This window comes from Bifidobacterium sp. LH_450 (assembly GCF_056356715.1).
Window position 1 is genome coordinate 285,046 of sequence record NZ_JBKEUU010000002.1, and the last position, 115,343, is coordinate 400,388.

At 67.0% G+C, this 115,343-nt stretch carries 80 protein-coding genes, 3 tRNA genes and 1 riboswitch (1 of these 84 running past the window's edge); of the genes, 67 read left to right on the forward strand and 16 right to left on the reverse strand.

From position 1 onward, the window contains the following. Positions 1–26: 26 nt before the first annotated feature. A complete protein-coding gene (locus AC1AXT_RS03730) occupies positions 27–1,502 on the reverse strand; it encodes a dihydrolipoyl dehydrogenase family protein (protein ID WP_476540463.1) in 1,476 nt (491 codons plus the stop codon). Positions 1,503–1,660: 158 nt separating this feature from the next. Further along, positions 1,661–2,269, reverse strand: coding sequence for a DUF3043 domain-containing protein (locus tag AC1AXT_RS03735; protein ID WP_476539290.1), 609 nt, complete (start codon positions 2,267–2,269; stop codon positions 1,661–1,663). A 140-nt stretch (positions 2,270–2,409) separates the two neighbouring features. Between AC1AXT_RS03735 and AC1AXT_RS03740 the strand changes: the two genes are divergently transcribed. The 3 genes from AC1AXT_RS03740 to AC1AXT_RS03750 all read left to right on the forward strand — a co-directional run bounded on the left by AC1AXT_RS03740 (position 2,410) and on the right by AC1AXT_RS03750 (position 7,547). Continuing rightward, a complete protein-coding gene (locus AC1AXT_RS03740) occupies positions 2,410–3,792 on the forward strand; it encodes a M20/M25/M40 family metallo-hydrolase (protein ID WP_476539292.1) in 1,383 nt (460 codons plus the stop codon). A gap of 26 nt (positions 3,793–3,818) precedes the next feature. Further along, positions 3,819–3,927, forward strand: a riboswitch (TPP riboswitch). 38 nt (positions 3,928–3,965) lie between these two features. Continuing rightward, a complete protein-coding gene (locus tag AC1AXT_RS03745; RefSeq protein WP_476539294.1) occupies positions 3,966–4,586 on the forward strand; it encodes an ECF transporter S component in 621 nt (206 codons plus the stop codon). 315 nt (positions 4,587–4,901) lie between these two features. Continuing rightward, positions 4,902–7,547: an ATP-binding cassette domain-containing protein gene (locus AC1AXT_RS03750; protein WP_476540465.1), complete on the forward strand. Its 2,646-nt coding sequence runs from the start codon at positions 4,902–4,904 to the stop codon at positions 7,545–7,547. Between the two features lie 210 nt (positions 7,548–7,757). Here AC1AXT_RS03750 and AC1AXT_RS03755 read toward each other — a convergent pair whose 3' ends face one another. Both AC1AXT_RS03755 and AC1AXT_RS03760 read right to left on the reverse strand, forming a co-directional pair. Then, positions 7,758–8,504 (reverse strand): ABC transporter ATP-binding protein, encoded by a 747-nt coding sequence (locus AC1AXT_RS03755; RefSeq protein WP_476540467.1) that lies wholly within the window; start codon positions 8,502–8,504, stop codon positions 7,758–7,760. A gap of 208 nt (positions 8,505–8,712) precedes the next feature. Then, positions 8,713–10,518 carry an ABC transporter permease gene (locus AC1AXT_RS03760; protein ID WP_476539296.1) on the reverse strand — a complete coding sequence of 602 codons (1,806 nt, stop codon included), beginning with the start codon at positions 10,516–10,518 and terminating at the stop codon, positions 8,713–8,715. Between the two features lie 352 nt (positions 10,519–10,870). On the opposite strand from AC1AXT_RS03760, the gene AC1AXT_RS03765 reads away from it, so the two are divergent. Then, a complete protein-coding gene (locus AC1AXT_RS03765) occupies positions 10,871–11,029 on the forward strand; it encodes a hypothetical protein (protein WP_476539298.1) in 159 nt (52 codons plus the stop codon). A gap of 250 nt (positions 11,030–11,279) precedes the next feature. On the opposite strand, the gene AC1AXT_RS03770 is transcribed toward AC1AXT_RS03765, so the two are convergent. From AC1AXT_RS03770 to AC1AXT_RS03790, 5 genes are all read right to left on the reverse strand, one after another. Further along, a complete protein-coding gene (locus AC1AXT_RS03770) occupies positions 11,280–12,380 on the reverse strand; it encodes a hypothetical protein (protein ID WP_476539300.1) in 1,101 nt (366 codons plus the stop codon). Continuing rightward, a complete protein-coding gene (locus AC1AXT_RS03775) occupies positions 12,377–13,108 on the reverse strand; it encodes an ABC transporter ATP-binding protein (protein ID WP_476539302.1) in 732 nt (243 codons plus the stop codon). The genes AC1AXT_RS03770 and AC1AXT_RS03775 overlap by 4 nt, the downstream gene beginning before the upstream one ends. A 1-nt stretch (position 13,109) precedes the next feature. Continuing rightward, on the reverse strand, positions 13,110–14,186 hold the full coding sequence (locus AC1AXT_RS03780; RefSeq protein WP_476539304.1) for a hypothetical protein: 1,077 nt from the start codon (positions 14,184–14,186) through the stop codon (positions 13,110–13,112). Positions 14,187–14,299: 113 nt separating this feature from the next. After that, on the reverse strand, positions 14,300–14,962 hold the full coding sequence (locus tag AC1AXT_RS03785) for a sigma factor-like helix-turn-helix DNA-binding protein (protein WP_476539305.1): 663 nt from the start codon (positions 14,960–14,962) through the stop codon (positions 14,300–14,302). 144 nt (positions 14,963–15,106) lie between these two features. Beyond that, positions 15,107–15,853, reverse strand: a complete 747-nt coding sequence (locus AC1AXT_RS03790; protein WP_476539307.1) for a hypothetical protein — start codon at positions 15,851–15,853, stop codon at positions 15,107–15,109. 661 nt (positions 15,854–16,514) lie between these two features. On the opposite strand from AC1AXT_RS03790, the gene AC1AXT_RS03795 reads away from it, so the two are divergent. The 23 genes from AC1AXT_RS03795 (at position 16,515) to AC1AXT_RS03905 (ending at position 48,547) form a co-directional block, all read left to right on the forward strand. After that, positions 16,515–17,258 carry a hypothetical protein gene (locus AC1AXT_RS03795; RefSeq protein ID WP_476539310.1) on the forward strand — a complete coding sequence of 248 codons (744 nt, stop codon included), beginning with the start codon at positions 16,515–16,517 and terminating at the stop codon, positions 17,256–17,258. 72 nt (positions 17,259–17,330) lie between these two features. Then, entirely contained in the window at positions 17,331–18,218 is an 888-nt protein-coding gene (locus AC1AXT_RS03800) for a TrmH family RNA methyltransferase (RefSeq protein ID WP_476539312.1), read from the forward strand. A gap of 80 nt (positions 18,219–18,298) precedes the next feature. After that, positions 18,299–19,354 (forward strand): phenylalanine--tRNA ligase subunit alpha, encoded by a 1,056-nt coding sequence (gene pheS / locus AC1AXT_RS03805; RefSeq protein WP_476540469.1) that lies wholly within the window; start codon positions 18,299–18,301, stop codon positions 19,352–19,354. Between the two features lie 6 nt (positions 19,355–19,360). Continuing rightward, entirely contained in the window at positions 19,361–21,949 is a 2,589-nt protein-coding gene (gene pheT, locus AC1AXT_RS03810; protein ID WP_476539314.1) for a phenylalanine--tRNA ligase subunit beta, read from the forward strand. 40 nt (positions 21,950–21,989) lie between these two features. After that, the gene (locus tag AC1AXT_RS03815) at positions 21,990–23,327 is read left to right on the forward strand and encodes a hypothetical protein (RefSeq protein WP_476539316.1); all 1,338 of its coding nucleotides are present in this window, start codon (positions 21,990–21,992) and stop codon (positions 23,325–23,327) included. Positions 23,328–23,535: 208 nt separating this feature from the next. Beyond that, the gene (argC, locus tag AC1AXT_RS03820; RefSeq protein WP_476539318.1) at positions 23,536–24,630 is read left to right on the forward strand and encodes an N-acetyl-gamma-glutamyl-phosphate reductase; all 1,095 of its coding nucleotides are present in this window, start codon (positions 23,536–23,538) and stop codon (positions 24,628–24,630) included. Beyond that, a complete protein-coding gene (gene argJ, locus AC1AXT_RS03825) occupies positions 24,627–25,799 on the forward strand; it encodes a bifunctional glutamate N-acetyltransferase/amino-acid acetyltransferase ArgJ (protein ID WP_476539320.1) in 1,173 nt (390 codons plus the stop codon). Before argC ends, argJ begins: the two co-directional genes overlap by 4 nt. A gap of 10 nt (positions 25,800–25,809) precedes the next feature. Next, on the forward strand, positions 25,810–26,790 hold the full coding sequence (argB, locus tag AC1AXT_RS03830; protein WP_476539322.1) for an acetylglutamate kinase: 981 nt from the start codon (positions 25,810–25,812) through the stop codon (positions 26,788–26,790). 43 nt (positions 26,791–26,833) lie between these two features. Beyond that, positions 26,834–28,102 (forward strand): acetylornithine transaminase, encoded by a 1,269-nt coding sequence (locus AC1AXT_RS03835; RefSeq protein WP_476539323.1) that lies wholly within the window; start codon positions 26,834–26,836, stop codon positions 28,100–28,102. Between the two features lie 63 nt (positions 28,103–28,165). Beyond that, positions 28,166–29,131: an ornithine carbamoyltransferase gene (gene argF / locus AC1AXT_RS03840; RefSeq protein WP_476539325.1), complete on the forward strand. Its 966-nt coding sequence runs from the start codon at positions 28,166–28,168 to the stop codon at positions 29,129–29,131. After that, entirely contained in the window at positions 29,131–29,658 is a 528-nt protein-coding gene (argR, locus tag AC1AXT_RS03845; protein ID WP_476539327.1) for an arginine repressor, read from the forward strand. Before argF ends, argR begins: the two co-directional genes overlap by 1 nt. A 109-nt stretch (positions 29,659–29,767) precedes the next feature. After that, complete coding sequence (locus tag AC1AXT_RS03850) at positions 29,768–31,006, forward strand: argininosuccinate synthase (RefSeq protein ID WP_476539329.1); 1,239 nt, start codon at positions 29,768–29,770, stop codon at positions 31,004–31,006. A gap of 324 nt (positions 31,007–31,330) precedes the next feature. Beyond that, positions 31,331–31,498: a hypothetical protein gene (locus AC1AXT_RS03855; protein WP_476539330.1), complete on the forward strand. Its 168-nt coding sequence runs from the start codon at positions 31,331–31,333 to the stop codon at positions 31,496–31,498. 11 nt (positions 31,499–31,509) lie between these two features. Next, positions 31,510–34,920, forward strand: coding sequence for a helicase-related protein (locus AC1AXT_RS03860; RefSeq protein ID WP_476539331.1), 3,411 nt, complete (start codon positions 31,510–31,512; stop codon positions 34,918–34,920). Between the two features lie 68 nt (positions 34,921–34,988). Then, positions 34,989–35,417 (forward strand): DUF1156 domain-containing protein, encoded by a 429-nt coding sequence (locus AC1AXT_RS03865; RefSeq protein ID WP_476552833.1) that lies wholly within the window; start codon positions 34,989–34,991, stop codon positions 35,415–35,417. After that, positions 35,326–37,746 (forward strand): DUF1156 domain-containing protein, encoded by a 2,421-nt coding sequence (locus AC1AXT_RS03870; protein WP_476552831.1) that lies wholly within the window; start codon positions 35,326–35,328, stop codon positions 37,744–37,746. Before AC1AXT_RS03865 ends, AC1AXT_RS03870 begins: the two co-directional genes overlap by 92 nt. A 17-nt stretch (positions 37,747–37,763) precedes the next feature. Further along, the gene (locus tag AC1AXT_RS03875; RefSeq protein WP_476539335.1) at positions 37,764–41,153 is read left to right on the forward strand and encodes a DUF499 domain-containing protein; all 3,390 of its coding nucleotides are present in this window, start codon (positions 37,764–37,766) and stop codon (positions 41,151–41,153) included. An 84-nt stretch (positions 41,154–41,237) separates the two neighbouring features. After that, entirely contained in the window at positions 41,238–42,722 is a 1,485-nt protein-coding gene (gene argH / locus AC1AXT_RS03880; protein ID WP_476539337.1) for an argininosuccinate lyase, read from the forward strand. Positions 42,723–42,836: 114 nt separating this feature from the next. Next, complete coding sequence (tyrS, locus tag AC1AXT_RS03885; RefSeq protein WP_476539339.1) at positions 42,837–44,159, forward strand: tyrosine--tRNA ligase; 1,323 nt, start codon at positions 42,837–42,839, stop codon at positions 44,157–44,159. A gap of 114 nt (positions 44,160–44,273) precedes the next feature. Next, on the forward strand, positions 44,274–45,830 hold the full coding sequence (locus AC1AXT_RS03890; protein ID WP_476539340.1) for a helicase: 1,557 nt from the start codon (positions 44,274–44,276) through the stop codon (positions 45,828–45,830). Positions 45,831–45,915: 85 nt separating this feature from the next. Further along, positions 45,916–46,950 carry an HAD-IIA family hydrolase gene (locus tag AC1AXT_RS03895; RefSeq protein WP_476539342.1) on the forward strand — a complete coding sequence of 345 codons (1,035 nt, stop codon included), beginning with the start codon at positions 45,916–45,918 and terminating at the stop codon, positions 46,948–46,950. After that, positions 46,947–47,777 carry a TlyA family RNA methyltransferase gene (locus AC1AXT_RS03900; RefSeq protein ID WP_476539344.1) on the forward strand — a complete coding sequence of 277 codons (831 nt, stop codon included), beginning with the start codon at positions 46,947–46,949 and terminating at the stop codon, positions 47,775–47,777. The genes AC1AXT_RS03895 and AC1AXT_RS03900 overlap by 4 nt, the downstream gene beginning before the upstream one ends. Positions 47,778–47,896: 119 nt before the next feature. Then, complete coding sequence (locus tag AC1AXT_RS03905) at positions 47,897–48,547, forward strand: potassium channel family protein (RefSeq protein WP_476539346.1); 651 nt, start codon at positions 47,897–47,899, stop codon at positions 48,545–48,547. Positions 48,548–48,679: 132 nt separating this feature from the next. Here the strand turns inward: AC1AXT_RS03905 and AC1AXT_RS03910 are convergent, their stop codons facing one another. Further along, complete coding sequence (locus AC1AXT_RS03910) at positions 48,680–50,164, reverse strand: TrkH family potassium uptake protein (protein WP_476539348.1); 1,485 nt, start codon at positions 50,162–50,164, stop codon at positions 48,680–48,682. Positions 50,165–50,336: 172 nt separating this feature from the next. Between AC1AXT_RS03910 and AC1AXT_RS03915 the strand changes: the two genes are divergently transcribed. The 3 genes from AC1AXT_RS03915 (at position 50,337) to AC1AXT_RS03925 (ending at position 54,083) form a co-directional block, all read left to right on the forward strand. Then, on the forward strand, positions 50,337–51,386 hold the full coding sequence (locus AC1AXT_RS03915; RefSeq protein ID WP_476539350.1) for an NAD kinase: 1,050 nt from the start codon (positions 50,337–50,339) through the stop codon (positions 51,384–51,386). 109 nt (positions 51,387–51,495) lie between these two features. Continuing rightward, positions 51,496–53,220, forward strand: a complete 1,725-nt coding sequence (gene recN / locus AC1AXT_RS03920) for a DNA repair protein RecN (protein WP_476539352.1) — start codon at positions 51,496–51,498, stop codon at positions 53,218–53,220. A gap of 206 nt (positions 53,221–53,426) precedes the next feature. After that, a complete protein-coding gene (locus AC1AXT_RS03925) occupies positions 53,427–54,083 on the forward strand; it encodes an HAD family hydrolase (RefSeq protein WP_476539354.1) in 657 nt (218 codons plus the stop codon). 253 nt (positions 54,084–54,336) lie between these two features. On the opposite strand, the gene AC1AXT_RS03930 is transcribed toward AC1AXT_RS03925, so the two are convergent. Next, entirely contained in the window at positions 54,337–56,649 is a 2,313-nt protein-coding gene (locus AC1AXT_RS03930) for a carbohydrate binding domain-containing protein (protein WP_476539355.1), read from the reverse strand. A gap of 613 nt (positions 56,650–57,262) precedes the next feature. Then, a complete protein-coding gene (gene thrC / locus AC1AXT_RS03935) occupies positions 57,263–58,747 on the reverse strand; it encodes a threonine synthase (RefSeq protein WP_476539357.1) in 1,485 nt (494 codons plus the stop codon). Positions 58,748–59,017: 270 nt separating this feature from the next. On the opposite strand from thrC, the gene AC1AXT_RS03940 reads away from it, so the two are divergent. The 28 genes from AC1AXT_RS03940 to mltG all read left to right on the forward strand — a co-directional run bounded on the left by AC1AXT_RS03940 (position 59,018) and on the right by mltG (position 87,599). Beyond that, positions 59,018–60,331 (forward strand): glutamate-5-semialdehyde dehydrogenase, encoded by a 1,314-nt coding sequence (locus AC1AXT_RS03940; protein ID WP_476539359.1) that lies wholly within the window; start codon positions 59,018–59,020, stop codon positions 60,329–60,331. Next, positions 60,328–60,927 (forward strand): phosphoribosylglycinamide synthetase, encoded by a 600-nt coding sequence (locus AC1AXT_RS03945; RefSeq protein ID WP_476539360.1) that lies wholly within the window; start codon positions 60,328–60,330, stop codon positions 60,925–60,927. The genes AC1AXT_RS03940 and AC1AXT_RS03945 overlap by 4 nt, the downstream gene beginning before the upstream one ends. 28 nt (positions 60,928–60,955) lie before the next feature. Further along, positions 60,956–61,627 (forward strand): nicotinate-nucleotide adenylyltransferase, encoded by a 672-nt coding sequence (gene nadD, locus AC1AXT_RS03950; protein WP_476540471.1) that lies wholly within the window; start codon positions 60,956–60,958, stop codon positions 61,625–61,627. A gap of 115 nt (positions 61,628–61,742) precedes the next feature. After that, entirely contained in the window at positions 61,743–62,762 is a 1,020-nt protein-coding gene (locus AC1AXT_RS03955) for a ribose-phosphate diphosphokinase (RefSeq protein WP_476539362.1), read from the forward strand. Positions 62,763–62,885: 123 nt separating this feature from the next. Continuing rightward, positions 62,886–62,956: transfer RNA gene (locus AC1AXT_RS03960), tRNA-Gln, on the forward strand. Positions 62,957–63,169: 213 nt separating this feature from the next. Continuing rightward, on the forward strand, positions 63,170–63,805 hold the full coding sequence (locus AC1AXT_RS03965) for a deoxynucleoside kinase (RefSeq protein WP_476539363.1): 636 nt from the start codon (positions 63,170–63,172) through the stop codon (positions 63,803–63,805). A 150-nt stretch (positions 63,806–63,955) separates the two neighbouring features. Continuing rightward, entirely contained in the window at positions 63,956–65,338 is a 1,383-nt protein-coding gene (gene glmU / locus AC1AXT_RS03970) for a bifunctional UDP-N-acetylglucosamine diphosphorylase/glucosamine-1-phosphate N-acetyltransferase GlmU (RefSeq protein WP_476539365.1), read from the forward strand. A gap of 5 nt (positions 65,339–65,343) precedes the next feature. Further along, the gene (rsfS, locus tag AC1AXT_RS03975; RefSeq protein ID WP_476539367.1) at positions 65,344–65,724 is read left to right on the forward strand and encodes a ribosome silencing factor; all 381 of its coding nucleotides are present in this window, start codon (positions 65,344–65,346) and stop codon (positions 65,722–65,724) included. 35 nt (positions 65,725–65,759) lie between these two features. Further along, positions 65,760–66,428 carry a histidine phosphatase family protein gene (locus AC1AXT_RS03980; RefSeq protein WP_476539369.1) on the forward strand — a complete coding sequence of 223 codons (669 nt, stop codon included), beginning with the start codon at positions 65,760–65,762 and terminating at the stop codon, positions 66,426–66,428. Next, complete coding sequence (locus tag AC1AXT_RS03985) at positions 66,425–67,399, forward strand: hypothetical protein (RefSeq protein WP_476539371.1); 975 nt, start codon at positions 66,425–66,427, stop codon at positions 67,397–67,399. Before AC1AXT_RS03980 ends, AC1AXT_RS03985 begins: the two co-directional genes overlap by 4 nt. 108 nt (positions 67,400–67,507) lie before the next feature. Next, positions 67,508–67,580 (forward strand) — tRNA-Ala (locus AC1AXT_RS03990). A gap of 82 nt (positions 67,581–67,662) precedes the next feature. Next, a tRNA-Ala gene (locus AC1AXT_RS03995) sits at positions 67,663–67,735 on the forward strand. 328 nt (positions 67,736–68,063) lie between these two features. Further along, the gene (locus AC1AXT_RS04000; protein WP_476539373.1) at positions 68,064–68,468 is read left to right on the forward strand and encodes a pyridoxamine 5'-phosphate oxidase family protein; all 405 of its coding nucleotides are present in this window, start codon (positions 68,064–68,066) and stop codon (positions 68,466–68,468) included. 177 nt (positions 68,469–68,645) lie between these two features. After that, on the forward strand, positions 68,646–69,596 hold the full coding sequence (locus tag AC1AXT_RS04005) for a magnesium transporter CorA family protein (RefSeq protein WP_476539374.1): 951 nt from the start codon (positions 68,646–68,648) through the stop codon (positions 69,594–69,596). A 35-nt stretch (positions 69,597–69,631) separates the two neighbouring features. Next, positions 69,632–70,480 (forward strand): transporter substrate-binding domain-containing protein, encoded by an 849-nt coding sequence (locus AC1AXT_RS04010; RefSeq protein WP_476539375.1) that lies wholly within the window; start codon positions 69,632–69,634, stop codon positions 70,478–70,480. 81 nt (positions 70,481–70,561) lie between these two features. Next, positions 70,562–73,534, forward strand: coding sequence for a leucine--tRNA ligase (gene leuS, locus AC1AXT_RS04015; protein ID WP_476539377.1), 2,973 nt, complete (start codon positions 70,562–70,564; stop codon positions 73,532–73,534). A gap of 104 nt (positions 73,535–73,638) precedes the next feature. Further along, positions 73,639–74,331, forward strand: a complete 693-nt coding sequence (locus AC1AXT_RS04020) for a ComEA family DNA-binding protein (RefSeq protein WP_476539378.1) — start codon at positions 73,639–73,641, stop codon at positions 74,329–74,331. 17 nt (positions 74,332–74,348) lie between these two features. Beyond that, on the forward strand, positions 74,349–76,145 hold the full coding sequence (locus AC1AXT_RS04025; protein WP_476539380.1) for a ComEC/Rec2 family competence protein: 1,797 nt from the start codon (positions 74,349–74,351) through the stop codon (positions 76,143–76,145). Continuing rightward, positions 76,130–77,101 carry a DNA polymerase III subunit delta gene (gene holA / locus AC1AXT_RS04030; protein ID WP_476539382.1) on the forward strand — a complete coding sequence of 324 codons (972 nt, stop codon included), beginning with the start codon at positions 76,130–76,132 and terminating at the stop codon, positions 77,099–77,101. Before AC1AXT_RS04025 ends, holA begins: the two co-directional genes overlap by 16 nt. 72 nt (positions 77,102–77,173) lie before the next feature. Further along, a complete protein-coding gene (gene tsaE, locus AC1AXT_RS04035; protein ID WP_476539384.1) occupies positions 77,174–77,722 on the forward strand; it encodes a tRNA (adenosine(37)-N6)-threonylcarbamoyltransferase complex ATPase subunit type 1 TsaE in 549 nt (182 codons plus the stop codon). 38 nt (positions 77,723–77,760) lie between these two features. Continuing rightward, positions 77,761–80,388 (forward strand): ATP-dependent helicase, encoded by a 2,628-nt coding sequence (locus tag AC1AXT_RS04040; RefSeq protein ID WP_476539386.1) that lies wholly within the window; start codon positions 77,761–77,763, stop codon positions 80,386–80,388. 314 nt (positions 80,389–80,702) lie between these two features. Continuing rightward, positions 80,703–81,329, forward strand: coding sequence for a 30S ribosomal protein S4 (rpsD, locus tag AC1AXT_RS04045; protein WP_476539388.1), 627 nt, complete (start codon positions 80,703–80,705; stop codon positions 81,327–81,329). Between the two features lie 222 nt (positions 81,330–81,551). Then, positions 81,552–82,229 (forward strand): histidine phosphatase family protein, encoded by a 678-nt coding sequence (locus tag AC1AXT_RS04050; RefSeq protein WP_476539389.1) that lies wholly within the window; start codon positions 81,552–81,554, stop codon positions 82,227–82,229. Positions 82,230–82,310: 81 nt separating this feature from the next. Then, positions 82,311–82,703 (forward strand): DUF948 domain-containing protein, encoded by a 393-nt coding sequence (locus AC1AXT_RS04055; RefSeq protein ID WP_476539391.1) that lies wholly within the window; start codon positions 82,311–82,313, stop codon positions 82,701–82,703. 3 nt (positions 82,704–82,706) lie between these two features. Next, positions 82,707–82,946 carry a hypothetical protein gene (locus AC1AXT_RS04060; RefSeq protein WP_476539393.1) on the forward strand — a complete coding sequence of 80 codons (240 nt, stop codon included), beginning with the start codon at positions 82,707–82,709 and terminating at the stop codon, positions 82,944–82,946. A gap of 196 nt (positions 82,947–83,142) precedes the next feature. Further along, positions 83,143–85,833, forward strand: coding sequence for an alanine--tRNA ligase (gene alaS / locus AC1AXT_RS04065; RefSeq protein ID WP_476539395.1), 2,691 nt, complete (start codon positions 83,143–83,145; stop codon positions 85,831–85,833). Between the two features lie 79 nt (positions 85,834–85,912). After that, positions 85,913–86,380, forward strand: coding sequence for a Holliday junction resolvase RuvX (gene ruvX, locus AC1AXT_RS04070; protein WP_476539397.1), 468 nt, complete (start codon positions 85,913–85,915; stop codon positions 86,378–86,380). A 1-nt stretch (position 86,381) separates the two neighbouring features. Next, positions 86,382–87,599 (forward strand): endolytic transglycosylase MltG, encoded by a 1,218-nt coding sequence (gene mltG, locus AC1AXT_RS04075; RefSeq protein ID WP_476539399.1) that lies wholly within the window; start codon positions 86,382–86,384, stop codon positions 87,597–87,599. Between the two features lie 18 nt (positions 87,600–87,617). On the opposite strand, the gene AC1AXT_RS04080 is transcribed toward mltG, so the two are convergent. Next, positions 87,618–88,067 carry a peptidase A24 gene (locus AC1AXT_RS04080; RefSeq protein WP_476539401.1) on the reverse strand — a complete coding sequence of 150 codons (450 nt, stop codon included), beginning with the start codon at positions 88,065–88,067 and terminating at the stop codon, positions 87,618–87,620. A gap of 52 nt (positions 88,068–88,119) precedes the next feature. On the opposite strand from AC1AXT_RS04080, the gene aroC reads away from it, so the two are divergent. From aroC to pulA (AC1AXT_RS04105), 5 genes are all read left to right on the forward strand, one after another. Continuing rightward, a complete protein-coding gene (gene aroC, locus AC1AXT_RS04085; protein ID WP_476539402.1) occupies positions 88,120–89,313 on the forward strand; it encodes a chorismate synthase in 1,194 nt (397 codons plus the stop codon). A gap of 151 nt (positions 89,314–89,464) precedes the next feature. Then, a complete protein-coding gene (locus AC1AXT_RS04090) occupies positions 89,465–91,081 on the forward strand; it encodes a bifunctional shikimate kinase/3-dehydroquinate synthase (RefSeq protein WP_476539404.1) in 1,617 nt (538 codons plus the stop codon). A gap of 114 nt (positions 91,082–91,195) precedes the next feature. Beyond that, the gene (locus tag AC1AXT_RS04095; protein ID WP_476539406.1) at positions 91,196–91,651 is read left to right on the forward strand and encodes a type II 3-dehydroquinate dehydratase; all 456 of its coding nucleotides are present in this window, start codon (positions 91,196–91,198) and stop codon (positions 91,649–91,651) included. 1,075 nt (positions 91,652–92,726) lie between these two features. After that, complete coding sequence (gene pulA, locus AC1AXT_RS04100) at positions 92,727–98,084, forward strand: type I pullulanase (protein WP_476552827.1); 5,358 nt, start codon at positions 92,727–92,729, stop codon at positions 98,082–98,084. Between the two features lie 295 nt (positions 98,085–98,379). After that, entirely contained in the window at positions 98,380–100,503 is a 2,124-nt protein-coding gene (pulA, locus tag AC1AXT_RS04105) for a type I pullulanase (RefSeq protein ID WP_476539409.1), read from the forward strand. Here pulA (AC1AXT_RS04105) and AC1AXT_RS04110 read toward each other — a convergent pair. Further along, on the reverse strand, positions 100,456–104,784 hold the full coding sequence (locus AC1AXT_RS04110) for a transglutaminase domain-containing protein (protein WP_476539410.1): 4,329 nt from the start codon (positions 104,782–104,784) through the stop codon (positions 100,456–100,458). The two genes, pulA (AC1AXT_RS04105) and AC1AXT_RS04110, sit on opposite strands and share 48 nt — an antisense overlap. Next, positions 104,781–105,737 carry an AAA family ATPase gene (locus AC1AXT_RS04115; RefSeq protein WP_476539411.1) on the reverse strand — a complete coding sequence of 319 codons (957 nt, stop codon included), beginning with the start codon at positions 105,735–105,737 and terminating at the stop codon, positions 104,781–104,783. Before AC1AXT_RS04115 ends, AC1AXT_RS04110 begins: the two co-directional genes overlap by 4 nt. A gap of 323 nt (positions 105,738–106,060) precedes the next feature. On the opposite strand from AC1AXT_RS04115, the gene AC1AXT_RS04120 reads away from it, so the two are divergent. Beyond that, the gene (locus tag AC1AXT_RS04120; RefSeq protein ID WP_476539413.1) at positions 106,061–108,859 is read left to right on the forward strand and encodes an InlB B-repeat-containing protein; all 2,799 of its coding nucleotides are present in this window, start codon (positions 106,061–106,063) and stop codon (positions 108,857–108,859) included. A gap of 724 nt (positions 108,860–109,583) precedes the next feature. On the opposite strand, the gene AC1AXT_RS04125 is transcribed toward AC1AXT_RS04120, so the two are convergent. Then, on the reverse strand, positions 109,584–110,753 hold the full coding sequence (locus AC1AXT_RS04125; RefSeq protein WP_476539415.1) for a hypothetical protein: 1,170 nt from the start codon (positions 110,751–110,753) through the stop codon (positions 109,584–109,586). Between the two features lie 690 nt (positions 110,754–111,443). On the opposite strand from AC1AXT_RS04125, the gene AC1AXT_RS04130 reads away from it, so the two are divergent. The 3 genes from AC1AXT_RS04130 to sufB form a co-directional block, all read left to right on the forward strand. Then, positions 111,444–113,123, forward strand: a complete 1,680-nt coding sequence (locus tag AC1AXT_RS04130) for a CTP synthase (RefSeq protein WP_476539417.1) — start codon at positions 111,444–111,446, stop codon at positions 113,121–113,123. 134 nt (positions 113,124–113,257) lie between these two features. Next, the gene (locus AC1AXT_RS04135; protein ID WP_476539419.1) at positions 113,258–114,850 is read left to right on the forward strand and encodes a L,D-transpeptidase; all 1,593 of its coding nucleotides are present in this window, start codon (positions 113,258–113,260) and stop codon (positions 114,848–114,850) included. 262 nt (positions 114,851–115,112) lie between these two features. Continuing rightward, positions 115,113–115,343, forward strand: partial view of a Fe-S cluster assembly protein SufB gene (sufB, locus tag AC1AXT_RS04140; RefSeq protein WP_476540473.1) — the 5' end (the start) only. 1,224 nt of this gene lie beyond the right edge of the window; the window shows 231 of its 1,455 coding nt (coding positions 1–231); the start codon lies at positions 115,113–115,115; its stop codon lies beyond the right edge, outside the window.

Below are 115,343 nucleotides of genomic sequence, written 5' to 3' on the forward strand. Positions count from 1 at the left end.
TGGGGGGGGGGCGGCCGACGAAAACGCTACTTTACGTTGAGGGGCTTGCCGGCGGCCTTGAGCAGCGCCTCGCCGATGATCTCGCTGAACGTGGGGTGGGCGTGGATGTTCATCGCCGCCTGCTGCAGCGGCACGCGCGCCGCGATCAGCTGCTGGGCCTCGGCGATCAGGTCGCTGGCGTCGGGGGCGACGACATGGAGCCCCAGCACCGTTTCGACGCCGGGGTCGTCCGCCCATTCGCCGGTGACGACCGAGCAGCTTCCCGACGAACCGGTCATCGCCATGCGCGCGTTCGCCATGACCGGCACCGCCGTCTCGCGCACGTTGGCGAACCGGCCGTCTTCGGCGGCGTGCTGTTTCGTCAGCCCCACGGAGGCGAATTCGGGGTTCGAGAACACGACGGTCGGCACCGTCATCTCGTCGACGGGCGCCGGGTCGAGGCCGGCGAGCGATTCGGCGACGACGATGCCCTGCGCGAACGCATGGTGGGCAAGCTTCGGGCCCGCGGTGATGTCGCCGAGCGCCCGCACATGCTCCAGGTTCGTGCGGCCGGCGCCGTCGGTGACGGCTTCGCCGCGTTCGTTGAGTTCCAATCCAAGACTGGCGATCCACGGGGCGTCGGTATTGGGGATGCGCCCGATGGCGGCGAGGGCGACCTCGCCATAGATCGACTGGTAGTCGCCGCGCTCGTCTTCGTAGCCGACGGTGGCCCCGAGATTGTTGCCGCGCGCCACGCCCGTCACGCGCGTTCCGGCGATGACGTTGACGCCGCGCGCCTTGAGTTCGCGGGTAACGGCCAGCGCGCTGCGCCGGTCGGCCGACGACAGCACGCGGTCGCGGCGGATCAGCAGCGTCGTGTCGCAGCCGGCGCTGTTCCATATCGACGCGAATTCCAGCGCCACTGCACCCGAGCCGATGATGATGGCGGAGTGGGGGAACGCGTCGAGTTCGAGCGCCCCGGTCGAGTCGAGCAGCGCTCCGGAGAACGGCGCGCAGTCCAGCGGCTGGGGGCGGCTGCCGGTCGCCAGCGCGACGTCGCGGGCGCGCACCGTCAGCGCCGTGCCCAGGGCTTCGCGCGCGCCGGACGGCCCCGCATAGACCTGCTCGCAGCCGGGCGCGGGAGCCAGGTGCGCCTCGGTGCCGTCGCCCGACAATTCGGCGCTGGCCTGCAGCAGCGTGACGCGCCGCGCGGCCATCAGCTTTTCCAGCCCGGAGGTCATCGTGGAGACGCAGCGCAGCCGGTAGTCGCGCAGCTTGCCGAAATCGATGTCGCGCAGCTGCGCGTCGATGCCGATATCGGCGCCGCGCTTCATGTCGTCGATCGTGCGCGTCGCCGTCACCAGCGCCTTCGTCGGGATGCATCCGCGCAGCAGGCACGTGCCGCCGACGGTGGGGCCGGCGTCGGCGACGGCCACGGACAGCCCCAGTTCGGCCGCCCGCAGCGCGCACGAATAGCCGGCGGGACCGCCGCCGACGACCAGAAGATCGAACGAATCGCGCATCGTCGTTTCGCCTGCCATGTCACCTCGTTTGCAATCGTTGCGTCAACCGCCATGCCCTGGGCTGCGCCGGGGCTGCTCCTGCGTGCGCCGAGCCCGACGTCGCCAGGGCGGAGCGGACTGGACCTGGCCGGACCGAACCGCCCTGTGCGGCTGGGGATTTACTTCGGCCAGTGGCCGCGTTCCTTGTACTTCGGCTTGGGCAGCCTCCAGCGGCGCAGCTGGATCGCGCGGCTCCATGCATAGGAACCGGAGCGCGAGCCGCGGGCCACCGAAGCCTCGCCGAACTTGGCGACGAGCTGCTTCTTGAGCTTGTGCCACATGACGGCGACGTCGATGATGATGGCGAACAGGTAGATGTACATGATCATCATCAGGATCAGCGAGATCATCGGCGACGGCCACACGATCGTGACGAGCACGCACAGCACGAGGATGACGATCGCCACCGGGATGAAGTATTCGCCGATGTTGAAGCGGGCGTCGACATAGTCGCGGATGTATACGCGCCACGGCAGGCGCTCGGCCTTCGGCATCTTGTTGATGTCGCCGGCCTTCATCGCCTCGTATTCTTCGTTTTCCTTCGCGCGCTGCCTCGCCTTGGCGCGCTGGCGCTGTTCCTTCGTGTTCTGCGGCACCAGCGGCCGCAGGTTCTGCGCCTGCGCTTCCTTGCGCTTGGGGGTCGGCCGGCCCTTGCCGCCTTCCTTGGCCGCCGGCGCCGAAGCCGCCTCCTGCGCCTGCGTTTCCTCTTCTTTCTTGAACAAAGCCATGGTTAGCAAGCCTACGGATTGGCCTCGACGCTGGCCGCGAACGGGCGCCGGCTGCAAAACGGCTAGAATACGGGGAAGAACGGCCGCTGCGGCGACGCTGGAAGCGGCCGTGGCCATTGTGAAAATCTTGGAGGGATGCCGTGGGGCTGTCGGGAAAAGAAATCCGTACGCGGGTCGAATCTGAATTCAACGAGATTCTGAAGCTGCTGGAACGCAAGATCGCGCTCAAGTCGGTGTCGGCGGAGGGCATCGGCGGCGAGAACATGCGCCGTTCGGCGCAGTTCGTCGCCGACGCGCTGCGCGACGCCGGCGTGGAGGCTTCGGTCGTGCAGGCGAAGGGCGCCGACGGGGCGCCGGGGGCGTGGGAGGTCGTCGGCTCGACCGTCATCGATCCGGATGCGCCGACGGTGCTGCTGTACGCGCACCACGACGTGCAGCCGGTGCCGGACCCGGCCGCCTGGGACAGCGATCCGTTCGCGGCGACCGAACGCGGCGGGCGGCTCTACGGACGCGGCTCGTGCGACGACGCGGCCGGCATCGCGATCCATGTCGGCGCGCTCAAGGCGCTTGGCGACCAGCTGCGCGTCAATATCAAGGTGTTCATCGAAGGCGAGGAGGAGATGGGCTCGCCCAGCTTCATCCCGTTCATCGAGGAGCATCGCGACAAGCTCAAGGCCGACGTCATCATCGTCGCCGACTCGGGCAACTGGGCCCCGGACGTGCCGAGCCTGACGACGAGCCTGCGCGGCAACGCCACCTGCGACGTGCACGTCAAGGTGCTCGGCCACCCGGTGCATTCCGGGCAGTACGGCGGCCCGGTGCTCGACGCGAACACCGTCGCCGCGATGCTGATCGCCTCGCTGTACGACAAGGACGGCAGCCTCGCCGTGCGCGGCCTCAAGGGCGGCGAACCCATCGGCGGCCTGCAGGAGGACGTCAGCGAGGCGGACCTGCGCGCCGAGCTCGGGGTCGTGGACTCCTACCGGCTCGCCGGCACCGGCTCGCTCGCCTCGCGGCTGTGGACGAAGCCGAGCTGCACCGTCATCGGCTTCGACGCCACGCCGGTGGCGGACTCGTTCAACGTCATCTCGCCGGAGACGACGTTCCGCTTGAGCCTGCGCACCGCGCCCGACCAGAACCCGCACGCCGCGCTCGAGGCGCTGCAGGTGCACATGGAGGACCACGCGCCGTTCGGCGCCGAAGTGAAGGTGACGATGCTCGAGGAGGGCATGGGCTGGGCGATGGACCCGGATTCGGCCGTCACCAAGGACATGATGGAGGCGATGGAGGAGGCGTTCGGCACGGCGCCGGTCAACCAGGGCCAGGGCGGCTCCATTCCGTTCATCCCCGAACTCAAGCGCATCTTCCCCGACGCCGAGGTGCTCGTCACCGGCCCCGAAGACCCCAAGTCGAACGCGCACAGCCCCAACGAATCGGTCAGCGTGGACGGCCTGAAGGCCGACATCGTGGCCGAAGCGCTGCTGCTCGAGCGTCTCGGCAACCGCCCGCTGCCGGCCGAGTGACATAGTCGGGGCAGCCCCCTACGATGGGTTGCTGACACGGGAGCTGGACTATCCGGCTGAGAGGGGCTCTACGCCCCGACCGATTGAACGTGAATCCAGGCAATGCTGGCGCACGGACGTCGACGTACCCGTGCCTTGACCGCAGAACACCGACGAAAGGCACTGAACCCATCATGTCTGCAACCGCAGTTTCCTCACCCCAGGCCCACTTCAAATGGCGCGTCGTCGATATCGCCGTCGCGTCGGTCATCGGCGTCGCTTCCGCGCTGATCTACTGGGTCGTCGCCATCGCCACAGCCGCGCCGTGGAGCGCGCTCGAAGCCATCGTGCCGGGACTCGCCGGCATCATCAACGGCCTGTGGCTGTTCGCCGGCCCGCTTGCCGCCGTCATCGTGCGCAAGCCGGGCGCCGCGATCTACGCCGAAGTCGTCGCGGGCATCCTCGAAGCGCTGCTGGGCAACCAGTGGGGCGGCGTCTCGACGTTCCTCATCGCGCTCGCGCAGGGCGCCGGCGCCGAGCTCGGCTTCGCGCTGCTGCGCTACCGCAAGTGGAACCTTCCGGCGATGGCCCTGTCCGGAGCGCTCTCGGGCGTCTTCTGCTGGGGCTATTCGTTCTTCACGAACCTGCAGGCCATCAGCATCACCGGCAGCTACGGCATCGTCTATTTCCTGACGACCATCGTCTCCGGCGCGCTCGTGGCCGGCGTCGCCATGTGGTACCTGTACCGCGCGCTCGCCCGGACCGGCGCGCTCGACCGGTTCGCTTCCTGCAGGGAGGTGCGCGGCCTGGCGTAGCGGGGCTCCCCCAGATTGTTTATTTCCTTCCTTTCCGCCGGAGCGGTCCGCCGCTTCGGCGGTTTCGATACCCAGCCGAGAAAAATCTTGTTCAAAGGAAACCGAGATTCCATGCAACAGAAGGCAAGAGAGACGATGATGCCGTCCGCGGCGGAACCGGCGCCGACCCGGCCGCCGTCCGGCGGCGCGGGACGGTCGCCGCGGCGCGCAGGCGCGCCGGGGGCGGCACGGGTGCTTCCCGACGAAGGGGCGCGGCTTGAGGGACCGGCCGCGGGGCACCGTTCGCTGCGCCGCGAAAAGCGCGAACTGCGGGCGATGCCGGCGCTGCAGTTCATCGAATGGGGCTACCGGCACGCTTCGCGCGCCGAATTCGCCGTGCGCGGCCTGAACCTGTCCATCCAGCCGGGCGAGCACGTGCTGCTGCTGGGCGCGTCCGGCATCGGCAAGTCGACGATCCTCGAAGGCGCCGCGGGACTCCTGGGCGAGGATGCCGGCGAGATCGCCGAACGGCGCGAGGACGTCGGGGGCGCCTCCGTCGAAGCCGTCACCGACGCGGACGGCGGCGTGACCGAGGGGACGATCAACGTCGCCGGCATTCCCGTGCACCATGCGCAAGGCAAGATGGGGTTGGTGCTGCAGGACCCGGATGCGCAGGCGATTTTCCAGCGCATCGGCGACAACGTGGCCTTCGGCCCGGAGAACCTCGACGTGCCGCGCGGGCAGATCTGGCAGCGCGTCGACGAGGCGCTGGACGCGGTGGGGCTCGGCGGCATCCAGCTCGACCGGTCCGTCATGCACCTGTCGGGCGGCCAGATGCAGCGGCTGGCGCTGGCCGGCGCGCTGGCGATGCAGCCGGAGGTGCTGCTGCTGGACGAGCCGACCGCCAATCTCGACCCGGCCGGCGTCGTGCAGGTCGTCGGGGCGGTGCGCCGCGTGCTCGAAAGCACCGGCGCCACGATGCTGCTCGTCGAGCACCATGCCGACGACTGGATTGACCTGGTGGACCGCGTCGTCGTGCTCGGGCGCGTCGGCGGGGCGACCGCCGTCGTCGCCGACGGCACCCCCGACGCCGTGTTCGCCGACGATTCCCTCGATTTCGACGAGCTGGGAATCTGGATTCCCGAACGCTATCGCAAGGGCGCTGCGAAGGGGGAGGGCGGCGCCGTGCCTCGGACGGCGCAACGCCAGGGCAGCGGTCAGCAGGGCGCTGCGCGGTCCGCGCGGAACGGTACGCAGGCCGCGGCGGCGCGCGTTCGCGAAGGCGACGTCGTGCTCGAGGCGCGCGACCTGGCCATCGGACGCAACGGCGAGGCGATTGGCGAGCATATCGACCTCAAGTTCCGCGCCGGGCAAATCGCCGCGCTTGTCGGCGCGAATGGCGCCGGCAAGTCGACGCTGTCGCTCACGCTTGCGGGGCTGCTTGAGCCGATCGCCGGCGAAGTGCGCGCCAGCGACGCGCTGGCCGAAGGGGCGCGCGGCAACTGGCCGGTCGACTGGACGAGCCGGCAGCTGGCCGCCCGCATATCGTACGTGTTCCAGAATCCCGAGCATCAGTTCGCCTGCTCGAGCGTGCTCGACGAGGTGATGCTCGGGCCGCTGCGCTGCGGCGCGGGCGAAGAGGAGGCGCGGGCCAAGGCGCAGGGGCTGCTCGAGCGGTTCCACCTGGCGCAGTACGAGCGCGCGAATCCGTATACGCTTTCCGGCGGCGAAAAGCGGCGCCTGACCGTCGCCGCCGCGCTGGCCGCCGCGCCGCGCGTGCTGATCCTCGACGAGCCGACGTTCGGCCAGGACCGCTGCACATGGCGCGAGATCGTCGAGCTGATCGGTTCGCTGCGCGCCGACGGCGTCGCCGTCATCGTCGTCACCCACGACCGCGAACTCGTCGACGAACTCGGCGCCACCCTCATCGAGCTGACCCCCCAGTTCGCCACCGCTGAATGGACCGTCGCCGAAGAGGGAGGAACCGAACCGCTCGCCGGGAACCGGGGAATGGCCCCGGTTCCTCAACACGCCGATGAGGGAGGAACCGGAGCCGGATCCAAGGGGAATTTGCTGGGCCCGGTTCCTCAACACGCCGGAGCGGGAGGAACCGGAGGGCGTGACCTGGAGCCGATCGGGACGCGGCATGACGCGGCGAGCGGCACGACGACCGTCACGGTCACGCCGGTCATCGAACGCTACGAGCCGCCCAAGCCGAGCAGCCGCTCGCCGTTCCTCGCGTCGCTCAACCCCGTCTACCGCCTGTTCGGCGCGTTCCTCGCGTCGCTGCCGCTGCTGCTGAGCCTCGACTGGGTCTCTGCCGCCGTCGCCTGCGCGCTCGAATTCGGCCTGCTGTGGGCCGTCGGGATCACTCCGTGGCGCGCCGTCAAGTCGACATGGCCGATCTTCATCGGCGCGCCGTGCTCCGCGCTCGCCGTGCTGCTGTACGGCAAGTCCGGCGGCGCCGTGCTGTGGGACTGGGGATGGGTGCACGTCACCGAACGCTCGGCCGAGCTTGCCGTCGCCACCGGCCTGCGCATCATCGCGATCGGCGTGCCGGCGATCATCGCCGTGCTCGGCATCGACGCGACCGACCTGGCCGACGGCTTCAGCGAGATCCTGCATCTTCCCGACCGTTTCGTCTACGGCGGCCTGGCGGGGCTGCGGCTGTTCTCGGTGCTGCAGGACGACTGGACCGCGCTGACCGCCTCGCGCCGTTCGCGCGGCCTGGGCGACGACAGCGCCATCCGCCGGTTCCTGCCGCAGGCGTTCGCGCTGCTCGTGCTGTCGATCCGCCGCTCGACGACGCTGGCCACCGCCATGCAGGCGCGCGGCTTCGGCGGCGACGGCCCGCGCAGCCACGCCCGGCAGAGCACGGTGCGCGGCGCCGACCACGCGTTCTGCGCCGTCTGCCTGGCGATTCCGGTCGTCGCGCTGGTATGCGCAGCCTGCGCCGGCACGTTCTCCTTCTTCGGAAACTAGGAACAAGATTCCCGGAACCGCATTCCGTTGCCGCGCAAGGCTCCCGCAAGTGCCTGCGCAAGAACAAGCGCATGAACAAGCGCCCGGTCCCAATGGGACCGGGCGCTTGGCGCATCCCGTCGTCATGCGTCGCCGCCTGCGCAGCGTTGGGTTGCGACCGGCACCCGACCGCTCCCGCCGCAACGTCCACTGCCGGCGGCGCAACGGCCGCTACCGGCGCGGCGCCGCCGTTCCCGGCCTGCGCTTGCGCGCCGCGGGAGCCGCGGCCTTGCGCAGCGGCGCCAGCTCGAACACGACGTCGGACGCCTTGGCGACGGCCGGCGAATGCGTCACGATGATGACGCAGCGCTCCTGCGTATGCGCCAGGTCGCGGAAGATGTCGATGATGTCGTCCTGCGTGGCCAGGTCGAGGTTGCCGGTCGGCTCGTCGGCGACGATGACCTTCGGGTCGTAGCTCAGCGCGCGGGCAATCGCCACGCGCTGCTGCTCGCCGCCGGACAGGTGCAGGATCCGCTCGTTGGCGTAGTCGTCGGGCAGGTGCACCTCCTCGAGCAGCTCGAGGACGATGTCGCGCTTGGGCTGCTCGTAGTGGCGCCCGGACGCGTCCATCGACAGCTCGATGTTCTCGGCCACCGTCATGCCCGGCAGCAGGTTGAAGCTCTGGAAGATCACGCCGATGTCGTGGCTGCGGTAGTCGTAGCGGTTGAGTCCCGCCAGGTCCTGCCCGTCGTAGAGCACGCGCCCTTCGGTCGGCGTCGTCAGCCCGGAGATCAGCGACAGCAGCGTCGTCTTGCCGGCGCCGGACGGCCCGGTAATCGCGTACACCTTGCCGGTCTGGAAGCCGTAGGAGATGTCCTTGATGACCTTCTTGCCGCCCTTCGTGTACGAGTAGCTCACGTGGTCGAGCGTCAGGATGTCCACTCCGGCGACCGTCGGCGGCTGCTCCACCGGCGGCAGCGCGTTCGCTTCCGCCGCTTCCTTGGCCTGTGCGGCCTTGGCTTGCGCTTCGGCCTTCGCCTTCGCTTCGGCTTCCAGCCGCGCGACGCGTTCCTTCTCGGCGGCGCGTTCGCGTGCCGCCTTCGCCGCCGCCCTGTTCTTGCTTGCGTTCTTGTCTGCCATGATGTTCCCTTTACCTATCCAAGATTTTCTGCGTGGCCGGCTTGCGTCACGAACGGTCGGCGAGGATCTGCAGCGGCTCGTAGCGCATGACGAAGATCACGGCGACGAGCGCGGCTACCAGCGTCAGCCCGATGCCTATGAGCAGCATGATCCCGACGACGGTGAGATTGACCGTTGCGTTGATCGACGACACGTAGTTCGCCACCTGCCCGAAACCGCCCTTGCGGTCCGGGGCCTGCATGTCGGTTCCGGGCTTCGCGGCATCGGACGAAGCCGAGGAGGCATCGGACGAAGAACCGGACGAGGAGGCGTCGGAGGAGGCGGACGAGCCGTCCGTCGCCGTGGCGTCGCTGCCGGAGCCGCCGTCGCTGTTCGGGGCGCCTTCGCCCGGCTGCATCATCTCGCGGCCGAACTGCTGCTGCTGGCTCGCGGCCGTCGTCTGCTGCTGCTCGACCTGGCTGGCCAGCAGCGAGTTCGACACCGGCTGGGAGACGGCGGCGCCGATGCCGGTGCCGATGATCAGGCCGATCATCGTCACGACGAGCAGCTCGATCGTGAACTGGGCGGCGACCTTCGTCTTGCGCACGCCGATGGCGGTGAGTACGCCGATTTCGTACTTGCGCTCGCGGATGTTGAACAGCGTGAGCACGACGAGCACGATGGCGCCGACGGCGAGCACGATGACCAGCAGCGTCACGGCGAACTTCGAGAGGTTGTTGAGCGGCACCAGCGAGTTCTCGTAGTTCTCCACGTCGGCCGACTGCACGGTGTAGCTGTCGGACAGGCCGGCCTTCTCGGCGTCGGCGACGAACTGCTCGTAGGCCGCCTTGTCAGCGAACACGTAGGTGTAGCTCAGCTGTGCGGCGGCCGTTTCCATCGTGTCGCCGTCGTTGTTCGTCGTCTCGACGGTGTCGGAGCTCGACAGGCCGATCTTCGCCAGGGTGGCGACGGACGTGTAGATCGCGTTGTCGGGGTCGTTGGCCGTGGAGTTGTTCGGGCCGCCCATCTGCATCGACGAATCGGTGGCGTTCTTGTAGATGCCGACGATCTTGAACGAGTAAGTGGTGTCCGAATCGTTCGGATCCTCGAGCGTGATCGTGTCGCCGACCGACACGTTGTTGAAGTCGGCGAGCGTCTGGGAGATGATGACGTCGTTGTCGTCGGACTCGTCGTAGCCGAACGCCTGGCCGTCCACCATCGTGAACGTGCCGTTGGGGGCGTTGGCGAGCGCTTCGTCGGAGGAGAAGCCGACCAGCGAGAAGTCGCCGGAGACCATCGTCATCCCGCCGCCCATATCGCCGCCCATGCCGCCCTGCATGCCGCCGCCGCCCTGCGCCGCGGCGTCCGGGGAGGACGAATCGCCTGACGAGGACGAGGAGGACGAATCAGACGACGAGGAAGAGGATGAAGAAGAAGACGAGGAGGACGACGACGTCGAATCCGACACCGGCTGGAAGTCGTCGGTCTCGTCCACCGACGTCGTTTCGTAGTAGTAGGTCGACTTGACGGCGCTGGAAGCGTCGGCGTACTTCGCGTAGTCGGCCAGCGTCAGCGACGTGTCGTCGAGCGCGCCGCGCATCGAGTCGAAGTCGGGCTTGCCGTCGCTGGAGGAATCGGAGGACGAGGCGTCGGCGCTTTGCCGTGCCTCGCTGATGAGCTTGCTGCGGTCGACGCTGATCTGCGCGGTGATCGTCGTGTTCTCCAGCCCGGAGTTCTTCGCCTTGACGGCCGCCTGCTGAATGGCGAAGCCGACGGTGGCAGCCGCCGCGATGATCACCACGATGATGATGATCAGTATGTTGCGTCCCTTGTTGCGCGCCACGCTTTTGAGCGCGTTCTTCACTACGAACATGGTCTCCTCGTATCCGGTAATGGCCTGCCGCGTACGCCTCTGGCCTGCGTACGCGTGATGTACGTCACACGATAAGCCGTTGCGCTGATGGCAAACCCTCTTGACAGCCGAACAAACCCTGACGTATTTCTGAAAACTTCCTGACGGCTGAACCTCGCCTACCGCTGCTTGAACAGCCTGAAGAGCTGGGATTCGCGCACGCAGGCCTCCACTCGGCCGATTTTCTTTGACGCTCATTTGCTTCGTTCCTGCATTTCGGGCCTTCGGAAGGCAGGAATCGTTGGAAACTCGCCAAAAATTTGTTTGCTTTCAAAAGCAAACAAAATGGGCAACGACCTATACGGGGCAGCCGATGACGAACGCCACGCTGCGGCAGCGCTTCGACCTGCCTGATTCGTCCGCGTCGCAGATTTCCAGGCTTATCAAGCAGTGCGTGGACGAGAATCTCATCAAGGTCGCCGATCCGGACGCCGGAAAGAAGTCGGTGCGCTACGTGCCCTACTGGGCATAGCCCCGTCGTTTGGGATTCCGGTTCCGGATTTCTTTGACGCTCATTTGCTTCGTTCCTGCATTTCGGGCCTTCGGAAGGCAGGAATCGTTGGAAACTCGCCAAAAATTTGTTTGCTTTCAAAAGCAAACAAATGCCATGACGGCGGCAAAGCCTTCCGGCGGCGCCATGGCCGTCAATTGCGTCCGCTCCTATGGCTGCCGATTGGGATTCCGCATGCGACAGCCGGCGGATGGCGTGGCTCCGTAATCGCCTACCGCTGCTTGAACAGCCTGAAGAGCTGCGATTCGCGCACGCAGGCCGCGCTCACCAGCGTCGCCAGCAGGATGCCGGCGAACAATGCCAGCGGCGAACGCACGGCGCCGGCGAATGCCGCCAGCGGCTCGACCGGGGCGGATCTTGCGCAGTATCCGGCCAGCAGCAGCGCGCTGGACAGCGTCGCCAGCGTGCCCCACAGCAGCGTTTCGGCGCACAGCGTCGCCAGCAGCGACGCGCGCGATTCGCCGACGTGCAGCGCCCCCGCCAGTTCCAGCCGCCGCTGGCGCACGCTGGCGATGCCGATGGCGATGCCCAGCGCCGCGGCGATCCACGGCATCCAGCGGGTGGCGCGGCCCAGGTATTCCCCGGCGGCGTCGTAATGCGCATCGAACCCCTTGTTGACGGCCATGACGCCGGCCTGCACCGGGCTTTCGCCGACCTTGAGCGTGGCGTAGAGCAGCTGGCTGTCGTCGTCGGAATGCGGCCATTGCGTGGCCCAGCATTCGGTGAACGTCGCGCCGGAAGCCGCCGCCGGCACGAGGAACGCGTAGCCGAAGCGCGTGTCGCGCCCGTCGTTGGGCCACGCGAAGATGCCGGCGATGCGCGACGTGCCCTTGTCGGTGGCGACTTCGCTGCCGACGGCGAAGCCGAAGTCCGCGGCCAGTTCCTGCGACACCCAGATTCCCGTCGCGTCGGCTTGAAGCGACGCCTCGCCGCCGTTGGCGGCATCGTTGGCCGCGATGAGCTCCAGCAGTCCCGGCGTCACTTCATAGGAGGCCAGGGATTGCCCCGGCGTCGACAGCATCGTCAGCTCGTCGCTGGCGCGCAGTGCCCCGGACGCGGCGAACGCGGCCGACTCGCCCTGGCTGAGCGCGTCGCACGATGCGCCGTCGACGGTGCCGCCGACGACCGCGTCGGCGTTGGCCAGCGCGGCGACGCGCGTGAAGGCGGCCGACTCCTGGCCGATGACGGACGCTGCCTCGCAGCCGCCGAGCGCGGTGCCGGCGACGAGCGCGATGAGGAACAGCAGCACGGCGCGCGACGTTCCCGAACCGACGTTGCGCAGCGCTTCGGACAGCATTTCGCGCAGCCTCATGCGGCGCCTCCTTCCTGCGGGGCCTCCGGGTGCGTTTCCAGCTGCGCCGCTTCCTGCGCTTCCGCCGGCGCAACGCTCTGCACATCGTCCTGCGCGTCCTCGAGCGTCGCGGGCGCGGCACCCTTCGGCGCATAGTCGGCGAGGTCGATGACGCGCCCGCACGCGTCGCGCGTGTCCGGATCGTGCGTGGCGACGAGGACGATCATGCCCTGGCCGGCGAGGTTGCCCAGCACCTTGGACACGGAATGGGCGGTGCGCATGTCCAGCTGCGCGGTCGGCTCGTCGACGAGCAGCATGTCGGGGCGGGAGCACACGGCCCGCGCCAGCATGAGCCGCTGCGCCTCGCCGCCGGACAGGTCGCAGAAGCGCCGCTCGGCGGCGTATCCGAGATTGAACAGCTCCATTGCGTCGCGCGCCTGCGCTTCCGCCTCGCGCCGGCGCATCCCCTTGGCGAGCAGCGGCAGCGCGACATGGTCGAGCGCCGTGCGTTTCGCGACGCCGTAGGGGTTCTGGAACACCCAGCCGATCCGTTCGATGCCGTCGCGTTCCACGGTGCCTGCCACCGGCTTTTCCCAGCCGGCGAGGATCGACAGCAGCGTCGACTTGCCGGAGCCGGACGGCCCGCAGATGGCGACGGTGGCGCCGGGCTCGACTTCGAACTCGAGGTGCTCGAACAAGAGGTCGGTGCCGGGGAAGCGGTGGGCGACGTCGTGCGCGGCGATCTTCATGTCATCCCTCCGTCGGGCATGTCAGGTCCGACAGCGTCTCGCCGAGCGCCACCGACGTGACGGAGGCGAGCTGGCCATCCGAATCGGCGAACGTGACGAGCGAGGCGCCCAGCTCGCCGCTGACGATCTCGACTTCGATGACCTGCGGCTTGCCGCCCCCGTTGGCGGCGATGCAGCCGGAGGAACCCGAGATGCCGAACACGGCGGCCGCCGGCACGCGCAGCGTGTCGATCGGCTCGGTGAGCGTGACGGTGGCGCTCAGGCCGGCCGCCCGCTCCTCGGCGCTCATCGCCTGGTAGTCGTCGCTGGCTTCGACGGCGGCCAGCGTTTCGGCGTCGGTGATGTCGGTCGAGCCGGCCGGCAGCGTGCCGGAGACGCCGAACACGCTGATCGCGCGGTCGTTGTCCTTGGCCTTGCCGCCGCGCACCGACAGCTTCGTAAGCCCTCCGGCCACCGAGCCGACCTCGTCGCCGGCGGCCAGGGCCGCGCCCTGCGTGGCCTTCCAGTCGCCGGCCGCCGCGACGTCCGAGGGAATCCAGAGCATGTCGGCGAGCTGGAACGAGCCGTCGCAATCGTTGCCGTTGTCGCGCATCAGCTGCTTCCAGCCGGCGGCGGTGTACGCCGTGTAGGCGGCGACGCCGGGGGAGGAGCTGTAGCCGAGGGCGTTGAGCGCGTCGTTGAGCGCCAGCGCGTCGTCGCCCTTGTCGCCCTCGGCAAGGTCGCGGTACATCGGCGTTTCGGTATGCAGCGCGATGATGGCGGTGCCGTTGACGGCGTACGCCCGCGTGCCCGTGCGCAGCTCGCCGTCGGTATAGTTTTCGGTGACGGTGCCGGAAGCGTTGCCAAGCAGCGATTTGGCGGCCGATACCGTCGGCACCAGCGTCACCTGCGTGCTGCCGGAATACTGCTGCACGCTGGCGACGCCGCTCGTGGCCGACGACGCCGACGCCAGCAGCTTCGGCGAGCGGTCCGGCAGCAGCAGCGCGCACGCGCCGACGCTGACGGCCGCCGTCGTCACGACGGCCAGCGCCGTCCATGTCCAGCCGGCATGCGGTTTCCTGCGGGCTTGTCGTGCCATGTTCCCTCTTCCTTCCCGATGGGCGCAATGAAATAGACGCCGTGCGCAGCGCCCTGTGGTGGCCGCTACGTCTTTTTCAGCGTAGGGTAGCGCCGGTGGCTGCCTGCGGTTTTCTACACGATTTCCTGCATCGCGCTTAATGACGTTGCCTTTATCGTGTGCGCCAATGCCGTGCGGATTTCCTCTTCCGGCATGGGCCCGAACTGCTTGCGGCCGTTGGATAGGTGCTTGCGCACCGTTGCCGGGGAAACTCCCAGCTCCGCCGCGATTTGAGCGGTGCCCAGCCGCAGCACGTATGCGCGGTAGAACACCTTCAGTTCCTGCGCGGTGAGCAGTGTCGTCGGATCGGCGCTCGCAGCGAGCCGCGTGTAGGCTGCAGCCGGGGTATCGAAACCGTCCGGTATGTTGCCGGTGCACAATGAAACAATGAGATTCGCTACGGCGTCGGCATCGTTTTTGCTTGCGATGCCCTGTGCTCCGGCATGGGCAAGACTGTCCCGGAAACGTCCGATGGGGAATGCCGTTAGCGCGAGAATAGGGATGTCCCGGGAACTGCGGCGTAGCTGGCGGCACAGGCAATGCGGTTCGTAGTCGTCCAATGCTGCCGTCAGTACGATGAGCGCGTAGCGCTGTGCGTTCGTGATGTCCGCAATGAGATTGCGCTCGTTGCCACGGTACCGTTCGACGGCTACATTCGGCAACCGCTTTGCTATCAGGCGCCTGAATTCCCTGGCGGCCATGTCGTCATGCTCGATAATGGCGATGGCAGTGCGCATCCTTTATTCCCTCTACGGTTATTCCCTCTACGGTTCATCGATGAATCGTGGAAGCACTCATACCCCCTTGCTTCCATGCAAGCCACGATAATGTCTGTGCGTATCGCAGACGGCCGCAATCTCAAAAAACGGGCATGCTCCCTATTACCCGAGCGGTTTCCACATTTCGGTGCGGTTGGCGTTTTGGTAAATGTCAATGGAGTTGGCGACCAGGCAATCGAGGGCATCGGAGTCGTTCAAGGAGAAGCTGAAGCGCTTGGCGGCTTCGTCGAACTCGGTAACGCCGTCGGTGGCCGCCTCCATGAACTCCGTGTGTTCCTCCTCGAAATCGTCGGCGCTGTAGGAGGCCGGGACGATGTCCTGACGGCGCAGGCATTGCACGGCACCTTCTTCCGGATCTACTAGCAGGTCCACGTTGCCGATGGACATGCGGTATATTTCATCGACGCACAGCTTATAGGCGGCGTTGCAGGACGTTTCGTCCTCTATGGCCTTGTCCGCCGCCTCCTCGCTGAGGCTGTTGCCATCCATCGTTATGGACGTTCCGTGCAGACCGGAAGGATAGACGGAATGGACGGGTTTCGAATATCCCTTTTCCACCACGCAGTTGTTGTAGTCGTTCCACGCCGATTCGTAATCGCCTTGGGAAATCTTGCCGCCATTGTCGAGTGCCTTCTGCAGGATGGCGCGCTGCGAATCGGCCATGTCAGGCTCGTTTTCCAGCAGAAAGGCGATGCGTTCCGTCAGCGAACTCGCGACGTGTTCGCTGTTCAATGCTTCTTGCATCTCCGTGTCCGACGATGGAGCCGCCGCATCCCCGCTGCTGGCGCATCCCGAAACCGCCAATCCTATAAGCATCCCAATGCAGAGTGCCTTATATGTTCTCTTCATCGTCTTCTCCTGCTCTTCGAGTAGGCAATCGAGTGTTCCATCCTCTTCACCACTATGCAAAGGAAGAGTCCGGGGAAGCAATCTCTCTTCACGTTTCGTGAAGAGGAGTCATCCTTCGCGGAGCGTTAGCCATCCGCATTTTGAGACACGTCTTCACGAAACGTGAAGGCGGTTTGTCGAGAGATTCGCAAATCCGCACAGTGGGGAAGGCAGGGAATCCTGCACGCTAAAACCGATAGAAGGAAAAAGTGATGAAGTTCAAAAAAAAATGTTACCAGTGCGGTAGCTGTTCTCATGTCTGCAGGGCTTGCGTTCAGCACTGTCTCAACTGCGCAAGCAGCCGTAAGCAGGACGTATTCGACGAGCAAAGCCAAGACGGCAAGCATCTCAGGAGGCTATTATTCCGGGAGCTATTCGCTCAAGCCTACATCGTCCACTATTTCCCTATACTCCTTCTCTTCGAATGTTTTCTGCAAAGCTGTGCAGGATTATAGGTATTATTCCTCGGTAGGCGTTGCCAAGAATCACCAATGTTATGCCGGGGTTTCTCTTTCTAAGAGCAAGACCCTGAGCGGTGATACGGCATCCTTTGTTGTGGGCTGAGAATCGCCATGCAAGAATTTTGCGATTCTTGCATGGTTTTCTTTTAAGAAAGAACGTTATGAAAAGATTTTTTACTGTGGTTCTGGCATTGACTGCAGCGTGTGCATTGGCTGGCTGTTCGGAGGGCGATGAGACTTCGCAGCCGACTTCTGCTAATACGGCTTCGAAGATTGGCTCCAGCTTGCAGGCGGTTGCCGCGCAGCGTGTAGCGGAAGAGTCCGATAGCATGGCGCCGGAACAGCTGGCGATGGTGCAGGAAGCGGCTCAAGGCGACGGAAGCGTTTCGCTGGGTACCTACAAGGCTGCCTGGTCCAATTACGATGAATGCCTTGTCGATCTTGGCTATCAAAAGCCGGCGCATCGGGAGTACGATTCCGGACTGGTGGGCAATATGACGATGATGGATCTGGATGGCCTGACCGATGATGAGCGCACGAAGGTCATGACCGATGAAAGCAGCTGCAAGACCCAATACGTCATGTATGTCGATGAACTCTATCGTGCGTCGGTCGGGAACCAATCCCTCTATTCCAGCACGACCGAAGGCGCGGTGCAGTGCCTGAAGGATAAGGGTATCGCCGGCGCCGACTATGCCGCCAAGCAATTGGAGCAGGAAATGGACAGGTTCGATGAGCTGTTCGGGGAGGATGAAGCGGATTCCGCAAGCGACGCGTTCCAGCATGCAGCGCAGGCTTTTTCTTTCGATGTCAACGATGGAGCGGCTTTGACATGCCTTGTCGCCAACGGCATTGACTTGGTTGCGAGTACGCAACTGGATGAAGCCTGGAAGCCGCTGGGGTGAAGTGGCCGCCGCTTCCGGCGCCTGAAAAACGTAAAGAGACGGTGGCGGGGGAGGCGTTGGTAGTATGGGCGCATGCCTATATATAGCCAAGTGCTTGATAACGGACGGGCGGAACGGTTCCGCCGGCTGCGCGAGCTGCTCAGCCGCAAAGGGCGCACGAAATCCGGGCGGTTCCTCATTGAAGGCCCGCAGGCGGTGCGCGAGGCGCTGACGTGGGCGCCCGGAGTGGTCCTCGACCTCTACGTCGCCGTCGAATCGGCCGACGAGGACGCCCCGTTCGCCAGCCCGCTGCTCGGCCAGCTCGCCGGGCTTGCGCTGAAGGCCGCCAGCGACGCCGGCGCCACGATCTACGTCCACAAGGCCACCCGCGCCGCCATCGATTCGGTATCCGCCGACGCGCAGGGCGTCTTCGCCGTCGCCTCGATCGCGGCATTCGAAGAGCGCGTGCAGGGCGCGGAGCTCTCCGGCAGCCCCTTCGTCGCCGCGTTCTGGCAGGTACGCGACCCGGGCAACGCCGGAACCGTCATCCGTTCCGCCGACGCCGCCGGCTGCGACGCCGTGCTGTTCGTCGGCGACTGCGTCGACCTGCTCAACCCGAAGGTCATCCGCGCGACGACGGGTTCGCTGTTCCACCTGCCGGTGCTCAATCTCGATGAGGAAGCGTTCGCCGCATGGCGCGCGGAACACGGCTGCACGCTGGTAGCCGCCGACGTCCACGGCACCGACGGCAACGCCCCGGTGCAGCTGCCTGCGTTCCTCGAAAGCCGCCCCGACGCGACGCAGGGCACCGCGGTGCTCTTCGGCAACGAAGCGCGCGGGCTGGAGCCGGCGATGCTTCAGGACGCCGACGCCGTCGTGTCGATTCCGATCTACGGCAAGGCCGAATCGCTCAATCTCGCGATGAGCGCTTCCATCATGCTGATGAGCATGGCTATGTCGAGCGCTGTTGAAACAATGTGAAGTCGGAAAAACGTTGGAATAAAGCGAATTCAACCGGATTCTACGCATCGATCAGGGAAAGGGTTGCAGTGGCACAGGACCTGCGCTTCGACGCCGCCGAGGTGACCGCAGCGGTCGCCGAAGGCATCGAGAAAATCGAACAAGCCTCCACGATGGAGGAACTCAAGGCCATCAAGGCGCAGTACGCCGGGGCCAACTCGGCGATGACGCTCGCCAGCAAGGCCATCGGCGGCCTCGACAAGGCCGACAAGAAGGAAGCCGGCAAGCTCATGGGCAAGCTGCGCGCCGACTTCGGACGCGCCTACGGCACCAAGGAAGCGGCCGTCAAGGCGGCCGAGGAAGCCGCCGCGCTCGCCGCCGAAACGGTGGACATGACGCAGCCGGTGCGCCGCAAGCCGCTCGGCGCCCGCCACCCGCTGCCCAAGCTCATGGAGGACATGGCCGACTTCTTCCTCAACATGGGCTGGCAGATTTCCGACGGCCCCGAAGTGGAAACCGAATGGTACGACTTCGATGCGCTCAACTTCGGCCCCGACCACCCCGCCCGCCAGATGCAGGACACCTTCTACGTCAAGGGCAGCCAGGCCAGGGACGCCGCGGGCTTCGTCGGCTCCAACATGGTGATGCGCACGCAGACGTCCTCCGACCAGGTGCGCGGGCTGCTCACCCGCGGCGTGCCGCTGTACATCGCGTGCCCGGGCCGCGTGTTCCGCACCGACGAGCTCGACGCCACCCATACGCCGGTGTTCCACCAGGTCGAGGCGCTCGCCGTCGACAAGAACCTGACGATGGCGGACCTGAAGGGCGTGCTGGACAAGCTCGCCGTGGCGATGTTCGGCCCCGAGGCCAAGACGCGCCTGCGCCCCAGCTACTTCCCGTTCACCGAGCCCTCCGCCGAGCTCGACCTGTGGTTCCCCGACAAGAAGGGCGGCCCGGGCTGGCTCGAATGGGGCGGCTGCGGCATGGTCAACCCGAACGTGCTCAAGTCCGCCGGCCTCGATCCGGAGGTGTATTCGGGCTTCGCGTTCGGCGTCGGCGTGGAACGCACGCTGCTGCTGCGCAACGACATCAACGACATGCACGACCTGGTCGAAGGCGACGTGCGATTCAGCGAACAGTTTGTGATGGGGGAGTGAACGATCATGCCAATGGTAGACATCGACTGGCTCAAGGAACATGCCGACGTTCCCGAAGGCCTGACCTATGAACAGCTCGCCGCCGACCTCGTGCGCGTCGGCCTCGAGGAGGAGGACATCCACGAAGCGCAGGTGACCGGCCCGATCGTCGTCGGCTACGTCGTCACCGCCACGCCCGAGCCGCAGAAGAACGGCAAGACAATCAACTGGTGCCAGATCGACGTCGGCGAACGCGACGAGAATGGCGACCCGGTGCTGCGCGGCATCGTGTGCGGCGCGCCGAACATGGCCGCCGGCGAGAAGGTCGTCGTCACGATGCCGGGCGCCGTGCTGCCCGGCGACTTCAAAATCGAGCCGCGCAAGACCTACGGCCACGTGTCGGCCGGCATGTGCGCCTCGGAGCGCGAGCTGGGCCTGGGCGACAGCCACGAGGGCATCATCCTGCTGCGCGAGTACGGCTTCACGCCCGAGGAATACGCGGCGCTCAAGCCCGGCGACGACCTGATGCACCTGCTGCACCTCGACCAGCCGGTGCTCGAGATCAACGTCACGCCGGACCGCGGCTACGCGTTCTCCTACCGCGGCGTGGCGCGCGAATACCACAACTCCACGGGCCGCCCGTTCACCGATCCGGCCATCGAGCTCGACGCCCGCGCCCCGCGCGAGGCGGAGGAAAGCATGGCGCCCGACGACATCGAGGTCATCGTCCAGGACGACAACCCGATCCACGGCGTGCCCGGCTGCGACCGCTACTACGCCCGCGCCGTCCACGGCTACAAGCCGGGCTCGGCGACCCCGAGCTGGATGCGCCGGCGCCTGTCGCGCGCCGGCATGCGTTCGCTTTCGCTGCCGGTCGACGTCACCAACTACGTCATGCTCGACCTCGGCCAGCCGATGCACGCCTACGACCTCGACAAGATCGCCGGCCCGATCGTCGTGCGCCGCGCGAAGGAAGGCGAGAAGCTCGTCACGCTCGACGGCAAGGAACACGACCTTGACGTCGAGGACCTGCTGATCACCGACTCGCCCAACGGGGAGCGGGGTTCGCGCATCCTCGGCATCGCCGGCGTGATGGGCGGCATGTACGGCGAGGTGACCGACGAGACGACGAACATCCTGCTCGAGGCCGCGCACTTCGACCAGGTGACGATCGCCCGTTCCGCACGCCGCCACAAGATTCCTTCCGAGGCTTCCCGCCGCTTCGAACGCGGCGTCGACGAGCAGCTGCAGCCGGCCGCCGCCGAGCTGGCGGCCGAGCTGCTCGAGCAGTTCGGCGGCGCGACCGCTTCGACGACCCCGCGCGACTACGACGCGACCGAACGCCGCAAGCCGATTCCGTTCAAGGCCAGCGAAGTGGAGCGCCTGACCGGGCTCAAGCTCGACATGACGCGCATTTCCGACGTGCTCACCGACATCGGCTGCCTCGTGGCCGGCGGCGGCAACGGCGTGTTCTCGGTCACGCCGCCGACGTGGCGCCCCGACCTGAACGAGCCGTGCGACCTCGTCGAGGAAATCGCGCGCATCGTCGGCTACGACGAGATTCCGGTGACCGTTCCCGCCGTCCCCGTCGAGGGCCATGTCGGCCTGACGGCCGATCAGCGCCGCCAGCGCGAAATCGCCGACGAGCTCGCCGAATACGGCATGGTGGAGGCGCTGAGCTACCCATTCGTCGGGCCGTCCGACTTCAAGGCGTTCCAGTACGAAGCGGACGAGATCGAGCCGGTCAGCGTCGAGATCGTCAACCCGCTCGCCGGCGACCGCCCGTTCCTGCGCCGCGACATCCTGCTCACGCTCGCGCAGACGGTGCAGCGCAACCTGCACCGCGGCCTGGAGAACATCCAGCTGTACGAACTGGGCCACGTCTACCACTTCGACCCGTCCGCCCCGGCCATCCCGGCGCTGCCGGGCGCCGTCAAGCCTACCGACGAGCAGCTCGCCGCCCTGGACGCCGGCCTGCCGGACCAGCCGCTGCACGTCGCCGGCATCCTGACCGGCATGTCGATCGACGACGGCTGGCTGGGCGACAAGCGCGCCATCGACTGGACCGACGGCGTCGAGGCGGTCACGCGCATCGCCGAGCGCATCGGGGCGGAAATCTCCCTCGACCAGTCCGGCGACATCCCGGCGCAATGGCACCCGGGCCGCACGGCGCATGTCGTCGCGGGCGGCAAGCCCGTCGGCATCGTCGGCGAGCTGCACCCGAAGGTCAACGAGGCGCTCGGCTTCCCGGCCCATAGCGCGGCGTTCGAAATCGACCTCGACGCGCTGTTCGCCACGCTCGACGGCAAGCCGGTGCAGGCCAAGCCGATCTCGACGTTCCCGCCGGTCAAGCAGGACCTCGCGTTCACCGTTCCCGACGACGTCACCGCAGCCCAGCTCAAGGCGGCGATCGAACGCGGAGCCGGGGACAATCTTGAATCGATCGAGCTGTTCGACGTCTACAAGGGCGGCCAGGTCGAAGCCGGCGAGAAGTCGCTGGCGTACGCCGTGACATTCCGCGCTCCGGACAAAACGCTCGATTCAGCGGACTGTGAGGAGATTCGCAGCCGTATTGTAAAGGAAGCGGCTACGCTGGGCGCAAGCCTGCGTGCGTAGCGGCTACCGATACCGACGATGAGACGATGAAGGGACAGCAATGACAGAACCGGAACAGCCCACCCCGATCGACCCGGCGCCGCGCCGGCCGCGACACGCCGCTCCGGAGCCGCCGTCCCTTCATGAGAACCTCGCGAACCTGACGGTGCCGGAACTGCTCGGCGGCGGCGTCATGCGCGACGAAGCCACGCCGGACGCTTCCGCTTCGGGCGCTTCCGCCGGCGCAGCCGGTGCCGGCGCCGATGGCGCGGCTCCTGCGCCCCCGGCGCCCCCGCAGGCGCAGGAACGCGACGTCGTGTCGGAATCGATCGCCGTCGCCGACGACCCGAACCGCACCGACATCAGCGTCGACCCGTATGAGCATTTCGACGGCAAGGACTTCAAGAAGGCGCCGGACTACGGCGTCTACGCGGCCGCCGTCGACGTCGCCGACGCCGAGAAGCAATCCGACGCGCTCGTGGCCAGTGCGCACCGCCATCAGGAGGAGATTCATTCCGCCGACGAGCTCAACGCGTCCGAAGCGAGCGGCGCGTCCGCCGGCGACGGCAACGCGGACCTCGCCTACGGCGCGAAGGCCAGCGATTTCGGCGCCGACTACAATCCGTACCTGTTCGGCAAGCCGGAGCCGGAAGCGCCCAAGCAGGACCCTGCGCAGGCGGCGGCCGCGCAGCAGGGCCAGCAGCCGAACGGCGCAGCCGCGCAGAATGGCAACGGCAACGGCGGCAACTTCTTCAATCCGTTCGGATTCGGCGGTCCGGTCAACGGCCAGAACGGGCAGAACCCGCAGAACAACGGCCAGCAGGGCCAGTACGGCGCCAACGGCAACCCCAACGCCTCCAACGGCCAGAACGGCGGCTACCAGGGATGGCCGTTCTTCAACCCCTACGGCTTTGGCAATCCCAACGGGCAGGGCATGCCGAACGGCCAGAACGAGCAGAACAACGGGCAGCCGTACGGCCAGCCCTACAACCCGCAGGCCGGCTTCAACGGCCAGCAGTACGGCAACGGCCAGTACGGGCCGAACGGACAGCCTGCAGACGGGCACACGCCGCGCTATATCGGGCGCGTCGACGTCAACGACCCCAACCAGAACCCGCTGTACGGGCACTGGGATTCGAACTCGATCATCGCGTTCATCTTCGCGCTGCTGCTGCCGCTGCCGATCTTCCCGGCGATCATCGGCGGCATCGGCATGTGGCGCACGAAGACGTTCCATATGAAGGGCTGGGGGCTGGCGCTGGCCGCCGTCATCATCAACGTGCTGTATACGATCTTCTATTTCTGGATGATGAAGAACGGCGTGAGCTCCTCCGACCTGTACAGCCAGATGATGCAGATGCTCCAGCAATACGAAAACGGCGGAGGGACGCAAGCCTAGCAGGCGTTTCCCGCAGGCCCGCGCAGCTGCGGGTCCCGCTCTTTTCCAGGCCCCGCCATCATACGGCGGGGCCTTTGCTTTGCCGCCGCGACAGCCGTCCGGCCATTCCCGTTTCGACAGGCGGACGTCCGAAGTGTGATGAATATTATACATTGGTCTGCATAATGTGTATACTGTGTGTGCATACCACGATGGATGGGAGCGATTGATGGAGCAATATAGCGTTGCCGTGGCCGGGGCGACCGGCTACGCAGGAGGGGAGGCGCTGCGGATCCTCGCCGCGCACCCCGATTTCAAGGTCACGTGCGTGGCCGGTCATTCGTCCGCCGGCAGGAAGCTCGGCGAATTCATGCCGCACATCCCGCAGCTCGCCGACATGGTCGTCGAGGATACGACGCCCGAAACGCTCGCCGGGCACGACGTCGTCATCCTCGCGCTGCCGCACGGCGCGTCCGGCGCGCTGGCGGCGCAGCTCGACCCCGATGCCGTCGTCGTCGACCTGGGCGCCGACCACCGCCTCGAGAGCAAGGACGCCTGGGATGCCTACTACGGCGGCGAGTTCTTCCCGCACTGGACGTACGGCATGCCCGAACTGATCGTCGGCAAGGACGCCGGCGGCTCGTACCGCTACCAGCGCGAACAGCTGGCGGGCGCCAAGCGCATCGCCGGCCCCGGCTGCAACGTCACCGCCACGACGCTGGCCCTGCAGCCGGCCATCGCCGAGGGCTTCATCGACCCCAAGACCATCGTCGCCGACCTCGTCGTCGGCTATTCGGGAGCCGGCAAGGCGCTCAAGCGCACGAACCTGCTGGCCGCCGAAGCCATCAACTCCGCCGTGCCGTATTCGGTGGGCGGCACGCACCGGCACATTCCGGAGATCCTGCAGAACTTCGCGCACGCCGCCGGCCGGGACGCCGAAGGGAGTCAAGATTTCACGCTCGCGTTCACGCCGATCCTGGCGCCGATGTCCCGCGGCATCCTCGCCTCGGTCAGCGCCGCGCTGACGCCCGAAGCGCTGGAGCTGTCGGACGGCGAGATCCGCGCCGCCTGGAGCCGCGCCTACGACGGGCAGTATTTCATCAGCCTGCTGCCGGAGGGGATGATGCCGGCAACGCAGAACGTGCTCGGTTCGAACGCCGCCGACGTGCAGATCGCCATCGACCGCCATTCGGGCCGCCTCCATGCGTTCGCGGCGATCGACAACCTCAACCGCGGCACCGCCGGGCAGGCCGTCGAATCGCTCAACCTCGCGATGGGGCTTGAAGAAAACGCAGGATTGACCAAGATTGGAGTGGCACCGTGACAGTAACGTTCGCCAAGGGATTCGCAGCGGCCGGCGTCAGGGCCGGCATTTCCGCCGTCGACGGCAAGAAGGACCTCGCGCTGGTCGTCAACGAAGGCCCGCTGGACGCCGGGGCCGGCGTCTTCACCGCCAACCGCTTCTGCGCCGCGCCGGTGCAGTGGTCGCGCAAGGCCGTCGCCAACGGCCACGTCAAGGCCGTGCTGCTCAACTCGGGCGGCGCCAACGCCTGCACCGGCGCCGAAGGGTACCGCCAGAGCGAGGAAAGCGCGGCCTGCGTGGCCGGCCTCGTCGGCTGCGAGGCGAACGACGTCGCCGTGTGCTCCACCGGGCTGATCGGCGAGCTGCTGCCGCTGGACAAGGTGCTCGCCGGCGCCAGGGACGCCTACGCGGCCATCGAGGCCAGCGAGCAGGCCGGGGACGACGCCGCGCACGCGATCATGACCACCGACACGAAGCCCAAGACGGTGGCGGCCTCCAGCGAGGCCGGCTACCGCATCGGCGGCATGGTCAAGGGCTCGGGGATGATCGCCCCGCAGCTGGCGACGATGCTGTGCGTCATCACGACCGACGCCGTCGTGTCGGCCGGACAGTGCCAGGCGGCGCTGTGCCAGGCGTGCGACACGACGTTCAACCGCATCGACGTCGACGGCTGCATGTCGACGAACGACACGGTGCTGCTGCTCGCCTCCGGCGCCAGCGGCGTCGAGCCGGACCCGGACGAGTTCAACCGCATGGTGGCCGAGTGCTGCGCGTCGCTGTCGCAGCAGATCGTCGGCGACGGCGAAGGCTCGAGCCACACGATCGAGATCAACGTGGCCGGCGCCACGAGCGTCGACGCCGCGCTGGCATGCGGGCGCGCCGTGGCCGCCTCGAACCTGCTCAAGTGCGCCATCTCCGGCAACGACCCCAACTGGGGGCGCATCGTCTCGTCGCTGGGCACCGTTCCCGCCGACGTCGCCCCGTACAACCCCGACGACGTGACCGTCGACGTCAACGGCGTGCGCATCTGCGACGGCGGCAAGCCCGGCGCCGACCGCAGCGAGGTCGACATGACGCCGCGCGCCATCGTCATCGACATCGACCTGAAGGCCGGAAGCGAACGCGCCACCGTGTGGACCGACGACCTGACCCATGAATACGTGCACATCAACGCCGACTACGAAAGCTGAACGAAGCGCCATGCAATACGAAGGCAATGACGGGCGCGGGCCGCTGCGCGGTCCCGGGTACCATCTGGACGTCCATACCGACCTGACCGCCGAACAGAAGGCCGAAGTGCTGATCGAGGCGCTGCCGTGGCTCGAGGAGTTCGCCGGCCAGCGCATCGTCGTCAAGTACGGCGGCAACGCGATGGTCGACGACAAGCTCAAGGCCGCGTTCGCCGAGGACATGGTGTTCCTGCGCCAGGTCGGCATGCACCCGGTCGTCGTGCATGGGGGAGGCCCGCAGATCTCCCACATGCTCAAGGCGTTGGGCATCCATTCCGAATTCCGCGGCGGCCTGCGCGTCACCACCCCCGAGGCGATGGACGTCGTGCGCATGGTGCTCACCGGCAAGGTGTCGCGCGAGCTCGTCGGCCTGATCAACGCCCACGGCCCGTTCGCCGTCGGCCTGTCGGGCGAGGACGGCGCGCTGTTCTCCGCCACGCAGCGCAAGCCCGTCATCGACGGCAAGCCCACCGACATCGGCCTGGTCGGCGACGTCGTCGGCGTCGACGCCTCGGCCGTCGAGGACCTCATCAACGCCGGGCGCATCCCGGTCGTCTCGTCGGTGGCCCCGAACGAGGACGACGCCACCGAAGTGCTCAACGTCAACGCGGATTCGGCCGCCGGCGCCCTCGCGTCGGCCCTGGGCGCGCAGAAGCTCGTCATCCTCACCGACGTCGACGGCCTGTACGCCGACTGGCCGGACCGCAACTCGCTCGTCGGGCGCATCGGCGTCGAGGACCTGCGCCGGCTGATGCCGGACCTCGAGTCGGGGATGCGGCCGAAAATGGAGGCATGCATCCGCGCCATCGACGGCGGCGTGCAGCAGGCGCACATCATCGACGGCCGCAAGCCGCACTCGATCCTCAACGAGATCTTCACCACCGACGGCATCGGCACGATGATCGAGCCGGGCATCGGCGTCGAGATGCGCGGCGACTACGGCAGGAAATAGCACGGCCGCGAACCAAACGGCAGGCAACCAAAGGAGGGCCGCAATGGCCACGAACAACGAAACCTGGCTCGATGAATACGAGCAGGTCCACATGAACGTATTCGGCAAGCCGCTGCGGGTGATGGACCATGGCAAGGGCACCCGCATCTGGGACGTCGACGGCAACGAATACCTCGACTTCCTGGCGGGCATCGCCGTCAACGCCATCGGATACGCCAACCCGGCGTGGGTCAAGGCCGTTTCCGAGCAGGCCGCCAAGTGCGCCCACGTGAGCAACTACTTCGCCACGCCGGTGCAGATCGAGCTGGCCGAACGGCTCGTCAAGCTGGCCGGCGCACCGGAAGGCTCGCACGTCTACTTCGCCAACTCGGGCGCCGAAGCCAACGAGGCGGCGCTCAAGCTCGCCAAGCTGCACGGCGACACGATGGCCGGGGCGCTGCCGGACATCGGCGGCAAGCCGGCGCGCATCATCGCGCTGACCCACGGCTTCCACGGCCGCACGATGGGCGCGCTGTCGGCGACCTGGAAGCCGGCGATCCGCAAGCCGTTCGAGCCGCTCGTGCCGAACGTCGAATTCGTCGAGGCAGGCGACCTCCAGGCGATGCACGACGCGTTCGCCGAAACCGGCCAGGGCCCCTACGCCCGCGGGCCGGTCGCCGCCGTCATCATGGAGCTCGTGCAGGGCGAGGCCGGCGTGCTGCCGATGGACCCCTGCTATGTGCAGGGCGTGCGCAAGCTGTGCGACGAGCACGGCGCGCTGCTCATCGTCGACGAGGTGCAGACCGGCATCGGCCGCACCGGCTCGTGGTTCGCGTTCCAGCGCGAGGACCTCGGGGGAGTGACGCCCGACGTCGTCAGCTTCGCCAAGGGCGTCGCCGGCGGCTTCCCGATGGGCGGCATCATCGCCTTCGGCCCGGAAGTCTCGGGCCTGTTCACCCCCGGCTCGCACGGCTCGACGTTCGCCGGCAACCCGCTGGGCGCGGCCGCCGCGCTGGCTACGCTCGACGTCATCGAGTCCGAGGATCTCGTCGCCAACGCCGAAGCGCGCGGCGAGCAGCTGCGCGCGGCGATCGGCGCATGCGGCAACCCGCTGTTCGCCGGTGTGCGCGGCCGCGGCCTGCTCAACGCCGTGCTGCTCAAGCGCCCCTGCGCCCACGCGGCGATGGAATGGTGCCTCGAGCACGGCCTGATCGTCAACGCCGTCGCCCCCGACGCCATCCGCCTGGCGCCGCCGCTGGTCGTGACGGCGCAGGAAGTCGACGAAGCCGTCGCGATCCTCGCGAAGGTCCCCGCCGATCTCAAGCTCGACTGAGCCGAAAAAAAATCTTGAATCCATAACCCAACCCAACCCCAAACCCAAGCCGAAGGAGGCACCATGGCCGGAACGCTGCGCCACATGCTGCGCGACGACGACGTGAACCACGAGGAACAGAAGCAGATCCTCGAACTCGGAATGAAATTCCGCGAGGACCGCTTTTACCACCAGCCGTTTGCCGGGCCGCAGGGCGTCGCCGTGCTCTTCGACAAGCCGAGCACCCGCACCCGCTCCAGCTTCTCGATCGGCGTGGCGGAACTGGGCGGCTACCCGCTGGTCATCGACAAGTCCGGCTCCCAGCTGGGCCGCGGCGAGCCGGTCGCCGACACCGCGCGCGTGCTTACCCGCATGGCGTACGGCATCGTCTGGCGCACGTTCGGCCAGGATCGCGTCGAGGAGATGGCGAAGTACGCCACGGTACCGGTCGTCAACGCGCTGACCGACGAATTCCACCCGTGCCAGGTGCTCGCCGACTTCCTGACGATCGCGCAGCACAAGGGCGGCGTGGACGCGCTGGAAGGCATGACGATCGCCTACCTCGGCGACGCGGCCAACAACATGGCCAATTCGTACCTGCTTGCCGGCGCCGTCGCCGGCATGCATGTGCGCGTCGCCGGCCCGCAGGGCTTCCTGCCGGATCCGCAGATCGTGGCGGACGCCGAGCGCCTCGCCGCCGAAAACGGCGGCTCGATCCTCGTGACGACCGACGCCGCCGAAGCGGTGAAGGACGCCGACTGCGTGTTCACCGATACGTGGGTGTCGATGGGCGAGGAAGGCGAATACGACGTGCGCTCCAAGCCGTTCTGGCCCTACCAGGTCAATGCCGAGCTCATGGCGCTGGCCAAGCCCGACGCGCTGTTCCAGCACTGCCTGCCGGCGTACCGCGGCAAGGAGGTGACCGCCGAGGTCATCGACGGGCCGCAGTCGGTGGTGTGGGACGAAGCCGAAAACCGCCTGCACGCCCAGAAGGCGCTGCTCACCTGGCTGATCGGCCAGCAGCGCGGCGACGAAAGCCTGCTGAAGTAATGACCGCCGAAGCAACCACGGCGGCGTCCGGGGCGGAGTCGACGCCCCGGCGCCGCCCGGCGACGCGCACGGCCAGGCTGAGCGCCATCGAGCAGGCGCTGGAGGCCCACGTCGTCACGTCGCAGTCGCAGCTGTCCGACATCCTCGCCTCGCAGGGCATCGAGGTGACGCAGGCGACGCTGAGCCGCGACCTGGACGAAATGGGCGCCGTGAAGACGCGCCTGGCAGACGGCGCCGTCGCCTACACGCTCGCCGACCGCGAGCCGGAGGGCGCCGACGGCGACGGGAAGGCCGACGCCCACACGGCGCGCGTGCTGTCGGGGCTGGTGACGTCGGTGGCGCGGGCGAACAACCTCGTCGTCGTGCACACGTCGAGCGGCGCCGCGCAGTACGTCGGCTCCGTCGTCGACCGGCAGTCGGCGGACGGGGTGCTGGGCACCATCGCCGGCGACGATACCGTCATGATCATCTGCGCAAGCGACGACGTGGCGGCCCGGCGCGCGGACTGGCTGCTCAACATCGCCTAGCCGGGCGCGAAACGCCGCCACGGACAAATCTTGCATAAATATACAGAGCGTTGTATAAAGTGGGGCTCATTGCTGAGCGACACGAACGCAACCGAACGAAAGGGAAACCATGAGCGACAAGAACCGCATCGTGCTGGCCTATTCCGGCGGCCTCGACACCTCGGTGGCCATTCCGTACCTGAAGGACCGCACCGGCAAGGACGTCGTCGCCGTCTCGCTCGACGTCGGCCAGGGTGGCGAAAGCCTGGAAACGATCAAGGAGCGCGCGCTGGCGTGCGGCGCCGTCGAGGCCTATGTCGTCGACGCGCGCGATGAATTCGCCGAGGAATACTGCATGATGGCCCTCAAGGCCAACGCCATGTACGAGGACGTGTACCCGCTCGTCTCGGCCATTTCGCGCCCGCTGATCACCAAGCACCTCGTGCGCGCCGCCCACCAGTTCGGCGCCGACACGATCGCCCACGGCTGCACCGGCAAGGGCAACGACCAGGTGCGCTTCGAGGTGTCGATCCAGTCGATCGACCCCGAACTCAAGGCCATCAGCCCGATCCGCGACCTGTCGCTGACGCGCGACGTCGAGATCGCCTACGCCAACGACCACAAGCTGCCGATCGTGCAGACCGAGAAGAGCCCGTTCTCGATCGACCAGAACGTGTGGGGCCGCGCCATCGAGACCGGCTTCCTCGAGGATCCGTGGAACGCGCCGACCAAGGACTGCTACTCCTACACCGACGATCCGGACTTCCCGCCGGTCGAGGACGAGGTCGTCATCGAGTTCAAGCAGGGCATCCCGGTCAAGATCGACGGCCGCGACGTCACGCCGCTTGAAGCCATCGAGGAGATGAACCGCCGCGCCGGCGCCCAGGGCATCGGCCGCGTCGACATCATCGAGGACCGCCTCGTCGGCATCAAGAGCCGCGAGCTGTACGAAGCGCCGGGCGCCATCGCGCTGATCACCGCGCACAAGGAGCTCGAGAACATGTGCCTCGAGCGCGAGCAGCACCGCATCAAGCGCGACATCGACAAGCGCTGGGCCGAGCTCGTCTACGACGCGCAGTGGTTCAGCCCCGCCGTCAAGTCGCTCAACGCGTTCATCAACGACACCCAGCAGTACGTGTCCGGCGAGATCCGCATGGTGCTGCACGGCGGCCGCGCCGTCGTCGTCGGGCGCCGCTCCGACTCGTCGCTGTACGACTACAACCTCGCCACCTACGATTCTGGCGATTCGTTCGACCAGAACGCCTCCAACGGCTTCATCGAGATCTATGGCCTGCCGAGCAAGGTCGCCGCTGCGCGCGACGTGAAGTTCGGCAATGGCATCGAAGTGCCGGACAACGACGTGGAGTAGCCACTGCGCCGTTGCCATTCGACAGCCCCTCCGCACCTCGCGGAGGGGCTTTTTCGTTTCAGCGGCAAGCGCCACGAAAAGCAGCAGCATGCCATCTCAGGAATGGCGTGCTCCTGCATCAGCGCCCACCGCGAACCTGCTGAAAAAATGCCATAATCCTACATCAGGAAGCACCGTAATCCTGCATTAGGGATTGCCGCAATCCTACATTGAGCCTCGCGGATGCCGCCTGGGACAACGGATGCGCACTGGAAGGGGGCGCCCCCGAGAGTATCGCGGGTCACGAGCTGAATGAGCTATTCTTCTGGTATGAAGGAGGCAGTCATGACGCAGGTTCTTCATCCTATGAAAGCGCCGTACCTGATGCGTGAAGACGGCACCGTGGTCGAGCTATCGGGGGAGGAAGCCGAACGCATCGAGCGTGACAAGAAACGCGAAGCGCGTTTGGCGATGCGAGATCTCGCCGAGGACCTCGGTCTCTACGAACTATAGGGACCGTAAAAATGTCCCGTTCTACAGGAAAGAGATTCCATGCGTCCAACGATGGGTTCCGGCTGGCGTGGGATGCGTTGAGGCTGCGCAATCTTGCGGCGTACGAGCCGATGGCCGCGGTGGAATCGTCGGCAATCCAGCCGCTTCCGCACCAGATTCGCGCCGTGTACGACGATTTGCTGCCCAAGGTCCCTCTGCGCTTCCTGCTGGCCGACGATCCGGGTGCAGGCAAGACCGTCATGGCAGGCCTGTACATCAAGGAGATGCTCATGCGCGGCGCCGCAGAACGAGTCGCCATCGTCGTGCCCGGCGGCCTGGCCGAGCAATGGCAACGAGAGCTGCATGAGAAATTCAACCTCGATTTCATGGTGTTCTCGCCGACGATGTCCCTTGCGGCCGCCGCAGCGGCAAGCGAAACCGACGGCGTTTCCGCCGCAGAGCATATGACGGCCGTTTCGGCGGCATCTGCCGCCAAAACGGCCAGCGGCATCGCCAATCCATTTGCCGCCTGCCCGAGGCTGATCCTGCGCATGGACCAGATTGCCCGCAACGACGACTATATGGCATGGCTGCGCGACGTGCATTGGGACATCGCCATCGTCGATGAAGCCCATCGCATGAGCGCGACATTCCGCAACGCCGACGGGGCCATGGAACGCACCAGCCGGTTCAAGCTCGGGGAGGTGCTGGCATCCACTGCGGAGAACCTGCTGCTGATGACGGCCACGCCGCATGCCGGCAAGGAAGAGGACTTCCAGCTGTTCATGAGCCTCCTGGATCCGGACAGGTTCGCCGGCCGCTATACGGCAAGCCGGCATCGCCAGACCGACACGGCCGGACTGATGCGCCGCATGGTCAAGGAGGACATGCGCACGTTCGGCGGCGAACCGCTGTTCCCGCCAAGGCATGCGCAAAGCGTGGCATATGAATTGAGCGAGGAAGAGGCGGCGCTGTACGGCAACGTCACGGCTTACGTGCGTACGGGCTTCAACGCCATCGACCGGATCCGAAGCATCGGGAATGGCCGCGGCAACGCCATCGGCTTCGCGTTGACGATGCTGCAGCGGCGCCTCGCATCGAGCCCCGAAGCGGTCCTCCGGTCGCTTGAGCGGCGCCGGGAGCGCCTGCGCTCGCTGCGCGCTCGCGTAGCGGCGAATCCTGCTGCGCTTGACGATGCCTTTTCCTCCGACGAGGGCTCTGCTGCCGGCTCATTGAGCGTGGAACGGTTCGACGACCGCTGGGACAATGCCGGCGACGAAGCGCGCACGCGGCTGGAGGAACAGGCGTCCGACGTGGAATACGGCGCCACCTGGGCGTCGTCGCTGGCTGAACTGGATGGCGAACTGCGCCAGCTTGACGCATTGGTGAAGCAGGCCCGCGACGTGCGCGCATCCGGCGTCGACGCGAAATGGATGCAGCTCGCCGACCTCCTGCAGCGCAACGTGCTGGATGAGGTGGGGGAGCATCACAAGCTGATCGTATTCACCGAGCATCGCGATACGCTTGACTATCTGCAGCGCCGCATCGCGAACCTGCTGGGGCGCCCCGAAGCGGTGGAGACCATTCACGGCGGCATGACGCATGCCGAGCGCGAAGCCGTGCAGCAAAGGTTCTCGGCCGATCCGTCCGTGCGCATCCTCGTAGCGACGGATGCCGCTGGCGAAGGGCTCAACCTGCAATGCGCCGACATCGTCATCAACTACGACCTGCCGTGGAATCCGAACCGCATCGAACAGCGGTTCGGCCGCATCCACCGCATCGGCCAGCGCCGGCCGTGCTTCCTGTTCAACATGGTGGCCAAGAACACGCGCGAAGGCGACGTCTACATCCGCCTGCTCGACAAGATCGCCACCATCGGCAACGCCTACGAAGGGCGCCTGTTCAACGTGCTGGGCGACGGCAAGGCGTTCGACGGCAAGCCATTGCGCGAGCTGATGATCGAAGCAATCCGCCATGGCGACGAGCCGGCGCAGGGCGAGCGGCTGCAGCAGGCCGTTGAGGAAGGCGTTGTGCAATCGCTGGCCAAGCTTGCCGATGAGAGGGCTCTCGTCACCGGTTTCGGGGATGCGGATTTGCGCGACGTGCGCCACGCATTGGCGTCGGAACAGGAGCGTCGCCAGCAGCCTGCCGCGGTAGGCGCGTTTGCGTTCGCCGCGTTCCGCGAGCTTGGCGTTTCCTTCCATGCGCGGGAAACCGGATTATGGGAGATTTCCCGGATTCCGGCCCGGGTGCGCAAGGCAGCTTCATGCGCCGGCTGCGAGTTGCCACGCTCCTACCGCCGCGTTGCGTTCGACCCGGACGTCGCCGGCGACGGCATCGAATTGCTCGCTCCGGGCCATCCATTGCTGGATGCGTGCATCCATCTGGTTGCCGAACGGTACGGCAGCCTGCTGGACCAAGGCGCCGTATTCGTCGACAGGACCGAGAACCAGCCGGACTCGGTCCGGTTTGTCGCGGCCGTTTCCCATGGCGTCGCCGACGAAGAAGGGCGGCTTGTTGACGGCCGGTTCGACTACGTGGCATGGGACGCCGGCGGTGAGGCGAGGCTTTGCGCGGCGCCGGCGCTCGCCGATTTCGCCATGCCCGCGGATGGCGAATGGGAACGCATCGAAGCGCTGCTTTCCGGCATCGGTGCCGCTGCCGGCATCGACAGCGCCGTCAAAGCCCAAGATTCAGCTGCCGCACAACGACTTGAAAAGGCGGCCAACAGCCGACGTCGCCATGAATACGACCAGATTGACCGGCGGCTCAGCGCGGAAAGCAACTTCTGGTGGGGCAAATGCAACGAACTCAAGGAGGACTTGCGTAAAGGTAGGACCGTATCGATGCGGCCGGCGTATGCCCAGGAGAAAGCGGAGCAGTTCGAGGCACGCCGCAACGAGCGGCTGGCGCAGCTGGCTGAACCGGTGCATCGGCAGCCTGCAGCCCCGGTAGTGCATGGCATCGTGGCAATCGTGCCCGGCCATATGCTGCAGGCTGAAGAAGGCGATGCTGCTGCGCATGCCAAGGACGTGCAGCTCGTCGACGAGCGCGCGGTGGCTGCCGTCATGGCTGCCGAACGCGCGGCCGGCCGCGCGCCGGTGGAGATGCCGCACAACAACCCAGGGTATGATATCCGCTCCGAGGATGCCGATGGCAATGTGCTGTTCATCGAGGTGAAGGGCCGTATTGCCGAGCCTGAACCGCAGGACTTCGTCATTACGCGCACCGAGATGCGCATGGCCGTCGACATGGGCGGCCAATACCGCCTGGCGCTGGTGAAGGTCAGCCCGGATGGTCCCCAGGCGGATGAGCTGCGCTATGTGCGGCGCCCGTTTGGCGCGGGGGACGTTCTCGGCGAGGACTTCCTCAAGGCGACGCCAAAGTTCAAGCCGTTCTGGGAGCGAGGAGAGGTGCCAGGTTCCAGCGCCGTGATAAGTTAAACGCGACGCCAATAAACGAGGATGGTTACATTGGCGCCGCGTAAGGACAACCAACGGGAGCGTGGACTATGGGCGGCGATGGCCGGGTAAAGAAACTCATCGAAACCGGATTGCCGCTGCAGGCCATCAACAAGGAATCGGCCCGCGAGAAGTCGATTCGCCACGGCCATCCCTCTACGCTCCACTTGTATTGGGCGCGCCGACCTCTGGCAACGACGCGGTCGGTGCTATTCGCACAGCTCGTCGACGACCCGTCGGCCCATCCGGACAGGTTCCCGACGCAGGAGGCGCAGGACAGGGAACGCCAGCGTCTGTGGGACATCATGGAGCGGCTGGCCGTGTGGGAGAACATCCACGATGCCGGGCTCTACCGCGAGGCGCATGAAGCGATAGCAGACTCATGCGGTGACAACGTCAAGGTCCTCGATCCGTTCGCGGGGGGGGGGTGCTATCCCGCTGGAAGCGCAGCGGCTTGGGCTGCATGCGGTAGCCTCTGACCTCAATCCGCTGTCGGTCATTCTCAATAAGGCCGAAATCGATTTTCCTTCCCGTTTCTGCAACCAGCCGTCGGTGCATCCGACCGAAGGCGCCCGTGCCTGCAACAAGGGCACCGGCTTGGCCGACGACATTCGCTATTATGGCCAGCGCCTGCGTGATGCGGCATATGAGAAGATCGGCCATCTCTATCCCACGGTGACCGACGATGAAGGGCAGGAACGCACCGTCATCGCGTGGATCTGGGCACGGACCGTAACGAACCCGAACCCTGCGAACCCGGTGCAGGTGCCGCTCGTCCGCTCATGGTGGCTGAGCAAGAAGAAAGGCAAGGAAGCTTGGATTGAACCGGTCATCAACGGCAATGAGATTACCTATGTCGTGCGCCATGATGCCAACGGGCCGAAAGGCGACGATGAGGGAACGGTCAATCGCCGAGGCGCGAAATCAATCATCGATGGAACCCCGATAGATTTCAAGTACATACGCCAGGAAGGCAAAGAAGGACGTATTGGGTTCTCTCTGATTGCTATCGTAGCGGAAGGGAACGGAGGCCGTTTATACCTGAGTCCTTCTTCGAATCAGGCAGAAATAGCAGCTGTAAAGGAACCAACAGATGCTCCTCAGGAGGATTTGCCGCTAAAGGCCTTGTCGTTCCGTGTCCAGGAATACGGGCATAAGCAGTGGAAGGATCTCTTCTCGCCCCGGCAGTTGACGGCGTTGACGACGTTGGCGGATCTGATTCCGCGGATTCGTGAGGAAGTGCTGGCCGACGCGCTCGCAGCCGGCATGCCGGAAGGGGAGCGTCTGGATGACGGCGGCAGTGGCGCGCAAGCCTACGCCGATGCTGTCAGCGTCTATTTGGCGCTCGCTGTGAGTCGTCAAACCGATTATGAATCAAGCATCTGTACTTGGAATAGCGCGCGAGATTTGGTTCGCAATGTTTTCGGTCGCCAAGCCATACCCATGGCTTGGGATTTTGCGGAGGTGAACCCCTTCTCATCCAAGGCGGGAAATTTCATGAGCCAAATCGGATGGGTTTCAGGTGCGGTAGAGACGCTACCTGCACAGCCGCGAGGCTACGTCGAGCAGGCGGATGCGATGACTCGGTCGTATGCAGGCGTCGTTGTTTCCACCGATCCGCCATACTATGACAATATCGGCTATTCCGATTTGTCCGACTACTTCTATGTGTGGCTCCGGAAGATGCTCGAGCCGATTGTGCCGTCATTGGTACGCACCTCGCTGACGCCGAAAGCGCAAGAACTCGTTGCCAATCCCTACCGGCATGACGGCAAGGAGGGAGCCGCGAAATTCTTTGAAGAGGGATTCGGCGAAGTCTTTGCCAAGGTGCGTGAAGACGCCAATACCGACATCCCGATGACTGTGTACTACGCCTATAAGCAGAAGGATTCCAAGGACGGAACTTCAAGCGGTTGGTACACGTTGCTCGAGGGACTCATCAATGCCGGTTGGGAAGTAACCGCTACATGGCCTGTACGGAGTGAGCGCAACGGCCGTCTGATTGGCATAGGCACCAATTCATTGGCTTCCTCCATTGTGCTTGCCTGCCGTCCACGTCCTGTGGATGCGCCAACCACGACGCTGCGTGCATTCAGCATGCTGCTCAAGCAAGAACTGTCGGCGGCCATCACCACGCTGCTCGCATCCGGCATCGATCCGGTGGACATGAACCAGGCCGCCATCGGCCCGGGCATCAGCGTCTATTCGCGCTTCTCGAAAGTGCGCGAAGCGAACGGGGAAGCGATGGGTGTCAAGAAGGCGCTGGAACTCATCAACGCCACGCTGGATGAAGTGCTTGGCGATGACGACGTCGACTACGACGCGGACACGCGCTTCGCCGTCCGCTGGTACCAGCAATACGGCTGGGGCAAGGAGGACTCCGGCATCGTCGACCAGCTGTCGCTGAGTTGCGGCACGACCTTGGCCAGCCTGCGCCGCGGCGGCATTCTCGATACCGCTGGCGGATACGCGCGCCTGCTGCCTCCCAAGGAACTCGGGGAGCAGTGGGACGTGCACCACGATCCGCAGATCAGCCTATGGGAAGCGCTGATGCGGCTGGCCGGCATCTTCGAAAAGCAGGGTGGCGACGCCGTCATCGACGCGATGGCTGCGCTGGACAACCGGGTGTCGCTCGACCAGGTCCATATGCTCGGGTTCCGCATGTACCACGAAGCCGACAAGGCCGGGGATGTCGAAGGCGCTCTGGCGCTCAACAACCTGATGCAAAGCTGGGACGATCTGGCTGACATGGCGATGCAGCGCGACGCCAGCGGGCTGGAGGATACGCAGGGCGAACTGGGCCTGTAAACCGAGGGGAGCGGATTATGGCGATGACCAACAAGGAACGTGTCGGCAAGGGGCTCGACGTGCTGGCCGAAGGGCTGCGAGGGCCCGTCGACAAGGTCATGAGCGCGAAATTCGGCACGCCTGACTGGGACAAGGCATGGCAGCGCGAGCAGTTCATGCGCAATGGCAGCACGCTGCAGATCGGCAAGGACGACGTGGCCGTCATGCTGCGCGCCATCACCGACTTCGGCAAGCTGTTCAATGGCATCCTCACCCGGCCGCAGCAGGCCTATGCCTCCGAGCTGCGCGAAACGCGCAACCAGTGGGCGCACAGCACGACGATGTCGTCCGACGATGCGCTGCGCGCGCTCAACACGATGGAGCTGCTGCTCAAGGCGCTCGGCGATGACGAGCATGCCGGCGAAGTCAGGAAGCTTTGGGAGACGCTGCGCAGGACCGTCGACAGCGGCGAAGTCCGTGCCGCACAGTCCACGAAGGCGTTCCAGCTCGGCCCCGAACAGGGTCTGAAACCCTGGCGCGAGGTCATCAAGCCGCATAAGGAAGTGCTCAACGGCACGCTCGCGGCATCCCAATTCGCCGCGAACCTCTACGACGTCGCCGTATCGAAGGAGGCTGCCAAGCCCGGCAACGACTATGGCGATCCGCGCATGTTCTTCGACCGCACCTACCTGACCGAAGGGCTCAAGGACCTGCTGTCCCGCGCCGTGCGCCGCATCGTAGGCGATGGCGGAGGCTCGCCGGTCGTGAACCTGCAGACGAATTTCGGCGGCGGCAAAACGCATTCGCTGCTCGCGCTCTACCACCTGTTCGGCGACCTGGAACTCAGGTACCTGTCCGGAGAGGTGCAGGAACTGGTCAAGCAGGTCGAGGCGCCGCAATGGCATCCGGGCGACGTGGCCAGGGTCGCCTTGGTCGGTACGGCATTGAACGCCAGCAAGCCGGTCGTCAAGCCCGACGGCACGCAGGTGCATACGATCTGGGGCGAGCTGGCATGGCAGCTCGGCGGCGCCGAAGCCTATGAGATGGTGCGCGCCAACGATCTGGACGGCACGAACCCCGGCTACATCGTGCGCGACCTGCTTGCCAAGTACGGTCCGGCGCTCATTCTCATCGACGAATGGGCTGCCTATGCGCAGCAGCTCGTCGGCCGCGACGACCTGCCGGCCGGGACGTTCGAAAACCAATTCGCGTTCGCACAGACGCTCACCGAAGCCGTATCCGCGTCGCCCCACTCGATGCTCGTCGTGTCGGTGCCGGCCGGGGAAAGCGGCAAGGCGCATGACAGCGAAACCGGCGGCGACAACGGGCGCATCGCCATCGAACGGCTGCAGAAGGTGGTCGGGCGCACGGCGGACCAATGGCGCCCGAGCTCGCGTGACGAATCCTTTGAAATCGTGCGCAAGCGGCTGTTCGAGGAACCGGACGCCGAGAATCTCAAATCCATTGCCGTAACGGCGGCGCAGTTCCTCGCCATGTACCGCAAGGCGCCGGGCGCGTTCCCCACCGACGCCGGCAAGGAGGAATATGCCCAGCGCATCCGAAGCTCGTATCCGCTGCACCCCGAACTGCTGGACCGGCTGTATGAAGACTGGTCGACGCTGGAGAACTTCCAGCGCACGCGCGGCGTGCTGACGCTCGTTTCCGCGCTGATCCGGGCGCTCTGGAAATCGAACGACGCCAACCCGCTGATCCTGCCGGGCAACGTGCCGCTGGAAACGGCCGAAGTCAACTCGCAGTTCACGCAGTATCTGGCCGATGGCTGGAAGCCGGTCATCGAGGCCGACGTCGCCGGTCCGGATTCGTCGGCCGCGCTCGTCGACCTCGCCAAGCCGGCGTTCGGCAGCCGCCACCTTGCGCAGCGCGTCGCGCGGACGATATTCCTCGATTCGGCGCCGCTGACCGGGCTGGCGACGAAGGGCGTGGACGGCAAGTCCACGTGGCTGGGCACGGCGATGCCGGCCGACATTCCGGGCAACTTCATTCCGGCGCTTGAGGCGCTGAAGGAGAAGTCGACGTATTTCCTCAACGAGGATGGCCGCTTCCGCTACAGCCTGCAGCCGTCGCTGCAGAAAACGGCGAAGGACTATGCGGACCGCCTGCGCGACGACCCTGCACGGGTCGACCGTGAAATCGTCGACCGGCTGCAGCGTGAAAGCCAGCGCGGGCGTTCCGGCCTGTTCCGGCGCGTCACGATAGCTCCCGAACAGTCAAGCGACGTGGCCGATGCCGATGAAGCCACGCTGGTCATCATGCACCCGCGATACACCGTGGAGCGCAGGGGGCTGGCGGATTCCGCCGGCATGGCCTGGGCGCAGGAAGCGATACAGACGCGCGGCACGGCGCAGCGGGTCAACCGCAATATGCTCCTGTTTCTCGCTGCCGAAACGACGGCGATGGAAAGCGTGCAGTCGGCGGCGCGCCAATACCTGGCGTGGCAGCGCATCGTCGACCAGCAGATGGAACTGAACCTGACAGCACAGCAGGTCGAGCAGGCGAAAGCCAATGCGCAGCGCCACGAACGGTCGCTGGAGGAGCGGCTCGCCAAAGCCTATGGCACCTGCCTGGTGCCGGTACAGCAGCCGGGCAGCGTCGTGACGCTGGAAGCCGAACGTATCGGCGAAGGCGGCGGCGATGCATCGATGGCGCAGCGGGCCAGCACGAAGCTGCGTGCATCGGAACTGCTCATCGAAAACATCGATTCGGGAATGCTGTGGCTGGACGTGTGCGGCAATCTTGCGTCGGCGTTCTCGCATGGCGCCATTTCCGCCGGCGCGGTGTGGGACGCCATCGCGCGCTTCCCATACATGCCGCGGCTGGTTAGCCGCGCGGTGCTGGAGGATTCGCTGCATGGGCTCGAGGACAGCGTGCCTACCGCCGATGAACGGTTCGCGTTGGCGGCGGGACGCGACGATGCCACGGGACGCTTCCGCCAGCTTGCGGTGCCGGGCGAGACCGACGTGCCTACCGCAACGATGGCCATCACCGACGGGACGCTGCTGGTGCAATGGGATGCGGCAATGGCGCAGGTGGAAGCGGACAGGCAGGCGCAGGAGGAAGCCAAACGCAAGACGCCTGAGAACCCTTCGGGCAATGACTCCGGAGAATCCCAAGCGGAAAACGCCGGCGACTGTGGAACGCAGCCTCCGGCAGCGGAACCGCAAGCCCCGGCGCCGATTCGGTATTTCGCTACCGTGGACCTCGGCGACGGCATCGACAACAAGCTGCTCAACAAAATCAACGAACAGGTCCTCGACCAGCTGAGGTTCGGCAACGGTTCCGTGCGGCTGACGCTGGAAATAGAATCCAGCGCGAAGGATGCGCAAGGGTTCTCGGATGCGACGCAAAAGCAGGTGGAGGATGGCAGCCGCAAGCTCGGGTTCGCTCAGTTCGGATTCGAGGACGACTAGCGACCATCCCGGTTGGCACAGCGCAATGCTAGGCTTTTCCCTTGGAAAACAACGACGGATGACGACCTTTCAGGAGGAACGGGGATGGCCGAAGAAGCTGCAAACACCGAGCACATGGCGCTGTGGGGAGGGCGGTTCTCGTCCGGCCCGTCGCCGGAGCTGGCCGCGCTGAGCAAATCGACGCAGTTCGACTGGCGCCTGGCCGACGACGACATCGCGGGCTCGCGCGCCCACGCCCGCGCGCTGGGCCGCGCCGGCCACCTGAGCGCCGAAGAGCTGCAGCGCATGGAGGACGCGCTCGACGAGCTGCAGCGCCAGGTCGATTCCGGCGCCTTCGCGCCGATTGAGGACGACGAGGACGAGGCGACCGCGCTGGAGCGCGGCCTGATCGCCATCGCGGGCGACGAGCTCGGCGGCAAGCTGCGCGCCGGCCGCTCGCGCAACGACCAGATCGCCTGCCTGATCCGCATGTGGCTGCGCCGCCAGAGCCGCGTCGTGGCCGGCCAGCTGCTCGACCTCGCCGACGCCCTGATTGCGCAGGCCAAGGCCGCCGGCAAGACGGTGATGCCGGGCCGCACCCACATGCAGCACGCGCAGCCGGTGCTGCTGGCCCACCAGCTCATGGCGCACGTCTGGCCCTTGCTGCGCGACGTCGAACGCCTCGTCGACTGGGACAAGCGCGTCAACGCGTCCCCGTACGGCTCCGGCGCCCTCGCCGGCAACACGCTGGGCCTCGACCCGGTCGCCGTCGCCCGCGAACTGGGCTTCGCCGAAGTGACCGCCAACTCGATCGACGGCACCGCCGCGCGCGACCTCGTCGCCGAATTCTCGTTCGTCGCCGCCATGGCCGGCGTCGACATCTCGCGGCTTGCCGAGGAGATCATCATCTGGAATACGCAGGAATTCGCGTTCGTCACGCTCGACGACGCCTATTCGACCGGCTCGTCGATCATGCCGCAGAAGAAGAACCCGGACATCGCCGAGCTCGCCCGCGGCAAGGCCGGCCGCCTCATCGGCGACCTGACCGGCCTGCTCGCCACGCTCAAGGGCCTGCCGACCGCCTACGCGCGCGACCTGCAGGAGGACAAGGAAGCGGTGTTCGACCAGGTCGACACGCTCGAGGTGCTGCTGCCGGCCTTCACCGGCATGGTGCGCACGATGAAGTTCGACGGCGCGCGCCTCGAGGAGCAGGCGCCCACCGGCTTCGCGCTGGCCACCGACATCGCCGAATGGCTCGTCAAGAACGGCGTGCCCTTCCGCCACGCGCACGAACTGTCCGGCGCGTGCGTCAAGGAAGCGGAATCGCGCGGCGTGGAGCTGTGGGACCTCGACGACGCCGACTTCGAGCGCATCTTCGCCGGCTTCCTCGACCCCAGCGTCGCCCCCGGCGTGCGCGCGGTGCTTTCGACGGAAGGCTCCGTGTCGGCGCGCAACGGCAAGGGCGGCACGTCGCCGCTGCGCGTGCGCGAGCAGATCGCGGCCGCGCAGACGCGGGTGGAGGAGCTGCGTTCGTTCGCCAAGTCGTCGAGCGACGGCAGCGCGTACAAGAGCCCCGCGTCGCTGAAATAACGGCCCGGGCGGCGGTGTCGGCGGTGGCTGGTTGACTGGCGGTTGCGGGAACCGGGCGTTCCCGCAACCGTTTTGCGAACGAAATCACCTGGAAAATCTTATAAGAGGTAACCCATGGCTCACGTCATCGACTTCAAGGAAGCCGGATTCGACTCCGTGCTTGATGAACTGGAATGGCGCGGGCTGCTTTCCCAATCCACCGACCGGGAGCAGCTTGCGCAGGCGCTGGACGGAGAGCCGATTACCTATTATTGCGGCTTCGATCCGACGGCGCCGTCGCTGCACATCGGCAATCTCGTCGCGCTGATCAACATGCGGCATCTGCAGGCTGCCGGCCACCATCCGATTGCGCTCGTCGGCGGCGCCACCGGCCTGATCGGCGACCCGCGCCAGTCCGGCGAACGCACGCTCAACGACAAGGAGACCGTCGCCGGCTGGGCCGAGCGGCTCAAGGGCCAGATCGGCGGCATTCTGGAAACCGAAGGCGACAACCCGGTGCGGTTCGTATCGAACTACGACTGGACCGCCTCGATGAACGTCATCGACTTCCTGCGCGACGTCGGCAAGAACTTCCGCGTCGGCACGATGCTGGCGAAGGACATCGTCGCCCGCCGCGTCAACTCCGAAGAGGGCCTGTCGTTCACCGAGTTCTCCTACCAGGTGCTGCAGGGCAACGACTACCTGCACCTGTACGACGAATACGGCGTGACGCTGGAAATCGGCGGCTCCGACCAGTGGGGCAACCTCACCAGCGGCCTCGACCTGATCCGCAAGGTGCGTGGCGAGAACGTCAACGTCTTCACGAGCCCGATCATCACCGACGCGACCGGCAAGAAGTTCGGCAAGTCCGAAGGCAACGCCGTGTGGCTCGATGGCGAGATGCTCAGCCCGTACCGCTTCTACCAGTTCTGGTTCAACCGCCCCGACGCCGAAATGGAGAACCTGCTCAAGGTGTTCACGTTCCTGCCGAAGGCCGAGATCGAGCGGCTCGTAGAGGAGAGCCGCACGAACCCGGGCGCCAGGGAGGCGCAGAAGGCGCTGGCATGGGAAGTGACGAGCCTCGTGCACGGCGAGGAGGCGACCCGGCAGGCCATCGAGGCGTCGCAGGCGCTGTTCGGCCGCGGCGACCTTGGCTCCATCGACGAGGCGACGCTCGAAGCCGCGCTCGACGGGCTCAAGATCGAGGGCGACGACGGCTCGCGCTCGTTCGCTCCGGCCGCGGCGGGGGAGCGGATCGCCGAGGCCGGCGTCAAGGCCGGCCTGTTCAAGTCGCTGTCCGAGGCGCGCAAGACGATCAAGTCCGGCGGCGTGTACCTGAACAACGAACGCGTCGAGGACGTCGACGGCACGCTCGGCGAGCAGGACTTCCTGCACGGCCGGTTCGCGCTCGTACGCCGCGGCAAGAAGGCGCTCGGCGTCGTGGAACTGGGCGAATAGGCCCGAATCTTTCGAAAGGCGGCACGGTTTTTGCTTCAGCGCGCAAAACCGTGCCGCCGCATTGCTTGCCGGTAAACTGGCAAGAAAAACACCAGATTGCGAGGAACAACGAACATGGCAGAGGAACGCGGATCTCACGGCAACCGGCAGGGCGGCCGCAAATCGTTTGGCTCGGGGCCCGGCAAGGGAGGCCACGGCGGCAACCGGGGCGGCAAGGGCTTCAAGCCGCGCGGCGGCAAGGGCTTCGGCGGCAAGGACGGCAAGCCGTACGGCGGCAAGCGCGACGGCGAGCGTTCCGGCCGCGGCGGCCAGGGGCATGGCGGACAGGGCCACGGCGGCTTCAAGCGCGGCAACGGCCAGCGCCGTGAATCCTCGCGCCGCGGCGACGAGGAGGAGAGCGGGCGCCCGTACGGCAACCGCCACTATTCGTCGGACCGCGACGGCCGCTCCTACGAAGGCAAGCGCGGCGAAGGGCGCCGCTTCGGCCGCGACGACCGCCGCGACGAACGCCATGGTGGCCCGCGCGGGCACAACAACCACGGTTCCCGCGATGAACGCGGCGGCCAGCGCCGCGAGTTCACGCCGGAAGAGAAGGCGCAGTACCGCGAGCAGAAGCGCCATGAATACATGTCCAGGTCGCATCGCAACTCCGACGGCACGGTGAGCTTCCCCTCGCAGAACCCGTACACCGACCGCCGTCCGGGCGAGCCGAAGATGCCCGCGGGCCTCGAATGGAGCATGCTGACCAAGGACGAGCGCGAACGCCTGCGCGGCCTGTCGAAGGAGCACGCCGAGAACATCGGCCTGCACATCCTCGCCGCGTTCAGCCTCGAGGAAAGCGACCCGGCGTGGGCCATGCAGCATGCGCAGTGGGCCGCCAAGCAGGCCTCGCGCGTCGACTTCGCGCGCGAAACGCTGGCGCTCGTGGCCTACCGCCAGGGCGACTACCGCCTGGCGCTGCGCGAGTTCAAGACGGCGTTCCGCATGAACGGCTACCTCGACTACCTGCCGTTCATGGCCGACTGCGAACGCGGCCTGGGCGAGCCGAAGAAGGCGATCGAGCTGGCGCAGTCCGACGACGCGAAGAAGCTGCAGGGCGACGCCAAGGCCGAGATGTTCCTCGTCTATGCCGGCGCGCTGGCCGACCTGGGCATGTGGAACCAGGCCATTGAGATCGTCGGCACGGTGGCGCATTCCAAGGGGCTGCCCGGCGAATACCGCATGCGCGCGCTGCAGGCCCAGCAGTACTTCCTCGAGGAGGCCGGCCGCAGCGACGAGGCGGTGGCGCTCGACGAGGTCATCGACCGCTTCGAGGAACGGTATGCCGACGTCGACGTGGACGAGAACGACGACACGTTCGTCGTCGACTACGACGTGCAGGACCTGCCCGAAGACCTGCAGGCCAAGCTCGGCGTCACGCCCGACGACGCGCAGTACGCGCCGCTGGACGACGAATCCGGCGTCAACATGGACGACGAGACGCGCGTTCCCGAAGAGGAGCAGCGCGCCGGCGCCGAGCTCGACCAGGAGCCGGCGCAGATGATGGAGGAGAACGAGCGCATGGACGAGGAGGGGACGATGGGCAACCCCGACCTCTCCGAGGCCGACGACATCCGCCAGGAGCCGGAAGTGGGCGACGTGGAGGAGCAGATCAAGAGCGAGCTCGAGTAACGGGTTTGCATGCGGCAGGCGCCCCGCCATCGACGGGGCGCCTTGCCATGTCCGCAGGGAACCGGAAAGGACAGGAGGAACACCCATGCTGAAGGGAACCGACGCGCCGCTGGCGCAGCGCTACTCGCTGGCGCTGCTCGACCTGGACGGCGTCGTCTACAAGGGCAAGCTGCCGATCGGCCACGCGTCCGAAAGCATCCGCGACGCCGAATCGCGCGGCATGGCGATCGAGTACACGACGAACAATTCGTCGCGCATGCAGGCCGTCGTGGCCGACCAGCTGCGCGGGTTCGGCCTGGACGTCGAGCCGCGCCAGGTCATCACGTCCTCCGTCGTGGCGGCGCGCATGGTCGCCAAGGCCGTCGGCAAGGGCGCGAAGGTGGCGGTGCTGGGCGCCGACCACCTGCGCGAGGAAATCGCGAAGGCCGGGCTGGAAATCGTCGAATACCCCGAGGACGGACCCGTCGCGGCCGTGCAGGGATGGTATCCGGCGATGACCTGGCAGCAGATGGCCACCATCGCGTTCTGCGTAGAAGCCGGCGCCCGGTACTACGTGACGAACCGCGACCTGACGATCCCGCGCGAATTCGGCATCGCCCCCGGCTGTGGCTCGATGATCCAGGCCGTCGTCAACGCCACCGGCGTCGAGCCGGTCGCCTCGGCCGGCAAGCCTGAGCCGGCGATGTACGACGAAGCGCGCGAGCTGGCCGCCGGCGACGGCGAAACGCTCGTGCCGAAAGAGGCATGCCTGGCCATCGGCGACCGTCTCGATACCGATATCGAAGCCGGCAACCGCGGCGGCTACGATTCGCTGTGCGTCCTCACGGGCGTCACCGACCCGGCGATGCTGCTTAAAGCGCCGGAGCATCTGCGGCCCACGTACATCGCCGCCGACCTGCGGGGCCTGAACGAAGCGGCGCCGGCCGTCGAGCAGCTGGATGGCCAGTCGTTCCGCTGCGGCACGCAGACGGCTTCCTATGTCGATGGCGCCGTGACGGTGTCCGATCCGGCGAGCGTGGACGCGCTGCGCGCCGCATGCCAGCTGTGCTGGACGCTGGCCGATGGCGGCGTTTCCTTCGCCGCGCCGGCGTTCGACGCCGAACGGATGCTGGCGTCGTGACCGGCCCTGAATCTGGTTCCTTGGGCCCGCTGCCGGCGCCGGAACAGGTGCGCCTCGACGTGGCGCTCGTGGCGCTCGGGCTCGTCGAATCCCGTTCCAAGGCCGCGGCGCTTGTCAAGGCCGGGGCGGTGCGCGTCGGCGGCACGAATGGACGCGTGGAGAGGAAGCCGTCCGCGAAGGTGCCGGTCGCCGTGGACGAAGCCGGCAATCTTGTCGCCGTTGAAGAGATTGCCGTCGACAAGGGCGACGACTACGTCTCGCGCGGCGCGCTGAAGCTGGAAGGCGCGTTCGCGGCGTTCGGGTCCGCGCTGCGCCCGGCGCAGGGGCTGCATTGCCTCGATATCGGCGCGTCGACCGGCGGCTTCTGCGACGTGCTGCTGCGCCGCGGGGCTGCCGCCGTCATCGCGCTGGACGTCGGCCATGGCCAGCTCGATCCGCGCATCGCCGGCGACGGGCGGATCGTGGAGATGAGCGGTACGAATATCCGCGACGTCACCGCCGAGGACCTGCCGTTCCGGCCGGAACTCATCGTGTCGGACGTGTCGTTCATTTCGCTGACGTACGTGCTGCCGGTCGCCGCGGCCGTCGCCGCGCCGGGCGCCCAGCTCGTGCTGCTCGTCAAGCCGCAGTTCGAAGTCGGCCGCGAACACCTGGGCAAGAACGGCATCGTCACCGACGAATCGCTGCGGCAGGAAGCCGTGCGCAAGGTCACCTCCTGCGCGCAGGAGAACGGCCTGACGGTCCTCGCCGTCGCCCCGAGCCCGATCGAGGGCACCCACGGCAACGCCGAATACCTCCTGCTCGCCGAAAAGCCCGCAAATTCGTGACTGGGGGCGAAGGCGGCTTCCTGCCGTCACAAGGTACCGGTGCTGGGAGCAGGGACGCTAGGTTGGCCAAGATGGCGTTTATGATTGGATAGCGGATTCACGAAAGGGTTGGACGAACAATGGCCGACAATAAAAGCGTGCTGGTAGTGGGGCTGGGGCGGTTTGGCAGCGCCGTGGCGACGACGCTCGACAACATGGGGCAGGACGTCCTGGCCGTCGACAAGGACCCGGTGCTCGTCAACCGCTTCTCCTCGCAGATCCCGACCGTGCAGGCGGACATGACCGACGTGCTGGCCGTCGAGCAGCTCAACGCCTCCGACTTCGACGTGGCCGTCGTCGCCATCGGCGATTCGGTGGAGGCGTCGGTCATCACCGCCGGCAACCTGCTGGACGCCGGCATTTCCGACATCTGGGCCAAATCGGTGTCCAAGGAGCATGCGCGCATCCTGCAGCGCATCGGCGCGCGGCACATCGTCAACGCCGAAACGGACGCCGGCAACCGCGTCGGCCACCTCGTGTCCGGCAACTACCTGGACTACATCGAGCTCGAGGGCGCGTACAACGTCGTCAAGATCCATACGCCCGCGCACCTGATCGGCTACACGATTGGCGACGCGAAGGTGCTGGAACGCTACGGCATCACCGTGGCCGGCATCAAGTCGCCGGGCCACGAATTCGAATACGGCTCGAAGGACCTGGTCATGCACCGCAACGACGAGCTCATCATCATCGGCAAGCAGGACCAGATCGACCACTTCATCAAGGGATAGCGTCCTGCGTACCGTGCCTCCGGGAGCATGCCGGCCATGCCTTGCTGGTTCCGCCGGTAGCTGCTTGGGGCCGGCCGGCTGCCTGAAAGCGGCAGCTTCATCGGGAATGCCGCCCAAGCCGGTTTGGGGACCTTAGCCCACCACGATTTCGTCGGTGGGGTAGCGCACCACCTCCATGGCGCGCGGGCGCGAAATGGCGTAGGCCAGCGTCATCGGCCCCAGGCGCCCCACCACCATAGTGGCGGCCATGATGTAGAGCACCGAGGGGTGCGTGTCGATGGAGACGCCGATGGAATAGCCGCCCAGGCCGAACGCCGAGCACGAGTCGAACAGCGCGTTCGTGAACGACGAGCCGGTAATGAGCATGATCGCCAGCGACGCGAAGAACACGAGCCCCAGGCATGCGGTCGTGATGCTGACGGCCGTCATCACCGTCTTGGTATGGATGCGGCGCTTGAAGGCCGTGATGTCGGTGTGCCCGGAGAACGAGGCCTTGCATACCAGCAGGATGACGGCGAACGTCGTGACGCGGATGCCGCCGGCCGTCGACGTGGAGCCGCCGCCGATGAACATGACGGCGCTCATGAACACCTTCGTCGCATCGCCTACCTGCGGCACCCACGACAGGTCGAACCCGGAGGAGCGCGGCATGACGGCGGCCACGACCGCTCGCCGCAGATGCGCCTCCACGTCGTCGCCGGCGAACAGCGCCGTATTGTTCCATTCGACGATGAGGAACCATGCCAGCGACGCGAAGACGATGGCGAACGTCGTCACCAGCGTCACCTTCGTATGCAGCGTCCAGCGCCGCGGGCTCTGGTGCTTGCGGGCAGTGCGCAGGATGTTGAGGATGACGGGGAAGCCCAGCGTGCCGCAGAATGCCGACAGCACGATCGGCATCGCCACGGCCCAGTTGTCCACGTACAGGCCGGCGCCGTCCGGCGTGAAGCCGGCGTTGTTGTACGCCATGACGGCGAAGAACAGCGACTCCCACAGCGCCTTGCCGACGTTGCCGCCGTTGACGTGCAGCAGCCCCGGGAACAGCGCGACGAACGTGATCGTTTCGATGGCGAACGCCGTGGCCGTCACGACGGTCAGCACGCCCTTGATTTCCGAAAGCTTGCTTGTGCCCAGCTCCGAGGCCGTCAGCAGCCGCTGCGTGGCCTTCAGGTGGTGGTTGACGGCCAGCGCGATCAGCGAGGCGAACGTCATGACGCCGAGGCCTCCGAGCTGCACGGCGAAGATCAGCACGCCCTGGCCGAACATCGTCCAGTGCTCGGTGGTGTTGACCATGGCGATGCCGCAGGTCGACAATGCCGAGACGGCCGTGAAGAACGCCGTCGAGAAGGACGTCTGCTGGCCGTCCTGCGTCGCCACCGGCAGCAGCAGCAGCCCGGTGACCAGCGAAATGAGCAGCACGAAATAGATGGTGGTCAGGCGTCCGGGGTGCGTGTTGAGCCGGTAGTTCCAGGAATTCTTGCGGGCGCGCCGCTCGTCGGTCGCTTCCCGTTCGAACGAATCGCCTGAAAACCACCACGAGAAGCCGTCGCTGGCGTCCTGGTTCGCCTGCGCCTCGTCGAAGGGGGAAACGGCGTTGCCCTTGCGTTCGTGTGCCATGCAGCTCCCGACCAATCTACCTATGCAATACGGCTCCATTGTAGGAGCAGCGTGGCCTTTTGTCGCCATGCAGCCGCCCCGGATGCGAAAACGGCGCGGCGGCGCGGGTGCGCTTGCGCTACGGTAGGAAGGCAGGAAGCCGCGGACGTGGCGCGGCAAGGAAGGCGGCGATATGGCAAGGAAAGTGGTGGTCGTTACCCACGAGCGGTTGCGCCGCGGCGGCAACGTCGTGCAGGAGGCGGTGGCCAAGCTCAAGGCGGAAGGGTTCGACGTGTCGATCATCGACAACGTCGACGCGCCCGATTTCGGCCAGACGGCGCAGCCGGTCGACCCGGACACCGAAATCGTCGTCGTGCTGGGCGGCGACGGCACGATCCTGCGCGCCGCCGAGCTCGTGCACTGCACCGAAGTGCCGATCCTGGGCATCAACATGGGCCATGTCGGCTTCCTCGCCGAATTCGAAAGCTTCCAGCTCAAGGAGGCGATCCGCCGCGTGGCGACGCGCGACTATTCGGTGGAAAGCCGCCTGACCGAACACGTCGACGTGTGGCTGCCCGGCGCCAGCGAGCCGATCAGCGACTGGGCGCTCAACGACGTGACGATCGAGCGCGCCGACCGCGGCAAGATGGTGGAGCTGTCCGTCGACGTCGACGGCGTGGAGATGAGCTCGTTCGGCTGCGACGGCGTCGTCGTCTCGACGCCGACCGGCTCGACGGCGTACGCGTTCTCCGCCGGAGGGCCGATCGTGTGGCCGGACGTGCAGGCGATCCTGATGGTGCCGCTCGCCGCGCATGCGCTCTTCGCGCGTCCGCTGGTCATCGGCTCGCATTCGACGTTCACGTTCCGCATTTCGCGCGATTCGACGTCGGATGGGTGGATCTGCTGCGACGGCCGCCGCCAGCGGGCGCTGCCGAAGGGTTCGCGGATCGAGATTCGCCAGTCGTCGAGCTCGCTCAAGCTTGCGTCGCTGTCGGGTGCGCCGTTCACGAGCCGCCTGGTCACCAAGTTCGACCTGCCCGTCGTCGGCTGGAGGGAACAGCGCCATTACGATCCGAACCGCGGGCCGGAAGGAAACGCCGGGGCAAACCAAGATTCGAACAAGATTTCGAATTCGTTCGACGAAGCGGTAAGCGCCGAAGAAGTCAATGATTACGCCGGTTTGGACGGTGACGGCGGCCCTACCGACCCGGATGCGGCGATGCATGGCACGATCCGCAATTAGAACATCTGTTCGATTTTTCTGCTAGACTTGGGGGCAATGGCCGGCAACCGCCTCGCTTAGGGCGCCGGCCGCATCCGTTGCGAACGTCCGTTACGAAATGGAGCGTCCCATGCTGGAAGAGCTTGAACTCGAGGACCTTGGTCCCATCCGCCATGCCGTCATCCGGCCTGCGGCGGGCATGACGGCCATCACCGGCGAGACCGGCGCGGGCAAGTCGATGCTGCTCAGCGCGCTGAAAATGGTGTCGGGGGGAGCGGCCGACCCTTCGCGGGTGCGGCCCGGCGCGTCCAAGGCATGGGCGCAGGCCGTCTTCGAGGTTGCTCCCGGGAGCGCCGCGCTGCGCGTGGCGCAGGATGCCGGCATCGGCGCCGACGACGGCGAGCTGTTCCTGTCGCGTTCGATGCCGTCGTCGGGCCGTTCCCGCGCCGTCATGGGCGGCAAGTCGGTGCCGCGTTCGCTGCTGGCGTCGGTCGCCGGGGAACTGGTGACGATCCACGGGCAGGCCGAACAGCTGCGCATCGCCTCCGGCGCCAGGCAGCGCGAATTCCTCGACCGCTATGCCGGCGATGATGCCGTGCGCGGCGCCTACGCGGAATGCTGGCAGCGCTACGTCGAGGCCGACGGGAAGCTCGAGCGCCTGCAGCGCCAGCAGGCGCAGATGCGCGCGCAGGCCGACTACCTGCGCGAATCCATCGCGGCGATCGACCGCATCGGGCCGCATGAGGGCGAACTCGAGGAGCTCAAGGAGCAGCGCGACCGCATGGAGCATGCCGCCGACATCACCAGCGGCGCGATGAACGCGCTCATGGCGCTCGACCCGTCCTCGTACGGGTGCGATGCCGCCGGCGCATGCGATGCGCTTGACGCGGCCATCGAGGCGCTTGCCGGCGCCCGGTGCGGCGACGCGTTCGCCAAGGTGCTCGACACGCTCCATGCCGCGCGCGAAACGGTATCGGACGCCATGTACGCGCTGGGCTCCTTCACGCAGGACGGCCGTGAAGAGGCGTCGCTGGACGCCATCAACGGCCGCATCCACGAGCTGAGCGGCCTGGTCAAGCGCTGGGGTCCTACGCTGGGCGACGTCATCCGCTGGCGCGACCAGGCGGCCTTCGACGTCGAGGACCTCGACGCGTCGCCCGAGCGGATCGTCGAGCTGGAAGAGGCCAGGGACAACGCCTATGCCGACGCCCTCAAGGCGGCCCGGCGCCTGTCGTCGGCGCGCGCGAAGGCCGCGAAGGAGCTGTCGCGGCATGTCGGCAAGGAGCTTAAGGAGCTGGCGATGGCCTCCAGCGCGCTGGACGTGCGCGTGACGGCGCGCTGCGGCGCGCAGGCGCTCGACGTCAACGGCATCGACGACATCGAGTTCCTGTTTACGCCGTTCCCCGACTCCCCGGCGTTGCCGATGGGCAAGAGCGCGTCCGGCGGCGAGCTGAGCCGCCTGATGCTGGCGATGGAACTGGCCGTGGCCGAGCGGGCCTGCACGGCCGAGGCGCCGGGCGAACGCATGACGTTCATCTTCGACGAAATCGACGCCGGCGTCGGCGGCAAGGCGGCCGCAGAGCTTGGCAAGCGCCTGGCGCGGCTGGCCAAAACGGCGCAGGTCATCGTCGTCACCCACCTGCCGCAGGTCGCATCGTGGGCCGACGCCCAGTTCGTCGTCGCCAAGGGCACGCAGGCCGGCGGGGAAACGTCGACGACGGTGAACCGGGTCGATGGCGCCGACCGCGTCGGGGAAATCGCCCGCATGCTGTCCGGCACCGCCTCGCAGGCGTCCCTGCGCCACGCCAGCGAGCTGCTGACCCAGTCCACCCTCGACCCCGTCCCCGTGGCATAGTTCCCGGCGCGCCCGGGCCACGGAAACCGCGCCGCACGCCGCGGCTTCCGTCACGGTTTTTTCGGGCATATCCCGGAGGCGGGGCGCCAGGCGGCGTCGTCCTTTCCCGGGCCGCGTGCTACCGTGCAATGGGCAAATGCATGGGGCATGCATGGCTGAATGGCTGCGGCGCGGGTGCGCCGCATGGCGCTGAAGGAGCACAAGGCATGGGCGAGGGAATGCTTGACGGCATCGAAGGGGCGATCTTCGACCTGGACGGCACGTTGCTGGATTCAATGGACGTATGGGCCGACGTGGACCGCAAGTTCCTAGGGGAGCGGGGCTTCGCGGTACCTGACGACTACATGCCGACGATTGCGTCGATGCAGTTCCGTGAAATCGCCGACTACACGATCGAGCGCTTCGGGCTCGACGACACCCCCGAAGCGCTGATGGACGAATGGACGCGGCTGGCGGCCTACGCCTACGGCCATGAGGTCGAAGCCAAGCCCGGCGCCAGGCGCTTCCTCGAGGCGCTCAAGGCGCGCGGCATCCGGCTCGCCGTCGCGACGACGCTGCTGCCGGGGCTGCGCGAACCGGCGCTGGAGCACCTGGGCCTTTTGCCGCTGTTCGACGCCATCGTCGACGTCGACATGGCCGGCGCCGGCAAATCCAGGCCGGACATCTACCTGCTGGCCGCCTCGAAGCTCGGCGTCGAGCCTGAATCATGCCTCGTGTTCGAGGACATCCTGCCGGCCATCCGCAGCGCCAGGCAGGCCGGCATGCATCCGTGGGGCGTCCTCGACGCCTCCTCGCGGTCCGACTGGGGCGCCATCGAACGCGAAGCCGACGGCACGCTGAACGACTTCACCGGGCTGCTCTAACATTCTGCGACGCAGCTGGCGCGCTGGCCGTGCGCGGCCTCCCGGCGTTGCGCAGGGCCGGACGTCTGCTGGCGCGTCTGGCCTGGTGGGGAAAACGGGGCAGGCGCGCGAATAGGCGAAGGGCCCCTCCTTGAACGGGAGGGACCGCCAGTGGGGCGTCATCAGCCCGGCAACCGCAGAAGGGCCCCTCCTTGAACGGGAGGGGCCCTTCGCTGTCCGTTATGCGCCTATGTCAGCGCTGGCCGGACAAGGCTCAGCTGGCGGTGCACGGGGCGGTCGCGCTCAGCGTGCCGTCCTGGCTGGTCCATACCAGCACGCTGCCCGAGCCGGAATAGTTCTGGCCCGACGTGTTGTTCTTGTTGTCCCAGCTGCCGGAGCCGTTGTTGAACACGAACGTGACCGTTTCCCCGTTGGTGTCGGGAATCGTGTACTTGACGTAGCCGTCGCACGCCGCGGTCATCTTCACGCCGTTGCCGCTCGTCCAGTCGCCGTCGCCGACCTTGTAGTACAGGTACGTCGAATCGGCGCCGAACTTGCTCGACGGGTAGTAGATCGTCGTGCTGGCCGCATCATCGTCGGTATCGTCGTTGTCCTCGTCCGTGTCGCTGGCGGCGCACGGGGCGGTGGAGCTCAAGGTGCCGTCCTGGCTGGTCCACACGAGCGTCGTGCCGGAACCCGAATAGTTCTGGCCGCTCGTGTTGTTCTTGTTGTCCCACGTGCCGGAGCCGTTGTTGAACACGAAGTCGACGGTCTTGCCGTTGGTGTTGGCGATCGTGTACTTGACGTAGCCGTCGCAGGCGGCCTCCATCTTCACGCCGTTGCCGCTGGTCCACGAGCCGCCGTTGACGCGGTAGTACAGGTACGTCGAGTCGGCGCCGAACTTGCTCGACGGGTAGTAGATCGTCGTGTCGCTGGTCGTGGTGACCGGGTCGACCGGTTCGGTCACGGTGCCGGACGGGTTGTAGTACACGCTGACGGCGTCCGCGGTGGCGGTGCCGGACGTGATCTTGCCGCCGGAGACGGTGATCGTGCCGCCGTTGACCTGGTCGGTGTAGGTGCCGTCGTCAAGCGTCGTGGCCGAACCGGACAGGTCGATCGCGCTGTCGGACATGTTGGCGATGGCCACGCCATCGTCGGCGGAGCTGGAGTCCGTCTTGTAGCGCTCGACCATCAGGCACGAATCGTTGCCCTGGCAGTTGCGCAGGTATTCGGCGTTGCCGTCCATCTGGTTGTGGAAGTGGTTGACGGCCACGACGGACGGGTCCTTCCACATGTCGTCGCCGGCGTCGCCGAGCTGGGAGACTTCGGCGAACTGCGCGTTCGAGCCGCCGGAGCCCTTCGGGCGGTTGAAGTAGAGCGGGGTGCCGCCGTCGCGCGCGGCCACGAGCACCCAGCCCATCTTGAGCTGCCAGTCGTTGAGGCCCGTGGAGACCTTGTCGCCGTTGGCGTAGTTGTCATGCGATTCGACCCAGGTGACGAGCTTGTCGGAGGAGACGCCCTGCGAGCTGAAGCTCGAGATGTTGCCGGCCGCCAGGTTCTTGCTGGAGATGGCCGAGCGCACCGTGTAGCCGTACGACGAGGCCGTCACGCCGCCGCCGTTGGACGAGGCGGAGTTGAACAGGTTCGCGTAGTCGGAGTACGGCAGGTTCGAGTCGCCCTGCAGCACTTCGCCGTACTGGTACTGCGCCCCGTTGTTGAGGATCGTGTTCCAGTAGGTCGAATAGGTGCTGAACTCGTTGGGCAGCTCGACGTGCTTGGCCGCGTCGAAGCGGAAGCCGTCGACGCCGTCCGCGACGGCCTCCTTGAGGAACGACTGCATCTTGTCGGCCGCCGTCTGGTTCTGCGTGTTGATGTCCCACAGGCCCAGCAGATGGCACTGCGTCACCTGCCAGCGGTTCGAATAGTCGATGTTGTCGCCGTTCGTGCCCGAGCAGTTGGAGCGGCTATGGAACAGGCTGGTGTCCTTCCAGTCCGAGGCGATGGCGTTCCAGTCGGAGGTGAAGTGGTTGGCGACGACGTCGACGATGATGCGCACGCCGTACTTGTGGGCCTCGGCCGTCATGGCCTTGAGGTCGTCCTCGCTGCCGACGACGAAGTTGCCGATCGTCGTGTCGGTCGGCTGGTAGACGTAGTACCAGTTGTCGGTGAACTTCTTGCCGTTGGACGCCACCGTCTTGACGGCGCTCATCGGCTCCGTCTGGATCGACGTGTAGCCGGCTGCGGCGATGTCGGCCATGTTGTCCTTGATCGTGTCGAACGACCACATCCAGGCATGCAGGATCGTGCCGTCCTTCATGTCCTTGGCCAGCCCGTACTTCTCGCGGGGCGCCTCGAACGTGGAGTTGCCCAGCGTGTTCTGTTCGCTGGTCGTCAGCGTATCGGCGCTGGCCGGCGACGTCGAGGCGCCGGCCCCGATCGCGCAGGCGCCGAGCGTGGCGATGGACAGCACGAACGCCGCCATCCTCCTGCCCAGGCGCGCGCCCTTGCGATGGCCGGAGCGCCCGGCCTGCTGCGTTGTAGTGTTCCAAGCCCCATAGCCGGGCTCGTCGAAGGAATCCGAATACACTACGCTTCCTTTCTCTTCCTTTGCTTCCGCCGGCGGCGTTGTCGGGGCGCCCGAAGGCGTGGTGCATCCTCCATTGGCTGCAAAGGTTTGTGTTCTTTCTTTCCGGCCGCTTCGCCGTTCGCCCCGGAAAAAGGACAGGTGGGAAAACAGCGGGCGGCATTGCTCGCGACGGCAGGCGTCACTCCTCCTTAGGTCGCCGTCATGGCGTGGAAGATTGCCGCCCCGATCTGTTGCGCCGGCAAGCTTCCTCGGTGTTGCAATGACCTCTCTGCAATCGTTGGCAACAGTGCAATCGTACTTTTTCCAGATGGCGCCGGGAGCGATTTGACAAACCGGCTGCGAACGTTTCCAACGTCCGGTGCCGCGCGGCCGGGGCCGTCGGAAAGCTCAGTGAAGAGGCTGGCTTAAGCGCTCAAGAAAAATCTTGTTTTTCCGCAGTGGGATTGCCGGGAAAAGCCGGAAAAATCGCCGTATTTTCGTTCGGAATTATTCTGTGGGGAAAATGTCGGGGGAGTGGGTTGAAAAAGCGCTTCGCCGTACGGGAAAAACGAAGCCCCGTTCGCGCAATGGAACGCGAACGGGGCTGGAAAAGAGGGGGTATCCTCGCGGGAAATCAGATTTCGCTGGCCGTCTTGGCGATGAAGCCTTCCATGCCGTCGATGTCGACGGTCTCGTCGAAGCGGACTGGCGCGGTTTCCAGCGTGCGCAGCATCGGCGGGATGTCGGTGCCGGTGTTCTTCGACAGCACGTCCATGCACTCGAAATCGGAGCCGGAGGCGTCGAAGCCGAGGGCCTCGTTGACGACGCGCGGGAACTTGTAGGGGCTGGCGGTGGCCAGCAGCACGCGCGGCACCGACTCGTCGCGCGGCATTTCGTGCAGCAGGAAGTAGCCGCAGGCCGTGTGCGGGTCGATGACGTAATGGTTCTTCTCCCAGCAGTCGGCGATCATCGCGCGCACCTGGTCCTCGTCGGCCCAGCCGGTGTTGAACACGGTGCGGATGCGCGCCAGCAGCTCGTCGGGGACCTCGTAGGCGCCCCACTTGTTCAGGTCGGTCATCAGCATCTGGATCAGGCGCGGGTCGCGGTCGGCCATGTAGTAGAGCATGCGCTCGAGGTTGGAGGACACGAGGATGTCCATCGACGGCGACGTCGTTTCGTAGAACGGGCGGCGCTTGTTGTAGGTACCGGTGGTCAGGAAGTCGAACAGCACGTTGTTCTTGTCGGAGGCGACGACCAGGTCGCGCACCGGCAGGCCGAGCATCTTGGCGTAGTAGCCGGCGAGCACGTTGCCGAAATTGCCGGTGGGGACGACGAACTCCACCGGCTCTCCCACCTTGATGCGGCCGGCCTCGACGAGCTGGCTGTAGGCGGAGAAGTAGTAGACGACCTGCGGCACGAGGCGCCCCACGTTGATCGAGTTGGCCGAGGAGAGCACGACGTGGTCCTCGCGCTCGAGCTTCTCGTTGAACGCGGCGTCGCCGAAGATCTCCTTGACCTGGCTCTGCGCGTCGTCGAAGTTGCCGCGCACCGCGCATACGCCGACGTTGTCGCCCTGCTGCGTGGTCATCTGCAGCTGCTGGACGCGGCTGACGCGCCCCTCCGGGTAGAACACGGTGATGCCGGTGCCTTCGGCGCCGGCGAAGCCGGCCAGGGCCGCCTTGCCGGTGTCGCCCGAGGTCGCCGTCACGATCATGATCTTCTCGTCGGAGCCCGAGTCCTTGACGGCGCAGCTCATGAAACGCGGCAGGATCTGCAGCGCGACGTCCTTGAACGCGCAGGTGGGGCCGTTGAACAGCTCCATGACGTAGTCGTCGCCCAGCGGCTTGACCGGCGTGATGCGGCTGTCCGACCACTGGTCGCCGTACGCCTTGGCGATGCAGTCCTTGAGCTCGGCCTCGGAGAAGTCCGGCAGCAGCACGGAGAGCACGGCGTAGGCGATCTCCTGGTACGTCTTGCCGGTCAGGGACGCCACGTCGATCTTCGTGCGGCCCAGATCGTCGGCGACGAACAGGCCGCCGTCAGCGGCGATGCCCTTGCGGATCGCCTGCTTGGAAGTCAGGGAATCTGCGCTGCTGCGCGTGCTGTGGAACGTTGTCACGGTGTATGCCTCCGCAAAACTGGCTGGATGGTTTTCTCGCTTCCACAGTCTATAGGACGGTGCGGCGATTGGCGCGCTGCCTTCCGCGTGCCGAAACGGCCGCCGTCCCCGGAAGGCCGCAGGCGGCCCGATCCTTCCCGTGGGTGGGCGGCTCCGGGGTTCCGGAAGGAGGGCGGGGAGCGGGTTACGTTGCGCGCGCAGGGAAGCGCTGCCTTCCGCGTGCCGAAACGCGACGACGCGCCGGTGGCGCGCTCGCGCTACCCTCGAGATATGACGAATAGCGAAACCACGCAGGCGCCCCAGGGCGGCGAAACGTTCGAAGCGGTGTGCGCCCTGGCCGACGACGCGGCGCGCGCGCAGCGCCGCCTTGCCAAAATGACCGCCGATGAGAAGAACGGGCTGCTGCTGGCCATCGCCGACGCGCTCGACGCGCGCGCCGACGAAATCGCCGGGGCGAACGAGCTCGACATGCAGCAGGCGTTCGCCGAGGGCATGGACGCCGGCAAGCTCGACCGGCTCAAGTTCGACGTGCCGCGCGTGGCCGCGGCCGCCGCGGGCGTGCGCCACGTGGCGTCGCTGACCGACCCGGTGGGCGAGGTCGTGCGCGGCTATACGCTGGCGAACGGCATCCGCCTGCAGCAGGTGCGCGTGCCGATCGGCGTCATCGGCATGATCTACGAGGCGCGGCCCAACGTCACCGTCGACGTCGTGTCGCTGTGCATCAAGTCGGGCAACGCGGCCATCCTGCGCGGCGGCCATGCCGCCGAGCGCACGAACGCCGCCACGTTGCACATCGTGCACGACGTGCTCGAGGACATGGCGTTCGACCCGGCCCTGGTCGCCACGGTCGACCAGTACGGCCGCGAAGGCGCGAACGCGATGATGCAGGCCCGCGGCCACATCGACGTGCTGGTGCCGCGCGGCGGCGCCGGGCTGATCCAGTCGGTCGTGCGCAACTCCCGGGTGCCGGTCATCGAAACGGGCGCCGGCAACGTGCATATCTACGTCGACCGGTCCGCCGACCTGTCCAAGGCGGTGCCGATCATCCTCAACGCCAAGACGCAGCGCATCGGCGTGTGCAACGCCGCCGAGAAGCTCGTCATCCACCGCGACGTGGCCGAATCGTTCCTGCCCGTCATCGCGCAGGCGCTGGCCAACGCCGAGGTCGAGATCCATGCGGACGCCGCGTCGTACGACATCATCGACGAGGCGCACATCCGCTCCATCCAGATCACGCGCGCCACCGACGAGGACTGGGACACCGAATACCTCGCCCTGAAGATCGGCGTGCGCGTCGTCGACTCGATCGACGAGGCGATCGAGCACATCAACCGCCACTCCACCGGCCACACCGAATCGATCATCGCCGAGGACTACGGCGCCGTGGAGCGGTTCACGAAGGACATCGACTCGGCGGTCGTGATGGTCAACGCCTCCACGCGCTTCACCGACGGCGGCGTCTTCGGCTTCGGCGCCGAGCTGGGCATCTCCACGCAGAAGATGCATGCGCGCGGCCCGATGGGCCTCGAGGAGATGACGACGACGAAGTGGATCGGCTACGGCACGGGCCAGGTGCGGCCATGAGCGCCATCGAAGCCGGGGAAACCGGCGAGAGCTGCGAGCTCAACCCGTGGCACATGGACCTGGACGACCCCAAGCTGCAGCTGCAGATCGCGGCGGAGCGGCTCAGCATCGTGCGCTACGTGTACCTGGTGCAGATCGAGGACGGCATCGCCACGGCGCCGCAGCGCGCGTCGCTGGAATATGCCGACGCCGTGCTCATCGGCTGGCCTGACGCCGATTCGCCGCAGGTCGTCGACATCACCGACGAGCAGCGGCGCATCGTGGCGCACCAGATGCAGGAGATGGAGGACTACATCGGCAGGTTCCGCGCGATGGAGGCGAAGGGCGACGTCGACGGCATGACCGATACGCTCATCCGCATCACCGAACGCGTCGCCGAAGTGCGCCGGCAGTTCCAGCCGGGCTTCCTGCTGCCCACCTTCGCGGAGATCCGCCGCGTCGTGCAGGCCGAGTGGGACGAGGACATGGGCAAGATCGACCCCGATGCCTCCGGCCCCTCGAGCGCGCGCATGCAGCAGGAGACGCTGGCCCAGGCCGAAGGAGACGCCGCCGACGGGCCGCGGCCCGGGGAAGGGGACGGCAGTGCAGCCTCGTGAACGCCAGGAGGGCGAGCCGGCGCGGCGCATGGCCGACCTGTCGGCCCGCGGCGACGGGGCGCACGCCTTCACCGCGCACGGGCGCCGTTCGGCCCGCGGCAACTGGCATACCCGGCCGCGCATCGGCATCATGGGCGGCACGTTCGACCCGATCCATAACGGGCATCTCGTGGCCGCCTCGGAAGTCTCGTGGGTCTACGACCTCGACGAGGTCATCTTCGTGCCGACCGGCCGGCCCGTCTTCAAGCTCGACAAGGACGTGACGAACGAGGAGGACCGCTACCTGATGACGGTCATCGCCACGGCCTCCAACCCGAAGTTCACCGTCTCGCGCGTCGACATCGACCGTCCGGGCGTCACCTACACCGTCGATACGCTGCGCGACCTGAAGGCGCTGTATCCGGACGCCGAGCTCTTCTTCATCACCGGCGCCGACGCCATCGCCGAGATCATGCAGTGGAAGGACGTCGAGGGCATGTTCGAGCTGGCGCATTTCGTCGCCGTCACGCGCCCTGGCTATTCGGCATCTCCCGGGGCGCTGCCCGAAGGCAAGGTCGACGTGCTCGAGATCCCGGCGCTGGCCATTTCCTCGACCGACGTGCGCAACCGCGCCCGCAACGGCGAGCCGGTATGGTACCTCGTGCCGGATGGCGTCGTGCAGTACATCGGCAAGCATGGCCTGTACGGCCATGCCGGCTAGCGGCGCGCCGGGCACGCCGGGCGCTTCGCGGGAGAGGAGAGCCGCGGCGCGCATGGTCGGCTCGCGCCATTAGGATGGTTGTCTGGTAAACGTACTTGGAACGTTTGGAGATACGGTGAGCGCAATCCTCGAAGGAAAGCCGGACAAAAACCTCATTCTCGTCACTGGCCGGGCACACCCCAAGCTCGCGACTGACGTCGCCGAACAGCTCGGGATCGACGTGCTGGAAACCACCGCGTACGACTTCGCCAACGGCGAGATGTACGTGCGGTATACCGAATCGGTACGTGGCGCCGACGTATTCGTCCTGCAGAGCCATAGCAACCCCGTCAATCAGGCCATCATGGAACAGCTGATCATGATCGACGCATTGAAGCGCGCGTCGGCCCGTTCCATCACCGCCGTCTGCCCGCTGCTGGGCTATTCGCGGCAGGACAAGAAGCACCGCGGCCGCGAGCCCATTTCGTGCCGCCTGGTGTTCGACCTGCTCAAGACGGCCGGCGCCGACCGCATCATGAGCGTCGACCTGCACGCCTCCCAGTCCCAGGGCTTCTTCGACGGCCCGGTCGACCACCTCATCGCGATGCCGGTGCTCGTCGACTACATCCGCGACCGCTTCGAGGGCAAGCTCGACAACGTCACCGTCGTCTCCCCGGATGCAGGCCGCATCCGCGTGGCCGAGCAGTGGGCCGCGCGCCTCGGGGGAGGCCCGCTCGCCTTCGTGCACAAGACCCGCGACATCACGCGCCCCAACCAGGCCGTCGCCAACCGCGTCGTCGGCGACGTCGCCGGCAAGGACTGCGTGCTCGTCGACGACCTCATCGATACCGCCGGCACGATCGTCGGCGCATGCCAGGTGCTGCGCGAGGCCGGCGCCAAGTCCGTCACCGTCGTGGCCACCCATGGCGTGCTCTCGGGGCCGGCCGTCGACCGGCTCAAGTCGTGCGGCGCGCGCGAGGTGGTGCTGACCGATACGGTGCCGATTCCCGACGAGAAGCGCTGGGACGGCCTGACGGTGCTGTCCATCGCCCCGCTGCTGGCCAGCGCGATGAAGGCGGTGTTCGAGGACGGCTCGGTCGCCGAGCTGTTCGACACCTATCCCGAGCACCACGGGCAGGGCTTCCTGTTCGCCTGACGCGGCGGACGGCCGGGGCGCCAGCCGCGCGATGTGCCGGTTGTGCAACGATCCGCACGGCGCGCGCACCGAAACGTCCGCGCGTATGGCATAATAAACACTTGGCGGGTTCCGGCCCGCCGTTCCCCCATGGTGTAATGGCAGCACACGGGTCTTTGGAACCCTTTGTCTTGGTTCGAGTCCAGGTGGGGGAGCAGCATGCGAGGCTGCAGGGCATGTCCCTGCAGCCTCTCTCGTTTCTCCCGGGCGACGGGGAGAATGTGAGCAGGATTACACAACCGGCCGCGAATCGCCGGCGGCGCAATGCGGCAGCCGCGCTACAGTGACTAGATGTAGGTTTTCCCAAACCAAGCAACACTACATATTGTGCGCACGCGCGCGATTACGATACAAGGAGCGTTCAACTGTTGATAGTACTCGCGGGAACCATTGGCGCCGGCAAATCCTCCCTGGCCGGCCTCGTCGGAGAGCATTACGGGACCGACGTGTTCTACGAATCGGTCGACGACAACCCCGTGCTTGACCTGTATTACAAGGATCCGAAGAAGTACGCGTTCCTCCTGCAGATCCATTTCCTCAACAAGCGGTTCGAGTCGATCAAGAAAGCCTACCGGCAGGACAACAACGTCCTCGACCGCTCCATCTTCGAGGACGCGCTGTTCCTCGACCTCAACGTGCGCAACGGCAACGTCACGCCCACCGAGCAGCGCATCTACCACGAGCTGCTCGACAACATGATGGAGGAGCTCGAGGGCATGCCCAAGAAGGCTCCTGACCTGCTCGTCTACATCGACGTGTCCTTCGACACGATGCTCAAGCGCATCAAGGCGCGCGGCCGCTCCTTCGAGCAGATCGAGAACGACCCGTCGCTCTACGGCTACTACAAGCAGGTGCACGCCGAATACCCGGCCTGGTACGAAAGCTACTCGAAGAGCCCCAAGCTGCGCATCGACGGCGACCGCTTCGACTTCGTCAACGACCCGCAGGCGGCCAGCGCGGTGCTGGAGCGCATCGACGCCGAACTGGGCGCCGTGCGTTCCTGAGGCGGCGCGCGGCGGGCCATGGGCGGCCCTGTTCGGCTTCGTGGTGTACCCTCGGCTGGAGGACGGCATGGCCTGCGCGCAGGCCATGCCCGATTGCATAGGCATCGCACAAGGCCGGGCCACGGGTTCCGGCAGGGAAGGCATTTCACTATGACATTGACCGCGGCAATCGTGCTTGCAGCAGGCGAAGGCACGCGCATGAAGTCCACGAAGCCGAAGGTGCTCCACGAATTCGCGGGGCGCACGTTCCTCGAACGCGTCATGGGCGCCGTCGGCGCGCTGGATCCGGAAACGCTCGCGGTGGTCGTGCGCTACCAGGGCGAGCGCGTCGCGCAGGCCGCCCATGCCTACGATCCGCAGGCCGTCATCGTCGAGCAGGACGAGATTCCGGGCACCGGCCGCGCCGTGCAGTGCGCGATGGCCCAGCTGGACGCCGACGGCTCGCTGGAAGGCCCGGTGCTCATCGCCGCCTCCGACATGCCGCTGCTCGACGCGGCCACGCTCGGGGCGTTCCTCGACTACCACGAGCGCAGCGGCGACGTCGCCACCGTGCTGACGACGGTGCTCGACGATCCGACCGGCTACGGGCGCATCATCCGCGACAGCCACGGCGACGTCCTCAAGATCGTCGAGCAGAAGGACGCCAACTCCAGCGAGCTGGCCGTCGACGAGGTGAACACGTCCGTCTACGCCTTCGACGCGAAGGTCCTCGAAGCGGCCATCGCCGGCCTCGACGCCGACAACGCGCAGCGCGAGTTCTACCTGACCGACGCCCTCAAGGCGGCCCGCGCCAGCGGCAAGGTCGGCGCCTTCACCGCGCCGGATCCGTTGAGCGTCGAAGGCGTCAACGACCGCGTCCAGCTGGCCGCGCTCGCCAAGGCGCACAACCTGCGCGTGTGCGAAGGCTGGATGCGCGCCGGCGTGACGATCCTCGACCCGGCGACGACGTGGATCGAGGACGGCGTGGCGCTCGACCCGGACGTGACGGTGCTGCCCGGCTCCTACCTCAAGGGCTCGAGCACGGTGGCGCGCGACGCCGTCATCGGCCCCGACACGACGCTGATCGACGCCGTGGTCGGCGAAGGGGCCACCGTCGAGCGTTCCCGCGTCCAGTCCAGCGCCATCGGCGCGCATGCCACGATCGGCCCGTGGACCTACCTGCGCCCCGGCAACGAGCTGGGCGAGGGGTCGAAGGCCGGCGCCTTCGTGGAGATGAAGAAGGCGCACATCGGCAACGGCACGAAGGTGCCGCACCTGAGCTACGTCGGCGACGCCGACCTCGGGGAGCATACCAATATCGGCGGCGGCACGATCACCGCCAACTACGACGGCGTGCACAAACACCACACGTCGATCGGTTCCGGCGTGCATGTGGGCGCTGGTAACCTGTTCGTTGCGCCGGTGAGCGTTGGCGACAACGTCACGACCGGCGCAGGCTCCGTCGTCCGCCATGACGTGCCGGACGACGCGATGGTCTATTCGGAAAACACCCAGCACGTCGTCGAACACTGGAAACCAGCCTGGGAGCGTTGATAACCATGACAGCATTCCAAACATCCATCGATGCCGCGCGCGTGGCGGCCAAGGCCGCCGACGCCATGAAGGCCGACGACATCGTGGCCTACGACGTGAGCAACACGCTCGGCATCGCCGGCGTCATGCTGCTGGCGTCCGCATCCAACGAGCGGCAGGTCCTCGCCATCGCCGAGGAAATCGAGAAGCAGCTCTACCTCGAGGCCGGCCACATCAAGCCGCAGGGCCGCGAAGGCGTCGACCAGGGCCAGTGGATCCTGCTCGACTACGGCGACCTGATCGTCCACGTCATGCACGACGAGGCGCGCCAGTTCTACAACCTCGAACGCCTGTGGCGCGACTGCCCGGCCATCGACCTGGAGCTGCCGCAAGCCATCGCCGCCTGACGTCCCTGTACCGTACGACTGCACGGAGGTTCAACATGGCACGTTCGATAACGCTCGTCCGCCACGGCCGGACCGCCTACAACGCGGCCAGCCGCATCCAGGGCTGGGTCGACATCCCGCTGGACGCCACCGGCCGCTGGCAGGCCGTCCAGACCGGCGACGCGCTGGCGCAGCTGTACGGCCCGTTCGCCGACGGCCCGCAGCCGCTCGTCGTATCGTCCGACCTGGGGCGCGCTCACGAAACGGCGCAGGCGTTCGCCGCGCCGCTGGGGCTTGCCGTTTCCTGCGACGAGCGGTTCCGCGAACGCCATTTCGGCGAATGGGAAGGCCTGTCAATGCAGGAGCTGCGCGAACGCTACCCGGAGGACTACGCGCTGTGGGAGCGCCATGCCGGCGGCGAGCTCAACCATGGGGCGGAAACGCGCCAGGCGTGCGGCCGGCGCGGCGTCGACGGGCTGCTTGACTGGGCCTCCCGCACCGACGGCGACCTGTTCGTGTTCTCCCACGGCGCGCTGATCTGCAATCTCGTGCAGGTATTGCTGCATGTCGACGACCCGGCGATGGAAGCGCTGCCGTCGATGCGCAACGCCCACTGGGCGCGGCTGCAGCCGGCCGCCAGCGGCGAGGACGGACGCTTCACGCTCATCGACTACAACCACGGGCCGGCGCTTGCCGACACCCCGCAATGGGGGATGGAGCGGTGAAGCACATCAAGAACTTCTTCAAGGGGCTGTCGTTCTCGCAGCTGTTCGCCGGCGCCATGGCCGCGGTGACGTCGTTCCTGCTGTCGGCGAAGATCGGCATCGCCGGTTCCGTCATCGGCGCCGCCGTCGGATCGATCGTATCGGCGTCCGCCTCGACGATCTACAAGAACGTGCTGGAGGAATCCGGCAAGAAGATCCAGGCCGCCGCGCCGTTCCCGATTCCCGGAGCCGGCCAGGGCGACGGTTCCGCTGATGCCGGCAGCGGCTCCGATGCTGCGGACGGCGCTATAGATTCGGATGGAGAGAACGAGGCTGCGGCGCCGGAGGATGCGGACGGCGCCTCTGCGGCTGCGCACGCTTCCGGGACGCAGGGCTCACGGCCGCAGTCGAAGCGCAGCAAGCGCGTCGCCATCATCGTCGCCGTCGCCAGCGCGCTGGTGGCCGTCGGCATCACGGCCGCGATCATCCTGGCGGTGACCGACGGCGAAGGCACCGATACCGTTGTGCGCGACATCGTCAGGCCAAGCCAGACCCCGACACTCGTCCCCGAGGATTCCGGCACCGGCTCCTCCGGAAACGGCGGCGAACAGACCGAGCCGTCCTCCAGCTCGACGTCGTCCAGCCCCAGCGCGTCCTCCTCGCCGTCCCCGTCCTCGTCCTCGACGTCCACGCAGCCTTCCTCCTCGCCGTCCGCCGACGCCAGCGCATCTTCGTCGCCATCGCCGTCGGCGTCGTCCTCCGGCTCCTCCACGCCGTCGCCGTCCGCCGATGCCGGCGCCGGCACGGGCGGCACGACGGACGACGGGGGAGCCTCCGCGGACGGCTCCGGCACGGGCGGCGCTGACTCATCCGACAGCGGCACGGCATCGTCCGCCGACGGCTCGTCGAACGCGAAGAGCGGGTCGTCCTCGACGTCCGACACGACGGGTGGCAGTGCGAAAAGCCTTGCGAACGCTGGCGACACGCCGTGATGGCGGCTCGGCTTGCGCGAATTACATGGTTGTTATAAGCTAACTCAGGTCTGCACGGAACGCCTCCTTGAGGCTGACGGGCTGACTGAGTTAGCGATAATTCAATACGGGGCTATGGCGCAGCTGGTAGCGCATCTCCATGGCATGGAGAGGGTCAGGAGTTCGAATCTCCTTAGCTCCACGGTGCGGAAGGTTTCTTCTCACGGAAGCTTTCTTGCACCCTTGCTTTTCGGCTTGGCTGATGGCAGGGGAAAATTCAATACGGGGCTATGGCGCAGCTGGTAGCGCATCTCCATGGCATGGAGAGGGTCAGGAGTTCGAATCTCCTTAGCTCCACCGAAACGAAGGCCTTCCGCACAAGCGGGAGGCCTTTTGCGTTCCCGGCTTCCTTGCCTCCGGTGTCTCTGCCTTGATGCAGCATGTCGCGCCTAAGGGACCGGGTTCAATACGGTACGAGATCAGCGCCGATGCCGAAGAGCGAGAGCAGCGCGGATGAGCGGAGCCACTACTGTAGGGGGTTGGCGGCGACGGTGTGGAATCCGTCACGTTTGCGCTGTTGGCGCGAGGCGCGCGGGCGCGATGGCGTAGGGTGGAAGGAACACCAACCGGCGACGGTCGCCGGAACGCGCGGAACGAAGAAGCCGCGTGAAGAAAGGAGCCGGATATGGCAACCCTCACCCCTGAAATGAAGGAATTCATCGGCGAAAACCTCGCATGGATCACGACGGTCAGCCCGGACGGCGAACTCGACCTGGGCCCGAAGATGAGCATGTTCGTACTTGACGACAACCACCTGGCCTACCACGAGCGCACGGCCGGCCAGCACTACAGGAACCTCAAGGCCGGCAGCCCGCTCGTCGTCGCCTACGCCAACCTGCCGGAAAAGAAGGGGTACCGCTTCCGCGGCAACGTCGTCGTGCACGAGGACGGCCCGATCTACGAGGAGCAGGTGAAGGTCGCCGAAGCCAACGGCACGAAGATCCCGGCGGCCGTGCCGGTGCTGGAAATCACCGAAATCGACGACCTGGCGTCCGGCCCGAAGGCCGGCACCGCCATCGCGAAGGACTGAACGCGGCGCAACGCAGGATGCGCGGCAGGCGTCCACGCCCAGCGGCTATAATGACCCGTTGGCTTGGACGAAGCTGCGCATCCTGCGTTTGCGTGTGAACGCGCAGGATGGACCCGCAAGTCTGCGGCTCGCCCGGCCCTTGGATTCAGGAAGACGGCGAGAGGCGGGTGAAAAGTCATGCTGCGCATGTTCAGTACGGTCAATGGTCAGGTAGAGCAGATCAGCAAACCGGAAAACGGCTCGTGGCTCTCGCTGGCGGACCCCACCGACGTCGAGCTCGCCACCGTCGCGCAGGAAACCGGCGTCGACCTGGCCGACCTGCGCGCCCCGCTCGACGACGAGGAACGTTCGCGCGTCGACGTCGAGGACGACTACACGATGATCATCGTCGACATCCCCACCGTCGAACAGCGTTCGGGGCGCGACTGGTACGAAACGATCCCGCTGTCGATCATCCTCACGCAGGACATGATCATCACCGTGTGCATGCAGGACACCCCGGTGCTCCACCCGTTCATGGAGGGCACGATCCGCGGGTTCAACACGTTCATGCGTTCGCGCTTCATCCTGCAGATCCTGTACCGCAACGCCACGATGTACCTGCGCTACCTGCGCATCATCGACCGCGAGACCGACAAGCTCGAGCTTCGGCTGCGCCACGCGATGCAGAACAAGGAGATCCTGATGCTCCTCGAGCTGAGCAAGACGCTCGTCTATTTCACGACGTCGCTCAAGTCGAACGAAATCGTCATGGAGAAGCTGATGACGCTTTCGCGCATCAAGCAGTACCCGGAGGACGAGGAGCTGCTCGAGGACGTCATCACCGAAAACAAGCAGGCCATCGAGATGGCGAACATCTACAGCGGGGTCCTTGCGAACATGACCGACGCGTTCGCCTCGATCGTGTCGAACAACCTGAGCAACGTCATGCGCATCTTCACGATCATCTCGATCACGCTGTCGATCCCGACGCTGATCTTCTCGATGTACGGCATGAACTTCCAGGACGGCATGCTCGGCATGCCGCTGTCGAACTCGAAATACGGGTTCATCATCATCATCCTGATTGCGCTTGCGCTCTCGGCGGTCGTCACCTGGTTCCTGACGCGCTCGAAGCTTTTCAAGTAACGTCCACACAGCAACGTCGAAGCGAAGGGAGGGCTATGCGCCGCCTCATTTCCCGATGCGCAGCAGCCGCGGGCTGCATTGCCCTGGCATTGGGCGCCGCAGCCTGCGACACGTCCATTTCGGTGACGACGCAGGGCCAGCCGGAAGGGCCCGTGCTGGCGGTCGGCGTCGCCACCGACGAGCCGGCGCTCGGCTGGATCCACAACGGCACGAACCAGGGGTTCGACGTCGACGTCGCCAAGTACGTCGCCAAGGTGCTCGGCTACGGCGGCAAGCAGGTGTCGTACGTGCCGGTGACGCTCGCCGACGCGGGGCAGAAGCTGAACGACGGCGACGTCTCCTTCGTCGTCGCGGCCTATCCGCGCACGGAGGAAACCGAACGGGACGTCACGTTCGCGGCGCCCTACCTGGCCGTCAACGAGATCGTGCTCACGCGCGCCGCCAACGGCGCCGAGGACAGCGAAACGGTCTCGTCGCTCTCCGGCCTCGACGGCAAGGCCGTCTGCGTCGTCGACGGATCGCCGGCGGGGAAGAATCTCAAGAAGAAGGTCCCCGGCGTGCGGATCGAAACGCAAAGCGGGTACGCCCAGTGCGTGTCGTCGCTGCTGACCGGCAAGTCGGCCGCCATCGCCGCCGGCGCCCCGGTCGTCTACGGGCTGGCCGAACAGTCCGGCACTGAATACGTATCGGTGCTCGACGAGCCGTACGGCACCGAAACGTACGGCATCGCGGTGCCCAAGGGGCAGGACGAGCTGGCCGGGCAGATCAAGGGCGCCCTCGAAGCCATGGTGGCCGACGGTTCGTGGCAGCAGGCCGCCGACTCGCTCAGGGACGCCTGCGGCTACGAAGTCGACATGGCGATCAACCCTCCCGAAGGAATCTGAAATGCCGCCGGCGATGCCCCCGTCCAACAGGTGACCGCGGCAGAAGGCGCGTGTCCACCTAAATCGCGATAATCGTGCGCTATGAGTGATATCGAGAGGAGCGCAGCCGGCGCGGGGAACGAGACCGATGAACCCGCCTTCCGCTACAACGCGGCGCTGGCGCAGCGCATTGAGGAAAAATGGCAGAACGTCTGGGATGAAGAGGGCACCTTCTGGGCCGCCAACGTCTCCGGCGAGCTGACCGACGGCGAGGGGCGCCATGCGGACGGCCGCAAGCCCTTCTTCGCCATGGACATGTTCCCGTACCCTTCCGGCAAGGGGCTGCACGTAGGCCATCCTCTCGGCTACCTGGCCACCGACGTGGTGTCGCGCTACCACCGCATGAAGGGCGAGAACGTGCTGCACGCGATGGGCTACGACGCTTTCGGCCTGCCGGCCGAGCAGTACGCCGTGCAGACCGGCCAGCACCCGCGCATCACCACAGAGGCGAACATCGCCAACATGCGCCGCCAGCTGCACCGCATGGGCCTGAGCTTCGACGACCGCCGCTCGTTCGCGACGATCGAGCCGGGCTACGTGCGCTGGACGCAGTGGATCTTCTCGCGCATCTACGACGCGTGGTACGACCCCGACCAGAAGAACCCGAGCGGCTCGATGGGCTGCGCGCGGCCGATCGCCGAGCTCGAGGAGCAGTTCCGTACCGGCGAGCGCGCCATCCCCGGCCATGAAGGCGAGGCGTGGGATGCGCTGAGCGAGGCCGAACGCAGCGACGTGCTCAACGAGTTCCGCCTGGCATTCATCTCCAAATCCCCGGTCAACTGGTGCCCGGGCCTGGGCACGGTGCTCGCCAACGAAGAGGTGACGGCGGAAGGCAAGTCCGAACGCGGCAACTTCCCGGTGTTCCAGCGCGAGCTGCGCCAGTGGTCGATGCGCATCACCGCCTACGGCCACCGCCTGATCGAGGACCTCGACACGATCGACTGGCCGGAGAAGGTCAAGCTGATGCAGCGCAACTGGATCGGCGAATCGCACGGCGCCTCCGTGCACTTCCGCGTGCCGACCGCCGACGGCGTCGAGGACATGGAGATCTACACGACCCGTCCCGACACGCTGTTCGGCACGACGTTCGCCGTCGTCTCCCCGGAGCATCCGCTGCTTGCGCACGTGCCCGGCGCGTGGCCTGAAGGCGTCCCCGAAAGCTGGACCGGCGGCTATGCCACGCCGAAGGAAGCCGTGGCCGCCTACCGCAAGGCCGCCGAAGCGAAGACGGCCGCCGACCGCGTCAACGAGGCGGGGGAGAAGACCGGCCTGTTCACCGGCCTGTACGCCATCAACCCGATCACCGGCGCGAAGCTGCCGCTGTTCACCGCCGACTACGTGCTGATGGACTACGGCACCGGCGCGATCATGGCCGTGCCGGGCGGCGACCAGCGCGACTACGACTTCGCCGTCAAGTTCGGACTGCCCGTCATCTATACGGTGGAGCCGCTGCCGGATTCCGGCGACAGCCTCGCCAACTACGAAGGCAAGGCGCCGTTCGTGTCGCACGACGGCATCGTCATCAACTCGTCCGTCGACTGCACCGAGGCAGCGGGCGACGCGCTGAGCCTCGACGGGCTGCGCGTCGACGACGCCATCGCGAAGGTCAACCTGTGGCTCGAGGAAGCCGGCGTCGGCAAGGGCACGACCAGCTACCGCCTGCGCGACTGGCTGTTCTCCCGCCAGCGCTACTGGGGCGAGCCGTTCCCGATCGTCTACGGCGAGGACGGCGTGCCGCACCTGCTGCCGGATTCGATGCTGCCGATCGAGCTGCCGGAGGTGCCCGACTATTCGCCGCGCACGTTCGACCCGGACGACGCCGAAAGCAACCCGGAGGCGCCGCTGAGCCGCAACGAGGACTGGGTCAAGGTGACGCTCGACCTGGGCGACGGCGAGAAGACCTACTATCGCGACACGAATACGATGCCGAACTGGGCCGGCTCCTGCTGGTACTACATGCGCTACCTCGACCCGCATGACGAGGCGCACATGGTCGAGCAGGACGAATACGACTACTGGATGGGGCCCGAAGGCGACAAGGCGGCCGGCAAGTCCGGTGGCGTGGACCTGTACATCGGCGGCGTCGAGCACGCGGTGCTGCACCTGCTCTACTCGCGCTTCTGGCACAAGGTGCTGTTCGACCTGGGCTACGTCGACTCGTCGGAGCCGTTCCACAAGCTGTTCAACCAGGGCATGATCCAGGCGTACGCCTACACCGACGACCGCGGCCAGTACGTGCCGGCCGACGAGGTGGAGGAGAAGCCGAACCCGGAAACCGGCGAGCCGGAATACTTCTGGAACGGCCAGCGGGTCAACCGCGAGTTCGGCAAGATGGGCAAGAGCCTGAAGAACATCGTCACGCCGGACTACATGTACGAGAACTACGGCGCCGACACGTTCCGCCTGTATGAAATGAGCATGGGCCCGCTCGACGAGTCGCGCCCCTGGAACACGCGCAACGTCGTCGGCGGCATGCGCTTCCTGCAGCGCCTGTGGCGCAACGTCGTCGACGAGAACACCGGCGAGACGACCGTGTCCGACGAGCCGCTCGACGACAAGACGCTCAAGCTGCTCAACAATACGATCGCCGACGTGACGGTGGAGATGGAGGCCATGCGCCCCAACACCGCCATCGCCAAGCTCATCGTGCTCAACAACCACCTGACGGGCTTCGAGCGGGTGCCGCGCGCCGCCATCGAGCCGCTCGTGCTCACGGTCTCGCCGATCGCGCCGCATATCGCCGAGGAACTGTGGAGCCGCCTGGGCCACGACGAGTCGCTGGCGCACCATCCGTGGCCGGTGGCCGACGAACGCTACGTCGGCGCCGACATGGTCACCGCCGTCGTGCAGATCAAGGGCAAGGTGCGCGCCAAGCTCGAGGTCAGCCCCGACATTGATCCGGCCGAGCTGGAACGCATGGCCCTCGAGGCGGTGGCCGACCGACTTGGCGGCAAGGAACCGCGCAAGGTCATCGTCAAGGCCCCGAAGATCGTGTCGATCGTTCCCGGCGAATAACGCCGCCGCCAGGCCATGGTGGACGGCTGTGGACGACACGCCCCTCCATCCACCATGGCGCCCGGTGATGGACGCCACGCCCATGCCCGCCGCACAGTGGGGGCATGGGCGTTTCATTTGAAGAACTGGCATCGGGGGCGCGCTCTTCGATGCAGGCGGCCGCGCAAGGCGAGCCGGAGCACGAAGCCGGGCAGCGGCGCAGCGGCCCGCGGCTGCGCATCGAGCCGTCGCATGCCATCGCCATCATCCTCATCCTCGTGGCGGCGCTCGCCATGAGCCTGACCTTGCTCGTGCAGGCGGCCTCGTCGGCCGCCACCGCGACGTCGGCATCCGGCTCGGCGTCCGCCGCAACGTCGGGATTGCAGGCGTCTTCCGGCGCCGCTTCCGGGGCTTCCGGCGGCGTTTCCGACGGCGCTTCCTCCAGTGCGCAGCCATCGCAGGATGCGCAATCTTCTTCCTCCCCCGAACCTTCGCAGGAGGACGGCTCCGCGCAATCTCCGCAAGCCTCCGCGTCCGCGGAACCGTCCGGCACTTCGGACAGCGCAACGGCAGGGGAGCCTTCCGCGTCGCCGCAGCCGACGGGCACGGCGCCGGCGGCCGATGACGGGCTCATCAACCTCAATACGGCCAGCGCCGCCGAACTCGAGACGATCAGCGGGATCGGCCCGGTCATGTCGGCCAGGATCATCGCCTACCGCGACAGCGTCGGCGTCATCGGCAGCGTCGACGAGCTGCTCAACGTTTCGGGCATCGGCAACAAGACGCTCGAGAAGATCCGCCCGTACGTCACCGTATGACCAGGATGGCGGGCGGCATGGGAAAGCGCAGCGGGCGCGAACACGGCGGGCGGGACCTGCGGCTCGTGCCGTGCGCGGCGCTGGGATGGGCGGCCAGCCTCGCCGTGCAGTCGTGCGGGCCCGGGGGTGCGCGGGCGGCGATGCTGGCCGCCTGGCTGCCGGTGGCGCTGTTCGTCGCCGTGGCCGCGATGACAGGGCTTGCAACCCGGCTGCGCCGCAAGCCGTCGGGACCCCATGCGCCGGATGCGCTGGCGGCACTGGCGGTCGCCTGCGCGGCGATGCTGGCGTGCGGCGCGGCCGCGGCCGGCGCGATGGCGCGCGACGGCCACGACGCGGCATACGGGCTGCTGGATGCCCGCTCAAGCCGCGCCGCGTTCGACGTGCGCGTCTCGTCGCCGCCCGTCGCATCCGAACGCCGTGGCTACGATTGCCGCGCTGACGTGCGGGTGCGCTCGCTGCGGTCCTCCGGCGTCGCGCAGCCATCGAACGCGTCGGCGCGCCTGTACGCGTCGGGCGCCCAATGCCAGGCGCTGCGGCGCGGCGCGGATGTCATCGTGGACGCGGACGCCGAACAGGCCGCCTACGGCACCGAACGGCTCTGGCTGATGGCCGACGATACGCAGGCCGTGCGCGTGGACGGGGAACCCGGCTGGCCGTGGAACGCCGTCAACGCCATGCAGGACGCCTTCATCGACGCCTGTTCGGGCCTCTCGCAGCAGGGCCGCGTGCTGGTGCCGGGCATGACGGTCGGCGTGCTCGGCCAGGACATCGTCGTGGCCGGCCACGCCGGCACCCGGGAGTACGGCGTCGACGCTTCATACGCGGACTCGGTGGAGGATGCCTGCACGGCCGCCGGCATCATCCACCTGATGGCCGTGTCCGGAGGGCACTTCGCGCTCGTCGCTTCGTGCGCCGACGCGCTGTGCCGCAGGCTGCTGGCCCCGCGGCGGGTGCGCGCCGCGGCCGTCGCATCCGTGCAGCTGTGCCTGGCCGCGCTGCTCTACCCGTCGCATTCGGTGATGCGCGCGGTGGCGATGGGCGTCTTCGCGCAGGGGTACGTGGCGCTGGGGCGGCGCCGGCAGACGGCCAGCGCGCTGTGCTGGACGGCGCTGGGCACGCTGGTGGCGTGCCCGCGCATGGCGGCAAGCTACGGGTATGCGCTCTCGTGCGCCGCCGTGCTGGGCCTGGCGCTCGCCGCGCGGCCTATGTCGCGCGCGCTGGCGGAGCTGATGCCGCGGGCCGTGGCCGACGCGCTGGCGATGACGGTGGCCGCCACGCTCGCGACGCTGCCGATTCAGGCGATGATGTGCGGGCAGGTGCCGCTGTGGACGCTGGCCGCCAACCTGCTGGTGACGCCGGTGACCGCCGCGGCCACCGTCTGCGGGCTGCTGTCGCTGCTGAGCGCATGGGCGAGCCCGGCCGTGGGGTTCGCGTTCGCCTGGTGCGCCAGCTGCGCCACCGCCATCGTCGAGGCCGTCGCCGGGTTCTTCGGCTCGACGCTGGGCCACGCGCTGCCATGGCTCGACGGGGCATGGGGCGCCGCGGCGATGGCGCTTGCCGAAGCGTGCGGCATCGCCATCGCGAAGCTGTGCGCGCGGGCGCGGCGGCTGTGGATCCAGCCCGACCCGTCGCTGCCCGGGCAGCGGTTCGCGGCCACGCCCGCCGTACGCACACGCCAATGGTGGCGGCGTACCCTCGAACTGCTCGACGGGCTCGAATGGAAGCGCCGGGATCGCCGTCATGGCCGCCGCCATGGCCACGCAGGCGCGATGTCCACCGATGCGGAGAGATTGAAACCATGGCATCACGAGTAGCAAGCCCCTGCAGCGTCGTCCTCGGCGGCGACCGCTACGTCAACGCGCAGCACGTCAAGTCGCTGCGCGCCGAAGCGCAGCTTGCCCATCCCGAGCGCGAGACGATCGAGCTCGACGCGGCCGGCGCCACCGGCTTCGACTTCATCCAGGCCACGAGCCCCACGCTGCTGTCCGATGCCGCCACCGTCGTCGTCACCGGCTATGAAAACGCCCCCGACGACCTGGGCGAGGCCATCGCCGCATGGCTGCGCGAAGCGTCCGGCGACCCGCAGGCCAGCCGCGTCATCGTCAGCCACGGGGGAGGGCCCAAGGGCAAGCGCCTGCTCGACATGCTGTTCAAGGCCGGCGCCGAGCGCATCGACGTGCCCGACCTGGCCAAGCCGCAGGCCAGGCTCAACTACGTGTTCCAGCAGTTCGAGGCGCGCGGCCGGCGCGTCGAGCCCGAAGCCGCCCAGCAGCTCGCCGGCGTGCTCGGCGACGACATCGGCGAGCTGACCGCCATGATCGGCCAGCTGTGCTTCGACTTCGACGACCCGGTCATCGGCATCGGCCGCGTCAACCAGTACCTGTCCTCCAACCCGCAGGTAACCGGCTTCCAGGTCGCCGACGCGGCGCTCGCCGGGCACGCCGGCCATGCCGTCGTCGCCCTGCGCGACGCGCTCGAGCAGGGCGTCGAGCCGATAGCGCTCATCGGGGCGCTGGCGCTGAAGATGCGCACCCTCGCCAAGGCCGCCGCCGTGCGGGGCGGCCAGATTAGCCAGGCGGAAGCCAGGACGAACCCATGGGTGCTCAAGAACGCCCAGCGCCAGCTGCCCGGCTGGACCTCGCAGGGCCTGTCCGCCTGCATCCAGACGCTCGCCTGGGCCGACGAGCAATGCAAGACCAACGGGGCCGACCCCGCCTACGCGCTCGAACGGTGCGTGACGCTCATCGCCGCCAAGGGCATCGGCCGCTGAAAGGCGGCAGTGCAACGCAAGGCCGAAAAGACCGCTGAAGAAACCATTGAAGCAATCACGAAAGCCGCAACCATGAACGAAATCTCGTTGCCAGCGCAGCTGGACGTCCCCACCGACGGGGACATGCGCAATCTCGGGGCACAGGTCGCCCGCGCCGTGCGCGGCGGCGACGTCATCCTGCTGTCGGGGCCGCTGGGCGCCGGCAAGACGACGTTCGCCCAGGGCTTCGGCCGGGGGCTGGGCATCGGCGAGCCAATCGTGTCGCCCACCTTCACGATCGCCCGCGAACTGGCCGGCACGTTCGCCGACGGGACGCCGGTCCGGCTCATCCACGTCGACGCCTACCGGCTGGGCAGCACCGCCTACGAACCCGGGCAGGACGCCGTCGGCCGGCTCCTGGACGAACTCGAATCGCTCGGGCTCGACGAAGCGCTCGAAGACCCCGGCGAAGGCACCGTCGTGCTGATGGAATGGGGCGAGCAGATGGCGGCCGCGCTCGCCGACGAACGGCTCGATGTCCGCATCGAGCGCGGGGCGTCGGGCGGCGCGCTGACCTGCGACGGCACCCGCCGCGTCGCCATCGCCGGCCACGGGCCGCGGTGGGAGGGGACGCGGCTATGATAAGGACGGTTTGAATCCATCCAGGAAAGGTCGACCCCGTGCAGCCTGATCGCGAAATCATCGTCCGAGCCCCCGAAGAACTCATCGGCGACCTGAACGAACAGCAGGCCCAGGCCGTGCAATACCAGGGGCCGGCGCTGCTCATCGGCGCCGGCGCGGGCTCGGGCAAGACGCGCGTGCTCACCCGGCGCATCGCCTGGATCCTGAGCCAGTTCGGCGCATGGCCCAGCCAGATCCTCGCCATCACGTTCACGAACAAGGCGGCCGCCGAAATGCGCGAGCGCCTCGGCGCGCTGATCGGGCCGGCGGCCCAGCGCATGTGGGTCTCGACGTTCCATTCCGCCTGCGTGCGCATCCTGCGGCGCGACGGCGAGAAGATCGGCCTGTCCAGCGGCTTCTCGATCTACGACACCGCCGACTGCGAACGCCTTGTCAAGCTCATCGCCGCCGACCTCAACGTCGACGTGAAGAAATACACGCCGCGCTCGATCCTGGCGCGCATCTCCGACTACAAGAACTCGCTGGCCGGCTGGCAAACGCAGCTGGCCACCTACGCGCCCGACTACAAGCCCGGCGCGCGCGGCTACCAGTTCGGCCGCGTCGGCAACGTCGAGGAGCTCTACGCGGTGTTCTACGCCGAATACCAGCACCGGCTGGCGCTCGCCAACGCCGTCGACTTCGACGACCTGATCATGCGCACCGTCGAGCTGCTGCGCACCGACAAGGCCACCGCCGACTACTACCGCGGCAAGTTCCGCTTCATCCTCGTCGACGAATACCAGGACACCAACCACGCGCAGTACGCGCTCGTGCGCGAGCTGGCCGGCGTCGACGACCACGAGGGCGGCAGGCCGCCGGCATCGGTGACCGTCGTCGGCGACTCCGACCAGTCCATCTACGCGTTCCGCGGCGCCGACATCCGCAACATCCAGGACTTCGAAAGCGACTTCCCGAACGCGCGCACGATCATGCTCGAGCAGAACTACCGCTCCACGCAGACGATCCTCGACGCCGCCAACGCCGTCATCGCCCACAACGAGGGCCGCAAGCCCAAGAAGCTGTGGACGGCGATGGGCGAGGGGGAGAAGATCACCGGCTACGCCGCCGACAACGCGCAGCTCGAGGCGCAGTGGATCGCCGGGGAAATCCAGCGGCTCAACGCCGAGGAAGGCGTGCGGTTCTCCGACATCGCCATCATGTACCGCGCCAACGCGCAGTCCCGCTCGCTCGAGGAGGCGCTGATCCGCCAGTCCGTACCCTACCAGCTCGTCGGCGGCACGCGCTTCTACGAACGCAGGGAAGTCAAGGACGCCATCGCCTACCTGCAGGCCATCGTCAATCCCGCCGACAGCGTCAACATGCGCCGCATCCTCAACGTGCCCAAGCGCGGGCTGGGGGCGCGTGCCGAATCGATGGTCGCGATGGCCGCCGACGCGCATGGCACGACGTTCTGGGACGCCATCGAGCACCTCGAGCAGATCGAGGGGATGAGCGCGCGCACCGCCAACCCGCTGGGCAAGTTCCGCGACCTGGTGCGCTCGCTGCGCGCCTTCGCCGCCGAACACGACCACGAGCCCTCGAAGATCGTCGCCCAGGTGCTCGAGGAATCGGGGCTGCTCGCCGAGCTGCGCAATTCCGAGGACCCGCAGGACGCCTCGCGCGTGGAGAACCTCTCGCAGCTGCAGTCGGTGGCCGCCGAATACGAGCAGAACACGCCGGACGCCACGCTTGCCGGCTTCCTCGAGACGACGGCGCTGGTGGCCGACTCCGACCAGCTGCCCGGCGAAGGCGAGGACAGCGGCAAGGTCACGCTGATGACGCTGCATACGGCCAAGGGCCTGGAATACCCGGTGGTGTTCCTCACCGGCATGGAGCAGGGCACGTTCCCGCACTCGCGCGCGATGGAGGACGACAAGGAGCTCGGCGAGGAGCGGCGCCTGGCCTACGTGGGCATCACGCGCGCCAAGAAGCACCTGTACGTCACGCGCGCCGCCGTGCGCGCCCAGTGGGGGCAGGCGGCGGAGATGCTGCCCAGCCAGTTCCTCGACGAGATTCCCGACGAGCTCATCGACTGGAAGCGCCGCCAGACCGGCATGGAGCGCATGCGCTCCAGCTGGAGCGACGACGACGAGTTCGGCGGCTGGGGCGAGGACGACGAGCCCGGCTTCACGTTCGGCGGCTCGACGTTCGGTTCGGCCGCGCCGCGGAAGGCGTCGCGCTCCTACGGCTCGTCGTACGGTTCCGGTTCCTCGTATGGCTCCTCGTCGTATGGCTCCGGATCGTCCTCCTACGGTTCGGGCGCGCGCTCCGGCTCCTCGCGCAGGGGCTCGGGCCACTCCTGGCAGCGCCGCTACGGCAGCGATCTGGCCTCGCCGCGCTCGGGGACCTACGGCCAGGGCCACGGCAAGTCCGGCAAGGTCACGACGCGCCACGCCGAGCCCAGGGGCGGTTCCCCGACGCTCAAGCCGGCCTCCGCCACGAGCGCCGACAACAACCTCGATATCGCGGACTTCGCCGTCGGCGACCGCGTCACGCACGACAAGTTCGGCATGGGCAAGGTCGTCGACCTGCAGGACAAGGGGCGCAATTCGGTCATCACCGTCGATTTCGGCACCGGCGGCGTCAAGCGGCTCATGCTGCGCCTCGCGCCGATCGAGAAGCTCTAGGTCCGGCAGGGTCCGGCTTTCCGGCATGCCCGCGCCGGAATCCCCGGCACGCAGGCATAAGGCCGCTCCGGGCTACCCGGTTCGGGGAGCTGCGGCACACGAGTTCCGCGGGTCGTTGTAGCATAGTCGATTGGTGTGCGTGCAAGCGCATGCCCTCTGGAGCCTTAGCCCGTCAGCGGGTCGGCGGCGTGGGCGCAACGCGTCCGTGCCGTTCATGCCTTGCATGGTGAAGCGCTGGAGAGGCCGGCTCGACGTTGGCGCGCAAAGCGCCGGCGTTTTTCGTTCAGACAACGACAGACAAAGGAATATCCAATATGACGAACGTTCAGCGTTCTCGCCGCCAGGTGCGCCTTTCGCGCGCCCTCGGCATCGCACTGACCCCGAAGGCTCAGCGCATCTTCGAAAAGCGCCCGTATGCTCCGGGCGAACACGGCCGCACCCGCCGCCGCACCGAATCCGATTACGCGGTGCGTCTGCGCGAGAAGCAGCGTCTGCGCGCCCAGTACGGCGTGTCGGAGAAGCAGCTTCGCGCCGCCTATGAAAAGGGCACCCACACCAAGGGCCAGACCGGCAACGCCATGCTGGTCGACCTCGAGACCCGCCTGGACAACCTGGTCCTGCGTGCCGGCATCGCCCGCACCACCGCCCAGGCCCGCCAGTTCGTGTCCCACCGCCACATCCTCGTCGACGGCAACGTAGTGGACATCCCGTCCTACCGCGTCAAGCCGGGCCAGACCATCCAGGTCAAGCCGAAGAGCCAGACGATGGTGCCGTTCCAGATCGCCGCCGAAGGCGTGCACCGCGACGTGCTGCCGCCGGTCCCGGGCTACCTGGACGTGAACCTCGCCTCCCTGAAGGCCACGCTGACCCGCAAGCCCGAAGCCGAGGAGATCCCGGTTCAGGTCAACATCCAGTACGTGGTCGAATTCTACGCCCGCTGATCCGGGCATCCTTTCCACAGGAACAACCATTTTAGGACATACATACCGGCATGGAGCCCCGTCTTGCGACGGGGCTTCTGTCGTATCGGGCCGGTTGGCCGCCCCCATCGCCGCAGTGCGCTTGCGGGCACGCCGCGTACGGGGATGACGGCCCGCCTACGCGTATGGCGGGAATGTGCGTACAGGGTTCGGCGCCAGCGACGAGGCGGTAGGATGGCGGGTATGGAATTGCATCTGCATCTGGTCCGCCACGGACAGACGTTCTTCAACCGATACAACCGGCTGCAGGGCTGGAGCAACTCGCCGCTGACCGAAGCCGGCCTGCGCGACGCCGACGAGGCCGGCGAACGGCTCAGGGGCATCCGCTTCGCCGCCGCCTACTGCTCGGACACCACCCGCGCCGAAACGACGGCGCGCCGCATCCTCGACGCCAACGAAGCCGCCGGCAACCCGCGCCCGGAGCTGACCGTCAGCCCGCATTTCCGCGAGCAGTTCTACGGCTACTTCGAAGGCCAGGACATGGGCGCGGCATGGCTCGCCGCCGGAGGCCCCCACGGCGCGCCGACCTACAACGCCATCGTGGAAAAGGGAGGGCTTGCGGCCACGCGCGACTGGCTCAAGGAAGCGGACCCGTTCCACGACGCCGAATCGGACGGCGAATACTGGAGCCGCGTCGAAGGCGGCTTCGCGCTGATCGCCGCCAACGAAACGCTCAGGGACGGCGACAACGTGCTGGTCATTTCCCACGGCAATACGATGCTGAGCCTCATGCAGCGGTTCGCGCCTGCCGGTTACGACCTGAGTGAAAGGCCGCGCAACGGCTCGCTGACCGTACTAGATTTCGAAACAGGGCGCCCGCTGGACGAAGCCGTCACCGTCGTGCGCTACAACGAAAAATGAACGCGGGCCCCGTCTGGGCGATTCGTTACGCTGGGCGGGTAACGAGCTGCGCGGCACGCGCAGGGAAGGAAGAGGTACAAGATGGGCGTTGGAGAGATTGCCGGACTGATCGCAGCGATTGCGTTCGCCGTGCTCGCAGGGTTCCTCATCTATCCGCTGATCCGCCTGGGCAAGCTGCTCGACCAGATTTCCCAGACCGTCAAGGACGCCGGCGACCATGCCATCCCGGCGCTTGACGAGGGCGTGACGACGGTGCAGGAAGTCAACAAGTCGCTGGCGGACGTCAACCGCATTTCCGAGGCCGCCTCCGCGACCGCCTCGAACGTCGGCGCGCTGACGAACCTGTATGCGTCGTTCCTGGGCAAGCCGGTCATCAAGCTCGCGTCGGTCTTCTATGCCGTCAAGACCACGGCCGCCGGCTTCATGCACGGCAAGGACAAGAAGGACGCCACCGTCGAAGCCAAGGGGGAGTAAGCGATGTTCAAACGGGTATTCTGGGTCGGCCTCGGCGTCGTCGCCGGCGTCCTCGCCGTCAGCAAGGCGCAGGCCTACGTGCGCGCCAACACCCCCGACAAGGCGCGCCAGTTCGTGCTCGGCCCCGACCAGGACAACGTGGCGATGCGCACGCTGTCGGGCCTCGTGAGCGACTTCAAGGAGGCGCAGCGCGAACGCGAAGCCGAGCTCAACGCGAAGTTCGGCGGCGAGCTCAAGGGCTGACGCGCCCTTATTCCAAGGCATTGCCGGAACGTTCCAGGACCCCGGTGCCGCTGCGGCGGCGCCGGGGCCTTCGCATATGGCGGCATGCCGCACGGACCGGTGGATGCTGTATAGTGGTGCCGATGTGCATCAAGCGGGCGGCTGGCAGCGCGATGCGACCTAAAGACGCACGAGGGCATGAAGGAGTCAATCGCACATGCGCACTGCTGAAATCGCGAAGCGGTTCTTGAACTATTTCGAACAGCAAGACCATCTGGTGGCGCCGTCGGCATCGCTGATCTCGCCGAATCCGACGACGCTGTTCACGATCGCAGGCATGGTGCCGTTCATCCCGTACCTGATGGGCGAGAAGACGCCGCCGAAGCACCGCATGGCCTCGAACCAGAAGTGCGTGCGCACGCTGGACATCGAGGAGGTCGGCAAGACCACCCGTCACGGCACGTTCTTCCAGATGCTCGGCAACTTCTCGTTCGGCGACTACTTCAAGGAAGAGGCGATCCACTACGCCTACGACCTGCTGACCAAGCCGGTCGAGGAAGGCGGCTACGGCTTCGACAAGGAGAAGCTGTGGATGACGACGTTCACCGACGACGACGAGGCGCGCTCGATGTGGAAGAACGAGGGCGTCGACCCCGAGCACATCCAGATCCTCGGCATGGAGGACAACTTCTGGACGACCGGCGGCCCCGGCCCCGGCGGCCCCTGCTCGGAGATCTACGTCGACCGCGGCCCGGCGTTCGGCCGCGAAGGCGGCCCGGTGGCCGACGAGAACCGCTACATCGAGATCTGGGACCTCGTGTTCGAGAACTTCTACGTCGACAACGTGCAGTCCAAGACGAACCTGCACATCGTCGGCGAGCTCGACCACAAGAACATCGATACCGGCGCCGGCCTCGAGCGCGTCGCCTACCTGCTGCAGGGCAAGAACAACATCTACGAGACCGACGAGGTGTTTCCGGTCATCGAGGCGGCCGAACGCCTCTCGGGCATCAAGTACGGCGAGGACGCGGCCGCCGACGTGCAGATGCGCGTCGTCGCCGACCATGTGCGCTCGGCGCTGATGATCATGTCCGACGGCGTGCGCCCGTCGAACTCCGGCCGCGGCTACGTGCTGCGCCGCCTGATCCGCCGCACGGCCGAGGCGATGAAGAAGATCGGCGTCAACGACCCCGTCATCCCCGAGCTGCTGCCGGTGTCCGAAGCCGCGATGGAGCCGAACTACCCGGAGCTCAAGGACACGTTCCACGACGTCTACGAAGCGGCCGTCGGCGAGGAGGACGCGTTCCGCCGCACCCTCGAGAAGGGCCTGGAGATCTTCGACATGGCCATCGACAAGGCCAAGGAAGGCGCCAAGGGCGACGAGGACGTGGTGTTCCCCGGCGACGCGGCGTTCTCGCTGCACGACACCTACGGCTTCCCGATCGAGCTGACGCTGGAGATGGCGTCCGAGCAGGGCGTCAAGGTCGACGAGGCCAAGTTCCGCGAGCTGATGGCCGAGCAGAAGAACCGCGCCCGCCAGGACGCGCTCAAGAAGCGCCACAACGTGGACCTGTCCGAATACGACGACTTCAAGAAGAAGCTCGCCGCGCCGATCGAGTTCGAGGGCTACACCGAGGTGTCCACGCGTTCGCGCGTGCTCGGCATCATGGTGGAAGGCAAGGGCTCAGTGCCGGCGGTGAGCGCCCCGGCGACCGTCGAGGTCATCCTCGACCGCACGCCGTTCTACGCCGAATCCGGCGGCCAGCTGGCCGACCAGGGCGAAATCGTCTCCGACGACGGCGCCGTGCTCCAGGTCGACGACGTGCAGAAGCCCGTCAAGGACCTCATCGTGCACCAGTGCCGCCTCGAGGAGGGCACGCTCGTCGTCGGCGCCGAAGTGACGGCGTCCATCGACCTCGAGCGCCGCGGCGCCATCGCCCGCGCGCACACCTCCACCCACATCGTCCACAAGGCGCTGCGCGAGGAGCTCGGTCCGCAGGCCACCCAGCGCGGCTCGGAGGACGCCCCCAACCGCCTGCGCTTCGACTTCCAGTGGTCCAACGCGCCGACCAAGGAGCTGATGAGCTCGGTGGAGGCGCGCGTCAACGACCGCATCCGCGACAACCTGCGCGTCTCCACGCAGGAAATGAAGTTCGACGACGCGATCGCCCTGGGCGCCATGCACCTGTTCGGCGAGAAGTACGGCGACGTCGTGCGCGTCGTGACGATCGGCGACGACGGCTGGAGCCGCGAGCTGTGCGGCGGCACGCATGTCGACACCGCCGGCTCCATCGGCTCGGTGACGATCCTGTCCGAATCGTCCATCGGCTCGGGCGTGCGCCGCGTCGACGCGCTCGTCGGCCAGAACGCCTACGAGTACGGCGCGCGCGAGCACGCGCTCGTCTCCCAGCTGTCCGACAAGCTCAACGCCCGCCCCGACGAGCTGGCCGACCGCGTCAACACGCTGCTGGGGCGCCTCAAGGAGCAGGAGCAGCGCATCAACGCGATGTACGAGAAGCAGCTTGCCGCGGCCGTTCCCGCCATGATCGAGCAGGCCAACGCCAGCAACGCGCCGGTCAAGGTGGCGGCCAAGAACGTCGGCCACTTCGGCTCGTTCGACGCGCTGCGCAAGACGGCCCTCGACGTGCGCAGCCGCCTGGGCGACGACGCGCCCGTTGTCGTCGCGCTGATCGGCCTGAACGACGACGACAAGCCGCAGGTCGTCGTCGCCACGAACGAAGCCGCCCGCAAGGAAGGCATCAAGGCCGGCCCGCTCGTGTCCGGCGCCTCGAAGATGCTCGGCGGCGGTGGCGGCGGCAAGCCGGACTTCGCGCAGGGCGGCGGCCCCGACGCCTCGAAGGTCGACCAGGCGCTTGCCGGCATCGTCGACCAGGCGATGAAGGCATAGGGCCGTCCGGCCCTCCAGGGGACGCCCCGGCCCGGCGTAGCGCAGCCGGGGCGTCCCGTCCGTTTCAACGAAGGAGCTTATGGTCTGGCTCGGCATCGACCTGGGCAATGCGAGGATCGGCCTCGCATTGAGCGACCCCGAACTGTCGCTGGCGCATCCCGCCGGCACCATCGAAGCGCACGGGGACTATACCCATGCCATTGACGACGTGCTCAACGTCATCGAGGACGAGCACGTCGACCATGTCGTCATCGGGCTGCCGCTGCAGCTCGACGGCACCGAAGGGCCCAGCGCAGCCAAGGCGCGCCGCTGGGCATCCAGCCTCATCCACGCGCTGGTGCAGGAAGTGGCCTATGAAGGCTCGGGCATCGACGCGATGCCCGACGTGACGCTCGAGGACGAGCGCCTGACGACCGTCGATTCCCACCGCATGCTGCGCGACGCGAACGTCGCCACGCGCAACCACCGCGCGATGATCGACCAGCAATCCGCCGCCGTCATCCTCCAGGCGGCGCTCGACGAAGCGCGCCAACACCGAGGAGAGTGACGTGTCCGAGGATTTCAACGACTTTTTCGACCAGCACGCCGGATGGACGACCAGCAACGACCCCGACGCCGAGCCTTCCTATGCGGACGCGCCGCAGGGGGACGGCGCCGAGCCGCCCCGGCCGCCGCGTTCCCGGCGCGACCTGCGCGCCCAGCGCGAGCAACGCAGGAAGAAGCGCACGCGGCGCATCGTAGCCGCCGTCGTATGCGTCGCCGTCATCGCGCTGCTCGGCGTCGGCGTCGCCGCCGGCGCACGCAAGATCGGCTCGTGGGTCGGCTCGCTCACCTCGTCGCAATCTTCCATAGAGGACTACGACACGGGCGGGCATGGCAGCGTGCAGTTCACCGTGAAGTCCGGCGAAAGCGTCGAGCAGATTGCGCAGGGCCTGGCCGAAGCCGACATCGTCAAGTCGGCGGACGCGTTCACGTCGACGGTCAGCGCCAACCAGCTGACGCTCTACCCGGGCACCTACGACATGAAGTACCAGATGAAGGCGTCCGCGGCCGCCGCGATCCTGTCCGACCAGGGCAACGCGCACGGCTTCCTCGAGGTCAGGCCCGGCGAAACCGTTTCCGACGTGCTCGCCGCCGCCGAGGAGATCACCGGCATCAGCGCCGACGGCTTCCAGCAGGTCATCGACGCGAAGGGCGAGGGAATCCTGCCGGCCGAAGCGTCCGGCAGCTTTGAAGGCTGGCTCGAACCCGGCTCCTACGACGTCGCCGACGAAACCGACCCCTCGGCCATCCTCAAGCAGATGGTCGACGCCCGCGTCGCCAAGCTCGACGACCTGGGGGTGGCGGCGGCCGACCGCGAGAGGATTCTGACGATGGCGTCGATCGCCGAAGCCGAGGTCAATTCCACCGAATACTACGGCAAGGTCGTGCGCGTCATCGAGAACCGCCTGGCCGACGGCATGACGCTCGGCATGGACACGACCGTGGCCTACGGCCTGGGCATCTCCGCCAACGAGCTGACCAACGACCAGCTCGCGGACGCGTCCAACCCGTACAACACGCGCGTCAACCACGGGCTGCCGCCTACGCCGATCTCCAACCCCGGCGACTCGGCGCTCGAGGCGGCGATCAACCCGCCGGAAGGCAACTGGCTGTACTTCGTGACCGTCAACCTGCAGACCGGCGAAACGAAGTTCACCGATTCGGACGCCGAATTCCAGCAGTACGTGCAGGAGTACAAGACCAACAACCCCGAAGGCAACTGACGGGGCGCCCCTGGGCGCCTACAGCAGCTGCACGGCCAGCGCAGCCGCCAGCATCGGCGGGACGAACGGGGCCTTGGCGTGCGCCGGCTTTGCCCGCCGCGCGATAGGCGGCCACGCGGCCAGCCACGCCAGCCCGAAGACGCCGGTGGCCAGCCACCAGCACAGGAAGCCTTCCAGCGTCACGATGCCGCTGGCGAGCACGGCCGCCGCCGTCACGTCGCCCAGGCCCAGCGCGCCGGGACGGATGAGCGCCAGCGCCAGCTGGATCGCCGCGGCCGCCGCGGCGAAGAGCGCGGCGGAACAAAACGGCCGGAAATCTTGGATAGCGAAGCCGTAGGCGGCCCAGCAGCACAGCTGCACGGCGATGCCGGCGGCCGCCCAGCGGCGCGGGACGGTGCGCCGGCGGCAGTCCGATGCCGCCAGCGCCGTCCCACACAGCAAGCTCGCCGCCGCAACAAGATTCGCCATACCGCTAAGATAGCCTACGGAACCATTCACCCGATACCGGCAAGGAGTTGGCATGTTGCGTTGGCAGACGGCAGGGGAGTCGCATGGCGAGGCCCTCGTGGCGATGATCGAGGGGCTTCCGGCGGGCGTGCAGGTCACGTCCGGCGACGTTGCCAAGGCGCTGGGACGGCGCCGTCTGGGCTATGGGCGCGGCGCCCGCATGAACTTCGAGCAGGACAAGGTGCGCCTGCTGACCGGCGTGCGCTTCGGCAGCACGCTCGGCTCGCCGGTGGCGATTGAGATCGGCAACACCGAATGGCCCAAGTGGACCGAGGTGATGAGCGCGGACCCGCTCGACCACGAGCTCGCCCGCGAAGGGCGCAACGCGCCGCTGAGCCGGCCGCGCCCCGGGCACGCCGACCTGACCGGCATGCGCAAGTACGGCTTCGACGACGCCCGGCCGGTGCTGGAACGGTCCAGCGCCCGCGAAACGGCGTCGCGCGTGGCGCTCGGCGAAGTGGCCGCGCGCTTCCTCGAGCAGGTGTGGGGCATCCGCACCGTCTCGCATGTGCTGTCCATCGGCGGCGCCGGCGTGGCCGACCCGCTGCATCACGCGCTGCCGGTGCCCGAAGACGTCGAGCGGCTCGACGCCTCCCCGGTGCGCACGCTGGACGCCGAAGCCGAAGCGGCGATGGTGGCGCGCATCGACGAGGCGAAGGCGAACGCCGACACGCTCGGCGGCGTCGTGGAGGTCGTCGCGTACGGCATGCCGGCTGGCGTGGGCACTTACGTGGAATCCGACCGGCGGCTCGACGCGGCGCTGGCCGGCGCCGTCATGGGCGTGCAGGCGATCAAGGGCGTGGAAATCGGCGACGGGTTCAACGAGGCGATGGTGCCCGGCTCCCAGGCGCACGACGAAATGGCGCCGGGCGACGACGGGCGCATCGAGCGGCTGACGAACCGGGCCGGCGGCATCGAAGGCGGCATGTCGAACGGCCAGCCGATCGTCGTGCGCGCGGCGATGAAGCCGATTCCCTCGATTCCGCGCGCGCTCAAGACAGTCGATACGTCCAGCGGCGAGGCGGCGCAGGCCATCAACCAGCGTTCCGACTCCACCGCGGTGCCGGCTGCGGCCGTCGTCGTCGAGGCGATGGTGCGCCTGACGCTCGCGCAGCAGCTGCTCGAGAAGTTCGGCGGCGACAGCGTCGACGAAACGCGGCGCAACATCGAGTCGTATCTGGACAGCTGGCCGGAGCACATGCGCTGAACCGCTTGGCGCTACCAGGCAGCGCAGCCGGGGAAAACAGCCGGAACAACCGGGAAACCACAGGCTGCGGAACCGGAAAGCCGGGAACCGGGAATCTTGGAATAGCGGGCCGCCGCAGGAAAGCCGGGCGGCCGCAAGGAAAGGAGCGGCGATGCAGCCGAAAGCCGTGATCATCGGCATGATGGGCGCCGGGAAAACGCGCGTGGGCCGCGAAATGGCGCAGATGATGGGCCTGCCGTTCGCCGACGCCGACGTGGAAATCGAGCGGCGCGTCGGCATGCCCATCCCCACGTACTTCGAGCGCTACGGCGAGCCGTCGTTCCGCGAAATGGAGCGGCAGCTCATCGACGACATGCTGGAAAGCTTCGACGGGGTCTTCGCGCTGGGCGGGGGCGCCCCGATGACGCCGGAAGTCCAGCAGGCGCTGGGGGCGTATTCGGCGCGCGGCGGCAAGGTCGTCTACCTGATGGCCGACCCGCGCGAAGCGATGGAGCGCGCCAGCCGCGGCGGCGGCCGGCCGATGCTCAACGGCAACGCGAACGCGCGGTGGAAGGCGCTGTACGAACAGCGCGACCCGGTGTACCGCTCGCTCGCCGACGTCACCGTACGCACCCATGGCATGACGCCGCAGGCCGCGGCAAGGAGGATGGTCGACATGGCCAATGAACGCATCGTCCACGTTTCAGGCGCGGGCATCGAGCCGTACGACGTGCAGATCGGCGAGGGCACGCTTTCGCAGCTGCCCGTCGTGCTCGGCGAAGGGGTGGCGCGCGTCGCGCTGATCCATACGCAGTCGGTGCGCAGGCATTCCGACCGGGCGCGCACGATCCTGCGGCAGGCCGGCTACGACGTGCTCGACCTGTCCATCCCCGACGCCGAGGCAGGCAAGACGATTGCCGTCGCCTCGGGGCTGTGGGACCGGCTCGGCGAGGCCGGCTTCACCCGCTCCGACGCAATCGTGGGGCTGGGCGGGGGAGCGTGCACCGACCTGGCCGGCTTCGTCGCCGCGACGTGGATGCGCGGCATCCGCTACGTCAACTGCCCGACGTCGCTGCTCGCCATGGTCGATGCGTCGACCGGCGGCAAGACCGGCATCAACACGTCGGCCGGCAAGAACCTCGTCGGCTCGTTCTATACGCCGGCAGGCGTGCTCGCCGACCTGACGACGCTGACGACGCTGCCGAACGACATCTTCATCGAAGGGCTCGGCGAGGTCGCCAAGAGCGGCTTCATCCGCGACCCCGAAATCCTCAAGATCCTCGAGGCGAACGCCGAGGCGCTGCGCGGCTTCGACGGCGCCGCGTTCCTCGGCTCGCCGCTCGAGGACGTCGTCGCGGAGCTGATCGAGCGCACGGTGAGCGTCAAGGCCTACCACGTCAGCAACGACCTGCGCGAGGCCGGGCTGCGCGAGTTCCTCAATTACGGCCACACGATGGGCCATGCCATCGAGAAGCTCGAGCACTTCCGCTGGCGGCACGGCAACGCCGTCGCCGTCGGGTGCGTCTACGCGGCCGAACTGGGCCGGCTGACCGGGCACATCGACGGCGAGCTCGTCGACTACCACCGCACGCTGCTGTCGTCGCTGGGGCTGCCGACCAGCTGGAACAACGGCACGCTCGACGAGGTGCTCGCGCTGATGCACCGCGACAAGAAGGCGCGCGGCAACACGCTGCGCTTCGTCGTGCTCGACGGCATCGGCAAGCCGGTGCATCTCGACGACCCGCCGGCCGACGCGGTGGCCGAAGCGTTCCGCCGCATCCAGCGGTAGCGGGCGCGGCTCCGGCCCCGTCCGCAACGGGAGCCTTCGGCGCGGCGGGGCGCGACGGGACCGGGAAGAATCTTGAATAGGAAAGCGGCCGAAAACGGCGCTGGAAGGAGAGCGATGACGAACGTACTGGTGGTCAACGGGCCGAATCTGGGAAGGCTGGGCGTGCGCCAGCCGGACGTGTACGGCAAGCAGGACCTCGCCGAACTGACGCGGCTGTGCGAAGGCTGGGGGGCACAACTCGGCTTCGACGGCGTCGAGGTGCGGCAGACCGACGACGAAGCCGAGATCATCGGCTGGATGCACGAAGCCGCCGACCGCGGCACGCCGGTCGTGATGAACCCGGCCGCGTTCACCCACTATTCGTACGGGCTGGCGGACGCGGCGCACATGGTCGGCGACGCCGGGCTGCCGCTGATGGAGGTGCATATCTCCAATCCGAGCGCGCGCGACGAATTCCGCAAGCGTTCCGTCATTTCGCCGGTCGCGACCGGCACAATCACCGGCCTCGGCTTCTTCGGCTACCGGCTCGCGCTCGAGGCGATCGCCAATATTATGGAGATTTCGCAATAGATTCGCCGCCGCCTGCGCCGTCGCGCGGGTGCGGCACTTTTGCCAAACGCTGCCGGCCGGGCGTCCTTCGGGAGCCCGTCTTTCCTTATGCCCGTGCGTATCGGGACGCGCCGACTTTTGCAAAACCGCTGGAAACCGGGCCGTGCGCGGCGCTTCAAGCTGCGTGGATATTGTGACTACGGGGGTATCCGGGCCGCCGTTTGTTCGCTTCCGGGCGGTAGAATTGCCGTTGTGCGTTTCCGGAGGGAACGTACGCACGGATTAGCGTCCGGCACGATGCCCGGCCCGCCTGGCGGGAAGGGCGCCGGACAGGTAGGCGAAAGCCGAGGGGATTGCGGACCGTGGGTTCTGGTTGGGGGACTCGCGGCTTGGCAAGGAAAGCCGTAACGGGGTGCAGGCTTTCACCGGAACTGCAGTTTCTTTTGGCTCTCGTTGCCAGCGTTTGCATTAAGATTCGGGGTTCCCGAACAGCGCTGTGGAAGGCCGGAGCCACCGGTCGTTCCGCAGCGCTTCTTTCGTTGTGCCGGCACGTTCTTCCGCTGTGCCGATCCCGTTCCGGTTCCTCCGTTTGCGGCGTGTTGGGGAACCGGGGCGGGAGATTCGTGGGATTGTTGGGTCGGGTTCCTCTGGCAGCGGCGTGTGGGGGAACCGGGCCGGGAGATTCGTGGGATTGTTGGGTCGGGTTCCTCTGTCTGCGGCGTGTTGGGGAACCGGGGCCGGGGATTTGCCGGATTGTTGGGTCGGGTTCCTCTGTCTGCGGCGTGTTGGGGAACCGGGGCCAAGATTTCCTGCTTTCGTTGGGTCGGGTTCCTCTGGACGGGCGTATCACAGTGGGGACCCGCGGGGTTGTGAAGATTGCGTAACGCGTATAATGGGCCGTGACTTTTCTGAAAACGTATGCATCGCTTTGAAGGAGAAGCCCCTGAAAAGTCGCCGAAGTTGCAGCGGCAGGGGGATGCATACCTTGTCATCAATGGGACAAGACAAGCAGATAGGAGCGGAGCCGAATCTCGCGTTCGTCGATGTCGACGTTCTTCTTGGACGCGAGCGTTTCCGCACGAGAAATGGAGGAAGGATGGGTAAAGCCATACCTCAAGGGGCCAAACGCGTCACGGGTCTCGTGATCGCCGCGGCCACGATGTTTGCAGGGGCCGTTGCGATGGCGCAGCCAGGAACCGCCCAGGCAACCGTCGATCCGGTGGATCCTGCGAAGGCCACCACCGCAACCGATGTCCAGGTCATCGCGTTCCAGCAGAACTGGAACACCATCGCCGACGAGTGCACCAGCACCTACGGCCCGGAAGGCGTCGCCTATGTCGAGGTCTCCCCGCCGCAGGAAAGCATCCAGGGCACCGAGTGGTGGACGAGCTACCAGCCGGTCAGCTACAAGCTCGACTCGAAGCTGGGCACCGAAGAAGAGTTCGTCAACATGATCCAGCAGTGTAAGGCTGCTGGCGTGGGCATCATCGCCGACGTCGTGCTCAACCAGACGACCGGCTCCGACGTCGCCGACGAAACGCAGTACGGCACCGGCGGCACCGAATACAACGGCGAGACGGCCACGTACCCCGGGTTCACCGGCACCGATAACCAGTATCCGGACGGCGTGACCATCGACGACTTCCACGACTACGAGAACTACAAGAACATCTCCGACTACACGAACCAGCAGGAAGTCCAGGAAGGCCGCCTGAGCTCGATGTGGGACTTCAATTCGGAGTCGGAGAAGGTGCAGGACATCCAGTCCGACTACCTGGCCTACCTCTACAACCTCGGCGTCGAAGGCTTCCGCATGGACGCCGTCAAGCACATCAACGCCGACTCCATCGCCGCCATCAAGGACCAGATGGCGCAGAAGGTGGGCGTCGACGCCGACGACATCTACTGGATCCAGGAAGTCATCGGCAACTCGAGCGAAGCCGCGGGCATCCAGCCGTACAACTATTTCGATACCGGCACCGTCACGCAGTTCGACTACAAGAGCGACCTGAACCAGAAGTTCCGCAGCTCGATCGCCGACCTGAAGGACCTGTCGACGCGCATCGGCGACCAGAGCTCGAACAAGTTCGCCATCCCGAGCGACCTGGCGAACGTGTTCGTCACCAACTGGGACACCGAACGCAACGAAGGCACGATCACCTATAAGGACGGCGCCACCTACCAGCTCGCCAACGCGTTCATGCTGGCCTACGACTACGGCACGCCGCGCCTGATCTCCGACTATAAGTGGGACGATGCGGACGACGGCGCCCCCGGTGCTACCGAAGATTCGGTCCCGGACGTCGACATGGATGAGGCTTGCTCGACCAACGGCGGCGACTGGAACTGCCAGGAGCGCTGGACCTCCACGCGCGGCATGATCGGCTTCCACAACGTCGTCGACGGCACCGAAGTCACCGACTGGCAGGACGACGGCGCGAACAACATCGCGTTCTCCCGCGGCGAGGCCGGCTTCATCGCCATCAACAACTCCGACGAAGACTACGACGCCGACTACACGACGACCGTCCCCGACGGCACGTACTGCAACGTGTACGGCTCGATGGACTGCTCCGCCACCGTCACCGTCAAGGACGGCAAGGTCACGACGACGATCCCGGCCGGCTCGGCCATCGCGATCCACGTCGCCGCCACCGAAGACAGCCATCTCGATTCCGACGTCGCCACCGATCCGTCCGATCCGGACCTGACCGTGGTCGCCGACGAGACGCTGCCGAGCGACACGACGATGACGATCTACTACAAGAACCCCAACGGCTACGAGCAGCCGAACATCTACTACGGCGTCGGCGACGACTGGTCCGCCGCGACGAACATCCCGATGACCGATCTTGGCGACGGCTACTGGTCGTACGACATCAAGACCGGCGGCAAGTCCGCGCAGATCTGCTTCAACGACGGCGGCAGCAACTGGGACAACAACAACGGCGCCAACTACGTCATTGCCAAGGGCGTGACGAAGGCCACCGTTACCGGCGTCGGCGCGATCAACTACGACGATCCGTATCCGGAAGCGCAGCAGACGCGTCTCGTCGTCCACTACAAGGCTCCGGAGAACGATCCGGAACGTTCGCTGTGGATTTGGAAGGACGCCGGCAACGGCGACGACCTGCCGAGCCAGTTCCGTTCGTTCACCGGAACCGACTGCTGGGGACAGGTCGCCGAATACACGTTCGACGGCCAGTATGATTCCTTCGGCCTGATCATCGCGACGAGCGACTGGGGAAGCAAGGTCGGCAACAACGACCGCATCGTTTCCGTCGGCGCCGACGGCACCGCGGAAGTGTGGATCGACGGCACGAACTACGTCGACGCTGCCACCGGCCCGGAAACGCAGACGACGGCCCCGTCCGACTACGCCTGCAAGGCCAGCTCCGTCGACCTCACCGTCCACTACTACCGTTCCGACGGCCTGTACTACAACGCCTCCGACGATTCCGTCAAGGTCCCGCAGTGGGACATGTGGCTGTGGAACAGCAATACGAACGGCTTCTCCTCCAAGTTCACCAAGCATGACGGCTTCGGCGAAATCGCCACCGCCACGTTCAAGAACTACACCGCTTCCATTTCCGACAGCGGCCTGTCCGACTTCGGCCTGATCCGCCGCTACGGCACCGACAGCTGGGCTGCGAAGGATCCGGACGGCAACGACTACAAGATTCCGGCCGACGCCATCGTCTACGACGCCGAAATCGGAACCGCGAAGGCGGAAATCTGGCTCAAGCAGGACGACGCCACCGTCTACACCGCGCAGCCGAACCAGGCCTCGTCGATTACGTCGGCTGAAATCGCCACGATGAACACCATCACCGGCAAGTTCAGCAACAATGCCGACCTGACGGCCGACGACGTCACCGTCACCGACGGCGACGGCAACAAGGTCGCGGTGACCGACGTCGCCGTCGACGGCACGAAGCTGACGGTCACGACGGACGGTGACCTCGACGTCAAGGGCGTCTACACCGTCGACTGCGGCAGCTACGGCGTGGCCAAGGCCGTCGCCGGCGCAGTTGTGCGCACCGACGCCTTCGACGACGAGTACGCCTACGACGGCGACGACCTCGGCGCGACGTGGTCTGCCGACTCCACCACCTTCAAGGTGTGGGCGCCGACCGCCACCGACGTCAAGCTCGTGACGTTCGAGAACGACACCACCGCCGACGCCGCCGAGAAGGAGGCCGTCGCGATGGAGGCGCAGGACGATGGCGTGTGGGCCGTGACGGTGAAGGGCGACCTCGCCGACACCGCCTACATCTACCGCCTGACGTTCGCCGACGGCACCGTCAACGATTCGCGCGATCCGTACGCGACGGCAGCCGTCGTCAACGGCGGCCGTTCCGTCGTCCTCGCCGACGACCAGACGGACGTCGACGGCTTCGAGCGCATGGAGAGCTTCTCCGACCCGTCCGACGCCGTCGTCGCCGAAACGCACATCCGCGACCTGACGAAGAACGAGAACTCGGGCGTTTCCGAAGCCAACCGCGGCAAGTACCTCGGCATGGTCGAGGAAGGCACGGTGAACTCCAACGGCACGTCGACCGGCGTCGACTACCTCAAGGACCTGGGCATCACGCACCTGCAGATCCAGCCGTTCTTCGACTACGCCTCGGTCGACGAAACCGCCGACCTCGACGACTCGAACTACAACTGGGGCTACGACCCGGAGAACTACAACGTGCCGGAAGGCTCGTACTCCTCCGACGCCACCGATCCGTCGACCCGCATCGTCGAGACGAAGGAAATGGTGCAGGGGCTGCATGACAACGGCATCCGCGTCGTCATGGACGTCGTGTACAACCACGTCGCCGACCAGTCCTCGAGCGCGTTCAACCTCACGGTGCCCGGCTACTACTTCCGCTACGACGACAACGGCAACCTCGTGAACAACTCCGGCTGCGGCAACGACACCGCATCGGAGCGCACGATGATGCGCAACTACATCGTCAACTCGGTGAAGTACTGGGCGAGCGAGTACAACGTCGACGGCTTCCGCTTCGACCTCATGGGCCTCGAGGACCTCGAGACGATGCAGGCCGTGCGCGACGCGCTCGACGAGATCGACCCGTCGATCCTGATCATCGGCGAGGGCTGGGATATGAACACGACGATGGACAAGTCCGAGATGTCGATCCAGCCGAACGCCTACGAGCTCAACGGCGACGAGTCGACCGTGTCGTTCTTCAACGACTCGATCCGCGACGGCCTCAAGGGCTCCGTGTTCTCCGCCGAGGACACCGGCTTCGTGTCGGGCAAGGAAGGCACCGAGAAGCTGATTGTCAACAACATGCTCGGCTGCCAGAACGGCGAGGAGTATGCGGGCGCGACCTGCAACAACGGCAACGCGGACGCCAAGTACGCGAACGCCTCGCAGGTGGTGCAGTACGTCGAGATCCACGACAACCTCACGCTGTACGACAAGCTGCGCGCCTCGAACGGCGACGACAGCGAGGAGACGACGGTCAAGCGCGCCGAACTCGCCGACTCGGCCATCTTCCTGGCCAACGGCATCTCGGAGTTCCAGATTGGCCAGGAGTTCCTGCGCACGAAGGGCGGCGACGAGAACAGCTACAAGTCCGGCGACTCGGTCAACGCGATCGACTGGGACCGCCTCGACGACGGCACCTACGGCGCGTCGGCCGACTACGTCAAGGGCCTGATCGCCCTGCGCAAGGACACCGCCGCGTTCCGCACGTCCAACTACGACACCATCAACGCCAACAGCAAGGTGCTGCAGGCCGCCGACGGCGTCGTGGCCTACCAGATCGCCGACGAATCCGGCACCTACGTCGTCATGCTCAACGCCAACGACGAGGCCGTCGAGGTTCCGCAGGCCCAGGGCGGCGACTACCAGGTGCTCGTCGAGGACGGCGAGGTGTACTCGAAGGCGACGTCGTCGGCTTCCGCATCCGCCGCCACCGACGAAGCCGCGCTGAGCTCGGCCGTGTTCTTCGAAGGCTCGGCGGACGTGTCCGCCACGGCCCAGAAGGAAGCCTCCACCGTCTCCATCGACGATGGCGGCTCCTACACGGTCCCGGCCCTGTCCGCCACCGTGCTGTACAACCCGGCCGACACCGGCGACGACAACACCGGCGACAACACTGGCGACGACAACACTGGTGATGCTGACGGTGACGACACTGGTGATGACAACACCGGCGATGCCGACAACGCCGCTGGTTCGGCTGGCAATGGATCGGATTCCAATGGGTCGAACGCCGCTGGTTCGAACGCCAGCGGTTCGACCTCCGGCAATGCGTCCGCCAGCGCTTCCGCCGGCGCCGACGCCGCCAAGGTGCCGACCGGCATCACGCAGCTGGCGAGCACCGGCAGCTCGATTGGCCTGGTCATCGCGGTCATGGCCGCGCTGGTCGCCGTCGGCGCGCTGATGCTCGGCGTCTCCCGCCGCTCTCAAGGACGGCATTCGGACAGGTGATTGCTCCCGCTTCACGGTGACGGCAACCGCACCGTGAAGTAGTCTCTAGGGCCCCTCCGGCCAATCCGGCGGGGCCCTGTTCTTTTCGCTGGTCCCGTTGCGCTCTTTTGCGGATGCGGCCGCTTGCTTTTCCTCGGACGGCGAGGCGTTCTTTTCCTCGATCCCGGGACGTTTTTCCTTCCGGACCTGGTTTTTCCTTGCCCAATCTTTATTCTTTCGGCGAGCGTTGCCGCCCCAGCCACCGTATGATGGAACGGTGCGCCGGCGTCCAGCCGGCCTGATGAAAGGAACGCGTGTGGTCGACCAGCAGACTTTCCCGACGATGACGCCGGAACAGGCGATGAACATCGACGCCGAATATTTCTACGGCGGCGACGATCTGGGCGCGACGTGGGGGCCCGAATCTTCCTCCTTCGTGCTGTGGGCGCCGACGGCGAGCGCCGTGGAGCTCGTGACGTTCGCCGATGACGCGCCCGACGCCCCCGAAAGCCGCGCGCTGCCGATGGTGCCGTCCTCCAAGGGAACGTGGCGGGCGCAGCTGGACGGCGACGCGGCGGGAATCTCCTATATATACCGCGTGCATTTCGCCGACGGCACCGTCAACGACGCCCCCGATCCGTACGCGACGGCGGCGGTGGCCAACGGCCGGCGCTCGGTGCTGTTGTCGCCCTCCCAGCGCTCCATCGGCGCATTCGAACGCATGGCGCCGTTTTCCGCGCCGACGGACGCCGTCATCGCCGAAACGCACGTGCGCGACCTGACGAAGGACGCTTCCAGCGGAGCGGACGGGGACATGCGCGGCCGCTTCCTCGGCGTCATCCAGCCGGGCACCGCCAACGCCGCCGGGTCGCCGACCGGACTCGACTATATCCGCCGGCTCGGCATCACCCATCTGCAGATCCAGCCGATGTTCGATTTCGAAAGCGTCGACGAAACGGCGCCGCTCGACGACGCGAACTACAACTGGGGCTACGACCCGCTCAACTACAACGTGCCGGAAGGTTCCTACGCCACCGACGCCGCCGACCCGGCCGTGCGCGTGCGCGAAGCGAAGATGATGGTCAAGGGGCTGCACGACGCGGGGCTGCGCGTCGTGATGGACGTGGTGTACAACCATGTCAACGACGCCGCGACGCACCCGTTCTCGCTGGCGGTGCCGGGCTACTATTTCCGCGCCGACGCCGACGGCAACCCGACCAACGATTCCGAATGCGGCAACGACACCGCCTCCGAACGCCGCATGATGCGCAAGTACATCGTCGATTCGGTGAGGTTCTGGGCGAACGAATACAAGGTGGACGGCTTCCGATTCGACCTGATGGGGCTGCACGACATCGACACGATGCAGGCGGTGCGCGAGGCGCTCGACGACATCGACCCGTCCATCGTCATCGTCGGCGAGGGCTGGGACATGGCGACGACGCTGCCGAACACCGAAACGGCGATCCAGCGCAACGCCGAGGAGCTCACCGGACGGCAGTGCGACGTCGCCTTCTTCAACGATTCGATCCGCGACGGGCTCAAGGGGCACGTCTTCGAGGCCCAGGAGACCGGCTACGTGTCCGGCAAGGAGGGCCTCGAGCCGCTGATCCTGCACAACATGCTCGGCTTCGGCCCAGGCGACGACGCGGGGCTCGGGTCCGCGGGCGATTCCGAGGCCGCGTACGCGCACCCCGGTCAGGTGGTCCAGTATGCGGAAATCCACGACAACTTCACGCTGTGGGACAAGCTCGCGGCCTCGCGTCCCGACGATGCCGACGACGTGCGGCTGCGGCGCGCGCTGTTGGCCGACGCCGCCGTTTTCCTGTCGCAGGGCGTCGCCGAAATGCAGCTCGGCCAGGAGTTCCTGCGCACGAAGGGCGGCGACGAGAACAGCTACCGGTCCGGCGACTCGGTCAACGCGCTTGACTGGAACCGGCAGGACGAGCCGGCGTTCGCGGCGTCGGTGGCGTTCGTGCGCGGCCTGATCGCGCTGCGGCGCGCGATTCCGGCGCTGCGGTACGGCACGTATGAGGAGATTGCCGCGAACGCTACGCCGCTGGTGGCCGCCGATGGCGTCGTGGCGTATGCCGTGCGCGACGCCGCGGGCACCTATGTCGTCGCGCTGAACGCTTCCGAAGACGCGGCGGCGGCTGTCGATTTGTCCAAGATTGGCGGGGCGGCTGCTGCCGGGACGGCTGCTGCCGGAACGGCTGGTTCCGGCGTCGTCGAAGGCGCGGGGGAGAGCCCGGCTGCGGACGGCGCCCACGATGATTCGTCCAAGTCCGCGGGGGAGTGGAAGGCGCTGGTCTCGGACGGCGTCGTGCACGTCGCCTCGCTGGCGCCTGCTGCGCTGGAGGCGGCTCCGGCGGCCGACGTCGCCGACGGCGCGCTACGCGTCGCGCCGCTCAGCGCCACGCTCGCCTTCATGGCCGCCTAAGGAACCGTTGGCGGCCGGCGGCGTTGCGGAACCGCCCAGCGGCTCGCAGGTGCCGCCGAACGCCGCGGCCGCGGCATTGCGGGCCACCATGCGGATCGCGTCGTCGGCGACGTCCGGGCATGCGCCGGAGCGGATGATCGCTTCGGCGATGTCGGCGTCGCTGGCCGTGCGCTCCCAGCGGGCGCGGCAGTGGTGACGGCGATGCGGGTGATGCCGGTGCGGGCGGTCGCTCGGCGAACCGTCCCCGCACTCTGCCGCCGGATCGCTGCTGCGCCATGTGCCGCGTGCGGCCTTGCGCGCCAGCAGCTCCCACGCGGCGCCCCACGCCGTGCGCAGCTCGTCTTGCGTCGCCCCGTCGCCGGCAGCCATGGCCGTGTCGATGCATGCAAGCCGCCGTCGTGTCCAGCGGCGCCAGCGCAGGCAGGCGACGGCCCAGACCGCCGCCGCGAGCGATCCGGCGCCCAGCAGCCACAGCGCCGGCGCCGCCCAGCGATGGCCGGCCATCCACCCGGCGAATCCTCCCTCGCCGCCGTGCGCGTCGCTGGAAGCGGCGTCGCTGCCGGCTGCGGAATCTTGGGTTTCCTCGGAAGCGCTGGAGGAGTCGTTGGCGTCATCCTCCGGCGTGGCGGAAGCGGAGGCGTCGCCGGTCGCCTGCGCCGATGGCGACGCGCTGTCCGCGCCGCTTGCCGGCGTGACGTCGAACGGCACCCAGCCGATGCCGTCGATATACGCTTCGGTCCACGCGTGCAGCTGGTTGGCGGCCACGTCGTACGGGCCCGGTTCGTGCCCGTTGCCGGACGCCATGTAGCCCATCACCATCCGCGTCGGGACGCCCAGCGCGCGCCCCAGCACGGCCAGCGCGGCCGCATAGTGCGTGCAGTAGCCGCTGCGGCGCTCCATGAAGTCGCCGAGCGCCGCGAGATTGCCGCGGCCGTTGCCGTCGGGCACGTCCAGCGCGTACGAGAAGCCGTTGGCGGCCTCGGTGAAGAACGATACGAGGTAGCGCATCGCGGCGATCTGGGCGTCCGTATCGGAGCCGGAAACGTCGACGCCGCTGGCGGCCGCGCCGTCGACGACGGCCTGCAGCGACGCCGGCAGGGCGGCGTCGAGCGTGCCGTACGCGTCGTGGATCGCCGCCTGCGAGCGTTCAAGATTCTCCCAGTAGAAGTCGGCGGTGCCGTCGCCCGTGTCGCCGGCGGCATAGAGCCGTTCGTAGGTGTCCTGCAGCATCTCGACGTCGCCGAATCCGGCGCCCGACGTCACCGGCTCCAGATAGATGCCTTGCGACGTATAGGTCATGCCGGCCGCCGTCGTCGCGTCGCGGTTGTAGACGGTGCCGTCGGTGTGCGTGGCCCAGCCGTCGCCGTCGGTGCGCACGTCCAGCGGAATGCCGGCGACGGGCAGGAACCGGGAGGACAGCGAGCCTACCGTAACGGTGGCGGACACGATCATCGCGTCGAAGCTGTCCCAGTACCGGTCCACCCATCCGAGGTCTGATTGCGAAAACGGGAAGTTGACGGTCGCCCACCACGATACCGGCAGCCGCTCGGAGCCGGCGAACAGGCGCGCATACAGCGACATCGGATTGACGCTCAGGTCCGGTTTGAGCGTGCCTGTCTGCGCCGTGGCGGAGCCGCTGGAGTCGCCGCTTGCGTCGCCAGCCGCGCTGTCGGCCGCGTCGGCGCCGTCGTTGCCGTGCGGTGCGGCGGAGGAACCGAACAGCGCCGCGTCGTCCGTGAGCGAGCGTTCGAAGCTCCAGACGTCGCCGTTGAAGTCGGAGAGCGTCGCCATGCGCAGGTAGAGCGGACGGTTCGCCTGGTAGGTCAGCGCCGTCTGCGTCGAGCCCGACGCGATCGTGCGGCGCAGGTCGACGAGCGGATCGACGCTGCTGGACGACAGCAGGCCGGGGGTGCCGGTTCCGGCCGTCGACAGGTCGACGCGCCGGGCCGCGTTCAGCGCCGCGGGGGTTCCCGCCAACGTCAGCGCCGCCGTCGCGATGGCCGCCGCCAGGGGAACCGACATCCGGCGCGCGGCAGCGGCTACCGCTCCGGTTCCTCCATTCACGGCGTGCAGGGGAACCGGACCGGGAATCCCTGTTCCCTCCCCGGGGCCGGTTCCTCCGGTTCCGGCGTGTTGGGGAACCGAGCCCGGATTCGGCGACTCGTGCCGGGTCCGGTTCCTCTGCCCGCGGCGTGTTGGGGAACCGGCGCCGGGAATCCTGCTGCGGTGCGGATGCGGTTCCTGCGTGGCCCATAGCGCCAGCGCCCCCAGCGCAGCCCAGCAGGCGACGTGCCACGCCGGCGCCGCATACAGCCCGAACAGCGCCGCCAGTTCGAACGCCGCGCCCGTCGCCAGCGTCAGCCACGCGGCGCAGCGTCCCGACAGCGCCAGCAGCCACGCGACCAGGACGAGCGCGAAGGCGGCGACGACGTCCATCGCCGCGTCCGACTGCGCGCTGGCGACCGAGACAGGCGCCCATTGCGCGATGAGCTGGCCGAAGCCGGAGCGTATCGCATCCCAGATTTCGCCTGCGGCGCCGGCCCACCCCAGCCGTTGCGTCAGCGCGGCGGCTTCGGCGCCCCCGTCCGGACTGGCCGCGTCGACGGCGATTTCAGTCCACGGCAGCGGCCAATGGCCGTTGGCATTGCGCAAGGAGGCGCCGATCAGCCACAGCGCTGCGGCCGCAATGGCGACCGTCAGCGCCAGCGCGCGCACGTCGTCGCCACGCGCCGACAGCCGCGGCATGTTCGCGGCGCATACGACGGCGATGCCGGGCGCCGCGAACCATCCCCAGCTGCCGCCGTGCATCAGCGCGCGCACCGCCGGCGCGGCGAGCACGCACGCCAGCGCGAAGCACAGGCAGGCGACGGCGCGCCGGAAGCGTCGCCGCGCAGGCTGCGCAGAAGGCCGGGGAAGCGCCGGCGAGGATTGCGCAACGCAGCCCTCCAGCATCATGCGGAGAAATCCAGATTCATTGGCGGCGGTCTTGCCGTCGGCGATGGCGGCGTCGCGCGCGGCTGCGTCCGCTGATGGCGGTGCGCCAGCCGTCTGGGCGGACAGTCCGCGGGAAGTTCTGGAGAGAGCGCCGCCGGAGGGCGATGCCGGCGTAGCCGGCGCGACGATGCGCAACGGAGCGCCGAGCCTGGCGCCGCGCAGCGCGCCGGCGAGCGGGCTGCCGGGCACGGTGAACGCAACCACCGAGACCGGCCCGGTTTGCCGTGCCACTGCCTGCGCTGCGGTTTGCGCGGCCGTCCGCACCGAATCGGGCTGCGCCTGTGCTGCGTGCGCCGCGGAATCAGGGGCTGTGGAATCCGGGGCCGTGGAATCGGCCTGCGCGGTGGCTGCGGCGAGCAGCCGCAGGCATCCTTGCGGATCGTCGGCGGCATGGCCGCCAGCGCAGACGATAAACCGCTGCGTGCCGGTCCAATGATCCGCGGAACGCAGCCGCCCCAGCGTCTTCGCGGCGCTGAGGGCCCCGGTCCATCCTGCCGCCCCCGACAGCAGCCGCACGGCCGCGGCTGCGGAGGCGTCGAGCGCTGCCTCGCCGTTCGCCGTATCGAGCACGATGACGGTCGCATGCGTGCCGTCTTCCTCGACGCACCGCGTCATCAGCTCGCCGTGGCGCGCGGAATGGCGCCACGCGATCAGCCGCATCGGATCGTCCGGGGCGTACTGGCGCACCATCGGCGAGGGCTGCTGCCCGGGAAGCCTGCCGCGCGGGCCGTGCGCAGCCTGCGCGGACCGGCGGCCTTGCGGCACGATGGCCTGCTCCAGCCGCCGCGGCAGGCGGCAGCGCAGCGCCAGCAGCCCCAACGGCGAGCGCCAGGACGCGGCGCAGGATTCGCATCGCAGCAGCGCGCGGCGTTCGTCGGCCGGATCGCAGCCGCGTTCCAGCACCGTCCCGTCGGCGTCCACCCGCTCCCATTGGGGCGCGTACGAGGCCGCCGGGAGCAGCGGTCGCAGCCACCGGCAATCCGGATGCCGCAACGCCGCGCGCTGTCCCGCCGCCAGCAGCGCAGCCGTGGCCAGCATTGCCGTGAGCCCGGCGGCCACCGAGGAAGCAACGGCGTCGTCGAGCGCCATCGACAGCGCCCATGCGGCCGCCGTGAGCGCGAGGAACGCCCAGCCGCGCACCGTCGGCCGCGCGTAGGGAACCGCCGTCCCATGCCGCCGGCCGGCGCCTTTCGCCTCGCCGGCGCCCTGCTTGCGCAGCTGCGGGAACCGTCGCAACCGCCCAGGCCAGGAGAGGCCGTCGCCTTGGCGGCCCGCACGCCGCGTCATGGCCGCTTCCCGCCGTCCGCGGCCCGCGGCGGCGCGATGCCGGCGACGACGTCCTGCACCGCCTGCGCCGCGTCCTGCGCGCCGTACGGAGCGTCCATCACCAGGCGGTGGGCGAGCGCCGGCACCGCCAGCTCGCGTATGTCGTCGGGCATGACGAAATCGCGCCCGTCGAACGCCGCGCGGCCGCGGGCGAGCGCGGCCAGGTGCAGCGCCGCGCGGGGAGAGGCGCCGTAGCGTACGCCCGGCGCCGTGCGCGTGCCCTCCACGATCCGCGCGGCGTAGTCGGCCACCGGCGCCGACAGCGCAATGGCCGCCACGTCGTCCTGGATGCGCCGCATCCGTTCGCCGGAGACGATCTGCCGCACGCCGTCGAGCGGGTCGCGTTCAGCGCCCAGCAGCATCGCCACCTGCGCCTGCCGGTCCGGATACCCCAGGCTCGCGCGCGCCATGAACCGGTCGAGCTGCGCTTCGGGCAGCGGGTAGGTGCCCTCCATCTCGATCGGGTTCTGGGTGGCGATGACGAAGAACGGCTCCGGCAGCGCATACGTCACGCCGTCCACGCTCACCTGCCGTTCGCCCATCGCCTCGAGCATCGCCGCCTGCGTCTTGGGGTTCGCGCGGTTGATTTCGTCGGCGATGACGACGTTGGCGAACAGCGGCCCGGGGTGGAAGTCGAAGCGCTGCGACTGCGGCGAATACACGTCCAGCCCCGTCAGGTCGCCCGGCAGCATATCCGGAGTGAACTGGATGCGCCGCACGTCGCCGCCGATCGACCGCGCCAGCGCCTTCGCCAGCAGCGTCTTGCCCACGCCGGGGACGTCCTCCAGCAGCAGGTCGCCGCCGGCTGCCAGCGTCGTTACCGCAAGATCGATGGCGTCCGGCGCCCTTCCCAGCGTTTCGGCAAGCTGGCGCGCGATGGCGCGCAGCGCGTTGCCGGTTTCGTAGTTCCCCATGGTCGCCTCCTTGCTGCTCCTACGGTAGCGCATCGGCGTAGGCTGCGCCGGCGTTGCTTCACGCAACGGATTTTTCTCGAGGCGAATCTTGTGTTTCCCGGCAGGAAAACGCAGGGAACGTTGCGTTTTACTGAAAAAACGCAGTCTTCACCAAGATTTTGCATTGTTCGGCATGTGGAAAGAAACAAGACAAACAGTATTTTCCAGTCGAATTTTCAGTTACAATTCAGGAGGAGATGCAGCCGTGCCGCACCCGCGCCGATGCGCGGGACTGAGGGGTAGCCGGCACGCCGCACCCAATCTCAATGCATAAGGAGAATATTGTGAAGAAAACGCTACGCGGCGCAATCAGCGCCGTAGCCGCCTGCGCCATGCTGGCCAGCGGCAGCGCGGCGCTGGCGGTCGCCAACGAAACCGCTTCGCTCGACGAACGCATCACTACCGTGTATTCGTCGCAGAACGGCAACGGCATGCTCTTCGAGAAGGTGAGCCATCCGGAAACCGGGCTGCAGGCAGCCGACGGCGTCGTCGACTACATCGGCGGCGGCGCGATTACCGAAGCCGACGAAGGCCAGGGCGACCGCGGCCAGTCGTACAGCTACGCCGCCGAATCGGTGGGCGACTGGGTGTACGTCGGCACGATGTACGGCGGCCTGGGCGTGCAGGCGATCCTGCAGAGCGGCTTCGCGGTGAACACGGGCATGACCACCGACCAGGCCAAAGCGCTGATCCAGACGATGTACGCCGGGCACATGTATACCGGCGAGCCGGACGGCGAGAGCGCCGGCGGCATGCTGTTCAAGTTCAACGTCAAGACCGGCGAAACGAAGATCCTCATGTCCAAGAGCGCCGGCATCGAAGGCGGCCAGGGCGTCATCCCGACGTTCCGCAGCGCGTTCAAGATGAACGGCAAGCTGTACTTCGAGGGCATGGTGATGGATACCGCCAACGTCGACCCCACCGGCGAGGACGCCTCCAAGCTCACGCAGCGCGAACTGGCGATGGCCATCGCCATGCAGAACGGCTTCCCGTGCATCTACGAAGTCGACCCCGATAACGGCGACAAGCTCACGCGCGTCTACGACAGCGTCGACACTGCCGGCTTCCGCGAGCTCGTGGCGCAGAACGTGTTCACGTCCACGCGCGCCATCGGCTCGTTCGGCGACACGCTGATCGCCGGCGACCTGAAGCCCACCGACGACGGCCAGGGCGCGGCGTTCCTCGTCGCCTCCGACACCCCGTCGGTCCCCGGCTCCTACAAGGTCATCGCCGACATGGACAGCTTCGACGGGCTGCCGGCCATCCACCGCTCCGACGTCAACGGCGGTGGCGGCATCTACCAGGTGCAGGAATTCAACGGCAAGCTCTACGTCGTCGTGTGCACCGGCAGCGTCGAGACGCGCGACGAGGAAACCGGCACGAACCGCTCCTTCGCCATCTACGTGGGCGAGAACGACGGCGACCCGACCGAGAAGTCCGACTGGAGCTGGCATCCGCTGGCAGGCGACCCGGAACTCGGCGCCCGCTACTACTACGGCCTCGACGAAAGCCGCGTCTCCGCCGGCGCCTGCACGCTGCAGGTCTACGGCGACTACCTGTACATCGGCGACTACAACGACGTGTCCAGCGCGCTGCAGGGCTTCGTGCTGAACTCGGACTTCGTGACCCAGGCCACGAACCTCGAGCAGTCCATCAACCTCTACCGCATGGACGCCGACGAAAACGTCGAGATGCTCGTCGGCGAGCCGAACGCCACGTTCCCCGAAGGCGGCTCGACCGGCCTGGGCGCGGGCTTCGGCAACAACATGAACCAGTACACCTGGCAGACCACCGTGCATGAAGGCAAGATGTACCTGTCGACGATGAACACGACGACGCTGCTCGAGCCGGCCGCCCAGTTCACCAACGGGGACATCCTGCACATGAGCCGCGACGAGTGGAAGGCCACCGTTTCCTACCTGCGCACGTTCCTCGCGCTGCTCTTCACCTCCAACGGGGGCGGCGGCCTGGCGTCCATCGACGCGGACGCCGCCGCCGATGCGGCCGATGGCGCCGCCGTCCAGGAACAGGACGCCGAGGCGCTCGTCGACCAGGCCGTCGAGGACGCGAACGAGGCGCTCGCGTCCGGCGACGTCGCCGACATCGCCGACGGCGAGGTCGAGCTCGTCGACGAAGACCGCGACGAGCTCATCGAGGCCGTCGAGGACGGCTCCGTCGTCCCCGGCAGCATCGAGGACGCCTCGACCGCCGACGCCATCGAGGCGATCAACGACAAGCTCACCGAGCTGGAAACGCAGATCGACGATGAAGCCTCCGAAGAATTCCTCGAGGGCTATTCCGCCGTCCTCGCCGACATCGAGGCGCTGTGCAAGCTCCCCGACGTCCCGGACAGCATGAAGAGGCTCTACGACACGATCGTCAAGCTCACGTCGAAGCGCAATCTGCAGGCCTACTTCAAGGCGCTGCCGTACCTGGCGCAGTCCAAGCGCGGCTTCAACCTGTTCGAGATCACCGACACCGGCGACGGCGTGACCGTGGAGACGGTCAGCGACGACGGCTTCGGCGACCCGTTCAACCACGGCCTGCGCATCTTCTGCGACACCGACGACTACATGCTGATCGGCACGGCGAACCCGTTCTACGGCACGCAGCTGTGGCGCGTCGCTGACACGCTGTTCAAGGTCCGCGTCAGCGCGACCGAAGGCGGTTCCGCCTGGGCCGACGCCGAGTCCGACGTGGCGCCCGGCGCCACCGTCACGCTGACCGCGCAGCCGGACGACGGCTACCGCTTCGCCGGCTGGAACGTCTCGAAGGGCGATATCGAGATCGCCGAGGACGGCACGTTCACGATGCCGGGCGAAACCGTCTACGTCGAGGCCGTCTTCGAGCCGGCCGGCGGTTCCGGTTCCGATTCCGGCGATGCCGACGTCGTCGACCCGGCCGCCGCCGTCACCGGCGATGAGACGGACGGCGCGGCAGCCGAAGCCGACGGCGCCGCCAACGCCGAGCTCGCCTCGACCGGCGCTTCCGTCACCGCGCTCGCCGTGGCCTGCGCCCTCGCGCTCGCCTTCGGCCTGGTCGCGCTGTCCGCACGCCGCCAGTGCGGCCGCCACCGCCGCTGAGCGCAATCTGAATAACCGAATAACCGATAACTGAACACCCCTTAGGCGGCCGATGACCAGCGTCATCGGCCGCCTTTTCGCATTGCGAGGAACCGGATTCCCCATGGGAAGGGAATCCTTGGCCCGGTTCCTCAACACGCCGCATCCGGAGGAACCGGACCCAACGGAAGCCGTGAATCTTGGCCCCGGTTCCCCGACACGCCGCCCGGGGAGGAACCGGACCCAGCAAGGGCGGGGAATCCTAGGTCCGGTTCCTCAACATGCCGCAAACGGAGGAACCCAATCCAACGAGAACCGGGAATCGTGGGTCCGGTTCCTCAACATGCCGCAAACGGAGGAACCCAATCCAACGAGAACCGGGAATCCTAGGTCCGGTTCCTCAACGCGCCGGACTGGGAGGAACCGGAACGGCTAGCGGGGAAGATTTACGGGGTCGGGTTCTTCAATCTGCACCGGCAGAAGGAACCGGACGCGCGCAGGCGCGGGAAGTCTTGGTTCGGGTTCCCCGGGATGCCGTCCCGGGAGGAACCGGAACGACGGGAGGGGGAATTTCCGGTTTCCGGTTCCGGGCGCGACGTCCCCAAGAGAGGAGACGCACCGCGCAAGAAGGTCCTGTGATGATGAAGTCTCCTGCGACGTCCCCGAAAGGGGAGACGCACCCCGGAACCCTATGGAATGCGGAACGCGGAAAACGCGGAAAGAAAAGCGCCCAGTCTGGGAATCCCTAATTCGCCGTTCCGAGCTCAAGCGTTCCGAGCGAGATCGTTTCACTGGTCAGCGCGCCGGCGAACGCATGACCGAACCGCGGCACCCCGGCCGCGACGAGTTTGGCGATCAGGGGGCCTCGCTCCCTGGCTTCATCGAAGGTGAACCGGACGATGCGGCTGACGCCGCACGCCAGCAGTTCCTGCTCACGCATGACCTGCGCATGCGCGATTTCTTCGGGGCTTCTTCCCTGTGTCATCTCGGGGTCGCCGTATTTCGCCTTGCCATCAAGTTCCCCGACGATGATGTCGCCGTTGCCCAGATGCCAGCTGTAATCCGTTTTGCGCACGCCTCCCGTTGCCGGGAAAAACCGTTCCTGCACCCGCGGCGCCGGGAATCCCTCTTCGATCATGACGCCGCGTGCAAACGATTCGCCGCCGTTGGCGCTCTCCGGCTCGCGAAACCGCAGCAGCCGCGAGACCGCCTCCTGCGCTTCCAGCGTTCGTGCGGCAGCCCGTACGCGTTCGGCGTCCGCAGTCGGAAGGGCGAACGCCGAATCGAATATGGCGAGCGCCTGGGCGAACGGCAGCAGCATCGCGCACTGCGTCAGGACCACGGCGATATCGAGCACGCTGACCCCGTTGCTGCATTGCACGCCTTCCAGCTGCGCGGCACTCGCTCCCATCCACTGTGCACGGCGCGGTGCCGGCGGCGTATCGGTGGGTCTCCTGACGTGCCGTACCAGTACGCGGCGTATGGATTTCGGGGAGACTTTCGCAATGTAAATCCCCAGATTAAGCGTTTCGTTCACTGCCTGCAGTCCGTACGCCACCGCTGCCGTCGGCCCGCAGAACACGATGTCGTCGGCATAGGCCGCCAGCCCGCGGATGACATGCAGCGTCTGGGCGGCGGCGTCCAGCGTTTCCCAGCGGCCGCTGCTGAGAAACAGATGGGGGTAGGGCGAGACCAGTTCGCCGCATTGGACACGTTTCCAGACGGCTTCCTTTCCGGCTTTCGTCGTCCAGACGGCGCACCGGCCTTCCCTTTCCGCCCGCGCGAGCGTTGCTGCCAGTTGAGGATGTTCTTTCATGCGCTCCACGGTAAGCGCATCGTGCCGCTCGGGGCGACTTTGCGCGGGGCATGTGGATGGCAGGGTGTGTCGTCCACACCGCTCGCGCCTCGCCGGCATTGGAATGCGCCAAGGGGACGGAGATTCCCGCTGTATTCCCGCTCTTGCCGTCCGGTCTTTCGTCCTTCTGCCAATCGAGCCCGGTCTTTCTGCTGATTGAACCCCTGTTTACCCGCCGATTGAAAGGGAACCAGATTCCGCAGCGAAGAATCTTTGCCAGCTTCGGTTCCTCGACTCGCCGGTTCGGGAGGAACCGGACCCAGCGGAAGCGGAAAATCTCGGTTCCGGTTCCTAGGCACGCCGGTTCGGGAGGAACCGGACCCAGCGGAAGCGGAAAATCTCGGTTCCGGTTCCTAGGCACGCCGCCGCGGGAGGAACCGGACCCAGCGGAAGCCGGAAATCCTGGTTCCGGTTCCTCGGCATGCTGCCTTGGGAGGAACCAGCATGGTTGGAAGGGGAAGATTCCCGGCACGGGTTCCTCAATATGCGGCGCCAGGAGGAACCGGAGCAAGCAAAAGCCAAGACTTCTTGCTTCCGGTTCCTCGACTCGCCGGTTCGGGAGGAACCGGACCCAGCGGGAGCCGGGAATCTTGGCCCCGGTTCCCCGACACGCCGCCCGGGGAGGAACCGGGCCCAGCGAGGACGGAAAAGACTGGATTCCGGTTCCCCTCCGAGGCCGCGGAAAGGGGCCTAGACTGAAGGGGCCGGTTCGTCTGGCGGCGTCCCGCACGCGGCATATACTGAAGTCCCATGGCTAGAAGACAACATGGCAATTCCCAAGAACACGTCACCAAGCATATTTTCGTCACCGGCGGCGTGGTTTCCTCCCTCGGAAAGGGCTTGACGGCGTCCTCCCTCGGCCGTCTTCTGCGCAGCCGCGGCATCAAGGTACTTCAGCAGAAACTCGACCCCTATATCAACGTCGACCCGGGCACGATGAACCCGTTCCAGCACGGCGAGGTCTACGTCACGGAAGACGGCGCCGAAACCGATCTCGACATCGGCCACTACGAGCGCTTCCTCGACGTGCCGCTGACGCAGAAGGCGAACGTCACCACCGGCCAGATCTACCAGGAGGTGCTGCGCAAGGAACGCGCCGGCGAATACCTCGGCCAGTGCGTGCAGGTCATCCCGCACATCACCAATGAAATCAAGTCGCGCATGCGCGCGCAGGCGGCCGACGACGTCGACGTCATCATCACCGAAATCGGCGGCACCGTCGGCGACATCGAGTCGCAGCCGTTCCTCGAGGCCGCCCGCGAGGTGCGCCGCGAGCTGGGCCCGGAGAACTGCATGTTCGTGCACGTCTCCCTCGTGCCGTACATCGCCGCCGCCCACGAGCTCAAGACGAAGCCGACCCAGCATTCCGTCATGATGCTGCGCCAGCTGGGCATCACGCCGGACGCGCTCGTGCTGCGCTCGGACCGCCCGCTGACCCAGTCGATCAAGGACAAGATCTCGCTGATGTGCGACGTCAACGCCGAAGGCGTCGTCAACTGCGTCGACGCCCGCTCGATCTACGACGTGCCGAAGATCCTGTTCGACGAGGGCCTCGACGCCTACGTCGTGCGCGAGCTGGGCTTCCCGTTCCACGACGTCGACTGGGACGAGTGGGACGACCTGCTCGAACGCGTCCACCACCCCAAGCACGAGGTGAACGTCGCCATCGTCGGCAAGTACATCGACCTGCCCGACGCCTACCTGTCCGTCACCGAGGCGATCAAGGCCGGCGGCTTCGGCAACTTCGCGAAGGTCAACGTCAAGTGGGTCGCGGCCGACCTGTGCGAAACCGAGGAAGGCGCCGCCGCCGCGCTCGACCAGGTCGACGGCATCGTCATCCCCGGCGGCTTCGGCATCCGCGGCATCGACGGCAAGATCGGCGCGCTCAAGTTCGCCCGCGAAAACAAGCTCCCGGCGCTCGGCCTGTGCCTCGGCCTGCAGTCGATGGTCATCGAGTACGCCCGCAACGTGCTGGGCATCGCCGACGCCAACTCCACCGAGTTCGAGCCCGACTGCGAGCATCCGGTCATCGCGACGATGGAGGAGCAGAAGGACATCGTCGCCGGCAACGGCGACATGGGCCACACGATGCGCCTGGGGTCCTACCCGGCCAAGCTGCTCGAAGGCTCGCTGGCGGCCGACCTGTACGGCACGACCGACGTCACCGAACGCCACCGCCACCGCTACGAGGTGAACGTCGCCTACAAGGACCAGCTGCGCGACGGCGGCCTGGTCATTTCCGGCCAGAGCCCCGACGGCGAGCTCACCGAGTTCGTCGAGCTGCCGCGCGAGGTGCACCCGTTCTACATCGCCACGCAGGCGCACCCGGAGTTCAAGAGCCGCCCGACCAAGCCGCATCCGCTCTTCGAGGGCCTCGTCAAGGCCGCCATCGACCACAAGGCGGAACGCCTGGCCGAGGCCGGCGAATAAAGGAACCGCCGCAGTTTAGGATTTCCTGTAGGGATTTGCCGCAAGAAGGCCACGCGCATTGGGTTGTGCGTGGCCTTGTTGCATAATTGAACCGTTTGGTTTGCGTAGGGCACACGAAGCGGCAGGGGACGGATATGGCGAATGGCAACCCGCAGTTCGACGACAGCTACCAGCTGGAGGATTTCACCCAGAACGAGGCTCTGGGCGCTCCCGGAGCGTGGGCGGCCGGTTCCGCCGGCGAGCATGCGGCGAAGCCGCGTGGCAAGCGCCATCTGTGGATCGCCATCGTCGCCGGCATCGTCCTGCTGCTCGCCGCGGCCTGCGGCGGCGCCGTATGGTACTTCCAGTCCCACGCGCTGCCGGGGGTCACGCTGTGGGGGCACAGCGTCGCCGGGGAAAGCCTGTCCAAGATCGAGGAATCCGTTGCGCACGCCGCGGACACGACCGCCGTGACGGTTTCGTACGACGGCACCGAAACGTCGGTCACGCTCGATGACCTCGGCGTTTCCGTCGACGCCAATGCCATTGCCCGGCAGGCGTTCGATGCGAAGCGCTCGCTGCCGTGGTACGAGCGCTACCTGCCGTGGGTTTCCGCCGACGTTGCGCCGTCGATCGACGCGTCCGGCGCCGACCCGGCGACGCTCAACAAGAAGCTCGGCATCACGACCGACGGCGCCGTCGACGCGTCCGTCACGCTCAACGACGACGGCGAGTTCGAGGTTTCCGAAGCGTCCGAAGGCACCGGCGTCGACGCGAAGCCGGTCGCCGAACAGGCCGTCGCCGCCGTCGAATCCCTGGGAACGACGCAGCCGCAGACGGTAACGCTGTCGCTGACCCAGATTGAGCCGGCAGTCACCACGCAAGCCGCGCAGAACGCGAAGGAAACGCTCGAATCTTTGGTAGAGAACCCGGTGAAGATCGAGATTGACGGCCACGAAGTCGCCTCGTTCAGCGCGCAGGAACTGCTCGACGCCGCCACGATCGCCCCCAGCGGCACCGCCGGCGACGGCGAGGTCAAGAAGGGCGACGTCATCTTCAGCGCCTCCAGGCTGCAGGATTCCTACGACAAGGACATCAAGGCTTCCTTCCAGCCGGACGCGAAGGACCAAAGCGAGATTGTCAACGCGAACGGCCGGGTCCTTGAGGTCACCGTACAGGGCCACGACGGCGTCACCGTCGCCGACGGCGGCGACTCGAACGTCGGAACGGACGCGCTGAAGGTCATCGCCGGCGACGCCGACGCCGTCTCGATCGACGGCAGCGTCACCGCGATGAAGACGACGAAGGAAACGCGCAATCTCGTTGCCGACCTGTCCGACCATACGCTGACCGCGTACGTCGACGGCAAGGCCGTCAAGACCGTGCACATCACCGCCGGCCAGGGCAACGACTACGCGACCGGCAAGTGCAAGAACGGCGACATGTGCACGCCGGAAGGCAATTTCGAAGTCTGGCTCAAGTACCCCGAGCAGGACATGAGCGGCACGCTGACGCTGTCGGACGGCTCCACCGAAACCTGGGACGTCAAGGGCGTCCACTACGTCAACTACTTCTCGAAGTCCGGCTGCGCGATCCACCGCATCGCCACCGACACGGCGATGAGCGACGCGCAGATCGCGGCGATGGGCAAGAACACGTCGCACGGCTGCATCGGCATCGGCTGGGACGTCGCCGAATGGTTCTACGACTTCATGCTGATGGGCACCAGCGTCACCGTGCAGGAATGACCGGACGGTCCGGCCGATCCGCCTGCGGTCCAGAACCGAGCCGCATGCGCCGGGGCCGAACCGCATGCTAATCCATTTTGGAGCGGCTAATCCGAAACGCCGCCAATGAGAGGAATCCCACATCCATCCAGCCTCAAGCGCTGGAAAAAGTGGCGCCCCATCTGTTAGGTTTGCTTGTGGAACTTTGCAAAGCAGGGGAGGTACGGTGAGCGAAACCAGCGAAACCAGCGCCGCGTCGCCGCAGGGCCATGGCGACGTCGAAATGAACCAGTACGTCGCGGCCCGCGGCGGCGTCAACGAGGACAAGCTCAAGGCCGACGACGAGATCATCGGCCAGTTCGGCGACTACACCTACGGCTGGCACGATTCGGACGCGGCCGGCCAGGCCGCCAAGAAGGGCATCGACGAGCAGGTCGTGCGCGAGATCTCCGCCGACAAGGGCGAGCCCGAATGGATGCTCGACATGCGCCTGCGCGGCTACCGGGCGTTCGTC

Coding starts and splice junctions, on each gene's coding strand:
- holA (WP_476539382.1), top strand. CDS start 76,130: ATGGCATCACGAGTAGCAAGCCCCTGCAGCGTCGTCCTCGGCGGCGAC.
- ruvX (WP_476539397.1), top strand. CDS start 85,913: ATGGTCTGGCTCGGCATCGACCTGGGCAATGCGAGGATCGGCCTCGCA.
- AC1AXT_RS03760 (WP_476539296.1), bottom strand. CDS start 10,518: ATGTTCGTAGTGAAGAACGCGCTCAAAAGCGTGGCGCGCAACAAGGGA.
- tyrS (WP_476539339.1), top strand. CDS start 42,837: ATGGCTCACGTCATCGACTTCAAGGAAGCCGGATTCGACTCCGTGCTT.
- nadD (WP_476540471.1), top strand. CDS start 60,956: ATGGCCGACCTGTCGGCCCGCGGCGACGGGGCGCACGCCTTCACCGCG.
- AC1AXT_RS03800 (WP_476539312.1), top strand. CDS start 17,331: ATGCCTATATATAGCCAAGTGCTTGATAACGGACGGGCGGAACGGTTC.
- argH (WP_476539337.1), top strand. CDS start 41,238: ATGGCCGAAGAAGCTGCAAACACCGAGCACATGGCGCTGTGGGGAGGG.
- AC1AXT_RS04135 (WP_476539419.1), top strand. CDS start 113,258: ATGGCGAATGGCAACCCGCAGTTCGACGACAGCTACCAGCTGGAGGAT.
- AC1AXT_RS03815 (WP_476539316.1), top strand. CDS start 21,990: ATGACAGAACCGGAACAGCCCACCCCGATCGACCCGGCGCCGCGCCGG.
- AC1AXT_RS03905 (WP_476539346.1), top strand. CDS start 47,897: ATGGCCGACAATAAAAGCGTGCTGGTAGTGGGGCTGGGGCGGTTTGGC.
- AC1AXT_RS04055 (WP_476539391.1), top strand. CDS start 82,311: ATGGGCGTTGGAGAGATTGCCGGACTGATCGCAGCGATTGCGTTCGCC.
- AC1AXT_RS03890 (WP_476539340.1), top strand. CDS start 44,274: ATGGCAGAGGAACGCGGATCTCACGGCAACCGGCAGGGCGGCCGCAAA.
- AC1AXT_RS04090 (WP_476539404.1), top strand. CDS start 89,465: ATGCAGCCGAAAGCCGTGATCATCGGCATGATGGGCGCCGGGAAAACG.
- AC1AXT_RS03785 (WP_476539305.1), bottom strand. CDS start 14,962: ATGCGCACTGCCATCGCCATTATCGAGCATGACGACATGGCCGCCAGG.
- AC1AXT_RS04020 (WP_476539378.1), top strand. CDS start 73,639: ATGGGCGTTTCATTTGAAGAACTGGCATCGGGGGCGCGCTCTTCGATG.
- alaS (WP_476539395.1), top strand. CDS start 83,143: ATGCGCACTGCTGAAATCGCGAAGCGGTTCTTGAACTATTTCGAACAG.
- AC1AXT_RS03860 (WP_476539331.1), top strand. CDS start 31,510: ATGTCCCGTTCTACAGGAAAGAGATTCCATGCGTCCAACGATGGGTTC.
- AC1AXT_RS03875 (WP_476539335.1), top strand. CDS start 37,764: ATGGCGATGACCAACAAGGAACGTGTCGGCAAGGGGCTCGACGTGCTG.
- AC1AXT_RS04005 (WP_476539374.1), top strand. CDS start 68,646: ATGCTGCGCATGTTCAGTACGGTCAATGGTCAGGTAGAGCAGATCAGC.
- AC1AXT_RS03945 (WP_476539360.1), top strand. CDS start 60,328: ATGAGCGCCATCGAAGCCGGGGAAACCGGCGAGAGCTGCGAGCTCAAC.
- leuS (WP_476539377.1), top strand. CDS start 70,562: ATGAGTGATATCGAGAGGAGCGCAGCCGGCGCGGGGAACGAGACCGAT.
- argR (WP_476539327.1), top strand. CDS start 29,131: ATGACCGCCGAAGCAACCACGGCGGCGTCCGGGGCGGAGTCGACGCCC.
- AC1AXT_RS03780 (WP_476539304.1), bottom strand. CDS start 14,186: ATGGCACGACAAGCCCGCAGGAAACCGCATGCCGGCTGGACATGGACG.
- AC1AXT_RS04000 (WP_476539373.1), top strand. CDS start 68,064: ATGGCAACCCTCACCCCTGAAATGAAGGAATTCATCGGCGAAAACCTC.
- AC1AXT_RS04050 (WP_476539389.1), top strand. CDS start 81,552: ATGGAATTGCATCTGCATCTGGTCCGCCACGGACAGACGTTCTTCAAC.
- AC1AXT_RS03730 (WP_476540463.1), bottom strand. CDS start 1,502: ATGCGCGATTCGTTCGATCTTCTGGTCGTCGGCGGCGGTCCCGCCGGC.
- glmU (WP_476539365.1), top strand. CDS start 63,956: ATGACATTGACCGCGGCAATCGTGCTTGCAGCAGGCGAAGGCACGCGC.
- AC1AXT_RS03775 (WP_476539302.1), bottom strand. CDS start 13,108: ATGAAGATCGCCGCGCACGACGTCGCCCACCGCTTCCCCGGCACCGAC.
- AC1AXT_RS04080 (WP_476539401.1), bottom strand. CDS start 88,067: ATGGCGAATCTTGTTGCGGCGGCGAGCTTGCTGTGTGGGACGGCGCTG.
- rsfS (WP_476539367.1), top strand. CDS start 65,344: ATGACAGCATTCCAAACATCCATCGATGCCGCGCGCGTGGCGGCCAAG.
- AC1AXT_RS04095 (WP_476539406.1), top strand. CDS start 91,196: ATGACGAACGTACTGGTGGTCAACGGGCCGAATCTGGGAAGGCTGGGC.
- AC1AXT_RS04110 (WP_476539410.1), bottom strand. CDS start 104,784: ATGACGCGGCGTGCGGGCCGCCAAGGCGACGGCCTCTCCTGGCCTGGG.
- AC1AXT_RS03790 (WP_476539307.1), bottom strand. CDS start 15,853: ATGAAGAGAACATATAAGGCACTCTGCATTGGGATGCTTATAGGATTG.
- AC1AXT_RS03855 (WP_476539330.1), top strand. CDS start 31,331: ATGACGCAGGTTCTTCATCCTATGAAAGCGCCGTACCTGATGCGTGAA.
- AC1AXT_RS04125 (WP_476539415.1), bottom strand. CDS start 110,753: ATGCCGGCGAGGCGCGAGCGGTGTGGACGACACACCCTGCCATCCACA.
- AC1AXT_RS03865 (WP_476552833.1), top strand. CDS start 34,989: ATGGGCGGCGATGGCCGGGTAAAGAAACTCATCGAAACCGGATTGCCG.
- tsaE (WP_476539384.1), top strand. CDS start 77,174: ATGAACGAAATCTCGTTGCCAGCGCAGCTGGACGTCCCCACCGACGGG.
- AC1AXT_RS03940 (WP_476539359.1), top strand. CDS start 59,018: ATGACGAATAGCGAAACCACGCAGGCGCCCCAGGGCGGCGAAACGTTC.
- pulA (WP_476552827.1), top strand. CDS start 92,727: ATGGGTAAAGCCATACCTCAAGGGGCCAAACGCGTCACGGGTCTCGTG.
- AC1AXT_RS04115 (WP_476539411.1), bottom strand. CDS start 105,737: ATGGGGAACTACGAAACCGGCAACGCGCTGCGCGCCATCGCGCGCCAG.
- AC1AXT_RS03765 (WP_476539298.1), top strand. CDS start 10,871: ATGACGAACGCCACGCTGCGGCAGCGCTTCGACCTGCCTGATTCGTCC.
- aroC (WP_476539402.1), top strand. CDS start 88,120: ATGTTGCGTTGGCAGACGGCAGGGGAGTCGCATGGCGAGGCCCTCGTG.
- pheT (WP_476539314.1), top strand. CDS start 19,361: ATGCCAATGGTAGACATCGACTGGCTCAAGGAACATGCCGACGTTCCC.
- AC1AXT_RS04010 (WP_476539375.1), top strand. CDS start 69,632: ATGCGCCGCCTCATTTCCCGATGCGCAGCAGCCGCGGGCTGCATTGCC.
- argF (WP_476539325.1), top strand. CDS start 28,166: ATGGCCGGAACGCTGCGCCACATGCTGCGCGACGACGACGTGAACCAC.
- recN (WP_476539352.1), top strand. CDS start 51,496: ATGCTGGAAGAGCTTGAACTCGAGGACCTTGGTCCCATCCGCCATGCC.
- AC1AXT_RS03835 (WP_476539323.1), top strand. CDS start 26,834: ATGGCCACGAACAACGAAACCTGGCTCGATGAATACGAGCAGGTCCAC.
- argB (WP_476539322.1), top strand. CDS start 25,810: ATGCAATACGAAGGCAATGACGGGCGCGGGCCGCTGCGCGGTCCCGGG.
- AC1AXT_RS03915 (WP_476539350.1), top strand. CDS start 50,337: ATGGCAAGGAAAGTGGTGGTCGTTACCCACGAGCGGTTGCGCCGCGGC.
- AC1AXT_RS03795 (WP_476539310.1), top strand. CDS start 16,515: ATGAAAAGATTTTTTACTGTGGTTCTGGCATTGACTGCAGCGTGTGCA.
- AC1AXT_RS03925 (WP_476539354.1), top strand. CDS start 53,427: ATGGGCGAGGGAATGCTTGACGGCATCGAAGGGGCGATCTTCGACCTG.
- AC1AXT_RS04060 (WP_476539393.1), top strand. CDS start 82,707: ATGTTCAAACGGGTATTCTGGGTCGGCCTCGGCGTCGTCGCCGGCGTC.
- argC (WP_476539318.1), top strand. CDS start 23,536: ATGGAGCAATATAGCGTTGCCGTGGCCGGGGCGACCGGCTACGCAGGA.
- AC1AXT_RS03750 (WP_476540465.1), top strand. CDS start 4,902: ATGCCGGCGCTGCAGTTCATCGAATGGGGCTACCGGCACGCTTCGCGC.
- AC1AXT_RS03980 (WP_476539369.1), top strand. CDS start 65,760: ATGGCACGTTCGATAACGCTCGTCCGCCACGGCCGGACCGCCTACAAC.
- AC1AXT_RS03735 (WP_476539290.1), bottom strand. CDS start 2,269: ATGGCTTTGTTCAAGAAAGAAGAGGAAACGCAGGCGCAGGAGGCGGCT.
- AC1AXT_RS04130 (WP_476539417.1), top strand. CDS start 111,444: ATGGCTAGAAGACAACATGGCAATTCCCAAGAACACGTCACCAAGCAT.
- AC1AXT_RS04025 (WP_476539380.1), top strand. CDS start 74,349: ATGGGAAAGCGCAGCGGGCGCGAACACGGCGGGCGGGACCTGCGGCTC.
- AC1AXT_RS03745 (WP_476539294.1), top strand. CDS start 3,966: ATGTCTGCAACCGCAGTTTCCTCACCCCAGGCCCACTTCAAATGGCGC.
- AC1AXT_RS03910 (WP_476539348.1), bottom strand. CDS start 50,164: ATGGCACACGAACGCAAGGGCAACGCCGTTTCCCCCTTCGACGAGGCG.
- AC1AXT_RS03770 (WP_476539300.1), bottom strand. CDS start 12,380: ATGAGGCTGCGCGAAATGCTGTCCGAAGCGCTGCGCAACGTCGGTTCG.
- AC1AXT_RS03895 (WP_476539342.1), top strand. CDS start 45,916: ATGCTGAAGGGAACCGACGCGCCGCTGGCGCAGCGCTACTCGCTGGCG.
- rpsD (WP_476539388.1), top strand. CDS start 80,703: ATGACGAACGTTCAGCGTTCTCGCCGCCAGGTGCGCCTTTCGCGCGCC.
- AC1AXT_RS03850 (WP_476539329.1), top strand. CDS start 29,768: ATGAGCGACAAGAACCGCATCGTGCTGGCCTATTCCGGCGGCCTCGAC.